The sequence below is a fragment of the Micromonospora sp. DT62 genome, assembly GCF_049847285.1.
Lineage (GTDB): Bacteria > Actinomycetota > Actinomycetes > Mycobacteriales > Micromonosporaceae > Micromonospora > Micromonospora reichwaldensis.
In genome coordinates, this window is the sequence record NZ_JBNCOB010000031.1 from 1 (window position 1) to 86,314 (window position 86,314).

General features: G+C 73.6%; 75 protein-coding genes, 1 tRNA gene, 1 pseudogene and 1 riboswitch. Of the genes and pseudogenes, 48 read left to right on the forward strand and 29 right to left on the reverse strand.

What is annotated here, in order from left to right; all coding sequences use genetic code 11:
* Positions 1–337: 337 nt before the first annotated feature.
* Both ACPXCB_RS28125 and ACPXCB_RS28130 read right to left on the reverse strand, forming a co-directional pair.
* Complete coding sequence (locus tag ACPXCB_RS28125; RefSeq protein ID WP_425878845.1) at positions 338–1,771, reverse strand: MFS transporter; 1,434 nt, start codon at positions 1,769–1,771, stop codon at positions 338–340.
* 85 nt (positions 1,772–1,856) lie between these two features.
* On the reverse strand, positions 1,857–2,093 hold the full coding sequence (locus tag ACPXCB_RS28130) for a hypothetical protein (RefSeq protein WP_132239717.1): 237 nt from the start codon (positions 2,091–2,093) through the stop codon (positions 1,857–1,859).
* 149 nt (positions 2,094–2,242) lie between these two features.
* Here ACPXCB_RS28130 and ACPXCB_RS28135 point away from each other — a divergent pair, with 149 nt between their 5' ends.
* The 3 genes from ACPXCB_RS28135 (at position 2,243) to ACPXCB_RS28145 (ending at position 5,755) form a co-directional block, all read left to right on the forward strand.
* Positions 2,243–3,373 carry a geranylgeranyl reductase family protein gene (locus tag ACPXCB_RS28135; protein ID WP_425878846.1) on the forward strand — a complete coding sequence of 377 codons (1,131 nt, stop codon included), beginning with the start codon at positions 2,243–2,245 and terminating at the stop codon, positions 3,371–3,373.
* Positions 3,374–3,622: 249 nt separating this feature from the next.
* Positions 3,623–3,814, forward strand: coding sequence for a hypothetical protein (locus ACPXCB_RS28140; RefSeq protein WP_425878848.1), 192 nt, complete (start codon positions 3,623–3,625; stop codon positions 3,812–3,814).
* A 264-nt stretch (positions 3,815–4,078) separates the two neighbouring features.
* The gene (locus ACPXCB_RS28145; protein WP_425878849.1) at positions 4,079–5,755 is read left to right on the forward strand and encodes an ABC-F family ATP-binding cassette domain-containing protein; all 1,677 of its coding nucleotides are present in this window, start codon (positions 4,079–4,081) and stop codon (positions 5,753–5,755) included.
* 118 nt (positions 5,756–5,873) lie between these two features.
* Here ACPXCB_RS28145 and ACPXCB_RS28150 read toward each other — a convergent pair whose 3' ends face one another.
* Entirely contained in the window at positions 5,874–7,664 is a 1,791-nt protein-coding gene (locus tag ACPXCB_RS28150; protein ID WP_425878850.1) for a bifunctional metallophosphatase/5'-nucleotidase, read from the reverse strand.
* 212 nt (positions 7,665–7,876) lie between these two features.
* On the opposite strand from ACPXCB_RS28150, the gene ACPXCB_RS28155 reads away from it, so the two are divergent.
* Positions 7,877–8,779, forward strand: a complete 903-nt coding sequence (locus tag ACPXCB_RS28155) for an SDR family oxidoreductase (protein ID WP_425878851.1) — start codon at positions 7,877–7,879, stop codon at positions 8,777–8,779.
* Positions 8,780–8,805: 26 nt separating this feature from the next.
* On the opposite strand, the gene ACPXCB_RS28160 is transcribed toward ACPXCB_RS28155, so the two are convergent.
* Both ACPXCB_RS28160 and ACPXCB_RS28165 read right to left on the reverse strand, forming a co-directional pair.
* Entirely contained in the window at positions 8,806–9,465 is a 660-nt protein-coding gene (locus tag ACPXCB_RS28160; RefSeq protein WP_425878852.1) for a nucleotidyl transferase AbiEii/AbiGii toxin family protein, read from the reverse strand.
* On the reverse strand, positions 9,462–9,803 hold the full coding sequence (locus tag ACPXCB_RS28165; protein ID WP_425878854.1) for a hypothetical protein: 342 nt from the start codon (positions 9,801–9,803) through the stop codon (positions 9,462–9,464). The genes ACPXCB_RS28160 and ACPXCB_RS28165 overlap by 4 nt, the downstream gene beginning before the upstream one ends.
* Positions 9,804–10,176: 373 nt before the next feature.
* Between ACPXCB_RS28165 and ACPXCB_RS28170 the strand changes: the two genes are divergently transcribed.
* The 5 genes from ACPXCB_RS28170 to ACPXCB_RS28190 are packed head-to-tail and all read left to right on the forward strand — an operon-like array spanning position 10,177 to position 17,041.
* Positions 10,177–11,691: a hypothetical protein gene (locus ACPXCB_RS28170; protein WP_425878856.1), complete on the forward strand. Its 1,515-nt coding sequence runs from the start codon at positions 10,177–10,179 to the stop codon at positions 11,689–11,691.
* Entirely contained in the window at positions 11,692–12,897 is a 1,206-nt protein-coding gene (locus ACPXCB_RS28175) for a hypothetical protein (RefSeq protein WP_425878857.1), read from the forward strand. It abuts the gene before it with no gap.
* The gene (locus tag ACPXCB_RS28180) at positions 12,898–15,294 is read left to right on the forward strand and encodes a GTPase-associated protein 1-related protein (protein ID WP_425878859.1); all 2,397 of its coding nucleotides are present in this window, start codon (positions 12,898–12,900) and stop codon (positions 15,292–15,294) included.
* A gap of 3 nt (positions 15,295–15,297) precedes the next feature.
* The gene (locus tag ACPXCB_RS28185; RefSeq protein WP_425878861.1) at positions 15,298–16,872 is read left to right on the forward strand and encodes a hypothetical protein; all 1,575 of its coding nucleotides are present in this window, start codon (positions 15,298–15,300) and stop codon (positions 16,870–16,872) included.
* Complete coding sequence (locus ACPXCB_RS28190) at positions 16,859–17,041, forward strand: hypothetical protein (protein WP_425878863.1); 183 nt, start codon at positions 16,859–16,861, stop codon at positions 17,039–17,041. Before ACPXCB_RS28185 ends, ACPXCB_RS28190 begins: the two co-directional genes overlap by 14 nt.
* On the opposite strand, the gene ACPXCB_RS28195 is transcribed toward ACPXCB_RS28190, so the two are convergent.
* From ACPXCB_RS28195 to ACPXCB_RS28210, 4 genes are read right to left on the reverse strand one after another with little or no spacing between them, the layout of a single operon-like run.
* The gene (locus ACPXCB_RS28195; protein WP_425878864.1) at positions 17,038–21,318 is read right to left on the reverse strand and encodes an SAV_2336 N-terminal domain-related protein; all 4,281 of its coding nucleotides are present in this window, start codon (positions 21,316–21,318) and stop codon (positions 17,038–17,040) included. The genes ACPXCB_RS28190 and ACPXCB_RS28195 overlap by 4 nt on opposite strands.
* Positions 21,308–22,306: an AAA family ATPase gene (locus tag ACPXCB_RS28200; RefSeq protein WP_425878865.1), complete on the reverse strand. Its 999-nt coding sequence runs from the start codon at positions 22,304–22,306 to the stop codon at positions 21,308–21,310. The genes ACPXCB_RS28195 and ACPXCB_RS28200 overlap by 11 nt, the downstream gene beginning before the upstream one ends.
* Before the next feature lie 9 nt (positions 22,307–22,315).
* Complete coding sequence (locus ACPXCB_RS28205; protein WP_425878866.1) at positions 22,316–24,169, reverse strand: trypsin-like peptidase domain-containing protein; 1,854 nt, start codon at positions 24,167–24,169, stop codon at positions 22,316–22,318.
* Positions 24,166–24,507 carry a CU044_2847 family protein gene (locus ACPXCB_RS28210; protein ID WP_425878868.1) on the reverse strand — a complete coding sequence of 114 codons (342 nt, stop codon included), beginning with the start codon at positions 24,505–24,507 and terminating at the stop codon, positions 24,166–24,168. The genes ACPXCB_RS28205 and ACPXCB_RS28210 overlap by 4 nt, the downstream gene beginning before the upstream one ends.
* 223 nt (positions 24,508–24,730) lie before the next feature.
* On the opposite strand from ACPXCB_RS28210, the gene fdh reads away from it, so the two are divergent.
* The 9 genes from fdh (at position 24,731) to ACPXCB_RS28255 (ending at position 35,162) form a co-directional block, all read left to right on the forward strand.
* Positions 24,731–28,030 (forward strand): formate dehydrogenase, encoded by a 3,300-nt coding sequence (fdh, locus tag ACPXCB_RS28215; RefSeq protein ID WP_425878869.1) that lies wholly within the window; start codon positions 24,731–24,733, stop codon positions 28,028–28,030.
* Positions 28,020–29,174 carry a 4Fe-4S dicluster domain-containing protein gene (locus ACPXCB_RS28220; protein WP_425878871.1) on the forward strand — a complete coding sequence of 385 codons (1,155 nt, stop codon included), beginning with the start codon at positions 28,020–28,022 and terminating at the stop codon, positions 29,172–29,174. Before fdh ends, ACPXCB_RS28220 begins: the two co-directional genes overlap by 11 nt.
* Entirely contained in the window at positions 29,174–30,163 is a 990-nt protein-coding gene (nrfD, locus tag ACPXCB_RS28225) for an NrfD/PsrC family molybdoenzyme membrane anchor subunit (protein WP_425878873.1), read from the forward strand. Before ACPXCB_RS28220 ends, nrfD begins: the two co-directional genes overlap by 1 nt.
* A 45-nt stretch (positions 30,164–30,208) precedes the next feature.
* A tRNA-Sec gene (locus ACPXCB_RS28230) sits at positions 30,209–30,304 on the forward strand.
* 19 nt (positions 30,305–30,323) lie between these two features.
* Positions 30,324–31,628, forward strand: a complete 1,305-nt coding sequence (selA, locus tag ACPXCB_RS28235; protein WP_425878939.1) for an L-seryl-tRNA(Sec) selenium transferase — start codon at positions 30,324–30,326, stop codon at positions 31,626–31,628.
* A 3-nt stretch (positions 31,629–31,631) separates the two neighbouring features.
* Positions 31,632–33,395, forward strand: coding sequence for a selenocysteine-specific translation elongation factor (gene selB, locus ACPXCB_RS28240; RefSeq protein ID WP_425878875.1), 1,764 nt, complete (start codon positions 31,632–31,634; stop codon positions 33,393–33,395).
* 40 nt (positions 33,396–33,435) lie between these two features.
* Positions 33,436–33,633, forward strand: coding sequence for a hypothetical protein (locus ACPXCB_RS28245; RefSeq protein WP_089000292.1), 198 nt, complete (start codon positions 33,436–33,438; stop codon positions 33,631–33,633).
* A gap of 1 nt (position 33,634) precedes the next feature.
* On the forward strand, positions 33,635–34,924 hold the full coding sequence (locus tag ACPXCB_RS28250; protein WP_425878877.1) for a hemolysin family protein: 1,290 nt from the start codon (positions 33,635–33,637) through the stop codon (positions 34,922–34,924).
* Positions 34,925–34,991: 67 nt separating this feature from the next.
* Positions 34,992–35,162, forward strand: coding sequence for a hypothetical protein (locus ACPXCB_RS28255; RefSeq protein ID WP_165947846.1), 171 nt, complete (start codon positions 34,992–34,994; stop codon positions 35,160–35,162).
* Between the two features lie 5 nt (positions 35,163–35,167).
* On the opposite strand, the gene ACPXCB_RS28260 is transcribed toward ACPXCB_RS28255, so the two are convergent.
* On the reverse strand, positions 35,168–35,818 hold the full coding sequence (locus ACPXCB_RS28260) for a hypothetical protein (RefSeq protein WP_151454632.1): 651 nt from the start codon (positions 35,816–35,818) through the stop codon (positions 35,168–35,170).
* A 120-nt stretch (positions 35,819–35,938) separates the two neighbouring features.
* Here ACPXCB_RS28260 and ACPXCB_RS28265 point away from each other — a divergent pair, with 120 nt between their 5' ends.
* Complete coding sequence (locus ACPXCB_RS28265) at positions 35,939–36,142, forward strand: hypothetical protein (protein WP_132237737.1); 204 nt, start codon at positions 35,939–35,941, stop codon at positions 36,140–36,142.
* Here the strand turns inward: ACPXCB_RS28265 and ACPXCB_RS28270 are convergent.
* From ACPXCB_RS28270 to ACPXCB_RS28280, 3 genes are all read right to left on the reverse strand, one after another.
* On the reverse strand, positions 36,139–36,618 hold the full coding sequence (locus tag ACPXCB_RS28270; RefSeq protein WP_425878879.1) for a hypothetical protein: 480 nt from the start codon (positions 36,616–36,618) through the stop codon (positions 36,139–36,141). The two genes, ACPXCB_RS28265 and ACPXCB_RS28270, sit on opposite strands and share 4 nt — an antisense overlap.
* Positions 36,615–36,827 carry a phosphatidylethanolamine-binding protein gene (locus tag ACPXCB_RS28275; RefSeq protein ID WP_132237733.1) on the reverse strand — a complete coding sequence of 71 codons (213 nt, stop codon included), beginning with the start codon at positions 36,825–36,827 and terminating at the stop codon, positions 36,615–36,617. The genes ACPXCB_RS28270 and ACPXCB_RS28275 overlap by 4 nt, the downstream gene beginning before the upstream one ends.
* A 112-nt stretch (positions 36,828–36,939) precedes the next feature.
* The gene (locus ACPXCB_RS28280) at positions 36,940–37,821 is read right to left on the reverse strand and encodes a universal stress protein (protein ID WP_425878881.1); all 882 of its coding nucleotides are present in this window, start codon (positions 37,819–37,821) and stop codon (positions 36,940–36,942) included.
* A gap of 119 nt (positions 37,822–37,940) precedes the next feature.
* Here ACPXCB_RS28280 and ACPXCB_RS28285 point away from each other — a divergent pair, with 119 nt between their 5' ends.
* The 15 genes from ACPXCB_RS28285 to ACPXCB_RS28355 all read left to right on the forward strand — a co-directional run bounded on the left by ACPXCB_RS28285 (position 37,941) and on the right by ACPXCB_RS28355 (position 50,636).
* Positions 37,941–38,687, forward strand: coding sequence for an SAM-dependent methyltransferase (locus tag ACPXCB_RS28285; RefSeq protein ID WP_425878882.1), 747 nt, complete (start codon positions 37,941–37,943; stop codon positions 38,685–38,687).
* A 300-nt stretch (positions 38,688–38,987) separates the two neighbouring features.
* The gene (locus ACPXCB_RS28290; RefSeq protein WP_425878884.1) at positions 38,988–40,163 is read left to right on the forward strand and encodes a PP2C family protein-serine/threonine phosphatase; all 1,176 of its coding nucleotides are present in this window, start codon (positions 38,988–38,990) and stop codon (positions 40,161–40,163) included.
* Positions 40,164–40,216: 53 nt separating this feature from the next.
* Positions 40,217–40,687 (forward strand): MarR family transcriptional regulator, encoded by a 471-nt coding sequence (locus ACPXCB_RS28295; protein ID WP_425878885.1) that lies wholly within the window; start codon positions 40,217–40,219, stop codon positions 40,685–40,687.
* 314 nt (positions 40,688–41,001) lie between these two features.
* On the forward strand, positions 41,002–41,643 hold the full coding sequence (locus ACPXCB_RS28300) for a CDP-alcohol phosphatidyltransferase family protein (RefSeq protein ID WP_425878887.1): 642 nt from the start codon (positions 41,002–41,004) through the stop codon (positions 41,641–41,643).
* Positions 41,640–42,584, forward strand: a complete 945-nt coding sequence (locus ACPXCB_RS28305) for a DUF881 domain-containing protein (RefSeq protein WP_425878889.1) — start codon at positions 41,640–41,642, stop codon at positions 42,582–42,584. Before ACPXCB_RS28300 ends, ACPXCB_RS28305 begins: the two co-directional genes overlap by 4 nt.
* Entirely contained in the window at positions 42,581–42,913 is a 333-nt protein-coding gene (locus ACPXCB_RS28310) for a small basic family protein (protein ID WP_089000302.1), read from the forward strand. The genes ACPXCB_RS28305 and ACPXCB_RS28310 overlap by 4 nt, the downstream gene beginning before the upstream one ends.
* 10 nt (positions 42,914–42,923) lie before the next feature.
* Entirely contained in the window at positions 42,924–43,904 is a 981-nt protein-coding gene (locus ACPXCB_RS28315; RefSeq protein WP_425878890.1) for a DUF881 domain-containing protein, read from the forward strand.
* Between the two features lie 54 nt (positions 43,905–43,958).
* A complete protein-coding gene (gcvH, locus tag ACPXCB_RS28320; protein WP_425878892.1) occupies positions 43,959–44,339 on the forward strand; it encodes a glycine cleavage system protein GcvH in 381 nt (126 codons plus the stop codon).
* 214 nt (positions 44,340–44,553) lie between these two features.
* Complete coding sequence (gene odhI, locus ACPXCB_RS28325) at positions 44,554–45,006, forward strand: oxoglutarate dehydrogenase inhibitor Odhl (RefSeq protein WP_089000305.1); 453 nt, start codon at positions 44,554–44,556, stop codon at positions 45,004–45,006.
* A gap of 50 nt (positions 45,007–45,056) precedes the next feature.
* Positions 45,057–45,758 (forward strand): MerR family transcriptional regulator, encoded by a 702-nt coding sequence (locus tag ACPXCB_RS28330; RefSeq protein ID WP_425878894.1) that lies wholly within the window; start codon positions 45,057–45,059, stop codon positions 45,756–45,758.
* Between the two features lie 176 nt (positions 45,759–45,934).
* On the forward strand, positions 45,935–46,399 hold the full coding sequence (locus tag ACPXCB_RS28335) for a bifunctional nuclease family protein (protein WP_425878895.1): 465 nt from the start codon (positions 45,935–45,937) through the stop codon (positions 46,397–46,399).
* Between the two features lie 187 nt (positions 46,400–46,586).
* The gene (locus tag ACPXCB_RS28340) at positions 46,587–47,171 is read left to right on the forward strand and encodes a MerR family transcriptional regulator (protein ID WP_425878896.1); all 585 of its coding nucleotides are present in this window, start codon (positions 46,587–46,589) and stop codon (positions 47,169–47,171) included.
* Positions 47,172–47,562: 391 nt separating this feature from the next.
* Entirely contained in the window at positions 47,563–48,786 is a 1,224-nt protein-coding gene (locus tag ACPXCB_RS28345) for a nitric oxide synthase oxygenase (RefSeq protein WP_425878941.1), read from the forward strand.
* Positions 48,787–48,789: 3 nt separating this feature from the next.
* Positions 48,790–50,010 (forward strand): globin domain-containing protein, encoded by a 1,221-nt coding sequence (locus ACPXCB_RS28350; RefSeq protein WP_425878897.1) that lies wholly within the window; start codon positions 48,790–48,792, stop codon positions 50,008–50,010.
* Positions 50,007–50,636: a DivIVA domain-containing protein gene (locus tag ACPXCB_RS28355; protein ID WP_425878899.1), complete on the forward strand. Its 630-nt coding sequence runs from the start codon at positions 50,007–50,009 to the stop codon at positions 50,634–50,636. Before ACPXCB_RS28350 ends, ACPXCB_RS28355 begins: the two co-directional genes overlap by 4 nt.
* A gap of 28 nt (positions 50,637–50,664) precedes the next feature.
* Here ACPXCB_RS28355 and ACPXCB_RS28360 read toward each other — a convergent pair whose 3' ends face one another.
* The gene (locus ACPXCB_RS28360) at positions 50,665–51,324 is read right to left on the reverse strand and encodes an SDR family oxidoreductase (protein ID WP_425878901.1); all 660 of its coding nucleotides are present in this window, start codon (positions 51,322–51,324) and stop codon (positions 50,665–50,667) included.
* Positions 51,325–51,451: 127 nt separating this feature from the next.
* On the opposite strand from ACPXCB_RS28360, the gene ACPXCB_RS28365 reads away from it, so the two are divergent.
* Positions 51,452–52,312 (forward strand): NAD-dependent protein deacetylase, encoded by an 861-nt coding sequence (locus ACPXCB_RS28365; RefSeq protein WP_425878903.1) that lies wholly within the window; start codon positions 51,452–51,454, stop codon positions 52,310–52,312.
* A gap of 103 nt (positions 52,313–52,415) precedes the next feature.
* Positions 52,416–52,514: riboswitch (glycine riboswitch) on the forward strand.
* Between the two features lie 74 nt (positions 52,515–52,588).
* Positions 52,589–55,435: an aminomethyl-transferring glycine dehydrogenase gene (gcvP, locus tag ACPXCB_RS28370; protein WP_425878905.1), complete on the forward strand. Its 2,847-nt coding sequence runs from the start codon at positions 52,589–52,591 to the stop codon at positions 55,433–55,435.
* Between the two features lie 128 nt (positions 55,436–55,563).
* Here the strand turns inward: gcvP and ACPXCB_RS28375 are convergent, their stop codons facing one another.
* Positions 55,564–55,764 carry a DUF5999 family protein gene (locus tag ACPXCB_RS28375; protein ID WP_151456036.1) on the reverse strand — a complete coding sequence of 67 codons (201 nt, stop codon included), beginning with the start codon at positions 55,762–55,764 and terminating at the stop codon, positions 55,564–55,566.
* Between the two features lie 123 nt (positions 55,765–55,887).
* Between ACPXCB_RS28375 and ACPXCB_RS28380 the strand changes: the two genes are divergently transcribed.
* Together ACPXCB_RS28380 and ACPXCB_RS28385 are read left to right on the forward strand one after the other, a co-directional pair.
* Positions 55,888–57,099, forward strand: coding sequence for a chorismate-binding protein (locus ACPXCB_RS28380; RefSeq protein ID WP_425878906.1), 1,212 nt, complete (start codon positions 55,888–55,890; stop codon positions 57,097–57,099).
* 124 nt (positions 57,100–57,223) lie between these two features.
* Complete coding sequence (locus ACPXCB_RS28385; protein ID WP_425878908.1) at positions 57,224–58,855, forward strand: L-lactate permease; 1,632 nt, start codon at positions 57,224–57,226, stop codon at positions 58,853–58,855.
* 13 nt (positions 58,856–58,868) lie between these two features.
* Here ACPXCB_RS28385 and pip read toward each other — a convergent pair whose 3' ends face one another.
* Positions 58,869–59,828 carry a prolyl aminopeptidase gene (pip, locus tag ACPXCB_RS28390; RefSeq protein ID WP_425878910.1) on the reverse strand — a complete coding sequence of 320 codons (960 nt, stop codon included), beginning with the start codon at positions 59,826–59,828 and terminating at the stop codon, positions 58,869–58,871.
* Between the two features lie 50 nt (positions 59,829–59,878).
* Between pip and ACPXCB_RS28395 the strand changes: the two genes are divergently transcribed.
* The 3 genes from ACPXCB_RS28395 (at position 59,879) to ACPXCB_RS28405 (ending at position 64,930) form a co-directional block, all read left to right on the forward strand.
* Positions 59,879–60,457: a MarR family winged helix-turn-helix transcriptional regulator gene (locus tag ACPXCB_RS28395; RefSeq protein ID WP_425878911.1), complete on the forward strand. Its 579-nt coding sequence runs from the start codon at positions 59,879–59,881 to the stop codon at positions 60,455–60,457.
* Positions 60,458–60,489: 32 nt separating this feature from the next.
* Complete coding sequence (locus tag ACPXCB_RS28400) at positions 60,490–62,106, forward strand: hypothetical protein (protein ID WP_425878913.1); 1,617 nt, start codon at positions 60,490–60,492, stop codon at positions 62,104–62,106.
* A gap of 124 nt (positions 62,107–62,230) precedes the next feature.
* Positions 62,231–64,930 (forward strand): hypothetical protein, encoded by a 2,700-nt coding sequence (locus tag ACPXCB_RS28405; protein ID WP_425878914.1) that lies wholly within the window; start codon positions 62,231–62,233, stop codon positions 64,928–64,930.
* 21 nt (positions 64,931–64,951) lie between these two features.
* Here ACPXCB_RS28405 and ACPXCB_RS28410 read toward each other — a convergent pair whose 3' ends face one another.
* Both ACPXCB_RS28410 and ACPXCB_RS28415 read right to left on the reverse strand, forming a co-directional pair.
* Positions 64,952–65,770, reverse strand: coding sequence for an ABC transporter permease (locus ACPXCB_RS28410; protein ID WP_425878915.1), 819 nt, complete (start codon positions 65,768–65,770; stop codon positions 64,952–64,954).
* Complete coding sequence (locus tag ACPXCB_RS28415) at positions 65,767–66,750, reverse strand: ATP-binding cassette domain-containing protein (protein ID WP_425878917.1); 984 nt, start codon at positions 66,748–66,750, stop codon at positions 65,767–65,769. Before ACPXCB_RS28415 ends, ACPXCB_RS28410 begins: the two co-directional genes overlap by 4 nt.
* Before the next feature lie 73 nt (positions 66,751–66,823).
* Here ACPXCB_RS28415 and ACPXCB_RS28420 point away from each other — a divergent pair, with 73 nt between their 5' ends.
* Both ACPXCB_RS28420 and def read left to right on the forward strand, forming a co-directional pair.
* Positions 66,824–67,612, forward strand: coding sequence for a TetR/AcrR family transcriptional regulator (locus tag ACPXCB_RS28420; protein WP_425878918.1), 789 nt, complete (start codon positions 66,824–66,826; stop codon positions 67,610–67,612).
* 10 nt (positions 67,613–67,622) lie between these two features.
* Positions 67,623–68,132: a peptide deformylase gene (def, locus tag ACPXCB_RS28425; RefSeq protein WP_425878919.1), complete on the forward strand. Its 510-nt coding sequence runs from the start codon at positions 67,623–67,625 to the stop codon at positions 68,130–68,132.
* Between the two features lie 50 nt (positions 68,133–68,182).
* On the opposite strand, the gene ACPXCB_RS28430 is transcribed toward def, so the two are convergent.
* Together ACPXCB_RS28430 and ACPXCB_RS28435 are read right to left on the reverse strand one after the other, a co-directional pair.
* Positions 68,183–68,959: a GNAT family N-acetyltransferase gene (locus tag ACPXCB_RS28430; protein WP_425878921.1), complete on the reverse strand. Its 777-nt coding sequence runs from the start codon at positions 68,957–68,959 to the stop codon at positions 68,183–68,185.
* Positions 68,960–69,007: 48 nt separating this feature from the next.
* Positions 69,008–69,376, reverse strand: coding sequence for a winged helix-turn-helix transcriptional regulator (locus tag ACPXCB_RS28435; RefSeq protein WP_425878922.1), 369 nt, complete (start codon positions 69,374–69,376; stop codon positions 69,008–69,010).
* 100 nt (positions 69,377–69,476) lie between these two features.
* On the opposite strand from ACPXCB_RS28435, the gene ACPXCB_RS28440 reads away from it, so the two are divergent.
* Positions 69,477–70,088 (forward strand): malonic semialdehyde reductase, encoded by a 612-nt coding sequence (locus ACPXCB_RS28440; RefSeq protein ID WP_425878923.1) that lies wholly within the window; start codon positions 69,477–69,479, stop codon positions 70,086–70,088.
* A gap of 35 nt (positions 70,089–70,123) precedes the next feature.
* Here the strand turns inward: ACPXCB_RS28440 and ACPXCB_RS28445 are convergent, their stop codons facing one another.
* Positions 70,124–70,897: a sulfite exporter TauE/SafE family protein gene (locus ACPXCB_RS28445; RefSeq protein WP_393168629.1), complete on the reverse strand. Its 774-nt coding sequence runs from the start codon at positions 70,895–70,897 to the stop codon at positions 70,124–70,126.
* A gap of 198 nt (positions 70,898–71,095) precedes the next feature.
* On the opposite strand from ACPXCB_RS28445, the gene ACPXCB_RS28450 reads away from it, so the two are divergent.
* A complete protein-coding gene (locus tag ACPXCB_RS28450) occupies positions 71,096–71,875 on the forward strand; it encodes an endonuclease/exonuclease/phosphatase family protein (protein ID WP_425878924.1) in 780 nt (259 codons plus the stop codon).
* Between the two features lie 130 nt (positions 71,876–72,005).
* On the forward strand, positions 72,006–73,598 hold the full coding sequence (locus tag ACPXCB_RS28455) for an NAD(P)-binding domain-containing protein (protein ID WP_425878925.1): 1,593 nt from the start codon (positions 72,006–72,008) through the stop codon (positions 73,596–73,598).
* A 102-nt stretch (positions 73,599–73,700) separates the two neighbouring features.
* Here ACPXCB_RS28455 and ACPXCB_RS28460 read toward each other — a convergent pair whose 3' ends face one another.
* Positions 73,701–74,855, reverse strand: a complete 1,155-nt coding sequence (locus ACPXCB_RS28460) for a carboxylate-amine ligase (RefSeq protein ID WP_425878927.1) — start codon at positions 74,853–74,855, stop codon at positions 73,701–73,703.
* A gap of 240 nt (positions 74,856–75,095) precedes the next feature.
* Between ACPXCB_RS28460 and ACPXCB_RS28465 the strand changes: the two are divergent.
* Positions 75,096–75,964 (forward strand): annotated as a pseudogene (locus ACPXCB_RS28465) (bifunctional 5,10-methylenetetrahydrofolate dehydrogenase/5,10-methenyltetrahydrofolate cyclohydrolase).
* A 63-nt stretch (positions 75,965–76,027) separates the two neighbouring features.
* On the opposite strand, the gene ACPXCB_RS28470 reads toward ACPXCB_RS28465, so the two are convergent.
* Positions 76,028–77,038 (reverse strand): tyrosine-type recombinase/integrase, encoded by a 1,011-nt coding sequence (locus tag ACPXCB_RS28470; RefSeq protein ID WP_425878928.1) that lies wholly within the window; start codon positions 77,036–77,038, stop codon positions 76,028–76,030.
* A gap of 58 nt (positions 77,039–77,096) precedes the next feature.
* Between ACPXCB_RS28470 and ACPXCB_RS28475 the strand changes: the two genes are divergently transcribed.
* On the forward strand, positions 77,097–77,690 hold the full coding sequence (locus ACPXCB_RS28475; RefSeq protein ID WP_425878930.1) for an AAA family ATPase: 594 nt from the start codon (positions 77,097–77,099) through the stop codon (positions 77,688–77,690).
* A gap of 51 nt (positions 77,691–77,741) precedes the next feature.
* Here the strand turns inward: ACPXCB_RS28475 and ACPXCB_RS28480 are convergent, their stop codons facing one another.
* From ACPXCB_RS28480 to ACPXCB_RS28505, 6 genes are all read right to left on the reverse strand, one after another.
* Positions 77,742–78,635: an alpha/beta fold hydrolase gene (locus tag ACPXCB_RS28480; RefSeq protein WP_425878931.1), complete on the reverse strand. Its 894-nt coding sequence runs from the start codon at positions 78,633–78,635 to the stop codon at positions 77,742–77,744.
* 162 nt (positions 78,636–78,797) lie between these two features.
* On the reverse strand, positions 78,798–81,185 hold the full coding sequence (locus ACPXCB_RS28485) for an ATP-binding cassette domain-containing protein (RefSeq protein ID WP_425878933.1): 2,388 nt from the start codon (positions 81,183–81,185) through the stop codon (positions 78,798–78,800).
* Between the two features lie 83 nt (positions 81,186–81,268).
* Entirely contained in the window at positions 81,269–81,679 is a 411-nt protein-coding gene (locus tag ACPXCB_RS28490; protein WP_425878934.1) for a VOC family protein, read from the reverse strand.
* A 5-nt stretch (positions 81,680–81,684) separates the two neighbouring features.
* A complete protein-coding gene (locus tag ACPXCB_RS28495; protein ID WP_425878935.1) occupies positions 81,685–82,134 on the reverse strand; it encodes a helix-turn-helix transcriptional regulator in 450 nt (149 codons plus the stop codon).
* 72 nt (positions 82,135–82,206) lie between these two features.
* Positions 82,207–84,861, reverse strand: a complete 2,655-nt coding sequence (locus ACPXCB_RS28500; RefSeq protein ID WP_425878937.1) for a DUF6493 family protein — start codon at positions 84,859–84,861, stop codon at positions 82,207–82,209.
* Positions 84,858–86,198, reverse strand: a complete 1,341-nt coding sequence (locus tag ACPXCB_RS28505; RefSeq protein WP_425878938.1) for an SWIM zinc finger family protein — start codon at positions 86,196–86,198, stop codon at positions 84,858–84,860. Before ACPXCB_RS28505 ends, ACPXCB_RS28500 begins: the two co-directional genes overlap by 4 nt.
* Positions 86,199–86,314 lie beyond the last annotated feature (116 nt).

Below are 86,314 nucleotides of genomic sequence, written 5' to 3' on the forward strand. Positions count from 1 at the left end.
GCTGACGAAGGCCGCGCAGACGGTGCAGGTGTCGGCGTACCCGGACCACTACGCCCAGTGGGAGCAGCAGGCCGCCGGCCTGGTGGCCGAGCACTGGAACAGCTGACGACAGCAACTGAACGCCGCTCTGGCCGGCATCCCACCTTGGGGTGCCGGCCAGACGCATGTCGGGCCTCGGTGACGGGTGGCGGAGCCGGGGCGACCGGGGACGAACTGCATCGCGACCGCTGACCCGCCGCGCCGGCCGCGTCCGGTGAGATGGGCCGGGACCCACCCCGCGACAAGCAGACCGCCCCGCGACAAGCAGACCGCCCCGCGACAAGCAGACCGCCCCGCGTCAGCGGTCGTCACCGCGGTGGCCGTAGGCGACGTCGACCAGGGCCGCGACCAGCGCGAGCGCGATCACCCCGGCGGCCAGCAGCAGCGAGTGCCGGAAGGCGAGCGAGAAGTCCCCGCCGCTGGCGGCCAGCGAGGAGAAGAAGATCGAGCCGACGGCGGCGATCCCGGCGGCGGAACCGATCCGCTGGCCGGTCTGGAGCATGCCGGCCCCGCTGCCCGCCTGCCGTACCGGCACCTGGGCCAGGGTCAGCGTCTGGTTCGGCGCGATCACCAGACCGCTGCCCAGCCCGGCCACCAGCAGGGGTGCCGCGGTCAGCCATGGCACGGCGGCGCCCCTCGGGGCCAGGTTCAGCACGACGACCACCGCGACGAGTCCCACCACCACGGTGAGCAGCCCGACGGCGACCAGGGGACGCCCGAAGCGGTTGACGATCCGGCCGCCGAGCGCGGACGCGGCGGCAGAGCCCAGCGCGAACGGGGTGATGGCCAGGCCGGCGACCAGCGCGCTGTAGCCGAGGCCGTTCTGCAGGTAGAGCGTGAAGATGAAGAAGATCGCCGTGAACCCGCCGAAGTAGACCAGCGCGATGAGCGATCCCAGGGCGTACGACCGGAAGCCGAACAGCCCCAGGTCGAACAGCGGTTCCTGGCGGCGGCCGTACCACCGTTCCCACGCCCCGAAGCCGGCCAGGGCGAGCAGCCCCGCCGGAACGAGCAGCCACTTCGCCGGGCTCCGCCATTCCTGCTGCACCAGCGGCAACAGCACGGCCAGCACTCCCACGCCGAGCAGCAGCACCCCGACGGGGTCCAGCCGCCGGTGGTCGCGTGGGCCGGCCGGTCGGTCGGGGAGCAGCCGCCAGCCGAGGACCACCGCGAGAACGCCGACCGGCACGTTGACGAAGAACACCCACCGCCAGCCGTGCGCCTCGCCGCCGACGGCGATCAGCAGGCCGCCGAGCAGCGGGCCGATGGCCGTGGAGATGCCGATGGTGGCGCCGAGCAGCCCGAACGGGCGACCCCGCTCCGGCCCTTGGAAGAGCTCCTGGATCAGCCCGGTGACCTGCGGGTTCACCACCCCGGCGGCGGCGCCCTGGAGCAGCCGGGCCGCGATCAGCCACCCGGGCGAGGCGGCCAGCCCGGCCAGCGCGCTGGCCAGTGTGAACAGGGCGATCCCGAAGACGAACGCGCTTCGCCGGCCGCGTGCGTCGCCGAAGCGGCCGGCGGAGACCAGCACCAGCCCGAACGTCAGGGCGTACCCGGAGAGCACCCACTGCAGGTCGCTGGGGGAGGCCCCGAGGGCGCGGTCGATGGACGGGACGGCGACGTTGACGATGCTCACGTCGAGCAGCGTCATGAAGGCGGCGACCAGCCCGACCCCGAGGGCCTGCCAGCGGCGCCGCTCGTCCGGCGACGCGGCCGTGTCGGCCGGGCTCATCGTGCCTCCCGTGGACCGGTGATCGGGCATCGTCGAGCGCTACCCCGGTCCCCGGGAGGCGAACCATCGCGAGGTGCGCGGCGGCTCACGCCATCTGGCGGGCGCAGAACCGGGGACCGAAGTCCAGCCCGGCCATCGGCGAGTCCTCCCGGTGCAACAGGTTCTTCTCGGTGAGCTGGTGCAGCGGCGCCCGCAACTGCTCCTCGGTGAGACCGGCCTCCTCGGCGATCAGGTCCGGGTAGGGCACCTGTCCCCGGGCCTCCAGTGCCGCGACCGCGTCGTACACCCGCTCCTCGACATCCGACAGCTGCACCTGCCGCATGGCCTTTCCTCCTTCGCCTGTCCCGCCCCTGCACGGGCGGTTACCCCGCGCGTTTACCCGGTGGACGGGCGAAGATACCCACCCGATCGGGCGGTGCCGGCGGCCGCGCCGTCGGCGCCGCGGGCTGCGGCTTGCCCTAGGCTGCACCAGTGATCGTCTGGGATCTCGCCGTCGTCGGCGCCGGCCCCGCCGGGCTCTCCGCCGCCCACGCCGCCGCCCGAGCGGGTGTGCGCACACTGGTGGTGGAGCGCGCCGCGCACCCGCGTTACAAGACCTGCGGGGGTGGGCTGATCGGCACCTCGCTCGCGGCGGTGGCCGACCGGATCGAGGTGCCCGCGCACGACCGGGTCGACCGGGTGACGTTCACCCGGGACGGGCGACGCCGGTTCACCCGCCGCCATCCCGGCGGGCCGCTGGTGAGCATGGTGCGCAGGGAGGAGTTCGACGACCGGCTGCGTGCCGCCGCGGTGGCCGCCGGTGCCGAGGTGCGCGAGCGCGTCGCGGTCCGCGCGGTCGAGCAGGACCCCGACGTCGTACGCCTCAGGCTGGCCGACGGGGACACGGTCCACGCGCGGACGGTGGTCGGGGCGGACGGCTCCTCGGGGGTGACCGCCCGGCACGTGGGGGTCCGCCACCGGCAGGTGGACCTGGGGCTGGAGCTGGAGCTGCCCGTGCCGCCGGAGGAGCAGGCCCGCTGGCGGGGCCGCCTCCTGCTGGACTGGGGTCCGCTGCCCGGCTCGTACGCCTGGGTCTTCCCGAAGGGCGACCGGCTGACGGTCGGGGTGATCGCCGCCCGGGGCGAGGGGGAGCGGACCAGGGCCTACCTGCGCGGGTTCGTCGACCGGCTGGGCCTGTCCGGGGTGGAGCCGGCGCACGACTCCGGCCACCTGACCCGCTGCCGGGCCGAGGACTCGCCGCTGCGTCGGGGCCGGGTGCTGGTCGCGGGCGACGCTGCGGGGCTGCTGGAGCCGTGGAGCCGGGAGGGGATCAGCTACGCGCTGCGTTCCGGCGAACTGGCCGGCGCGGCGGTCGCCGCCGGTGACCTGGCGGGCTACGACCGCGCGGTCACCCGGGACCTGGTGCCGTCGATGCGCGCCGGGCACCGGCTGCTCGACGTGTTCGCCCGGCGGCCGGGGGTCTTCCACGCGTTGTTGGCCACGCCGCCGGGCTGGCGGATGTTCGTGCGGTTCTGCCAGGGCCGGGCGAGCTTCGACGAGACGTTGCGTCGCGCCCCGGTCCGGGCGGCGCTGGCGCTGCTGGACCGGCCACGGGCCGGCTGAACCCGGCCGGGGAGGCCCGCACGTCCTGGCCGCGCACGCCTGGCCGCACGTCCTGGCCGCGCACGCCTGGCCGCATGTGCGTGGCGCGCACGCCTGGCCGCACGTCGCGGCGTGCACACCTGTGTCCGCGTGCGGCGCGCCGCACGCGGACACACCGGCCCCCGCCTTTCGCCCAGGATCCTAGGATGCCTTAGCGGTGGTGTCCGTCGTCACCACCGCAGACAATGATGACGTCGAGGGAGAGAAGTCATGGCAGAAGACCGCTCCGGACCGTCGTTCACCGACGACGAGTACAGCTTCCTGCGGCACGTGCGCTTCGGCGAGCTGCCGCCCGCGGCCCGCCCGGATGAGCGGACGGCGCTGACCGAGACCGATCCGCGGCGGGACCAGCCGGATCCGGGCGACGAGCGGGACCGGTGGGACCTGCGGCACGGGGCCTGACGCCCTGCCCGGGGAACGGGGCGCAGCTCCAGCACCGTTCCTGCCGGTTCTTCGTGCGGCCCGCCCGGCGGAGCGAAATCCGGACGAGCGGGAGCGCCCGCGCTGCTAGCCTGGCCGTCATGGCACGAGGTATCTGGTCGCAGAAGGTTCGCTCCGCCCGCTGACGGCGGCGCCTGCTCTCTGCTGAATCCGCGCTCGCCGTCCCGGGTCCCGCCGGGCGGCCGCTTGCTGCTGCCCGGCTCCACCACGAGCTGCGGAGCACCCTTGAACCTCACCCCGACCCCCGAAACCCTGTCCCTGCCCGTCACGGCGGGCGGCGCCGCGCACGTCCGCGCCACCGGCGTCGCCGTCGTCCGCGGCTCCCGACGGGTCCTCGATGACGTGTCGGTGACTGTCTCCGCCCGGTCCCGGATCGCCGTCGTCGGCGAGAACGGCCGCGGCAAGACGACGCTGCTGCACGTTCTCGCCGGCCTCATCCCGCCCGACGAGGGCACCGTGCACCGGGCGGGCACGATCGGCCTGGCCCGGCAGGAGCTGTCCGCGCGTGACGGTGAGACCGTCGGCACCCTGACGTCCGAGGCGCTGGCCGCGTCGTTGGCGGCCCTCGCCGCGCTGGACGAGGCGTCGCTCGCCGTGGCCGCGGGCGATCCCGGCGCCGGGGACCGCTACGCCGTCGCGCTGGAGGCCGCCACCGGGCTCGACGCGTGGGACGCCGAGCGCCGCATCGATGTCGCCCTCGATGCCCTGGGCGCGTGCACGGACCGCGACCGCGCGTTGTCGGAGCTCTCCGTCGGGCAGCGCTACCGGGTACGGCTGGCGTGCCTGCTCGGCGCGCGGCACGACGTGCTGCTGCTCGACGAGCCGACCAACCACCTCGACGCCGACGGGCTGGACTTCCTGACCCGCAGGTTGCGCGAGCACGACGGCGGCCTCGCCGTCGTCAGCCACGACCGGGCGCTGCTGCGCGACGTCGCGGACCGGTTCCTCGACCTCGACCCGACTCGCGACGGGACGCCGCGCCTGTACGCCGGTGGCTACGACGCCTGGCAGGACGCCCGGCGGCGCGAACGTGAGTCCTGGGAGCAGGACCACGAGGAGCAGCAGGCCGAGCACCAGCGGCTGCAGAACGCGGTGTCCAGGGCCCGCGACCGGCTCTCCACCGGCTGGCGGCCGGACAAGGGGACCGGCAAGCACCAGCGCCAGTCCCGCGCGCCGGGCGTCGTGCAGGCTCTGCACCGCCAGCAGGATGCCCTCCAGGCGCACCGGATCGACGTGCCGGAGCCGCCGCCGACCCTGCGGTGGCCCGACCTGAGCGTCCGGCGGGGTGCGCCACAGTTGCGGGCGTACGGCGTCGTCGTCGACGGGCGTCTGGCCGGTCCGGTCGACCTCACCCTCGACGGCGGCGACCGGCTGCTGGTCACCGGGGCGAACGGTGCCGGGAAGTCCACGCTGCTCGCGGTGCTGGCCGGCGCGCTCCCGCCCACGGACGGACGCGTCTGGACGGCGAAGGAGGCACGGATCGCCCTGATCGACCAGGAGACCGCCGCGCACGATCCCGGCCGCACCGCCGGCGAGGTCCACGCCCGCCACGTGGGGCGGCTGGTGGCCCGCGGGGCGCTCCGCGACGCCGAGGCCGTTCCGCTCGGGGCGCTCGGGCTGCTGGACTCCGATGCGGTGCGCACCCCGGTCGGGCGGATGTCGCAGGGGCAGCAGCGGCGCCTCGACCTGGCGTTGGCGCTGGCCGGGCGGCCCGGGCTGATCCTGCTCGACGAGCCGACCAACCACCTGTCGTCGGCGCTGGTCGACGAGCTGACCGAGGCGATCCGCGACACGAGCGCCGCCGTCGTGGTCGCCACGCACGACCGGCAGCTGCTGCGGGACCTCGCCGACTGGCCGCGCCTGGAGATCGGCGGTCGGGTCACCGGCCGCGAACGACGCTGACCCGGATCGCGGCGCCGGCCCGGTGTCACGTCGCGCACGTGGCAACGGGCCGGTCGTGCCGCCGGGCATCGGACGGGCCGCAGGCGATCAGCCCACGGCCCGTCCGGTGATGCGGGGATCAGAAGACCGGCACGCCCTCGCGCACCAGCCGCCAGTTCGGCTGGTAGAAGTCCGCCGGGTCGATGGTGCCCTTGGCCTGCGCCCAGTCGATCAGCAGCTGCCGGATCTCCTGCTGCTCGTTGTAGACCTGGGTCTTCACGATGCCGGGGAAGTTGCCGCCGCCGCTGCGCCGGTAGTTGTTGACCGCCACCACGAACTGCGCGTTGTCCGCCACCGGCGTGTCCGTGCCGGGCAGCACCAGGCGGGTGACGCGCTGGCCCACCGGCTTGGAGATGTCGATGTCGTAGTCCAGGCCGGAGAAGACGTCGTAGTTGTAGTCCGGCACGGCGGGGTCGCTGATCGTCGCCGGGTCGACCGGGGCGCCGGGGGCGAGGGTCCGGAAGTACTTCGCCGAGTACTCCAGGTAGGCGCGCACCTCGGCGCCGCTGAGCACGACCGCCTCGAGGGTGTTGTCGAAGACGTACAGCCCGGCCACGTCGCGGATCTTCACGTCGCCGGCGGGGAAGACCGCGGTCCGGCTGAACGGTGCCGCGATCGACAGCACCGGCAGGTCCGCGTACGCCGTGCCGGCCAGCGCCTGACCGACGACCTCGGTCTGCACGTGGTTGATGAAGTCCAGGATGGGGGTGTCCTTGTAGCGGCTCTCCGCCGCCGAGAGCTCCACCGTGGAGCGGGCCACGACCTGGTTGACGTACGCGACGGTCTTCTGGTGCTGCGCCCGTACGGCGGCGAGGACCTTCGGGTCCTCGACCACGGTGTTGGTGTTCAGCAGGGCGGCGGCCTTCTTGGTGATCTTCCAGCGGCCCCGCTCGCGGGCCAGGGTGAAGTCCATCCGGCTCAGCCGCTGGCCCCACTTCGACGGCTCGGTGAGCAGCACCTGCTCGCCGGTCCGCTCGTTGGTCACGAACTTCTCGGCGACCTCGGCGTGGGCGTGGCCGAACAGGATCGCGTCGATGCCGGGGACCTGCTGGGCGATCAGGGCCGTCGGGTTCTCGATCGGCAGCTCCGGGCCGTAGCTGGAGGTGCCGCTGTCGCCGCCGTGGGCGGAGATCAGCACGATGTCGGCGCCGCGCGCCCGCATGATCGGCACGTACTTCGCGGCGGTGGCGATCATGTCGTCGAACCGCAGCTTGCCCTCGACGTTGGCCCGGTCCCAGATCGCGCTGCCCGGGTTGGTCAGGCCGAGGATGCCGACGCGCAGCGGCGGTGCGGCGAAGCCGACGGAGACCTTCTTGATGACGTACGGCAGGAAGGCCGGCTTGCCGGTGGCGACGTTGACGGCGTTGGCGGCCAGCGCCGGGAAGCCCAGCTGCGAGATCCACTTCGCCAGCAGCGGCAGGCCGTAGTTGAACTCGTGGTTGCCCAGCGTCACGGCGTCGTAGCCGAGCACGTTCATCGCGTTGGCCATCGGGTGCGTCGCACCGGTGGTGGTGATCGGCTCCTGCTTGGCGTAGAAGGTGGCCAGCGGGGTGCCCTGGATGGTGTCGCCGGCGTCGAGCACCAGCGTCGCCTTGCCGCGCCGCTCGGCACGGATCTGCGTGACGAGAGCGGCCAGCTTGGCGACGCCCACGTCGTTGTGCTTGCTGTCGTCGTACTCGGCGTCGGAGTAGTAGTCCCAGTTGTAGACGTTGCCGTGGGTGTCCGAGGTGCCGAGGATCGTCAGGTCCCAGGTCCGCGACCGGGCCGGGCCGGCCGCCTGGGCGGGGGTGGCGGCGATCAGCGGGACGCTCGCCGCCGCGGCCGCGGCGGCGAGCACCGTCCGACGCGACGGGCCGGAGGGAGAGGTCATGAGGTGCCCTTCCATGGGGGTTCGGGACGCCCGGTGAGCGCCGAGCGCACCATAAACGAGCGGCGGTCACTCCTGCCACAGCCGTCCGAGGTGTTTCATCACACCGGCGCGCACGGGCCTGGTGATGTAACACGGCGACGGTCGTTTCCGCTGGCCGCCGCAGGGTAGGGCGGGGAGAGACCCAGACCCGACCGGTGCGCGAGGAGACGTCGGTGAGCGAGGACCAGCACACCCAGCAGGACCCCACCAGCCAGTACGGCCAGCAGGAGGGACAACCGAAGCAGCAGCAGACGCCGCCCGGCTCGACGGAGGAGATGACCCCGAAGCCGGACCACGGCGAGGAGTCGTACCGCGGTAGCGGCAAGCTCGACGGCCGGCGGGCGTTGATCACCGGTGGCGACTCCGGCATCGGCCGCGCGATCGCCATCGCGTACGCCCGGGAGGGCGCCGACGTGCTCATCTCCTACCTCAGCGAGGAGGAGGACGCCGACGCCCGGGAGACCGTCCGGCTGGTCGAGGAGGCCGGCCGCAAGGGCATCGCGGTACGCGGCGACATCACCGACGAGGGGCACTGCCAGGAGTTGGTCGAACGGGCCTTGGGCGACCTCGGCGGGATCGACATCCTGGTCAACAACGCGGCCTACCAGATGGCACAGGACAAGGGCATCCTCGGCATCAGCGGCGAGCAGTTCGACCGGGTGCTGAAGACCAACCTGTACGCGATGTTCTGGCTCTGCCGGGCGGCCGTGCCGCACATGCCCGAGGGCTCGGCGATCATCAACACCTCCTCGATCCAGGCGTTCGACCCCTCGCCGCAGCTGCTGGACTACGCCACCACCAAGGCGGGGATCGCCAACTTCACCAAGGCGCTCGCCGCCGACCTGGCCGAGCGGGGGATCCGGGTGAACGCGGTGGCGCCGGGCCCGATCTGGACGCCGCTGATCCCGGCGACGATGCCGAACGAGAAGGTCGAGAAGTTCGGCCAGGACACCCCGGAGGGACGCCCCGGCCAGCCGGCCGAGCTGGCCCCCGCGTACGTCTTCTTCGCCTCGCAGGAATCCAGCTACGTCACCGGCGAGATCCTCGGCGTAACGGGCGGCCGCCCCACAAAGTAACCCCGCCCCCTGACCCGGGTGGGTGGTCAGCGGGGCCAGGGGGTTAGGCGGGTACGGACCTGGGCTACGGCGGCGGGGTCCAGGCCGTAGCGGGCGAACCGGCGGTCGGGCAGCCGGTCCAGGTAGCGGCCGGCTGCCCGTACGTCCTCGTCGTCCAGGGCCGGGTCGAGTTGGCGGGCCAACTCCAGCAACTCCGCCACGTCGTGGTGCTCGAGGGCCGCCGCGACGTCGATGTAGTCCCGGACCTCCCGCCGGTTGACCAGGGCGGCGGTCTTGTTCGCCATCAGGTCCCGCACGTCCATTACCGGCCCGAGATCCATGACCACCGGGCTGCGGTGCCGGTCGAGGCGGGCCAGGCTGAGCCGGATGAGGCGCCCGTCCCGGCTCACCACGAAGTCCCGCAGGTCCCGGTCGAAGCCGTCGAACAGCTCGGCCAGCTCGCTGTCGGGGTCGGCGTCGGTCACTTCGAACCCGGCGCGTTCGAGCGCCGTACGGACCACGTCGGCCGCCGCGGCGGCGGCCCCCTCGACGTCCGCGAACAGGTCCACGTCCTCCGTCGGGCGGGTCACCAGCCCGTGCGCGGCCCAGGCCACCCCGCCGCCGAGCACGAACCGGTACGGCCCGGCCGCGGACAGGGCCACCCGGGCAACCTCGCGGTAGAACTCGTGCGGGTGGGCGGTGTTCACGCCGTACGCAGCCCCCGATGGTGACTTTCCCACGCCTGGCGTACGCCCCGGGGCAGGTTGAGCAGCCGCCACACCCGGCGCAGCGTACGCCCGTTGATGAGCAGCCGGAGATCCTCCGCGCGGGTGGTCTCGCGCAGCACGTTCTCGTACATCCAGAGCAGTTCGTCCGGATCGCCCAGGTCGAAGGTGCGGTCGGAGTTCCACATCAGCCGTACCGGCAGCTCCACCACGCCACGGGTGGGGCCGGTCAGTTCGGCGAGCGAGCGGGCCACCACGGCGGGCCGGCCCGGGCGGGCCAGGTGGGCCGCGCGGGTCGGTGCGGGGGAGAGGGCCTGCATGTTGTCAGGGTAACCCCAGGTCGGGCCGTCTGGACTCGCCTGTTTGCCCGCGTCGGGTCGGTGTTGCTGGTTGCGGGCTTTCGTGTCGGCCTGCTCGCCGTGGTGGTTGCAGTCGGTTTGTGGCTGGGTACACATGGTCGCGGCCGACGTGAGGCATCCCCGCCGACCTCGTCACCGAGCACTGGAACGGCGCCAGGGAAAGCCCCGTGGAATGTCCACTGTCCGTGGAGCGACAGTTACTTGTGATCACCTTCGCGATCTGGTGATGATCGCAGCGCGGCGGGGGCGATGAACATCCGTGGTTGGGGGGCGGCATTGAACTGTGGCCACACGTCCGGTTGCTGCGCCTCGATGCGCCCCGGGGTCTGATCCGATGGCGTTCGACGCCGAGCGTTACGACCGTGAGGTCATCAAGCCGCTGCGAGGCCGGCACGGGCGCCTCCCCGCCGGCGACCTCGCCGTCCACTACGCGGTGCGGCCCGGCTGGACCGGGGAACAGCTCGCGGCCCACCTCGTGGAGCTTCGGGAGTTCTGGCGTGAGCGGGCCACCGGCCCGGACAGTCGGGCCGAGATCTGCCGGCTGCTGATCCGGGCCGACGACGAACTGCGTCGCGACGTCGGCGACCTGATGAACGACCCGGCCTGGTGGCGGGAGCAGGGCGGTGCCTCCGCGGGAGCTACGCGGAGCACCGCCGCGCCGGGCATCCCGGTCCGGGAACGGGCGGACTCCGCGCAGCGGACCTGGCCGCCGCCCACCCGGGAAGGCGGCGCCTGGTCGTGGCGGACGGAGGCGCGCGACTTCATCCAGCGCCGGCTCGACACGCCGGTCGGGGGCGGACACACGTCGAAGCGCAATGGCGTTCAGCCCGCCGGCGGCGGCACGGACGGGCGCGGGCCGGGCCCACCGACCGAGGCGTCGACGGCCCTGCCGCTGCAGCGGCGCCCTGAACCGGCTCCGGGGCCAGCCGGCCCGCCTGCGGAGCTTGTCGTCGAGGTGCTCGGCGCCCGGGACGACCGCTGCCGGGTGCGGGTGTCGTGGCCAGCGGCGGGCGGCGAGGTGCGCGTCCGGTGGGCCGCGACGCCACCGCCCTGGCCTGCGGGAGAGGTGCTGTCCGTCTGCGCGCTGTCCGGCTTCGGCACCGAGCTGACCGGTGAGCGGCGGGAGCGCGACGGCGAGGTGAGCATCGTCGCCGACGTTCCGCTCGGCTACCACCTCTACGTGCCGTTCCTGGTCGCGCAGGACCGCGCCACCGTGTGCCACCTGGTCGCGCTCGGGGTGGCCGAGCCGGTGCGGCGGCTGCGGGCCGAGCGGCGGGGTGACGACGCGGTCGTCTCGTGGATCTGGCCCGAGGGGTCGCGGCTGGCCCTGGTGGAATGGTCCGCGCCGGCGGGCACCGAACGCGGCCAGATCAGCCGCAGCCGGTACGCCGGCTCGAACGGCTTCCGGATCCCGGCGGCCCCGGACCCGTGCACGATACGGGTGTCGGCGCTCACCTCCGTCGCCGCCGACGAGGTGCGGTCCCCGGCCCGCGAGGTGTCCCTGCCGCCCCGGCCGGTGCGCGTCTCGTACACCCTCAGCCGGCACTGGCGCTGGCACCTCGGCCGGCGGGAGATCACCGTGCGGCTGCGGTCGGCGACCGATCTCGCGGACCTCGCGGTCACCGCGGTGCTCGGGGCGGAGCCGACCATGCCGCTGTCGCCGACGGCCGGCGCCGTCCTCGCCGAGGCCGTGGGCGTCGAGCTGCCCGGCGGCCAGGCCCGGGAGCTCACATTCGTGGTGCCGGAGCTGCCCCGGCGCCTTCATTCCCACTGGATCCGGTGCTTCGTGCGCGGCGGCGTGCCGATCGTGGTCACCGATCCTCCCGTCGAGTCGATGAGGGTGTCGTAGATGGCCGAAGTCGCGTGTCCGTTCTGTTACCAGCGCATCGACGGGTCGGCGCTGTGGTTCCAGTGTCTGGGCAAGGGCGACGCCGACCGTCGGGGATGCGAGCCGGGCCCGGATGCCGCCCGCCGCAACCTGACGGGTTTCACGGAGACCATGCGGCCCGTCTTCCCGCCGCCACGCCACCAGCGGCTCCGGCCGGTACGGGTGGCGTGGTGCCCGAACTGCGGCGGCCGGACCGGCATCCGCGCCTGTCCCTCCTGCCACACCCCGGTGCCACCGAACTTCGGGGAGACGGCCAGCCCGATGATCGCCATGTTCGGCGGCAAGGGCACCGGCAAGACGGTCTACCTGACCGTCCTGGCCCACCAACTGCGCTCCTCCGACCTGCGCCGCAGGTTCGCCGCCGACATCCGGATGACCGGCGACGGGCAGGGCGGTTTCAAGTCCCCGCTGAAGTGGCTCGAACAGAACGTGGACCGGATGTTCATCGAGCACAAGCTCTTCGAGGCCACCGCGGCGGCGGTGAACGGCCGGCAGAACCCCCTGGTGTTCGAGTGGCGCGGCGAGCGTCCGCGACGGCTGCGGTCTCCGGCGTACCGCACCAGCTACCTGTCGTTCCACGACACGGCGGGCGAGGACGTCAGCACCCTGAGCGGCGCGAACGACCTGGAGTACGTGGGTGCCGCGGACGGTCTGATCCTGTTGCTCGACCCGTTCATGCTGCCCAAAGCGCGGGAGCGGCTGCGGCTGCCGCCGTCGGCGATCCGGTCGACGGAGCACACGCTCGCGGTGGTCGACCGGCTGACCCAGAGCCTGCGCGCCAGCACCGGGGTGGGGGGCACCGAGAAGATCAGCAAGCCGGTCGCCGTCGCGTTCGCCAAGATGGACGCCTTCTTCGACGAGCTGGGCCAGGATCATCCGCTGTGCCAGGAGCCCCCGCGCGAGCCGGCGTACGACGAGCGGTTGGGCAGGGCCACCCACGAGCAGGTCGCCGCGCTGCTGCGCAAATGGGAGGGCGACGACATCGAACTGCACCTGCGGATGAACTACGAGACCTTCCGCTACTTCTTCGTCTCCGCGCTGGGTGCCGAGCCCGACTACGACAACGCCCTGGTGGAGGAGCGCGGGGTGCGTCCGTACCGGGTCGAAGAGCCGCTGCTCTGGCTGCTCAGCCTGCCCCGCTTCGGCGTCGTACCTCGGCAGGGCTGAATGACCGGGCGGTTCGAGACCCTCATCTACACCGACTGCCGGGAGGGCCAAGGGCTGCGCGGCACGCCGGGGCTGCAGTTCCAGGCCCGGTCGGCCGGGGCGGACCGCGGCGCGGAGGCGGTGGTGCAGCGCAACCTGCTGTACGAGCCGCCATCGCGGTGGATGCGGGAGCGGCGCCCGGTGAGCGAGTACCCGGTGTCGTTCGCCCACGTCTGGGACGGGATGTTCGCCACCGCATCCGGGATCTACCTCGGGCGGGAGAGCGTGGGCGGTCGGGAGGGCAACCAGCTCACCCACGCCATCGTGACCACCGATGCCGCCGCGTACGGGCTGGTGCGCCCGGCCCAGCTGTTCGGGGCGCCGTTCTGGACGGCCGAGCCGGCGCCCGACACGCGGTGCCCGCCGCTGGAGCCGGGGTGGCAGCCAGGCTCGTTCGGACCGGCGGAGGCGCGGGCCTTCGTGCAGGCCGCGCCCGACGGTGCCGAACTGCTGACGGCGCTGCTGTCGACGTTGCGCGCGCCGGCCGGGCAACCGAGCCGGCGGGTGCTCTTCGTCGCCCGCGAGCCCGCGCAGGTGCTGCGCTGGGTGACGGCGGCGACGCTGTTGCTGCCGCAGCGGGAGGCCCTGCGCATCGGTTTCAAGGTCTTCACCCTCAATCCCGCGTACGCGCCCCAGCAGATCCTCGCCGTGCATCCCGACTGGGGCGGTGCCGGCGCGACCCTGGACAACGACCAGGGCTACGCCGTGTTCGACCTGGTCCGGCACGACTGGAGCCGGGTGGCCGCAGACCGGGCGGCACGGCGATGGGTGCACCTGTTCCTCGCCGAGGACCCGCTCGACGTCGTGGACGCGGTGGAGGTCGCCGCGGCGTCAGGGGCGGAGGGCGAGGACGCCACCGGTGTGGCCCTGGCCGCCATCCTGCGGCGTCTGCCACCCCGGGAGGAGGTGGGCGGACTGGTCCGTTGGCTGCGGCAGGGGCCACCGCCGTTGGTCCGGCGCTACGGCGGCGACATCGTGGACCTGCTCGTGGCGACCGCGCCGCAGTGGCCCGTCGACGTCCTGCGCGGACTCGACGACGTCAGCCGGGCGGCGTCCTTCCCGCACCGGGGTGCGGCGGTACGCCTGGCGCTGGTCGACGCGGAGCTGCGGGAGGTGATGTCGTCCGACACGGTTCGTGCCGATCGGGCCGCGCCGACCGACGGGTGGACCCCGACGGACGAGGCGCGGGCGCTCGGCCCGATCACCGAGGCGATGCGCGCGGCCGAGCCGCTCCGGTTCGAGGCACTGCTCCGGTTGTGCGGCCGATTCGGGCTCCGGCCGCCGCTCACCGGGTTGCAGCCGGGCCTGGACCGCTTCGTCCTGGACTGGGCCGATCACCCCGAGCGGGCCTACCAGTTCCCGCTGTGGGCCTGCGCGGAGGGAGTCGAGCGACTGCTGCGCCAGGAACTCGGGCAGCGCCTGACCGCCGAACCGGACACCGCCTACGAGCTGGGTGACCAGTGGTGGGACGTGCTGCTGCGGGAGCCGATGCGGCTCGACGAGCCGTTGGACGCGGCGGTGGTGGAGGCGGCCCTGCGTAACCTGCCGCATGCCCAGCAGCTGGACCTGATCGAACAGTGCCTCCGGACCGCCGTGGAGACCGACCGGCCCGCCGTGCTGGTGAACCGCACCGCCGCCGTGATCTGGACGCACCGCCCGGTGGGGTTGGCCGAGGCGCACCTGCTGCGCCGCCTGCTGCCGCGCAACGCCCCGCTGGACCCGCGGATCTTCGCGGCGTCGGGCGCGGTGCTCGTGGAGTACGACCCGGACCCGCAATACCTGGAGGCGGCGCTGCTGCTGGTCGCGTACGGGCTGTGGTCGCCGCCGCCGGAGGTGGCTCGCGCGATCGCCGCGTGCCGCGCCCTGGCCGGGGTGCTCGACCAGTTGGCCCGCTCCCGGCCCGACATCGGCAGGCTCACGTTGACTGTGCAGCACCTGCCGCCGCAGCTCGTGTCGGCCCGCCTGCGGGAGCTGTGTGACGCCCTGGCGGCAGCGCCGGCGGCGGCCGCGGCCTTCGCCGTGCTGACCCACGCGACGCAGCTGATCGAGCCGTACTCCCGCAAGGTCCGGGCGGAGCTGATGCGCAGCTCGACTCCGGCCCACGTCGCCCTCGCCTTCGTGCTGGTCCACCTCGAACGGCAGTCGGCCACCCTGGCCGCGCTGGTTCCGCCGGGTATCCACGCCGACCTCGACCGGAAGGTGCGTACGGCGGTGGCCCGCTGTTCGCAGAAGCGGCTCGACGAGATGACGGCGCAGGTCGAGGGGGTGGGGCCGATGTGGTCGGCGCAGTGGCGGAGGCTGGTGGGCGCCAACCGCCGAGGTCTGCTGCGCCGCCTGCGGCGCGGCGGGCGGGGGTGACCGGTGTCCGCCCCGGCCGCTGCCCTGCTAACCCTGTTCGGTTTCCTCGTGTTGGCCGCGTACGGCCTGGTCGCGGTGACGGTCGCGCCGATCGTCCTGTACTGCCTGCTGGTCGGCGGGCTGGCCGGTTGCGTCCTGGCACTGGCCGAGACGACGCGGGTGCTCGGCGGGTGGGTGGACACGCCGCGGGTGCGCACGCCGCGCGACGGGTTCACCGCCCGGCGGAACAGCCGGTCGTCCCGGCGCGACTACGCGTGGCCCCACTACGCGGTACGGCAGGCCGGGTACGACCTGTGGCACGTCGTCGAGCGCTGCCACGAGCACGTCACGAGGTCGTGGCGGGTCTGCTGGCGGGCCCTGCCGCGGCTGCCCCGCTACCACGCCCGCGTCGCCGGCGCCGGGCGGGATGCCGGCCGCTCCCGCACGTGGACGGTGGTGCTGGGTTGGCCGTTGCTCGCCCTGCCCGCCGCCGCTCTCGTCGGGCTCACCACGGGGACGGTGGCCGTGCTGTCGGTGCTGACCCTGGTGGTTGCCGTGGCGACCGGCACCTGCTGGCTCCTCGGTGCGGCAGCGATCGGGGTGCTCCGCGTCGTCGACCGTCGGTGGCGCGTGTCCTGGCAGACGGACACCTGCTGTCCCTGGTGTTTCTTCCTCGTCGACCTACCGGTGTTCGCCTGCCCGGGCGGGCACGCCTCGGTGGCGCCGCTCAGGTCGTCGCGACACCGGCTGCTGCGACCCGGCGCCCAGGGGCTGTGGCGCCGACGGTGCGGTTGCGGGGCGTCGCTGCCGGCCCTGCGGATGTCGGCCGGCGTGCGGCTGACTGCGGAATGCCCGAAGTGTGACGTCCCGCTGGCCGCCGGCGTCGGCCGGGCCACGGAGATCCGGGTAGCGGTGTTCGGGGCCCCGGACGCGGGCAAGACGACGGTGGTCGACGCCCTGGTGGCCCGCCTGGCGGCGCGGTTCCCCCCGGACGGTTGCGCGGTCGCCCGCCTCGACGTCGACGCACGCACGCGACCGCAGGTGGTCAGCGTGGCCATGCGGGCGCATCGCGCGCCGCAGCGGGTGCAGGTGTTCGACGCCCCTGGGTGGGGTCTCGTCGACCGCGAGGTCTGCGCGTCGTACGGCTATCTGGACGACACCCGCAACTTCGTCTTCGTCGTGGACCCGCTGTCGCTGCCGGCGGTGCGCCGACGGGTGGCGGAGGCGCCCGCCCACCTCGCGCCGACCGTACGGGTCGCCCGTCACGACGTGGTGGACTCGTACGAGGCCGTGGTGGTGGGCCTGCGGCATCGGGGCGTCGCCACCGAGCGGTGCCGGTTGGCGGTGGTGGTGTCCAAGGTCGACCTGCTGGGTCTGCTGCCCGGCGGCGGTCCGACGCGGGAGGATTCGGGCCACGTGCGGGGCTGGTTGGCCGGGCAGGGCCTCGACCATCTCCTGACGGCCGTGGGCCGGGACTTCGGCGAGGTGCGCTTCTTCCTGCACGGCACGGCCGGTTCGCCGCCCCCGGACGACCCGCTGGTGTGGTTGCTGCGTGGCGAGCGCGTCCTGCGCCGGGAGGTGGCCCGTGCGCTCCACTGACCTGCCCGCCTCCTACCGGGCGTCGCGGCTCGTCACCCTCGCGCTGACCGGTCTGGCCGTGGCGACCCTGGTGGCGCTCGCCGCGCGGGCCGGGGTGCCGCAGGCGGTGCTCCGCTGGGCCGCCGAGGTGACGCGTGACTGCTGGGGCGTGTGGACCGTGGTCGGCTAGCTCCCGGGTCGGTCCGCCGGGCCCTCGGTCAGCCGCCGCGCCCGCACCCGGTGTCGGTCGGCGGCCGTCCTGTCGCCGGCCCGTTCCCACAGCTCGGCGAGCTCCTGGTGGGTGCTGGCCAGCCGGGCGCGCAGCGTCACGTTGCCGACGTCGTCGCGGAACACCCGGCCCAGGACGGCGCAGCTCTCGTCCAGCGCGTCGATCGCCGCGCCGGCGTCCCCCGTCTCGGCGAGCAGCCCGGCCTGGTGCCTCAGCATGGTGGCCAGGTCGGCGGCGTAGCGGGCCGGATCGGCGGTGGCGAGGTCGCGGTGGATGACGACCACCTCGCGCAGGGCCGCCGCGGCGTCGCCGTGCCGCTCGAGGTCGTGCAGGTGCACCGCCCGGCAGTACAGCGCCGTCGCCAGCTCGACCAGGGCTTCGGCGTCCCTGCCCGCCGCCAGGTCGCGGTGGATGCGTACCGCCTCGTCGCCGACCGGGAGCGCGGTCTGCGGCGATCCCACCTCGGCGAGGTCCATGGCCTGCCGCAACAGCGCGCGGGCCAGCGCCGGCCGCCGCACCGGGTCGGCGGCGGCCAGCCAGCGGTACAGCCGGACGGCGTCGTCCTGCGCCTTGAGCGCGGCGGCGCCGTCGCCGGCGAGGCGGTGCAGCACCGCCAGCGCGTCGAGCGTTCCGGCCAGCCGGACGCAGTCGTCCCGCGCCGCCACGGCGGCAGCGCTGGCGGCACCGAGGCGGTGCAGCCGGGTCCGCTCGTCGAGCGCCTCGACGAGCCGGGCGACGTCCGGCAGGCCGCCCGCGTCGGCAGGCGGCGCGGCGCGGATCAGGCCGGCGGAGACCAGGTCGTACGCGTGCGCCACGGCCTTCAGGGCGGCCTCCACGCCCTCGTCGGCGCGGCCCAGCTCGCCCAGCAGCCGCGCCCGCCGGGTCTGCGCGGCGCAGAGCAGGCCGAGCCGCCCGTCGGGCACCCGGCTGGGGAGCTGCCCGTAATACTCCAGGGACCGGTTCGTCGCACTCAGCGCCTGCACGGTGAGGCCGGCCCGCTGCAGGGCGTCGGCCTGGGCGTCCAGGGCCGAGGCCAGGCGCGCCACGGCCCATGGTGTTCCGGCGCGGTCGAGCGTCCGTACCCGAAGGTCGATCTCCTCGGTCAGCACGGTGAGCACGTCGTGCGAGCCGCTGGCGGTCAGTCGTTGCCGGTGGTGCCGCAGCGCCTCCGCCAGCCAGGGCAGGTGCCGATCGGAGTCACCCAGCCGGCGGGCACCCTCGATCAGCGCAGTCGAGCGGGCCACCGGCTGGTCGGCGAAGAGGGCCCCCGGGTCGTACAGCCCGCCGGCGACGGCCCGCAGCATCGGCAGCGGCGTCTCCGGGTCCTGCACGAGCAGACGCAGGCGGGCCACCAGGGCGGGCGGCGGCGCCGACGTGCGCGAACGCGTCTGCTGGAGCAGGCTGAGCAGCAGCGCCGGCTGGTCCCGGACCACGTGCCAGAGCGGCCCGGCGAGGGCGGGATGCCGGTGGCAGGCGGGCCCGAGCACCGTCACGGCCCGCCGCGCCTGCTCCGGGGTGCAGTACGGGAGGACGTCCGTGACCAGGGTGGGGGCGACGAGCGCCGCGGCGACCGCGAGTCCGTTGCCGACGTCGTCCGGCTCGACGGGCCCCCAGTACTCGCCGTCGGCGCCCGGGTAGAGCTCGTGCAGCCAGTTCGCCAGGCGGTGCAGGATGGTCCGGTCGGTGGTGTCCCCGGGGCGGATCCGCCGCACCACCTCGTGGGCGTCGGCGGCGGTGCTCGCGCCGTACAGGGCGGCCGCCGCCAGGTACCCGTCGAGCTGCCCGGCCCGGGCGTACGAGATCCGCGCGGCCACTGCCGTGGCCTCCGCGTACCGGCGCTCGCGGGCGAGCAGCACCGCCGTGACGTCCGCGACGGTGACCGGCGGGGGCGGCCCCGGCACGCTACGGACCAGGATCCGCAGCGCCGTCAGGTGCAGTGCGACGGGTGCGCCGAACCGCTCGTCGTCGACGTCGGGCAGGTGCACCGCGGAGGCGCGGTCCCGCCAATGACGGGTCCCGGTCTGCGCGTCGAGCGCCCCGGCGATGGCGAGCACGGCGTGCCGCAGCGCGGTCTGCCGCTGGCGTCCCGGCGGCCAGGGTGCATCCAGCCGCTGGACGGTGGCCTCCCGGATCAGCCCCCACGGGTCGGTGCGGCGCAGCTCCTGCCACCAGTCGCCGGCGGCGCGGGCGATCAGGAGCAGGCGGAGCGCAGTGCCGTTTCGGGCTGCCCGGGCCAGCTCCTCCAGCACCTCGTCGGTCCGGGTCTCGGCGCGGTCCACCACCACCAGTCCGCCGTCGTCCGGCCCGGCGTCCACCGCTGCCGGCAGGGGCGACGAGGCGTCCCGCCAACGCGCGCGGCGGCGGCCCACGAGTTCCCGCACCAGCCGGGTCTTGCCCTGGCCGGGGCCGCCGACCACCACCCGTACCGCCGTGCCCGGCTCCTCGCACCAGCGTTCCAGCGTGGCCAACTCGTTCCTGCGACCGACGAAGGGCACCACCGCGCGGTGCGGGGAGAGCAGGTCGGCCAGATCGGCCGCGGGCCTGGCGACGGCCTCCGGTGTCGCCACGGCCGGGTCGTCGGATGTGGCGGGCCCCGGGTCCTTCGGCGCGGCGGGCAGCGGGTCGGCTGGCGACGGCACGTCGGCGGCAGCGGCCGTCGCCGCACCGGCCGGTTCGGCGCGTACGGGCGCCCGGGCCGCCACCCGGTCCAGCCGGGCCCGGCCGATCGTGTTGATCACCGCGAAGGGGAGGCTGTCGGGGACGAGCCCGGGCCGGCCAGGGCCGGGGGTGAGCGCCGTGAAGTGCTCCCGCGCGACGCCCACCCGGGCCTGCACGGATCGGGACAACTCCTCGAGCAGTTCGCCCGCCCGGAACAGGTCGGAGCGGGCCAGCGTGTCGAGGAGCAGCGGTTGGACCCCGTCGACGAACCGGTAGCGCCCGGCCCGGGCGTCGACCACCCGGAGCAGCCCGCTGAGCAGCACCTCCGCCAGCTGCGAGGGCGGGGCCGGGCGGAACATGGCCTGCTGGATGTAGCGGATCACCGGCAGCACCGGTTCGGTCATCGCGACGTACCCGGCCAGCCGGAACGCCCCGGGCGACGCCGACGAGCGGAAGTGCCGGACCCGTTGCCCGGGACTCGGCGGCGTGCCCTCCCGCCCGGGGCCGGTACGCGTCCGCTCCCCGGTGACCGGGGTGACCGCGCTGGTCACGGCCGTCGCGCCGGCGAGCAGCCGCGCCCAGCGGCCGAGCCAGCGTGGCGACAGCTCCAGCACCGGCACCAGGGTGCCGTCCTGGACGGGCATGCCGTCGAAGGCGGTGAACCGCAGGTCGGTGTTCGGCGCGCCGGGACGGGGCGCGCTGAGCAGTCCCGCCACCGTCCGCGCGCCGGTACGCGACCACATCCGTTCCGGCAGCGGCTGGAGGATGGACACGGGCCCGTGCCGCGCCCAGCGGCGCAGGAGGGCGCCGGCCGCGCCGGTGTGCCAGATCTGGTCGACGCAGTCGCTGACGACGACGACCACCCGCCGGCCGGTCGGGTCGACCAGCTCCGCCGGGCGGCGCGCCTCGCCCCGCCAGCTCGACAGCGCGGCGGCACCGACGCCCGCGCCTCGGTGCAGCCGCCACCGGCTGACCTGACGGAAGATGCCGGACGCGGTCAGCGTCTCGACGAGGCCGGTGGCGAGGTCCCGCCACAGCGTCATCGACGCGGTCCAGTCCACCACCACCGCGACGTCCAGCCACCGCTCCGTCGACGGCATCGTCACCGCCGGCCAGGGCCGGTCGACCAGCATGTGTTCGGCGACGGCGCGTACCGTGGCCTCCTCGTCGAGGACGTCGACGCGGGGGCAGGGCACCCGCCGCATCAGCGGTCGCAGCGACCGCTGGAAGCCCAGCCGGTCGGACAGGGTGGCCGAGCGGGGCACGACGACCTCTGCCGCCGTCATCGTGCCCGGCTCGGGCGGCGGCACGTACAGGCTGGTGGGCGCCGGTGTGGGCGCGGGCGGTGGCAGCGGCGCGGGCGGCGGCTCGGGGTCGTCGGCCGGCACCGGTACGTCGGGCTCCGGTCCGCCGGTCGGCGCGGTCCCGGGCGCGGGGGACGCCGGCGCCTTCGGCGGCGGATGGGTGGTCGGGGCGGGGGCGCGCAGGTGCTGCGCCAGCCAGAGCGCCTCCGCCAGCTCCCGGGGCGTCGGGTCACCGCCGGCGGCGACGACCGCCGCGTGGAGCCGGTCAATCGTCATCGGACTGGCGGGACAGGTTGGCCATCACCTTCTCGGCGAGCTGCAAACGGTCGACGCCCCCGGACCGGCCGGCCTGGTCGGTCAGGTAGATGGCGTTGAGGAGCTGGTCGGTGGCGAGGTCACCCGGCTCCCGGCGGGCGAGGAAGCTGTCGATCAGGTCGGCGCTGCCGTCGGCGAGACCGTCGAGGTGGGCGCTGACGATCCGGGCCAGCTTGTCGCCGTCGGGCTGCCGCAGGGTCACCTGGACGCAGCGCCGCAGGAACGCGGGCGGGAACTCCCGTTCGTCGTTGCTGGTCATGACGATGACGGGGAAGGCCCGGCAGCGTACCCGGCCCGCGTGGACGGGCACCCGCTCGGTGCTGTCGGCGGCCATCACCAGCGCGTCCGGAGAGTGGTCCGCCTGCCGGACCAGCTCGGGAATCTCGTACGTGCCGTCCTCGAAGATGGTGAGCAGGTCGTTGGGCAGGTCGAGGTCGCCCTTGTCGATCTCGTCGATTAGCAGCACCCGGGGTCGCGCCGCGGGCAGCAGGGCGGTGCCGAGCGGACCGAGGCGGATGAAGCGGCCGACGTCCTCGCCCTCGTCGCCCGCCACGCGGCGACTGTTCTGGTAGAGGCGCGCCAGCGGATCGTACTGGTAGAGGCCGTCCTTGAGGGTGACCCGGCTGGTGATGTTCCACCTCAGCGGGCGGCCGAGCCTGAGCTCGTGGGCGATCGCGGTGGCCAGGGTCGACTTGCCGGTGCCGGGGCGGCCGGTCACCAGCAGCGGACGCCGCAGGTAGAGGGCGGCGTTGACGAGTTCGACGGTGTCCCGGTCGGGCCGGTACTTCCCGCCCTGCCGCGCGTCGGCGGCGGTCTCGGCGACCGGCGGCGCGGTGGGGGTGGCGGCCTCGTCGAACGACCGCCACGGCGGTGGCGCGGGCAGCCGTTCGATGCCGTCGTGCTGCTCGCCCGTCCCCTGGTAGATCCACCAGCCTGGTGTCTCGGACACGTCCGCTCCTTACTCGGCCAAGGTCAACTGGGGTGGGCGCCGCTGCGGGCCGTCCCACAGCAGGGTGACGTCCCGGCCGCAGTGCTCCTGCCCGTCGTCGACCCCACCGGCCGCGGCCCGCAGTTCACGGATGAGCCGGGGCAGCTCGTTGCTGTGGACGCGATCCAGTTCCTTCGCCATCGCGTCGCGGAACTGCAGGCCGGGGCAGGGGTCGCGGGGGCGGAGTTCGTCGGCCTCCGGGTGGACACCACAGGCGGAGCGCCGCCACAGCAGTACGGGCAAGCCGCTGGCGACGGCCGAGCCGATCCGCTCCGGCGTGGCCCAGGGACCGGCCAGGCCGAGGACGTCGCGGCGGGTGCTTTCGCGCAGCCACGCCTGGAACTGCGTCGGCGTCTGCTTCCTGCTGCCGCAGTGGCGCCATTCCAACGTCTCGTCGAGGCGTCTGGTGCCGGTCCGCAGCCGGTTGGCGCGCTCCTTCAGCCTTGCCGAGTCGTGGGCGCCGTCGAACCACTCCAGGGCGCGGACCACCACGGGGCGGTTCCATCCCAGCGGCACCTGGTCGAGGTCGTCGAGGGCTTGCCAGGTGTCGACGGGCCAGGCCAACCGGCCGCGGGGCAGCACGAACTCCACTGTGATCGAGTCGTACGTCGCCTCCGGGATCTCCCGGTAGGCCATCGGCAGGGCGCGCTCGACGGTGGCCCGGATGGCGTCCTCCGCGACGGTCTCCTCGACTATCCGCCTGTCCAACGCGCCGTCCGGGTCGGTGGCGGTCCAGATGGTGACCTGGTGCGCCCGCGACGGGTCCGCCGTCGGCGCGATGCGGACGACCACCCATCCCGGCCGTACGTCCGCGTCCGGCGATTCGGGCTGCGCCGCGGCGGTGTCGGCGCCCGACGGTTCGGACTGGGCCGCAGCGGTGCCCGCGTCCGTCGGCTCGGGCAGCCCGGCGGCGGTGCCGGCGTCCACGCCGTGCTCGCGGAACCACTTCCGCAGGGCGGCCGCGCGCTCCGGGACCTTCCGGCCGATCCGCCGCAGCAGCGCGTTCAGGAGGTCGACGACGTCCTCCTCGGGGAACGTGGTGTCGACCGCGAGCCACTCGACGGCGGCCAGCGCGTTGCTCAGCCCGGCGGGCGGGTCGGGATAGTACGTGCGGGGGCGCAGCACCTCCAGGAGCAGTTGGCGCGCGTCCGGCATCGACAGGTCGTTGAGGATCTCGTGCAGGTCCCGGTACGCGTTCGAGTCGAACGGGCCGAGGGAGATGCGTTCGAGGAGGTCCGGCCAGTGGCGGCCGATCTCGTCCAGCGGCAGGAGCACGCCGGTGCGCATGCCCGGATCGCGATCGGCGGCGATGACCATGCCGACCACCTGGTAGCTGCCCGGCAGGTAGGCCGCCGAGCCGCTGTAGCCGGGGAGCAGCCGGGGTCCAGTCGACCCGTTGGCGTTGGTCTGGCAGCAGTCGTTGGCGAGGCGGGGGTGGGCCACTGCCGTGAAGTGGGCGATCTGGCCGGTCTCGCGGTAGGCGTCGGGGAAGCCGATCGCGCCGAGTTCCCTCCCGGCGTGAATCTCCACTGCGTTCCACGGCGCGAGCTGGGCCGGTTTCACCCTCTCGACCGAGTGGGTCAGGCGGATCACCGCGACGTCACCCTTGTCGTTCTCGCCCCGCCTCCAGGGCCCCCGGAACACCACGTCGCCGTCCAGCCTGAGTTTGCCCGCGCGGGGGAACAGCACTTCCGCCCTGCTCGCGTCCCCCACCACGTGCGCGCAGGTCAGCACGTGCCGGGGGTCGATCAGGAAGCCGCTGCCACCGCGCCCGGAGCCGTCGGCGACGTCGATGCGGGCGTGCCACTGCGGGCTCGCGTTCACCGTTCGGCGGCCTCGCCGCGCGGCGCGCCGGACCAGCTGAGCTTGACGGTGAGGTGTGCGTCCACGCCGGTCTTGGCGAAGACGGCGCCGGCCTGCGCGGTGAAGTTGACCCCGAACTCGATCTCGATGTCGTCCGGCCGGTGCACGGCGCCGCGGAACGTGGTCAGGGCCTTCTGCGCCGCGACGTTGATCTCCCGCAGGCCCGCCTCGAAACGCTTGCGCGCCTCGATGATCTCGTCGCCGAGCCCGGCCTCGCCGAAGCCGGCCTCCCGCCGGTCGATCTCGAAGACGACCTCGTCGCCGTCCTCGGTACGGACGCGCATCAGCTCCGTTGCCATCGAAATCCTTTCTCGTCCGTCGAAGATCCCGCTGAGCATCGACCACCGGGCACGCCGCCGCTGTCGGCTGTCCGACTGAAAGAGCCCTCGTTTTTGCGGAAGCGCGATGCGTCCTCCGGACGGTGCCGGGCGAATCAGGAACGGCGGCTCGCGTCGCGCCCGCGCGCGCACTGCCCTAGTGTTCGAGGGGTCGACGGCGTCGGGACGAAAGAGGGGGTGTCGCGTGGGCCTGCGGACCTTCATCCAGGGCTGGCCTGTCTACCGGCAGCTCACCGGCACCGACCCGCTGGGCCGGGGCGCCGCGGCGCAGTCGGGCCGCTCGGCGGAGCTGACCGCCCGCACCGAGACCGCCGACAGCGTGGCGCGGTCGGTCTGCCCCTACTGCGCGGTCGGCTGCGGCCAGCGCGTCTTCGTGAAGGACGGTGCGGTCACCCAGATCGAGGGCGACCCGGACAGCCCGATCTCCCGGGGCCGACTGTGCCCGAAGGGGTCGGCCAGCAAGAGCCTCGTCACCAGCCCCCTGCGGCAGACGACGGTCCGCTACCGGCGGCCCTACGCCACCGAGTGGGAGGATCTGGAGCTCGACGTCGCGCTCGACATGATCGCCGACCGGATCCTCGCCGCGCGGGCGGAGACCTGGGAGGACGTCGACGCGCAGGGCCGACCGCTCAACCGCACGCTGGGCATCTCCAGCCTGGGTGGGGCGACGCTGGACAACGAGGAGAACTACCTCATCAAGAAGCTGTTCACGGCGATGGGGGCGCTCCAGATCGAGAACCAGGCGCGCATTTGACACTCCGCCACCGTCCCCGGTCTGGGGGCCAGCTTCGGTCGCGGTGGCGCGACGGACTTCCAGCAGGACGTCGCCAACGCTGACGTCATCGTCATCCAGGGCTCGAACATGGCCGAGGCCCATCCGGTGGGCTTCCAGTGGGTGATGGAGGCCAAGCGGCGCGGCGCCAAGGTGTTCCACGTCGACCCGCGGTTCACCCGCACCAGCGCGGTGGCCGACACGTACCTGCCGATCCGCGCGGGCTCCGACATCGCGCTGCTCGGTGGCGTGGTGCGCCACATCCTGGAGAACGAGCTGGACTTCCGGGAGTACGTGCTGGCGTACACGAACGCCGCGACGATCGTCAGCGAGCGCTTCGTCGACACCGAGGACGGCGACGGCTTCTTCTCGGGGTTCGACCCGGAGACGGGCAGCTACGTCCAGGACTCCTGGCAGTACGCGGGCCACGAGTCCGACTCCGGCAGCGGGCACACCGCGAAGGAGCGGGACACCGCCGCCGGGCTGCGCCACGAGTCGCACGGCGCCGACGTGGGTGGGCAGGTCGAGCGGGACGAGACGTTGCAGCACCCCCGCTGCGTCTACCAGATCCTCCGGCGGCACTTCGCCCGCTACACCCCCGAGATGGTGGAGCGGGTCTGCGGCATCCCGCGCGAGAAGTTCCTGGAGCTGGCCGAGGCGTGGACGGCCAACTCGGGCCGGGAGCGCACCGGCGTGCTGATCTACTCCGTGGGGTGGACGCAGCACAGCGTCGGCGTGCAGTACATCCGCACCGGCGCGATCATCCAGCTGTTGCTGGGCAACATGGGCCGCCCCGGCGGGGGCATCCTGGCCCTGCGCGGGCACGCCAGCATCCAGGGCTCCACCGACATCCCGACGCTGTTCAACCTGCTCCCCGGCTATCTGCCGATGCCACACCACGCCGACCACCCCACCTTCGACGAGTGGGTGGACAGCATCCGCCACCCGGGTCAGAAGGGCTTCTGGGGCAACGCCCGCGCCTACGCGGCGAGCCTGCTCAAGGCGTACTGGGGGGACGCGGCGACGCCGGAGAACGACTTCTGCTACGGGTACCTGCCCCGGATGACCGGCGACCACGGGACGTACCAGCAGGTGCTGAACATGATCGACGGGAAGGTGCGGGGCTACTTCCTGCTCGGCCAGAATCCGGCGGTCGGCTCGGCGCACGGCCGGGCACAGCGCCTCGGCATGGCGAACCTGGACTGGCTGGTGGTCCGCGACCTCTTCATGATCGAGAGCGCCACCTTCTGGCGGAACAGCCCCGAGGTCGCCACCGGCGAGATCGTGCCGGAGCAGTGCAAGACCGAGGTCTTCTTCCTGCCGGCCGCCTCGCACGTGGAGAAGGAGGGCACCTTCACCCAGACCCAGCGGCTGCTGCAGTGGCGGGAGAAGGCCGTCGAGCCGCCGGGCGACGCCCGCTCCGAGCTGTGGTTCTTCTACCACCTCGGGCACCGGCTGCGGGAGAAGCTGGCCGGCTCCGACCTGCCGCGCGACCGGGCGCTGCTCGACCTGGCCTGGGACTATCCCACGCACGGCCCGCACGCCGAGCCGAGCGCCGAGGCGGTGCTGCGCGAGATCAACGGGTACGAGGTGGCGACCGGCCGCCCGCTGTCCGCGTTCGCCGAGGCCCGCGACGACGGTTCCACCGCCGTGGGCTGCTGGATCTACTCCGGGGTGTACGCCGACGGCGTCAACCAGGCGGCGCGGCGCAGGTCGCGTCACGAGCAGGACTGGGTGGCCGCGGAGTGGGGTTGGGCGTGGCCGGCGAACCGGCGCACCCTCTACAACCGGGCCTCGGCGGACCCGCAGGGCCGGCCGTGGAGCGAGCGCAAGCGCTACGTCTGGTGGGACCAGGACGCCGGGGAGTGGACCGGCTACGACGTGCCGGACTTCGAGCGGACCAAGCCGCCGACCTACCGGCCGCCGGAGGGCGCGTCCGGTCCGGAGGGGATCGCCGGCGACGACCCGTTCGTCATGCAGGGCGACGGCAAGGGCTGGCTGTACGCGCCCAGCGGCGTGCTGGACGGCCCGCTGCCGACGCACTACGAGCCGGCCGAGTCGCCGGTGCGCAACCCGTTCTACCGGCAGCAGGCCAACCCCACCCGCAAGGTGTACGCGCACCCGGTGAACTCGGTGAACCCGAGCCCGCCGCAGGAGCACAGCCAGGTCTTCCCGTACGTGTTCACGGTCAGCCGGCTCACCGAGCACCACACGGCGGGCGGGATGAGCCGTACGGTGCGGCCCCTGGCGGAGCTGCAACCGGAGATGTTCGTCGAGGTGTCCCCGGAGTTGGCCGCGGAGGTGGGCCTGGCGCACCTGGGCTGGGCGCACCTGGTCAGCGGGCGGGCGGTCATCGAGGCGAAGGTGCTGGTCACCGACCGGCTCAGCCCGCTGCGCGTGGACGGCCGGGTGATCCATCAGGTGTGGCTGCCGTACCACTTCGGGTTCGAGGGCCTGGTGACGGGCGACTCGGCCAACGACCTGTTCGGGATCACCCTGGACCCGAACGTGCTGATCCAGGAGAGCAAGATCGGTACCTGTGACGTGCGGCCCGGTCGGCGGCCCACCGGCCCGGCTCTGCTGGACCTGGTGGCCGACTACCAGCGGCGGGCGGGCATCGTCCCCGGCCAGCCGGCCCCGACGCTCACCCCGGGGGCGCTCGCCCCGCCGGAGCCCGCCGACGGCGCCGGGGAGGGCCGCGATGCTTCCTGACCCGCACAGCCTGTCCGGGCCGCTGGATCCCGCTCCGGAGGCCGGCTGGACCGACGCCCCGCCCCGGATGGGCTTCTTCACCGACACGAGCGTCTGCATCGGCTGCAAGGCGTGCGAGGTGGCCTGCAAGGAGTGGAACGACGTCCCCGGCTCGGGGCTGGACCTGCTCGGCATGTCGTACGACAACACCGGCGCGCTGACCGCGAACTCGTGGCGGCACGTCGCGTTCGTCGAGCAGCCCCGCCCGGCGGGGCACCGCAGCCCGCCGTTCGCCGGCACGCCGACGGGCGGCTCGGTCAGCGCCTCGTCGGCGGCCGTGGCCGCCGGCGTCGGCAACCCGACCGGCACCGAGCCGGGCGTCCCGCCGGGCGCGGCGGACGCGGCCGCGCGGATGGCCGCCGGCACCGGTTCGGGGACCGGGGTGGGCGACCCGGCCAGCACCGGCGCCGGCGCGACCAGCACGGGCACGAGCACGGGCCCCGCCGGCACGAGCACGGCCGGCCGGACCGGCGGGCCGGAGTTCCTGGGGATGCCCGGGGCGCAGCCGCCGGGGCGCGCGGGGGGCGCGGAGGGACGCACCGACTTCCGCTGGCTGATGATGTCCGACGTCTGCAAGCACTGCACCCACGCGGCCTGCCTCGACGTCTGCCCCACCGGCTCGCTGTTCCGCACCGAGTTCGGCACGGTGGTGGTGCAGGAGGACATCTGCAACGGCTGCGGCTACTGCATCTCCGCCTGCCCCTACGGCGTCATCGACCAGCGCAAGGGCGACGGCCGGGCGTGGAAGTGCACGCTGTGCTACGACCGGATCGGCGCGGGCGGGACGCCGGCCTGCGCGCAGGCGTGCCCGACCGAGTCCATCCAGTACGGCCCCCTCGACGAGCTGCGGGAGCGGGCCGCGGCCCGGGTGGCGACGCTGCACGAGCGGGGCGTGCCCGAGGCGCGGCTCTACGGGCACGACCCGGGCGACGGGGTCGGCGGCGACGGCGCGTTCTTCCTGCTGCTCGACGAGCCCGAGGTGTACGGGCTGCCGCCGGACCCGGTGGTCACCACCCGGGACCTGCCGAAGATGTGGAAGCGCGCCGGCCTGGCCGCGCTGACGATGGCGGCGGCGGCCGTGGCCGCGTTCGTGGGAGGTTCCTGATGAGTCCGGAGCGCGGTGGGCGCAGGCGGCGCGGTGGCGAGGAGCTGAGGGTCCCGGAGGCCGAGTTCACCTCCTACTACGGCCGGCCGATCCTCAAGGCGCCGGTCTGGAAGTGGGACATCGCCGCGTACCTGTTCACCGGCGGGCTGGCCGCCGGCTCGTCGCTGCTCGCGGCGGGCGGGCAGCTCACCGGCCGTCCCGCGCTGCGCCGCGCCGGCCGGGTCGCCTCGCTCGTGGGGGTCACCGCCAGCACCGTCTTCCTGATCAAGGACCTGGGGCGGCCCGCTCGGTTCCACCACATGCTCCGGGTGGCCAAGCCCACCTCGCCCATGTCCGTGGGCACCTGGATCCTCGGCGCCTTCGGCCCGGCCGCCGGGCTCGCGGCGGTCGCCGAGGGCGCGTCGTGGCTGCCCGAGCGGGGCCTGTCCGGCCTCGCCCGCCGGGTGCTGCCGCCGGTCGGGCACGCCGCCGGGCTGGCCGCCGCGGCCACCGCACCGGCGCTGGCCACGTACACCGGGGTGCTGCTGGCCGACACGGCCGTGCCGTCGTGGCACGAGGCGTACCCGGAACTGCCGGTCATCTTCGCGGGCAGCGCCCTGGCCAGCGGCGCGGGAGTGGGGCTGATCGCCGCGCCCGCCGCGCAGGCCGGTCCCGCCCGCCGGATGGCGGTGGCGGGCGCGGCCCTGGAGCTGTACGGCGCGCACCGGGTGGAGACCCGGCTCGGGCTGCTCAGCGAGCCCTACCGCACCGGCCGGCCCGGTCGACTGCTGCGCGCGGGGCGGGCCCTGACCGCCGTGGGGGTGGCCGGCGCGTTGCTGGGTCGGCGCAGCCGCACGCTCTCCGCGCTGTCCGGGGTGGCGCTGCTGGGTGCCTCGGTGGCGACCCGGTTCGGCATCTTCGAGGGCGGCGTGGCCTCGGCGAAGGATCCGAAGTACACGGTGGTGCCGCAGCGGGAGCGCCTCGAGCGGCGGCGCGCCGCCGAGGGCTGACGCCTCCCCGCACACGCCCGCCGGGCCTGTGGTTCACTGCTGCGTGGAGGCGTTCAGGCGGCTGGTGCCCCTCCCGGTCTTCAAAACCGGTGTGGTCCGGGATCCGGGCCAGGCGGGTTCGATTCCCGTCCGTCTCCGCCATGCTGCGGAAGTGGGGATCATGGGGGACGTCGCGGCCGATCCGCGCCGGCGGGTGCCGCGCACCGACGCGCTGCTCGCCGACCCCCGGCTGGCCGCCGCGGCGGGCACCCTGGGTCGGGAGCGGGTCAAGGCCGCCGTCCACCGCGCCCAGGAGCGCGCCCGCCGGGGCGAGATCACCCCCGAGGCGGTACGCGACGCCGCGCTGGCCGCCCTGCCGGCGCCGGCGCCCCGGGCGGTGCTCAACGCCACCGGCGTGGTGCTGCACACCAACCTGGGTCGCGCCGCGCTGTCGCCCGCCGCCGTCGCGGCGGTCGCCGCCGCCACCGGGCACACCGACGTCGAGTTGGACCTGCGCACCGGGCGGCGGGCCCGGCGGGGACGCGACGCCCTCGACGCCCTCGCGGCGGCGGTGCCCGACGCGGGCGCGGTGCACGTGGTCAACAACGGCGCCGCCGCGCTGGTGCTCGCCGCGACCGCGCTGGCCGCCGACGCCGAGATCGTCGTCAGCCGGGGCGAGCTGGTGGAGATCGGCGACGGGTTCCGCCTGCCCGACCTGCTGGAGAGCACCGGCGCCCGGCTGCGCGAGGTCGGCACCACCAACCGCAGCACGCTCGACGACTACGCCGCCGCCATCGGTCCCCGTACCGGCTTCGTGCTCAAGGTGCACCCGTCGAACTTCCAGGTCACCGGCTTCACCTCCGCGGTGCCCGTACGGGCGCTGGCCACCCTCGGCGTCCCCGTGGTCGCCGACATCGGCTCCGGGCTGCTGGCGCCCGACCCGCTGCTGCCCGCCGAGCCGGACGCCACCAGCACGCTGCGGGCCGGGGCGGCGCTGGTCACCGCCAGCGGCGACAAACTGCTCGGCGGGCCGCAGGCCGGCCTGCTGCTCGGTGCCGCCGACCTCGTCGAACGGCTGCGCCGGCACCCCCTCGCCCGGGCGTTGCGGGTGGACAAGCTGACCCTGGCCGCGCTCGCCGCCACCATCGCCGATCCGGCGACCCCCACCCGGGCCGCGCTGCACGCCGACGCCGGCGCGCTTCGGGCGCGCACGGAGCGGCTGCGCGACGCCCTCGCCGCCGACGGTCGCAAGGCGGAGGTGGTGCCGGCCAGCGCCGTCGTGGGTGGCGGCGGGGCGCCGGGCGTCGAGCTGGACTCGTGGGCGCTCGCCCTGCCCGAGCGGTACGCGCAGCCGCTGCGCGTCGGAGACCCGCCGGTGCTGGGCCGGGTGGTACGCGGGCGGCTGCTGCTGGACCTGCGCTGCGTACCCGCCGACGCCGACGCGGCGCTGTCCGCCGCCGTGCTGCGCGTGCCCGGGGAGGGCTGAGGCGTGTTCGTGGTGGCCACCGCCGGGCACGTCGACCACGGCAAGTCGACCCTGGTCCGGGCGCTGACCGGGATGGAACCCGACCGGTGGGCCGAGGAACGCCGCCGGGGCATGACCATCGACCTCGGCTTCGCCTGGAGCACGCTGCCCTCGGGCGCGACGGTGGCGTTCGTCGACGTGCCGGGGCACGAGCGGTTCGTGCCGAACATGCTCGCCGGCGTCGGCCCGGTGCCCGCCGCGCTGGTCGTCGTCGCCGCCGACGAGGGCTGGATGCCGCAGTCGGCCGAGCACCTGGCGGCACTGGACGCGCTCGGGGTGGCGTACGGCCTGCTGGTGGTGACCCGCGCGGACCTGGCGGATCCGGGGCCGGCGACGGCCCGGGCCCGGGCGGAGTTGGCCGCCACCTCCCTCGGCGCGGTCGACGCGGTCGCGGTCAGCGCGGTGACCGGCGCCGGCCTGCCGCAGCTGCGCGCGGCGCTGGACCGGCTCGCCGCCCGGCTGCCCGCCCCGCGGGCCGACGCCCCGGTGCGGCTGTGGGTGGACCGCGCCTTCACCGTCCGCGGCGCCGGCACGGTGGTGACCGGCACGCTCGGCGCCGGTGGGCTGCGGGTGGGCGACGAGCTGGAGCTGGCCGGCAGCGCGGAGACGGTGCGGGTGCGCGGCCTGCACTCCCTCGGCGTGGCCCGGCCCGAGGTCGGCCCGGTCGCCCGGGTGGCGGTGAACCTGCGCGGCACGCCCCGGGACCGCCTGGGGCGCGGCGACGCGCTGCTCACCCCCGGCCGGTTCCACCGCACGGACCTGCTGGACGTGCGGCTGGCCGGCGACCCGACCGGGGAGCTGCCGGCCACCCTGACGCTGCACATCGGCGCGGCGGCGGTGCCGGCGCGGGTCCGGCCGCTCGGCCCGGACACGGCCCGGCTGCGGCTGGCCCGGCCGTTGCCGCTGCTGGTCGGGGACCGGGCGCTGCTGCGCGACCCGGGCCGGCACCACGTCGCGGGCGGGGTGACCGTGCTGGACGTGGCTCCGCCGCCGCTGACCCGTCGGGGCGCGGCGGTCGCCCGCGCGGCGGTGCTGGCGACGGTGGACGGCCGGCCCGAGCTGGCCGGCGAGCTGCGCCGGCGGCGGCTGGCCCGGGCCGCCGACCTGGTCCGCATGGGCGTCGAGGTCACCGGTCGGCCGGTCGCCGGCGACTGGCTGGCCGACCCGGAGCACTGGCGGGGCCTTGGCGCCCGGCTGGTCGAGGAGGTCGCCCGGCACGCCCGGGAGCACCCGCTGGAGGCGGGCGCGCCGGTCGAGTTGCTGCGCCAGCGCCTCGACCTGCCCGAGCGGACGCTGGTCGAGGCGCTGGTCCGGCCGCCGCTGCGGCTGTGCGCCGGCCGGGTCACCGCGTCGGCGGTCGACGCGCTGCCGGCACCGGTGGCCCGGGCCGTGGCCCGGGTCCGCGCCGAGTACGCCGACCGCCCGTTCCGCGCCCCCGAGGCCGAGCACCTCGCCGACCTGGGGCTGGGTCCCCGGGAGATCGGCGCGGCCGTACGCGCGGGGGCGCTGCTGCGCCTCGCCGAGAACGTGGTGCTGCTGCCCGGCGCGGCGGACGACGCCGTGCGGGTGCTGGCCGGGCTGCCTCAGCCGTTCACGCTCAGCGCCGCGCGGCGGGCGCTGGACACCACCCGCCGGGTCGCGGTGCCGCTGCTGGAGCTGCTGGACCGTCGCGGCGCCACCCGTCGGCTGCCCGACGACGCGCGGGTCGTGGTGACGGCCCGGTCCTGAAGCCGCCCCGGCGGGGTTGGCGGTCGCCTAGCGTGACGCCATGGACCCTTCCGCGGTCTGGCGGGACCGGCAGCACAAGTGGCGGATCGAGGCGTACCGGGCGCCGGACCTGCGTTTCGCGATCTTTGCCACCAACGGCACCACCGAGTCCGCGCCGCTGTGGCTGTTCGGGATGTCGGCGCTGGCCCGGTGGCTGATGACGCACAAGATCTCCCTCGACGACCTGGAGGTCGACTGACATGGGGGCGCAGCTCGGCCAGCTCGCGCTGGTGGCGGTGCTGGTGCTGGTCAACGCGGCCCTGTCGGGCAGCGAGATGGCGCTGGTGACGCTGCGCGAGGGGCAGGTGCGGCAGTTGGGCCGGCGCAGCCGGTCGGGGGAGCGGCTGGCCCGGCTGGTCCGCGACCCCAACCGGTACCTGGCGACCATCCAGCTCGGCATCACCCTGGCCGGGTTCCTCGCCTCCGCCGCCGCCGCGGTGTCCCTGTCCGAGCCGCTGGTGGGGCCGCTGGGCTTCCTGGGCGACGCCGCGCGCGGCGTCGCGATCGTCCTGGTCACCGTGCTGCTGACGTTCGTCACCCTGGTCGTCGGCGAACTGGCCCCCAAGCGGCTGGCGATGCAGCGCGCGGAACGCTGGGGGCTGGTCAGCGCCGGGCCGCTGGACCTGCTGGCCCGGTTGTCGCGGCCGGCGGTCTGGCTGCTCAGCAAGGCCACCGACGTGGTGGTGCGGCTCGCCGGCGGGGACCCGCGCGCCAGCCGTACGGAGATGACCGAGGACGAGCTGCGGGAGATCCTGGTCAGCCAGCGGGGCCTGTCCGCACAGCAGCGGGAGATCCTCACCGGCGCGTTCGACATCGCCGGCCGGACGCTGCGGGACATCCTGGTGCCCCGGCTGGACGTGACGGTGCTCCCCGCGACGCTGCCCGCAGCCGACGGGCTGCGCCGGCTCGCCGCCGCCGGCCGCTCCCGCGCACCGGTCGTGGGGCCGGGTGGGCTCGACGCGGTGCGGGGCGTGGTGCACATCCGCGAACTCGTCGGGGCGGACGCGGCGACGGTCGCCGACCGGGCCCGTCCGCCGCTGCTGCTGCCCGGCACCCTGCCCGTCTCCGACGCGCTGCGCGAGCTGCGGCTGTGCCACCAGCAGCTCGCCCTCGTCGTCGACGAGCACGGCGGGGTCGACGGCATGATCACCATGGAGGACCTGCTGGAGGAGGTCGTCGGGGAACTGTACGACGAGACCGACCGGGACGTGACCGGGGTGACCCGGGAACCGGACGGCTCGCTGCTGATGCCCGGCGACTTCCCGCTGCACGACCTGGCCGACGTCGGGGTGCGCCTGCATTTCCGGCCGTCGCGGGAGTACACGACGGTGGCCGGGCTGGTGCTGGCCGGGCTGGGGCACCTGCCGAGCGGGCCGGGGGAGACCGTGCACCTGCCGGGGCTGACCGTCGAGGTGGTGGAGGTGGCCGGCCGCACGATCCGCCGGGTCCGGCTGCGCGGCTTCTCCGCGGGCCCCGACCCGGTCGGGTGACGGCGGCGGGAACCGCCACGAACGGCGTGGATCAGGACGTACGGTCCGGTACGTGAAGGACCGAGGGATGCGGACGTTCGTCACCGTGCTGGCCGGGCTCGCGGTGATCTACTTCGGCACCACCGGACGCAGCGAGGAGGACGGCCGCGGCGTGTCGGGCGGCCTCGTCGTGCTCGCGCTGCTGGCGGCGCTGCTGGTGTGGCACCTGACGAAGCCGGGCGACAAGACGGCCAAGTAGGCCGGTCAGGTGGCGGCGGCGCGGGTGACCTCACCGGCGGACTCCTCGCCGAGGGCCACCCGGACCAACGCCGAGGCGAGCCGGCCGAAGTCGGCCGGGTCGACGAGCCCGGCCAGCCGGTCCGCCGAACCGGGCAGGCCGAGGCGTTTCGCGCCGGCCAGGGCCCGCCGGTCGGCGTACGGGCGCAGATCGGGCCAGGCCACCTGCGCCTCGCGCAGGAAGATGTCGGCGCCGGTGGGGCCGATGCCGGGGAACTCGGTCAGCAGCCGGCGCAGCCCGGCCGGTTCACCGCCGGCGTCGCGGTGCAGCCGGCGCAGGTCGCCCCGCCAGCGGTCCAGGCACAGCCGGGCGCCGGTGCCGAGCATCGTCGAGGTCCGCTCGTCGTAGCGGCGATAGTGGCCCCTGCCCAGCGCGTCGACCCGGTCCTGCCAGCTCGCCGCCTCCATCGCCTGCGGGGTCCGGTAGCCGGCGGCGAAGAGTTCGCGGGCGGCCGCCACGGCCACCCGGGCCCGGATCCGGGTGCTCAGCAGCGTGGCGAGCACCAGCAGCTGGTAGAGCGGGGCGGGCCGGTCGGCGAGCGTGATGCCCGCCTCCTCGGCGTACGTGCGGCCCCGCCGCTCCAGCAGGACCCGCGCCACCTTCCGGTCGTCGCCCATCCTCCGGGTGTACCCGCCCTGCGCCCGGCCACCCCTGCGACCGTCCGCCCCGGTGGGTATGCCGCCGGGGCGGGCGGGTAACCGACGTCGGACACGGTCGGACCCCGGAAGGAGAGACCCGTGGTGAATCCGCAGCAGGAGGAGTTCCGCCGCAACAACAAGGGCGCCACCAGCCAGGACAGCAAGGGCCCCAACCCCGCGGGGCACCCGCGCAACCGCGGCTCGTCGCACGGCGACGAGGGGCGCCCGGTGCCCCGGGGGCAGGTGTCGCCGTACGGCCCGGCCACGGAGCCGGTCGCCGACGACGAGAGCGCCCGGGGCTAACAGCCCCGGCCCGGGACGGACGGCCGCAGCCGGTTCCAGGTGGCTGCGGCCGCCACGCCGTACGCGAGGTGCGGCACGATGTCGGCCAGCCAGTCCGACCGTCGCCACGTGCGCGGATCGGTCACGCCCAGCGCGGTCATCGACCCGTCGGACATCGTCATGACGGTGCCACCGAGCACCCCGACGGCCAGCGGCAGCGGCATCCGGCGGCCCCGGGCGAGCAGGGCGTACCCGACGCCCGCCGCCACGCCGATCCCGTAGCCGAGCAAGGGCCCGAGGCCCGAGCGGCGGTTGGCCGCCCGGTCCTCGGGCCCCAGGTCGACGTGCGCCACCTGGGCGACCCGCCCGGCGCTCTCCTCCGGGGTGCTGCTCGCCGGCCGCGCCCTCAGCACCATGTCGAGGTAGCTGACGATGTTCAGGGCGGCGCTGCCGACCGCGCCGGCGATCGCCCCGTCGGCCAGGTTCGTCGCCCTCACCTCGGGTCGCCCGGTTCGCGCTCGCCCTTGGGGCCGTAGACCCGCTCGCCGCGGACGACCCCCCGCTGTCCCCGGTCGGACTGCAGGATCCGGTTGGCCACGTCGTTGGCCTTGTCGTCCGGCACCCGTCGTCCCGAATCGTCGATCGCGTTCCGGATGCGCGCCCGCTGCTTGTCGTACGCGTTGCTGCCCGGCCGTGGTCCTGGCATCACTGCCTCCTCCGGTCGTCGTCGCCGTTGGCGTACCGCGGTCGTCTACCCGCCTGCGCGGGGACCAACCCCGCGACCGGTTCGGTGGCGGCGCCCGTGGACGGCGCCCGGCTCAGCGCGGCGCGCGGATCACCGCGACCGGGCAGTCGGCGTGGTGCAGCAGCGACTGGCTCACCGAGCCCAACAGCAGCCCGGTCAGCTCGCCGTGTCCCTGCCGGCCGACCACCAGCAGCTGGGCCCGCCGGGACGCCTCGGCGAGCACGGTGGTGGGGCGGCCCCGCGTGGTCTCCCGGCTGACCGGCACGTCCGGCCACCGCTCCGTGAGCCCCGCGAGCGACTCGGCGACCACCCGCTCCTCCTCGGAACGTAGTTCGGTGTCGTCGTACACCAGTGGTCGCATGTCCCCGGGCCCGGTGGAGGTCGGATGCCGGTAGGCGTGCAACGCGACCAGCGCCGCGCCGCGTACCGACGCCTCCTCCATGGCGAACTCCGCGGCGAGCCGGGCCGTCTCGGAGCCGTCCACGCCGACGACGACGGCCCCGTCGGGGTGGTCGGTGCCCCGGGCGATCAGCACGGGACAGTCTGCGTACGCGGCGACCTGCACCGCGACGGAGCCCACCACCAGGGCGGAGAAGCCGCCGAGCCCCCGGTCGCCGAGCACGATCATCGCGGCTGCTGGCGACTCGCCGAGCAGCACCGCGGCGGCCTCGCCGTCGATGATCTCGCCGGAGATCCGCAACCCGGGCACCGCCGCCTCGGCCTCGTCCGTGGCGGCGGCGACGACCTGCTCGGCCTGGTGCCGCAGGCCGGCGCCGGGTGGGCCGGCGGCGGGGGCGTCGACCGGCACGCGCAGCAGGGGCCAGATGAAGGCGTGCACGATCCGCAGTGGCCGGTGGCGGCGGGCCGCCTCGACGGCGGCGAGCCGCACGGCGCGCAGCGACGAGTCCGAGCCGTCCGTGCCGACGACCACCGCCGCGCCGTTCGCCGAGTTCACCGCCCACCTCCCGCCGGTTCCCGGCCAGTATCGCGGCGGGGAACCCGTCGGCGGGCCGATACCGCGCAGGCCGACCGGTGGGTACGCTGTCCACGCCCACCGCGGAGGGAGCGTCGTCGATGGTTGAGCCGGACCAGCCGAGCACCGCGCGGATGATCGATTTCTGGCTCGGCGGGGAGCACCACTTCCCGGTCGACGTGGCGGCCGCCCGCGACTTCGAGCAGGCGTACGGGCTGTGCGAGCCGGTCTTCCGCGAGCTGCGCGCGTTTCTCGGCCGGGCGGTCCGGGCGATGGCCGCGCGGGGGGTCGACAGCTTCCTCGTCTTCGGCTCCGGGGTGCCCACGATGGGCAACGTGCACGAGGTCGCCGCGGACGCCACCGTCCTCTACACCGACGTCGACCCGGTCACCATCCGCCTCGGCCAGCGCCTGCTGGCCGGCAGCGACCGGGCCGGCTACGGCTACGGCGACGCCACCGACATCGGCACCGTCGACCGCGCCCAGCTGCACCGGTTCGTGCCGGGGTGGGGGAGGAGACCGGTCGGCGTGGTCTTCCTCGGTCTGGCCGCGTTCCTCGACGACGAGACGCTGGCCCGCACCCTCGACGAGCTCTATGAGGCGACCGCGCCGGGCAGCCTGCTCGCCGTCGACTTCGACACGGAGGAACTGGCCGGCTTCCCGGCGGCCCTCGCGATGATGGGCCCGGCGTTCCGGATGCGCCCGCCGGCCGCGTTCGTGCCGCTGCTGGGCCGCTGGACGCCCACCGAGGACGGCATCGTCCCGATCACCCGGTGGCGGCCGGACGGCCCGCCCGCGCAGGTGCCCGACGCCTTCCACGGCGGGGTCGCCGTCCGCTCGCCGGCCTGACCGGCCCTCACCGCGGCACCCGGGGGCGCCGCCTGGACAGCGGCCGCCCGGGACACCGATCGCCGCCTGAGAGCCGGTCGCCGCCGCGGCAACCTGGCCGTCGCCTGTGCGCGCGGCTGCCCCCGCAGCACCCGGCCGCCGCCGGCGCCGACCCAGGCGACGTGGGCGCCCGCGCGCCGCGCCTCCGCCCGCGTGCGGGGGGCGCGGCGGCTGGCACCCGCCGTGCGCCCGCCCGCCCGGAGGGTGGGGGAGAGGGCTCCGTATGATGCTTGCCCTACGGCAAGCTTCCGGAGGATGATCATGTTGGAGGCACCGGGCCAGGTCTCGCGTGCGCTTCGTTCGGCCCCGCCCGACCAGGTGGTGGAGGCGGCGGACCGGGCCATCCGGTCCGCCCTGGGCGCTTCGCGAACGGACGTGTTCATCGCCGACTACCGGATCACCGGGCTCTGGCCGGTGCTCGACGCGGACCTCTCCGGCGGCGGCTTCCTCGCGTGCCACGACGTGGCGCAGCGCTGCTTCAGCAGCCAGCAGCCCGTCACCGACACCGACGAGGGCCGGTGGCGGCTCTACCTGCCGCTGTCGGTGTGGGGCGAGCGGCTGGGCGTGCTCCTGGTCGAGCTGCCCGGCCCGCCCGACCCGGACGTCGTCGAGCGGGCCGCGGACATCGCCGGCGAGCTGGCCGTCGTGCTGCGCGCGGCGGACCGGGAGACCGACCGGTACCGCCGGGTCCGCCGGCGGGAGCGACTCAGCATGGCCGCCGAGATGCAGTGGGAGCTGCTGCCGGGACGCGGCGTGAGCCACGCGGCGTTCGAACTCGCCGGCCAGCTGGAACCGGCGTACACGGTCGGCGGGGACCACTTCGACTGGTCCGTGGACGACGACCGGCTCACCGTGACGGTGCTCAACGGCGCCGGCATCGGGCTGTCGGCGTCGCTGCTGACCGCCGTCACCGTGAACGCGCTGCGCAACGCCCGGCGCTCCGGAGGCAGCATCGTCGAGCAGGCCGAGTTGGCCTCCGACACGGTCTTCTACCAGCATCGCGGTCGCCGGTACGTGGCCACGCTGCTTCTCGAACTGGACACCGTCACCGGGCGGGTGCGGGCGGTGGACGCCGGCTCCCCGCACCTGCTGCGCGTACGCGGCGGCACGGTGACGCCCATCGACCTGGAACAGCAGCTGCCGCTGGGCATGTTCGCCGAGGCCCGCTACGACGTCCAGGAGTTCGCGCTGGAACCGGGGGACCGGCTGTTCGTGGTCAGCGACGGGGTGTGGGCCGCCGACCCCGGTGACCGCGGGGCGTACGGCGAGCGGACGATGGCGCGGGCGATGCGGTCCACGCGGCTGCAACCGCCGGCGGAAGCAGTTGGTACGGTGATGCGCGAACTACACGCCTGGCACGCGGACGCCGACTTGCGCGACGACGCGGTCGTCGTCTGCCTGGACTGGCGTGGCTCCGTCGGGCGGGGCGACGGGTGAGGGCCGTCGTCGCACCGGCAAGGCACGAGCGGGACGATCGCAGGGGACACCGGGTGGAGCGACCTCCGAATCTCGCCGCGGCGATCGACGCCGCCGCCGAGGCACTCGTCGGTGTGCTCGACTCGGCGGTGCCCCGCCATCAGATGGCCGTCTCCCCGACGCAGCTGCGGGTGCTGTCGCTGATCAGCGGCCGGCCGGAGACCAACGTCAACGGCCTGGCCGAGTTGCTGGACGTCGTGCCGTCCTCGGCGAGCCGGCTCTGCGACCGGTTGGAGGCCACCGGGCTGCTGCGCCGGGTGCCCGATCCCCGGGACCGGCGGGAGGTGCGGCTGATGCCGACCGCCGCCGCGGAGGCGCTGTTGCGCGAGCTGCAGGAGCGCCGGCACCGGGCGGTGCAGGCCGTGCTGGACCGGATGCCCGGTCGGGCGCAGCACGAGCTGCTGCTGGCGTTGGTGGCCTTCGAGCGCGCGGCCACCGCCGCCCCGACCGAGTCGCCGGCGAACTCCCAGGCCCGCACCGCCTGACCGGTCGTTCCGTCCGTGCGCCCCATCCCCACCTGCTCCACTAGTGTCCTAGGATGCCCTACGGGTGGTGACGCAGCACACCCGACGACACCGTCGTCGACAGGGCGGCACTCCTGAGGCCGGAGGAGGCGCCGAGGGCCCGATATAGTGGCAGCGCAGCCGGCCCGTGATCGTCACGATCGCGGGCCGATGTCAGGCGAAGGTCCCGTATGGGGACCGCAGGGGACGCCGGCGGCAGCCGGCCCGACAGCGCCCACGTTCTCCGCGCCGCCGGTCCTCGGCCGGGCGGAGGAGCGTGCCGCGGAGGAGGTTCGGTGTCGCGTCCGCCGGCTCGGGAGGAGCACCCGGAGGCCACCGCCGGCACGAGCGGATCGGCCGTCGGCGACCGGATCCTCACGCTGCCGAACGTCATCAGCTTCGTCCGGTTGCTCGGCGTGCCGCTCTTCCTCTACCTGCTGCTCGTCGCGCACGCCGACGTGGCCGCGGTCGTGGTGCTGGCCATCGGCGGCACCACGGACTGGGTGGACGGCTGGGTCGCGCGCCGGATGCGTCAGGTCAGCCGGCTGGGGGAGCTGCTCGACCCGCTCGCCGACCGGCTCTACATCCTCGCCACCCTGCTCGGGTTCACCGCCCGCGACGTGGTGCCCTGGCAGTTCACCGCGGCGCTGCTGGCCCGGGAGTTGCTCCTGCTCGGTTCGCTGGCGGTGCTGCGCCGGCACGGGTACGGCCCGCCGCCGGTGCACTACGTGGGCAAGACCGCGACCTTCCTGTTGCTGGCCGCCTTCCCGGTCCTGCTGCTCGCCGCGGCGGTGCCGGGTGCGGCGAGCGTGGCCGGGGCGATCGGCTGGGGCCTGGCCTGGTGGGGCCTGGTGCTCTACTGGGTGGCCGGTGCGCTCTACGTCGTGCAGGCCGGCCGGCTGGTCAGGGCGGTTCGGGCCGGGGGAGCGCCGGCATGACGGGCACGCCGGGCGACGGCCGGGGCCGCGGCGACCGGGTGTACGCCCCGGACTTCCTCACCGAGCTGTTCCGCAATCCGCTGGATCCCGGCTACGCCGACGCGGCGGTCCGGCGTCGGGAGCGGCAGACGCCGTCGCCGAGGTGGCGGCGGTGGTCGGCGCGTTCCGTCACCGTGGTGGTGGCGCTGCTGCTGGGTTTCCTGTTCGCGGTGGCGTACCGGCAGACGCTGGAGGCCGAGCCGGGGCGCAGCCAGGCCCGGTCCGGCCTGGTCGAGCAGATCAAGCAGCGGGAGACCGAGACGGACCGGTTGTCGGTGCGGGCCGACGAGCTGCGGGCGGAGGTGGCGCGGCAGCGGGCGGCGGCGTTGGGTGGCTCGGAGGCGGCGCGGTTGCACAACCTGGAGGCGGGCACCGGCCTGGGGCGGGTGCGCGGTGACGGCGTGGTGGTGCGTCTGGCGGACGCGCCGCAGAACCAGGACGCGGTGACCGGCGCGGACGTGGGGCCGTCCCGGGTGATCTACAGCGATCTGCAGGGTGTGGCGAACGACCTGTGGGCGGCGGGGGCTGAGGCGATCGCGATCAACGGTCAGCGGTTGACGGCGATGTCGACGATCCGTTCGGCGGGGCAGGCGATCCTGGTGGACTTCCGGCCGGTGACGGGGCCGTACGAGGTGTCGGCGATCGGTCCGGGGTCGATGCGGGACCGGTACGAGGACAGCCGCAGCGCGTTGACGATGCGCAAGGTCGCCGAGGACACCGGGTTGTCGTTCGGGGTGCGGGAGGCGGAGGACCTCACCCTGCCGGCCGCTCCGGACCCGCGGCTACGCTACGCGCAGCCCTCGGTGAGCCCGACGCCGTCGCCGTCGGGGGCCCACCGTTCCGTCAGTCCTGGGCCGACCGGTTCGAGGACGTCTCCCAGCCCCTCCGGAGGTGGTCGATGATCGCGGTGCTGGCGTTGCTCGCCGGTGTGGTCCTCGGCGTGTGGCTCGACCCCACGGTTCCCACGGCGTTGCAGCCGTACCTGCCGATCGCGGTGGTGGCCGCGTTGGACGCGGTGTTCGGCGGGGTGCGGGCGAAGCTCGACCGGATCTTCGACGACAAGCAGTTCGTGGTGTCGTTCATTTCGAACGTGCTGGTGGCGGGTCTGATCGTGTATCTGGGTGACCAGTTGGGGGTGGGCGGTCAGCTCTCCACCGGCGTGGTGGTCGTGCTCGGGGTGCGGATCTTCGGGAACGTGGCGGCGATCCGTCGGCACCTGTTCCGGGCGTAGGTTGGTGGCGATGAGCAGCGACGAGCACACCGAGACGGGCACGGGTTGGCCGCAGCCGGCGGGTCCGGGGCGGCCGGCGGGTCCGGCGGGGGCGCCCGATCCGCGGCCGGACGCGCCGGATCCGGATGAGTTGAGCCCGTTGGCGCCGGAGCGGTCGGCGCCGCCGGTGGAGCCGCCCGTGCAGGAGCCGGCGGTGGTGGAGCCCGACGATGGCGTGACGGTGGAGCTGAGCCGGGCCGCCGCCGGTGCCACCCCACCCGCGCCAGCGGTGGCCGGGGGTGGCGGGACGCCGCGGCGGCGGGTGAGTTCGGCCGGGGTGATGATCGCGGCGCTGCTGGCGTTGCTGGGGTTCACCCTGGTGGTGCAGTTCAAGTCGACGTCGACGGATCCGACGGTGGCGGCGACGCGGCAGGAGGATCTGGTGCGGATCCTGTACGACCTGAACTCGCGGGAGGTTCGGCTGCGGCAGGACATCGCGACGCTGGAGGAGAGTCAGCGGCAGTTGCGTTCGGGTCAGCAGGGGCGGCAGGCGGCGTTGGAGGAGGCGACGCGGCGGGCCGACGAGTTGGGGATCCTGGCGGGGACGTTGCCGGCGACGGGGCCGGGGTTGTCGGTGCGGTTCGAGGCGGGTGAGAAGTCGATCTCGGCGTCGCGGGTGTTGGACGCGGTGCAGGAGTTGCGGGGCGCGGGCGCGGAGGCGATGCAGATCTCCGGTGGTGACCGGGCGACGGTGCGGATCATCGCGTCGACGTTCTTCCTGGACGGGGAGGGCGGGTCGTTGGTGGTGGACGGGCGTCGGTTGACGGGTCCGTTCACGATCACGGTGATCGGTGATCCGGCGACGATGCGTACGGCCTTGAACATTCCCGGCGGGGTGGTGGCGTCGGTGACGGGTGACGGCGGTAAGTTGATCGTCGAGGATCGTGAGGCTGCCGAGGTTTCGGCGCTGCACGCACCGATCAAGCTGGAACACGCCCGTCCGGTCTCCTGACCGGCGCGGCCCGCACCGGGTTTCCGGTGCGCCGATGGATGAAGGACGCGTCTGGTGATTCCTGAGGATCTGCGGTATACCGCCGAGCACGAGTGGGTGGCGGGTGACGGCGGCGGCACTGTCCGGGTCGGCATCACGCACTTCGCGCAGGACGCCCTGGGTGACATCGTGTATGTCCAGCTGCCTGATGCGGGTGTGGTGGTGGCGGTCGGTGAGTCGTTGGGTGAGATCGAGTCGACGAAGAGCGTGTCGGAGATCTACGCCCCGCTCAGCGGTACGGTGGCGGCGCGCAACGAGGCGCTCGGCGACACCCCTGAGGTGATCAACACTGATCCGTACGGTGCGGGTTGGTTGCTGGAGATCACCCCGGACGATCCGGCGGCGGTCGATGGTCTGCTGTCTGCGGACGCGTATCGTGAGCTCACCGAGAGCTGAGTGCGTCCCCTTCGGGCGTGGCGGGTGTTCCGCGCGTCCGGTTGCCCTGCATTTCGGCGCTGGCTAGGCTCGCCCAGTCGACCGAGAACCAAATAGTTCAGCGTTGCGGAATTGCCTTTCCGGGCACGGGGAGCCAGCCGCCGGGTGTTGCACTGCCCGGCGGCCAGACCCGCCATTACCCGACGCCGACCGAACAGATCCGTGAGGTGGTCCCATGACGCGCCCAGACGACGAGTTCCCCCCACTCGACGTCACTTCGACGCTCAATCTCGGTTCGCTCGACGAAGTGCTGGAGGGGCCGGACACCGATGTGGTGCCGAGCCGGATGTCCGGTTCGTTGCCGCCGGGTATGGCGCTGCTGGTGGTTCGCCGGGGTCCGAATGCGGGTGCCCGGTTCCTGCTGGATCACGATGTGACGACCAGTGGCCGTCACCCGGACAGTGACATCTTCCTCGACGACGTGACGGTGTCGCGGCGGCACGCCGAGTTCCACCGTGACGGTGGGACGTTCACGGTGCGGGACGTGGGGAGCCTGAACGGCACGTACGTGAACCGGGAGCGGGTCGAGGCGGCCACGTTGAGCAATGGTGACGAGGTGCAGATCGGCAAGTTCCGGGTGGTGTTCATCGCCGGTCCGCGTCCCGAGGAGGGGGCCGGCCGGGGGTGAACGAGCCTGCGGCCTCCACGCCGCCCGAGGCGGCCCGTGCGCGCCCGCTGATGAGTATCGGTGAGGTGCTGGGTCAGCTGCGGGTCGATTTCCCGGACGTGACCATCTCGAAGTTGCGGTTCCTCGAGGCCGAGGGCCTGGTGGAGCCGCAGCGGACGGCGGCGGGTTACCGGAAGTACAGCTGGGACGATGTGGCGCGGTTGCGGTTCGTGCTGACCGCGCAGCGGGACCAGTATCTGCCGTTGCGGGTGATCCGTGATCAGTTGGCGCAGTGGGACGCGTCCGGGGAGTCGCCGGGTCGGCAGCGGCCGACGTTGGTGGCGGTGGGTCCGGACGGTGAGGTTCCGGGGCGGGTGCCGGAGGAGCCGGTCGGGTCGCCGCAGGTGCGGCTCGGCCGGTTGGACCTGGTGGCGCGCAGTGGGATCGACGAGTCGACGCTGGGCGAGTTGGAGCGCCTCGGTGTGGTGGTGTCGGATCCGCCGGGTTGGTACGACGACGACGCGTTGATCATCGCGCAGGCGGTGGCGGGTCTGGCGGCGTACGGGTTGGAGCCGCGGCATCTGCGGGCGTTCCGTACGGCGGCGGATCGGGAGGCCGGTCTGTTCGCGCAGTTGTTGACGCCGTTGGCCCGGCAGAGTGATCCGGCGGCGCGGGCGCGGGCGGCGGAGACGGCGCGGGAGTTGGTGGCGCTGTCGCAGCAGTTGCATGCGGCGTTGGTGCGGGTGGGGTTGCGGTCGACGTTGGGTCGGTGATCCGGCGGGGGCCGTGCGGAAAGATCTTCCCCGGGAAGCGTGTCGTAGGCTTGCCGGGGTAACCCCTTTCTGGCGCGGGCGTGTGCGGGTAGCGCATGGGACGGCCGTGTCGCGGTCCGTGTACCGTGCAGGGAAGGGCGCGGTGCGGCGTAGGTGACAACGACACGGAGGCGGCGGTGCGCGAGCTGAGCGTGGTCGGAGTTCGGGTGGAGCTGCCCAGCAACCAGCCGATCGTCCTGCTCAGGGAGGTCGAGGGGGACCGCTATCTGCCGATCTGGATCGGTGCGGTCGAGGCGACGGCGATCGCCTATGAGCAGCAGGGGGTCAAGCCGGCCCGGCCGCTGACCCACGATCTTCTGCGGGACGTGTTGGCGGCGTTGAAGGCGCCGTTGCAGGCGGTGGAGATCATGGAGTTGAAGGAGAACGTCTTCTACGCCGATCTGTTGCTCGGGGACGGGGTGCGGGTGTCGGCCCGGCCGAGTGATTCCATCGCGTTGGCGTTGCGGGTGGGTGCGCCGATTCGTTGTGCGGAGGAGGTCCTCAGCGAGGCGGGGATCGTGATCCCGGACGAGCAGGAGGACGAGGTGGAGAAGTTCCGCGAGTTCCTGGACCAGGTGCGTCCGGAGGACTTCGCCGGCTGAGTCCGGTCTTCTTCGGGATGTCACGTTCAGTGATGTTCCGGTGCTGTGGGTGATCTTCGTTGTCGTGTCGCGGCGTGTCGCGGCGGCTTCTGCGGGGCAATTCTTCAAGGCGGCTATAGGGTTGCCGTGTCGAGGGGTGCACGTCCCGGAAGCGACGTGTCACCGCACTGGCGGGGAGGTTGTCCGGATGCACGAGCCGCGAGATCCCGATCCAGGTACGGAGCTGGACGAGCCGGGTGTGACGCCGCCGGGGTGGGCGACCGAGGGTGACGGTGCCGTGGGCTACCGGGGCGTGACGGCCTGCCATGCGGTGGGGATCAGCTACCGGCAGTTGGACTACTGGGCCCGCACCGGGTTGGTGGTGCCGAGTGTGCGCGACGCTTCGGGTTCGGGCACGCAGCGGTTGTATTCGTTCCGGGACCTGGTGGTCCTGAAGGTGGTGAAGCGGCTGCTGGACGCCGGGGTGTCGTTGCAGAACATCCGGAAGGCGATCGAGGCGCTGCGTTCCCGTGGGGTGGCGGACCTGGCGGGCATCACGTTGATCTCCGACGGCACGACCGTGTATGAGTGCCGGTCGCCGGAGGAGGTGGTCGACCTGTTGCAGGGTGGCCAGGGCGTGTTCGGTATCGCGATCGGTGGGGCGTTCAAGGAGATCCAGGGGTCCCTGTCGCACCTGCCGTCTGAGCCGGCGACGTCGGTGGAGCCGCAGGTGGCGGCGGAGCCGGTGGGTGACGAGTTGGCGGCGCGTCGGGCGCGGCGCCGGGCTGGCTGAGGGTCGGCGGCTCGGCTGATCCGGCCGGCGCGCGGTTCGCTGGGTTACTCGGGCTGATCCGTCCGGCCCGTACCGGGTTCGCTGCACGACGGTGGTTCGCGTCACCAGCGCTGCCGGTAATCGTCGTCCATGACCGAACCGTCCGGTCGGCTGTGGCGTGGAGGCCTGTGGTCGTGTGGCGTGCGCCACGTCCTGACCTGTCGGCTTGTTGACACTCCTGACGATCATGGCAATCCTGTCTGCGTCGTTGCGCCTGTTTCGCACGTGGTCGCTGTCCGTCGGTGTGGGCAGTTGCGGGCCGGTGTCACGCGACGACGCAGGCAGCGGGCGGCGACGCTTGCCCGACGATCGGATTGAAAGCGAAGTGCAGACCGACGTGGATGCCGGCGCGATGGCGGCGGGTGCCGACGTGCGGGCCGGGGGCGCGGGGGGTTGTCCCGTGCCGCACGCGTCCGACTCGCTGGTGGACGTGACGGCGGAGGCGGTGGAGTTCCTGCACCTGTACCACGAGGAGCGTCGGCTGCCGGGGGTGGCAGACCGGGTCGCGCGGGTGCGGGAGGAGATCGCGGTGACCGGCACGTACCGGCACACCGGCGACGAGTTGGTGCACGGCGCGAGGGTGGCGTGGCGGCAGTCGGCGCGCTGCGTGGGGCGGGTCCGGTGGGCGGGGTTGAGGGTCCGCGACCGCCGTGGGGTGACGACGGTGGCGGGCATCGCGGGGGAGTTGGCGCGGCATCTGGCGGTGGCGGACAACGGCGGGCGGATCCAGTCGGTGATGACGGTGTTCGCGCCGGACCGGCCGGGGGTGGGTCCGCGGGCGCGGCTCTGGAACGACCAGCTGATCCGCTACTGCGGGCACCGGATGGACGACGGGTCGGTCCTGGGTGATCCGGCGCAGGTGGCGATGACGGACGCGGTGCGGGCGCTGGGGTGGCATCCGCCGCCGGTGCCGGGCCGGTTCGATCTGCTGCCGTGGGTGGTGGAGACGGCGTACGAGGATCCGACGTGGGTGGAGACGCCGCGGGAGCTCGTGCGCGAGGTCGCCCTGACGCATCCGGCGTATCCGTGGTTCGCGGAGTTGAGGTTGCGCTGGCATGCGCTGCCGGTGATCAGCAACATGCGGTTGCGAGTGGGTGGGGTGGACTACAGCTGCGCCCCGTTCAACGGGCACTACCTGGGCGACGAGGTCGGCACCCGGAACATGGGTGACGGGGACCGGTACGACCAGTTGCTGCCGGTGGCGCGGGGGTTGGGGTTGGACACCTCGCGGGAGGACACCCTGTGGCGGGAGCACGCGGCTCTGGTCATCAACCAGGCGGTGCTGCACTCGTTCCGTTCGGCGGGGGTGCGGGTGTCGGATCCGCACACGGAGTCGGAGCTGTTCATGCGGTTCTGCGCGCAGGAGGAGCGGGCGGGCCGGCCGGTGCACGGCGACTGGTCGTGGCTCAACGGCAGTGTGGGGTGGGCGGCGTTGCACGCGGTGCACCACCGGTACTACGACACCCGGGTGCCGAACCCGAACCTGTGGCAGACCGGTCGTGCGTACGGTTCGGTGGGCGTCGAGGCGCTGTCCCTGCGGCAGCGGCACGACGTGGCCCGTCGGCGGGAGGGCTGAGGCATGGACGTGGTGGCGCTGCGTCAGAGTTGGGCTCAGCTCTCGGTGGCCGGGCCGGAGGCGGCGAAGTACTTCTACGCGACGTTGTTCCTGATCGCGCCGGAGACGCGTGCGATGTTCCCGACGAACATGCAGTACCAGCAGGACAAGTTGCTGGCGGCGTTGGGGCACATCGTCACCCATGTCGACGACGAGCGGGAGGTGACGGCGTTCGCGCAGCGGTTGGGCGCCGATCACCGGCGATTCCAGGGCGAGGATCGGCAGGGCCGGCCGGTGCCGTTGGCGGAATGGCACTACATCCGGGTCGGGCAGGCGTTGCTGGCGACGTTGGAGCGGTTCTTGGGTCCACGGTGGACGCCACAGTTGCACGCCGAGTGGGCCGCGGCGTACGAGTTGGTGGCGCGGTTGATGCTGGCCGGGGCGGTGGAGGCGGAGCGGACGTCGCCGCCGTACTGGGAGGCGGAGGTCCTGGCGGTGCAGCGGCGGCGGGCCGACGTGTGTGTGTTCACGGTCCGTCCGAACTACCTGTGTGAGTACCTGCCGGGGCAGTCGCTGCCGGTGCAGGTGCCGCAGTTGCGGACGTGGCGGTATCTGTCGCCGGCGAACGCGCCGCGTCCGGACGGGACGATCGAGTTCCACGTGCGGGCGGCGGGCCGGTTCTCCACGCATCTGGTGCGCAGGCTGCGGGAGGGTGACCGGGTGCTGCTGGGCTCGCCGGTGGGGACGGCGTTGTCGTCGTACGACCGGTCGCCGGGCCTGCCGTTGCTGCTGGTGGCGGGGGGCACCGGGGTGGCGCCGCTGCGGGCGGTGGTGGAGGCGTTGCGGCTGGGTCCGGGGCGCTCGACGACGCTGGTGGTGGGGGGACGGACCCCGGACGACCTGTACGACGACGTGGCGTTGCGGGAGTTGGCGGCGGCCGCGTCGGCGCAGTCGTGGCAGTCCGGGTGGCTGCGGTACGTGCCGACGGTGGAGTCCGGCTGGCAGTGGCAGGGGGCGGTGGGCACGGCCGGCGAGACCGCGGTGCGGTTGGGTCCGTGGCACGACACCGAGGTGCTGGTGTGTGGCGGTCCGGAGATGACCGGGGCGACGGTTGCCGCGTTGACGGCGTCGGGGGTGCCGCCGGAGCGGATCCTGGTGGAGAGTTACGACCATTCCCTGTATCCGCCGCTGGCGGGCGCTGCCGCCGCCGCGCCGGACGACTTCAGTTGGACGGGTGTGCGATGAGTGTCGACCACGGCGACCGGGTGGTCGCCGATGCGCACGGTGAGCTGACCCGGGCCGTGGGCGCGTTGGAGGCGCGCCGGTTCCGGGGCGACCGGTGGCTGTCGGCGGATGAGGTGGCGGGCCTGGCCCGGTCGGCCGACGAGCGGTTGGCGCTGTTGGGCGGTGAGGTGGACCGGTTGCGGCGGGAGAATGAGGGCCTGGCGCGGCAGGTGGAGATGTTGCGTCACGGTGCGTTGCCCAGCACCGGCGCGCAGGGCCCGGATCCGATGGTGATCGAGTTGGCGGTGCGGGCGCAGGACGAGGCGAACCGGACGATCGGTGAGGCCAGCGCGGAGGGTGCGGAGATCATCGCGGAGGCGCGGCGGCAGGCCGACGAGATCATCGCCGAGGCGCACGTGCTGGCTGGGGGTGTCGCCGGCCCGTCGGGGGCGGGGGGCGAGGAGTTGCGGCGGCAGGTGCGGGAGTTGGAGGGCCGGCAGGCGGCGTTGGTGGCGGCGGTGGCGACGGCGCAGCAGCACCTGAGCCGGTGGCATGCGTACCTGTCGGAGCAGTCGGAGCAGTTGCGGTCCGACGCGGAGGCGGCCGGGGCGGTCGGCGCGCAACTGCGGGCCGTGCTCGGCGAGTAGCGGCGTCGCCTGCCCGCGGGGAGGCGGGTCAGCGGCGGTCGACGGCGGCGACGGCGTCGGCGATGGGGGTGTTGCCGCCGACGAGTTCCAGGATCGCGCCGGCGCTGTGCGGGTGGTGGAGCAGGGCGACGAGGACCCGGGCGACGTCGGTGCGGGTCACGGCGCCGGCGGGGGCGTGTCGGGCGAGGGTGATCCGCCCGGTGGGCGCATCGTCGGTGAGCCGGCCGGGTCGCAGGATCGTCCAGTCGAGGTCGCGGCCGGTCAGGTCGTCCTCGGCGGCCTTCTTGGCGCGCAGGTACGCCGCGAACACCTCGTCGGTGCCGGCGGGTGGTTCGCCTTCCACACCCATCGAGGACAGCAGCAGGTAGCGGCGGACGTCGGCGCGTCGCGCGGCGTCGGCGAGCAGGACGGCGCCGGCCCGGTCGACGGTGTCCTTGCGGGCGGCGCCGCTGCCGGGGCCGGCGCCGGCGGCGAAGAGGACGGCGTCGGCGCCCTCGAGGTGGGCGGCGAGTTCGTCGGCGCCGACGTGTTCGAGGTCGGCGACGACGGGCTGGGCGCCGGCGGCCCGCAGCGCGGCGGCGTGGTCGGGGTTGCGGATCAGCCCGACGGCGGTGTCGCCGCGGCCGGCGAGTTCGCGGTGGGTCAGTTGGGCGATCTTGCCGTGTCCTCCGGCGATGACGACGCGCATACCGCCAACCTAGCCGCCGTCGGGGTGCGGCGCGCCCGGACGGCGCTGCCGGTGCCGGTGGGCCGGGCGGCGTGTGGTGTGCGGGCCGTGTTCGCCGTCGGGTCGTCGCCTGAGGCAGCATGGACGGGTGACGGAGACGGTCGACGCGCTGGCCGGCCTGGTGGCCGGCGGTGGGGTCGTGGTGTTGAGCGGGGCGGGCCTGTCCACCGAGTCGGGCATCCCGGACTACCGGGGGCCCAGTGGCGCGGCGCGGCGGCACACCCCGATGACGTACCAGGTGTTCACGCGTGACGCGCAGGCGCGGCGGCGCTACTGGGCGCGCAGCCATCTGGGGTGGCGGATGATCGCGCGGGCGGCCCCGAACGAGGGGCACCGGGCGGTGGCGCGGCTGCAGGCCGGCGGGCTGGTCGAGGGGATCATCACGCAGAACGTGGACGGGCTGCACACCGCCGCGGGCAGCCCGCGGGTGGTGGAGTTGCACGGCCGCCTCGACGAGGTGGTGTGCCTGGGCTGCGGTAACCGGACGTCGCGGGAGGAGTTGGACCGGCGGCTGCGGGAGGCGAACCCGGGCTTCGACGCGCGGGTCGCGGCGGTCAACCCGGACGGTGACGTGGATCTCGCCGACGACGAGGTGGCCCGGTTCCGTACGGTCGACTGCACGTTCTGTCGGGGCGGCATGCTGAAGCCGGACGTGGTGTTCTTCGGGGAGACGGTGCCGGCGGCCCGGGTGTCCCGCTGTTTCGAGTTGGTGGCGCGGGCGCGGCTGCTGCTGGTGCTGGGTTCGTCGTTGACGGTGATGTCGGGTCGCCGGTTCGTGGTGCGCGCGGCGAAGCTGGGCATTCCGGTGGTGATCGTCAACCAGGGCCCGACCCGGGGCGACGGGTATGCGGCGTTGACCGTCAACGCGCCGCTGGGGCGGCTGCTGCCGGCGTTGGCCGACCGGACGGCCGGCGACGCCGCCGCGGGGCTGGCGGGCGTCGGCCGGTAGCGGCCCGCCGGGGGCGCGGGCCGGCCGGTCATCGACGGTCGTCGCCGGCGGGGGTACGACCGCCGGTGGGCGGTGCGGCGCTGGTAGCGTTGACCATGCCGGCAGCACTCACGTGGGAGAGACCGCCCAGCAGCATCCCGGGCGGCGCCGAAGGGGCAAATCCTCCCCGGAACCTCTCAGGCAAAAGGACCTCGTGGGCAGGCACTGTGGAGCGCCCCGCGGGCGCGACAGAGGGGGAGGCCGACCTGTCGACCTCGCCCCCCGGGAGCGCCGCCCATGACCGCAGAGCAGTTCGCCGCCCGCCACATCGGCCCGGAGCCGGACGACGAGCGCCGGATGTTGGAGGCCGTCGGCTACGGCTCGGTCGAAGAGCTGATGGACGCGGCGATTCCCGAGGTGATCCGCTGGCACGGCACCCTGGACCTGCCGGAGCCGGCCAGCGAGCACGACGCCCTCGCGGAGTTGCGGGCCCTGGCGGCCCGCAACACGGTGGTCGTGTCGATGATCGGTCTGGGCTACCACGGCACGCACACCCCGGCGGTGATCCGCCGCAACGTGCTGGAGGACCCGGCCTGGTACACGGCGTACACGCCGTACCAGCCGGAGATCAGCCAGGGGCGGCTGGAGGCGCTGCTGAACTTCCAGACCATGGTCACGGACCTGACGGGGCTGGCCACCGCGAACGCGTCGATGCTCGACGAGGGCACCGCCGCGGCGGAGGCGATGACGCTCGCGCGCCGCGCGTCGAAGAGCAGGAGCCCGGTGTACGTGGTCGACGCCGACACCCTGCCGCAGACCATCGCGGTGATCACCAGCCGGGCCGAGCCCCTCGGCATCGACGTGCGGATCGTCGACACCGGGCGCGACGAGTTGCCGGCGGAGTTCTTCGGGCTGCACCTGCAGTACCCGGGGGCGTCCGGGGCGGTGCGTGACCAGGCGGGTCTGGTCGGGGCGGCGCACGCGGTCGGGGCGTTGGTGACCGTGGCGGCGGACCTGCTGGCGCTGACGCTGCTGCGCGCGCCGGGGGAGATCGGCGCCGACATCGCGGCCGGCACCACCCAGCGTTTCGGCGTGCCGATGGGCTTCGGCGGGCCGCACGCCGGCTACCTGGCGGTACGGGCGGGGCTGGAGCGGATGCTGCCGGGCCGGCTGGTGGGCGTGTCACGTGACGCGGACGGCAACCCGGCGTACCGGCTGGCGTTGCAGACCCGGGAGCAGCACATCCGGCGGGAGAAGGCGACCAGCAACATCTGCACGGCGCAGGTGCTGCTGGCGGTGATGGCCGGCATGTACGCCGTCTACCACGGCCCGGACGGGCTGCGGCGCATCGCCCGCCGTACCCATGACATGGCCGTGCGGTTGGCGGCGTCGCTGCGGGGTGTCGGCGGCGTCGAGGTGGTGCACGAGGCGTTCTTCGACACCGTCCTGGTGCGGGTGCCCGGCGGCGCCGAGGCGGTGGTCGCCGACGCCGCGGCCCGGGGGGTGAACCTGCGGCTGGTCGACGCCGACCACGTGGGGGTGTCCTGCGACGAGACGACCACCCCCGCGCACCTGCGGAAGGTGTGCGACGCGTTCGGGGCGGTCGTGGCCGGGCGGCCGGTGGCCGTGGCGGACGCGCCGGTCGAGGACGCGTTGCCGGCGGCGCTGGCCCGTACGTCGGACTTCCTCACCCATGCGGTGTTCCGCAGTCACCACTCGGAGACGGCGATGCTGCGCTACCTGCGGCGGTTGTCGGACTTCGACTACGCCCTGGACCGGGGGATGATCCCGCTCGGGTCGTGCACGATGAAGCTCAACGCCACCACCGAGATGGAGCCGGTGAGCTGGCCGGAGTTCGCGCACGTGCACCCGTTGGCGCCGGACGCGCAGACCACCGGCTACCGGGAGATGATCTCCCAGTTGGAGGGGTGGCTGGCGGAGGTGACCGGTTACGACGCGGTCAGCGTGCAGCCCAACGCCGGTTCGCAGGGTGAGCTGGCGGGTCTGCTGGCGATCCGGGCGTACCACCGCCAGCGGGGCGAGGCGCACCGGGACGTGTGTCTGATCCCGTCGTCGGCGCACGGCACCAACGCCGCCAGCGCGGTGATGGCGGGCATGCGGGTCGTCGTGGTGGGCTGCGACGACGGCGGCAACATCGACCTGGTGGACCTCGACGCGAAGATCGACAAGCATCGGGACGCCCTCGCGGCGATCATGGTGACGTATCCGTCGACGCACGGGGTGTACGAGACGGGCATCGCGTCGTTGTGCGCGAAGGTCCACGACGCCGGCGGTCAGGTGTACGTCGACGGGGCGAACCTCAACGCGCTGGTCGGGTTCGCCAAGCCGGGGAAGTTCGGGGCGGACGTGTCGCACCTGAACCTGCACAAGACGTTCTGCATCCCGCACGGCGGCGGCGGTCCGGGGGTGGGTCCGGTGGCGGTGCGGGCGCACCTGGCGCCGTTCCTGCCGGGCGATCCGCTGGGCGTGCACGTCGACGGCCGGCCGGCGATCTCGGCGGCGCGGTACGGGTCGGCGGGGATCCTGCCGATCCCGTGGGCGTACCTGCGGATGATGGGCGCGGCGGGGCTGGTGCGGGCCACCGGTGTGGCGGTGCTGGCGGCGAACTACGTGGCGGCGCGGCTGCGCGGGCACTTCCCGGTGCTGTACGCGGGCAACAAGGGCCTGGTGGCGCACGAGTGCATCCTGGACCTGCGGCAGCTGACGAAGGCGACGGGGGTGAGCGTGGACGACGTGGCGAAGCGGCTCATCGACTACGGGTTCCACGCGCCGACGATGTCGTTCCCGGTGGCGGGGACGCTGATGGTGGAGCCCACCGAGAGCGAGGACCTGGCCGAGCTGGACCGGTTCTGCGACGCGATGATCGCCATTCGGGCGGAGATCGACCGGGTGGCCTCGGGGGAGTGGCCGGCGGGCGACAACCCCCTGGCCAACGCTCCGCACACCGCGGCGATGGTGTCGGGCGACGAGTGGCCGCATCCGTATCCGCGGTCGGTGGGCGCGTACCCGGCCGGGGTGCGGCGGGCCGGGAAGTACTGGCCGCCGGCGCGGCGCATCGACGGCGCGTACGGCGACCGGAACCTGGTGTGTTCCTGCCCGGCGCCGGAGGCGTTCGAGGACTGACGTCCGTGACGCCGGGGCGGTCGTGGTGCCGCCCCGGCGGGTGCGTCGACCAGGTTGGGGGGTGTCCCGACCGGGGGACCAGCCTGGAGATCGACGAGTGTAAAAGGCGTTACGTAGCGTGACAGGGGTCAGGCTACGAGGGCGTGTCGGGCGGGGCCGCGGTGGGGGGCGATGCTGCTGCCGTCGGGGAGGAGTTCGCCGGTGTCCTCGAAGACGATGACACCGTTGCAGAGCAGGCTCCAGCCCTGCTCAGGGAAGCAGGCGAGGACTCGGGCGGCGTCCCGGTCGGTCGCTTCGGCGGAGGGGCAGGTGGGTTGGTGCTGGCACATCGGGATCTCCGGACTGTGGGGGCACTGTGTCATGGTTCACATGACCAGTGACGCACAGTACCAAGCGAAAGTGGCCGGCATCGAGCAGGTATGCGCGTCGTTTTTCCGAAATCCACTGAACGGATGAGGCAGGATGGGCCGGACGGCGTGGACACGCTCCCAGGGCTGACGGTCGGCACGCCGGGAGCGCCGGCCGGCTGCCGCCGTACCCTCGTCGAGCGGGCCCGCTGGCAGTGGCGGCCCGCCGACGGCGGCGACCCGGCGGCGCGGGCCGAGGAGTTCCTCGCCGCGCACGGCCTGCCGCTGCACGACCTGGCCCGCCCCGCCGGCCGCCACGACGCGGCCGGGATGTGCGGGGCCGCTCTCTACGTCTCCGCGGCCGCCGGCGCCGCCCTGGTCGGCGCGCCGGCCGGCGCCGCCAACCCCGTGACCGGGCTTCCCGAGGTCGCCGTGGTCGTCTACGGCCACGGCCCGGGCACGCCGCCCGGCGCAGCAGTCGCCGCCACTGGTGCGCCCGCCACCCCCTGGTGGCGCGGCGCCTTCGCGGAGAGTTGGACGCCCCGCCAGCATGCCGACGCCGTGACCGCGGTCCGCGCGGCGATCGGCCGCGGCGACGTCTACCAGGTCAACGTCGTCGGCCACGCCGCCGCCCGCTACACCGGCGACCCCCTGCCGGCCCTGAGCCGGCTGGCCGCGCTGCCCGGCGCCCGCTACGGCGGCACCCTCGCCGGGGCGGGCTGGGCGATCGGCTGCGCCAGCCCCGAGACCCTGGTGGAGCTGACCGACGGGCGGTTGATCACCAGGCCGATCAAGGGCACCCGGCCGGCCACCGCCGCCGGCCGCGCGGAACTGCTCGCCTCCGCCAAGGAACGCGCCGAGCACGTGATGATCGTCGACCTGGAACGCAACGACCTGGCCCGCGTCGCCCGCACCGGCAGCGTGCGCGTCGACGACCTGTTCGCCGTACGCCGGTGGTGCGACCTGTGGCAGGCGGAGTCGACGGTCTCCGCGGCGGTCGCCGACGGGCTCGGCCTGGCGGACCTGCTGCGCGCGGTCTGCCCCGGGGGCTCGGTCACCGGCGCTCCGAAGCTCGCCGCCCTCGACCGCATCGCCGCGCTGGAGCCGGTCGGGCGGGGCGCCAGCATGGGCGCGCTCGGCTGGGTCGCCCCGGGCCGTATCGACCTGGGCCTGACCATCCGCACCGCCGCCGTGGACGCCGAGCGGGTGCACGTCTGGGCGGGCGGGGGCATCACGTGGGGCAGCGATCCCGACGCCGAGGTCGCCGAGGCCGCCGCGAAGGCCGCCCCGGTGCGCGCCACACTCGTTGGCGGCTGAGCGGCGCGGGTCGCACCGGCCGGGCTGCGCACGTTGGAAGAGGCGCCGCGCCGGCCGCGTCCGGTGAGATGGGCCGTACTCCACGCCACCCGGGCCGGGGGCGTGCGCAGCCAAGGCGGTCCCGATGTACCAGCAACCCCTGCAACCCGTCGGTGGGTCGCTCGCGCTGAGCGCCGCCTGCGCCGCGCTGCCCCTGCTCACGCTGTTCGTACTGCTCGGAGTCGTGCGTACGCGGGCCTGGGTGGCGGCGTTCGGCGCGCTGTGCGTGGCGGTCGTGCTGGCCTGGTGGCTGTGGGGGATGCCGCTGCCGCAGACGCTGCTGGCCGCCGGCCAGGGCGCCACCTTCGCCCTCTTCCCGCTCGTCTGGACGTTCGGCACGGCGATCTGGATCCACCGCCTGACCGTGCACACGGGGCACTTCGACACGCTGCGGCAGGGCTTCGCCCGGATCAGCGACGACCGCCGCGTGCAGGCCCTGGTGATCGCGTTCTGCTTCGGGTCGCTGCTCGAGGCCCTGGCGGGGCAGGGCACGCCGGTCGCCGTGACCACGGTCATGCTGCTGGCCCTCGGCTTCACCCCGCTGCGGGCGGCCGCCGTGGCGCTGGTCGGCAACACGGTGCCGGCCGCCTTCGGACCCCTCGGCCTGCCGATCACCACCCTCGCCGGCGTGACCGGGCTGCCCGCCACGGAGTTGGGCATGATGGCCGGCCGGCAGGTCCCGGTGGTCGCGGTCGTCGTCCCGCTGGTCCTGCTCGCCGTCGCCGACGGCCGCCGGGGCGTACGCGAGCTGTGGCGTCCGGCGCTGGCGTGCGGGGGTGCCTTCGCGGTGGCCCAGTTCGTCACGGCGAACTGGTTGACGGCCACCCTCGCCGACATCACCGCCGCGTTCGCGGGGGCGGGCGTCCTGCTGCTCGTCGTCCGCCGTGGCGCGGTGCGGCGGACGGTTGCCGTGCCGGTCGGCGGCGGGCCGCCGGAGCGCGACGGCGACCTGCCGCCGGAGCCCGACACGCCGGCCCCGGCGGGATCCCGCTGGCGGGCGTACGCGCCGTACGCGACGATCGTGGCGGTCTTCGCCGTCTCCCAGGTGCCGGCCGTCAAGCGGTTGCTCGACGCCGGCACCCTCGCGGTCTCCTGGCCCGGACTGCACGTCGTCACCGCCTCCGGTGACCCGTCACCGCTGACGACGTTCCGGTTCGCCTGGCTCGCGGCCCCCGGCTCGCTGCTGCTGGTGGCCGGCCTGATCACGGTGGCGCTGCTGCGGGTGCCGCCGCGCGAGGCCGTCGGGCTCTACGGGCGCACCCTGTTCGAACTGCGGTGGGCCGTGCTGACGGTGGTCGGGCTGCTGGCGCTGTCGTTCACCATGAACGCCTCCGGGCAGGTCGCCACGCTGGGCGTCTGGATGGCCGGCGCGGGCGGCCTCTTCGCCGTGCTGGCGCCGGTCCTCGGCTGGCTCGGCGTCGCCCTGACCGGCTCGGACACGTCGTCCAACTCCCTGTTCGGCGCGCTGCAGGTGGCCGCGGCGCAGCGGGCCGGCCTCGATCCGGTCCTGCTGGCCGCGGCCAACGCCTCCGGCGGCACCCTCGGCAAGATGATCAGCCTGCAGAACCTCACGATCGCCGCCGCCGCGGTCGGACTCACCGGCCGCGAGGGCGACCTGTTCCGGCGGATGTTCGGCCCGAGCGTGCTGCTGCTCGCCCTGATGTGTGTGCTGGTCGGGCTGCAGGCGACGCCCCTGCTGTCCTGGATGGTGCCGTAGCCGGCGCGGGTGCCTAGCGGCGCTCGGCGAAGTCGTCCAGTGCCGCCACGACCCGCTCCGCCATGCCGTTGCCCGCCCCGTGCCCGGCGGTCTCCAGCAGTTCCAGCCGGGCGTCGGGCCAGGCCTGGGCCAGCTGCCACGGCACCTCCGGCGGGCTGCTGATGTCGAGCCTGCCGTGCAGCAGCACGCCGGGGATGCCGGCTAGCCGCCCCGCCTCGCGCAGCAGTTGCCCCTCCGGCAGGAAGCATCCGTTACGCCAGTAGTGGGTGACCAGCCGGGCGAACACCGTCCGGAACACCGGGTCGTCGTAGCGGGGGTCGGGCCGGTGGCCGGGGGCGGTGGCGACGTGGCTGTCCTCCCAGTCGCACCACTGCCGCGCCGCCCGTTCGCGCACCGCCGGGTCCGGGTCGGCCAGCAGCCGGGCGTACGCGTCGGCCAGGTTGCCGTCGCGGTCGGCCGGCGGCACGCCGTCACGGAAACGCGCCCACTCGGCCGGGAAGATCCGCCCCATGTCCCGGGTGATCCACTCGATCTCCCGTCGGGTGCCGGCGGTCACGCTGAACAGCACCAGCTCGCTGACCTGTCGCGGGTGCCGCTGCGCGTACGCCAGGGCGAGGGAGGCGCCCCAGGAGGCGCCGAGCACCAGCCAGCGGTCCACGCCGAGGTGCTCGCGCAGCAGTTCGATGTCGGCGATCAGGTGGTCGGTGGTGTTGGTGGACAGGTCCAGGTCCGGGTCGGCGGCGTGCGGGGTGCTGCGGCCGCAGCCCCGCTGGTCGAACAGGGCCACCCGGTAGCGGGCCGGGTCGAACAGGGTCCGCCAGCCGGGCGTGCAGCCGGAGCCGGGACCGCCGTGCAGCACCACGGCGGGCTTGCCGTCCGGGTTGCCGCAGGTCTCCCAGTGCACGCGCTGCCCGTCGCCGACGTCGAGCATCCCGTGCGCGTACGGCTCGATCGGGGGGTACCGCTGCGCCATCGTCGTCCCCTTCGTCATCATCGATACAACAGCGCTGTTACATTAGCGGAGTGACAGCCGTACCTGAACGTGAGGCCCTGGGCACGCTGCTTCGGCACGTGCTCGACGTGCTCGACGGCGACGTCGCCGCGGTCTACGCCGAACGGGGCCTGCCCGACTACCGGCCCCGGTTCTCGCCACCGCTGCGGGTGCTGGTCGCCGAGGGCCCACTGCCCATCCGCGACCTGGCCCGCCGGGTCGGGGTCACCCACTCGGCGGCCAGCCAGACCGTCGCGCAGATGGCCCGCGCCGGCCTGGTCGAGTTGACCGCGGGGGCGGACGCCCGGCAGCGCATCGTGCACCTCAGCGACCGGGCCCGCGAGCTGCTTCCGCTGATCGAGGCGGAGTGGGCGGCGACGACCGCCGCGATACGCGAACTGGACGCGGAACTGGCGGTGCCGCTGGCCGACGTGCTGCACGGGGTCCTCGCCGCGGTGCGCCGACGGCCGCTGCGCCAACGCATCGCCGACGCGGGCCTGCCGCCCGCCCCGGACCCGGGCCCGCCGCCGGCCGCACCACACCGACGGCGGCCGACCCACCCGCAGGCCCCGCGTGCCGGCTCCGCACCCGATGTCGGCAATTTGTCCTGACGTGCACCGGCCAACGGTTGCAGACTGTGCCGGTGGCCATCACCCTCACCGTCCGCGTGGTCGACGCCAACCTCGGCGCGGTGCCCGGCGCGCTCGTCGTGCTCGACGCAGGGCAGGGGACCACGGACGGGGCCGGGCGCTGGAGCACCGTCGTGTCCCACCAGCCGACGGTGCCGCAGATCCGGGTCAGCCATCCGGCGTACGTCGCCGAGCGGGTGACCTTCACCGGAGACATGCGCTCCGCGACGTGGGACAACTCCCTCGCCCGCCGCGCGGTCTCCGGCGACGACGTGACGATGACCGTGACACTCGGGCGGATGGACCCGTCGCCGGTCGTCGCGCTGTCCGATGCCGACGTCACGCGGATCATGGCCAGCAGAGGGCGCGACCCGAGGGCCGCACGGGTCGTGGGCTGGCCCGGCAACCCCAGGATCCACACCTACGCGGGGCACTACAACAACACGCTGACGTTCCGTCAGGCCAACCGGGAGCTGTTGAAGCCCGCGGCCGCCGCCGAGACCGACGCGGGCTGGGACCGGTTCGGCGAGAAACGTGAGGTCACGGTCAACATCGCGGCGTTGAGCCGGTTCCACTTCCTGGAGTACGCCGCGACGCAGTCCGATCCGAAGTTCGTCGTCGCCGTGGTGTCGCCGAACCTGCCGGACCCCAAGCCCGTGACGAGTCTGGACTTCGTCGTCTACTGCAGCCCCAGCACCGGCGACTACACCGCCCGGTACCCGTACGGGCTGGTCAACGCGGCGGCACCGATCCAGGAGTACCTGCACCTGGCCAAGAAGCACCTTCTCGACGAGGGTTTCCTCGCCTTCCAGTCGCTGGGCTGGGGCAACCGCTCGGTGCTGGTGATGCCGCTCTTCCCGCAGGGGCAGTGGGGGCCGTTCGCGACCGGCGAGGGGCTGCTGCGAATGTTGCGTGAGGTCGCGGTGTTCCTGCACCGGCAGTGCCGCACCAGCAGCCTAGGGCTGCGCAAGCCCGACGCCACCACGTACGAGTTGGCCGGGCCCAACCTGCGGACGATCTTCCCGCCGCTCTACTCCGGTGACTTCGGCGCGGTGCCCGGCGTCGGGCAGGTGGCGGTCGCCGGCTTCAGCCAGGGCATGGGTGCGGTCAAGGCCCTCATGTCCGACCTCACCTTTCCCGTCGGGCTCAACTCCACTCTCTGGGGCGTGCCGATGGGTGGCGGCACCGACGGCCGCCGGGAGTGGGCCCGCGCGTTTCGCGAGGTGTGGGACCTCGACGGCCACCACAGCGGCACCGGTGGTTGGCGCGCCTACCTCGACCTGCTGCGGGTGTGGTTCAACCACGACCCGGGCCGGGTCGTACGCAGCTACCACTCGGGGGACACCGGCCCGCCCGACCCGCTGACGGACCCCCATCCGGTGTGGAAGGACCTGCGCGGCGGCGGCCTCGACCTCGACCGTCCGACGCCACCGGCACGGGGCACGTTCTGGGCGCGGCTACTGCAGAACGCCCGCTGGACGGACCTGCGGGTGTCGAACCCGTACGTGAACGGCAGTTCGGGACCGCAGCTGCCGGTGTTCCTCGACCCGCACCACACCATCCCCCGGATCGGGTTCTCGCACGCCCTGTCGATGACCACACTCGGCCGGGCGCCGGCGACGCGTCCCTAGCCCGCCTGCGCCGGGCCCGCGCGGCGGAACAGGGACAGACGGACATCCGATTACCGCAGGATGCGAGCCCGTCGCAGACCGTACGATCCGGGCGTCACCCCCGCGCATCGGCCGAAGGGGCATCATGGCGATCACCGTCACGTTCAGCGGCAAGGCTCCCGTCGCCGGGGCCGACCCCGGCTACCGGATCTGGTCCTACACGATCGAGCCCAACCCGCCCGGGGAGATCCCGGCCAACCAGCGGATCGCCCTCGGTCTGCCACGCGACATGGACGTCCGGGACCCCAGCGAGTTCCCGAACACCCCCGCGCTGGCCAACATGTTCCTCATCCGCGAGGCCGGCTCGTCGCGTCAGTACGCCGGCCGGGTCACCAGTTCGGCGGGCACGCAGACCATCTCGTTCGTCGCTCCGGTCGCCGAGGCCACCGCCGAGACGCTGCTGGTCAAGCTGGTGACCGGCCAGTCGCCGGTTCCGCTGCCCTTCGCCACCGTCCCCGGCGGCACACCGGCTCCGGCGCAGGTGCTGACCGCGCCCGTCAACGGCCCGCCGGCGCACACCGGCCGGCCCCTGACCGCGTTCGCCGGCACCCTGCCGTACGCCAGCGAACTGTTCGGCATCTACCAGCCGCTGGCGGGCTGGTTCGGCATGCAGAGCGCGCTGCGCGTCGCCCACGGCGCCACCGACCGCGCCCTGGTGGATCTCAGCCACGCATCGTTCGCCAGGGCCGAGGCGGCGAGCACGCTCGACGACGCGGCGCTCACCGCCCTGGCGGAGCACTTCGACGCCCCGATCCGTGGGGTGCTCTCGCCGGTGGGGCTGGTGAATCTCTTCCGGCAGTACTTCTTCGAGTTCGACACGTTCCTCGGTCCGCCCGCCGGGCACCTGTGGCTCAGCCCCGGCGGCACCGTGGAACTCGTCGAGACCAGCACGCGGCGCACCCTGGTCGAGAAGACCGCCGAGCAGTTCGAGGAGACCACCCGCAAGGTCGAGGAGAGCCTGACGGAGCAGGAGGACATCGCCAACGCGGTCAAGGAGGACAACGCCAACGACACCAAGCTCGGCATCAGCGCCTCCGGCGGCGCCAACGTCGGTGTCTACCACGCGGACGCCAGCGCCAGCTTCAGCCTGAACGCCACGGTGAAGCGGTCCTCGGAGGAGACCCACAAGCACTCCCGTACGCAGAGCGCGAAGGTCACCAGCGAGATCAAGAGGAACTACAAGACGACGTTCAAGACGGTGACCGAGAGCACCGACCTGTCCAGCCGCCGCTACCTCGTGCAGAACACCACGGGCAAGCTGGTGAACTACGAGCTGCGGCGCAAGATGCGCAAGGTCGGTGTGCAGGTGCAGCACATCGGCGGGCGGCTGTGCTGGCAGGTGTACCTGCCCGCGCCGGGACGCAACCTGGGCCTGGGGGATCTGGTGCACCTCGTCGCGGCGCCGGACCTCACCGCGCTGCGGAAGCCGGAGCCGCCACCGCCGCTCGTGGCCAGGACGACCCCGTTCACCGGGACGTTCCCCATCCGCAAGGTGCGGGACACCCAGGACCCGCCGGAAGCGAACATGGAGTTCGTGCACCATTCCCCTCCGGACGCCGAGGGGATCACCGACCACGACAACGCCATCCACGCCGTGGCCCGCATCGACTTCACTCCGTCGCCGCCCGAGCGGGGCTACAAGCTGAAGGACGCGCGACTCGTCTCTGTCGCACCGGGTCGCGCGTTCGTGCCCGACCTGATCCGCGCCAACCAGGAGCAGACCGGCTTCGCGGTCTTCGCGAAGTTCTTCAATTCGGGCGACCTCAGCCCGATCAGCCTGACCTTCGACGTCACGTGGGACCCACCGCAGACCAACGAGGCCCACGACCGCTACCACGAGGAGTTGAAGGCCTACCAGGCGCAGGTGGCGGAGCTGCAACGCACGGCGTACGCCTCGGCCGTGCGGGACCGGCTCGGTCTGCTCAGCGCCATGCGCCCCCGGCCGTCGCAGGACCTGCGCACCGAGGAACGCCAGGCGATCTACGGCAGCCTGATCCAGAAGCTGAAGCCGTTCGACCTGTTCGCCGACCTGTATCTGGGCTCGGAGCTGCTCCGGCAGATCTTCGACGTCGACGAGATGCTGTACTTCGTGGCACCGGACTACTGGCGGCCCCGCGAGGTCACCCCGCCACCCACCACCCCGCCGGCGCCGGCCCCGCCCACCCAGAGCAGCCTCGGCAAGTACCCGGTGCGCGACCCGAGCGTCCTCGCGGACCGCACCGTGGTCACCTGGTACTCCCACACCGACAAGACGAACGCGATGAATCCGGACGGCACGGTCTCCGACGAGTGGCGGGTGAACTACCTCATCACCGAGCAGACCCAGCCGGCCCCCTCGGGCAGCTCACTGGGCTGGTTGATCCAGGCCGACGGCGACGCGCGCCGCAACGAGTTCCTCAACGCCGCGTGGGCCAAGGCGGTCCTGCCGGTGCGACCCGGGCGCGAACAGGCGGCGCTGGAGTGGCTCAAGCAGGCCAACGTGGAGGGGCAGGCGGCACTGGGGCTCGCCTACCCGTTCCAGGAGGGCGATCCCGAGGAGTACCGGAACAAGACGGTCGGGCAGGTCCTGAACATCCTCGCGCTCAAGTTGCAGAAGGACAACACGCAGATCGCCAACACCCTCGTGGCCGAGAAGGTCTTCGAGAACGGGTTCGACCCGCTCGACGGCGGCTTCCGCCCGGCGGCCCCGTACGAGATCTTCGACCAGTGGATCGAGGTGCTGCCCACCGACCAGGTGGTGGCGGTGGAGGTGAGCTACGACCCCCGGACCGGCCAGCAACTGTGACGCCACCGGCTCGGACGTCCGTCACCGGCCGAGCCCGCGGTACCGGCGTACCGCCAGGGGCCCGAACACGGCCGTCAGCAGCAGCGGCCAGGCCACAGCGAGCGCGACGGCGTGCTGCGCGGCGAACGACTCGCCGCCCCAGCCGGGGTTGCCGAACAGTTCCCGGCAGGCCGCGACGGTCGCCGACAGCGGGTTGTACCCGGCGACGGCGGCGAGCCAGCCGGGCATGGTGTCGGGGGAGACGAACGCGTTGGAGGTGAACCCGACCGGCCAGACCAGGATCTGCAGCACCACCACCGACTCGGGTGTGCGCAGCACCAGCGCCAGATGGATGCCGACCCAGATCAGGGCGAAACGCAGCAGCAGGAGCAGCCCGACGGCGGCCAGCGCCGCCGCTGCCCCGGCCCGCCACTGCCAGCCGACGGCGACCCCGCAGGCGAGCATGACGACCAGAGCGGCGGCGCAGTGCAGCAGGTCCGCGGCGGCCCGGCCGGTGAGCACCGCCGAGGGCGTCATCGGCAGGGACCGCAACCGGTCGGTGACACCGCGCGCGGTGTCGGTGGCCACGGCCGCGTACGTCGACTCGATGCCGAAGAGCACCGTCATGGCGAACATGCCGGGCAGCAGGAACTCCCGGTAGTCGCCGCCGCCGGGCACGCTCATCGCGCCGCCGAACAGGTAGCCGAACATCAGCACCATCAGCACCGGGAAGAGCAGCCCGACGACGAACTGCCCGGGTTGGCGCCGCCAGTGCGCCAGCGCCCGGCCGGTGAGGGTGACGGCGTCGGCGACGGCCCAGCGCAGGCGCTGCGGCGCGGGGTGCACGCCCGTCGTGCTCATGCGCCCACCCTGTCCTCGTCGGGGCGGGTGGTGGGGGAGTCGCCGTCGGTGAGCCGCAGGAACACCTCGTCGAGGGTGGGGCGGCGCACCGCGACGTCGGCGGCGGTGAGGCCGGCGTCGTCGAGGGCCCGCAGCACGGCGGCCAGCGCGGCCACCCGCCCGGTGACGGCGACGCTGAGGCACAGGCCCGCCGCGTCGACGAGCGGGGTCGCGGCGACGGCGGCGCCGACGACGCGTACCGCCCGGTCCAGGTCGTCGGCGCGGGTCAGCACGACGTCGACGCGGTCGCCGCCGAGGGCGGTCTTCAGCTGCTCCGGGGTGCCGTCGGCGACGACCCGCCCGGCGTCGACGACCCGGACGGTGTGGGCGAGCTGGTCGGCCTCCTCCAGGTACTGGGTGGTCAGCAGCACGGTGGTGCCGCCGGCGACGAGCCGGCGCACCGCGTCCCACACTTGCGCCCGGGCGCGCGGGTCGAGGCCGGTGGTGGGCTCGTCGAGGAAGAGCACCGGCGGGTCGAGGATCAGGCTCGCCGCGAGGTCGAGGCGCCGGCGCATCCCGCCGGAGTACGTGCCGACCGGCCGGTCGGCGGCGTCGGTCAGGTCGAAGCGGGCGAGCAGGTCGGTGGCCCGGGCGCGGGCCCGCGCGCCGCCGAGGTGGTGCAGCCGGCCGAACAGGACCAGGTTCTGCCGGCCGCTGAGCACCTCGTCGAGCGCGGCGTGCTGACCGACCAGGCCGATGCGGGCACGGACCCGCTCGGGGTGGCGCAGCACGTCGGCGCCGGCCACCCGCGCCGCACCGGCGTCGGGCCGCAGCAGGGTGCTCAGCACCCGTACCGCCGTGGTCTTGCCCGCCCCGTTCGGGCCGAGCAGGCCGCACACGGTGCCGGCGGGCACCGTGAGGTCGAGGCCGGCGAGGGCCTGCGTGCCGCCGTAGCGCTTGCGCAGTCCCTCCGCCTCGACGGCCGGTCCGTCGTCGTGCATCCGCGCCCTCCATCCACTCGACCCGTACAGCGTACCGTACGCCATACGGTACGGCGGACGATACAGTGCCGGGATGACGACCGAGTACAGCGGCACCGGCGACCCCGCGCGCAGCCTCGCCCTGCTCTGGCGTACCCGCGAACGCACCAGCCGCAAGGGCCGGCCCGACCTGTCGGTCGACCGCATCGTGCGCGCCGCCATCGACGTGGCCGACGCCGAGGGCCTCGCCGCCCTGTCCATGCGCCGCGTCGCCGAACGACTCGGCGTCGGCACCATGTCCCTCTACACCTACGTCCCCGGCAAGGGCGAACTGCTCGACGTCATGCTCGACACCGTCTACGGCGAGACCGCCCGCCCCGACGACGTGCCCGGCGGCTGGCGGGAGCGGCTCACCCACGTCGCCCGCGAGACCTGGGCGCTCTACCTGCGCCACCCCTGGCTGCTGCAGGTCGCCACCACGCGCCCCCCGCTGGGCCCCAACGTCATCGCCCGCTACGAGCACGAACTGCGCGCCGTCGACGGCATCGGCCTGACCGACCTGGAGATGGACGCCGTCGTCACCCTCGTCTCCGGCTACGTCCACGGCGCCGTGCGCAGCGCCGTGGAGGCCGCCCAGGCCGCCGCGCGCACCGGCATGACCGAGCAGCAGTGGTGGCAGGCCCACGCCCCCTACCTGGAGAAGGCCCTCGACCCGCGCCGCTACCCCCTCGCCGCCCGCGTCGGCACCGCCGCCGGCCAGGAGTACCAGGCCGCCGCCAACCCCCACGGCGCCTTCGAGTTCGGCCTGGCCCGCATCCTCGACGGCATCGAGGTCCTCGTCGCCACCCGCCCGGATGCCGCCGCCACGACCGGCGAGCGATAACCTGGCCGACATGACGATGCGCCCCATCAGGATCATCGGTGACCCCGTGCTGCGCACCCCCAGCGAGCCCGTCACCAGCTTCGACGCAGAACTGCGCGCCCTGGTCACCGACCTGATGGACACCCTGCTCGGCGCCCCGGGCCGCGCCGGCGTCGCCGCCCCCCAGATCGGCGTCAACGCCCAGGTGTTCGTCTACGACGCCGACGGCCACCGCGGCCACCTGGTCAACCCGACGCTGGAACTGTCGGAGGAGTTGCAGGACGACGACGAGGGCTGCCTGTCCATCCCCGGCCTCTACTTCCCGACCTCGCGCGCCCTGCACGCCACCGCCCACGGCTTCGACCAGCACGGCGAGCCGCTGACCATCTCCGGCAGCGGCTTCCTCGCCCGGGCCCTGCAACACGAGACCGACCACCTCGCCGGCCGCCTCTACGTCGACACCCTGCGCGGCGACACCCGCCGCAAGGCGCTGCGGGAGATCCGCGCCGGCCGCTTCGACTCACCCAGCCGCCGCGGCTGACCCGGCCCGCGCGCCGCGCCGGCGGGGACGGCACCCGGCCCGCGCGGCGCTCACCTGTCGTGGGCGCGCAGCGCGTACTCGCCGTAGTCGGCCACCCGGGTGAAGCCCAGCCGCCCGTAGAGCCGCAACGCCGCCGCGTTGTCCGCCTTCACGTTGAGCGTGACGTGCGTGACGTGCCCGCGCAGCCGCCGGCACAACGCGGCCACCACCGCACCGGCCAGCCCCCGCCCGCGCAGCCGGGGATGGGTGGTCACGTTGCCCAGCGCCGCCACCCGGTACGCCGGGGAGAACACGTGCACCCCGGCGACCGCCACCAGCTCACCGCCGTCGCGCACGCCCACGTACTGGCCGGTGTCGAGCATCCGCGGGTCGAACCAGTTGCCCGGGTAGGCCACGTCGTACAGCCGCCGCAGCGCCGGCAGGTCGCCGGCGTCCAGCACCGATCCCGCCGGAGCCACCGCGTCCAACCGCGCCACATCGGTCAGCGCCATCCGGTAATGCGGGCCGGCCGCGTCCATCCGGAACACCCCGGCCAGGGCCGGCTCCAGGCCGGGGGACAGGTGCGCCCACAGGCGGGCCGGCAGCACCGGCGCCAGCTGGCGCAGCAGCGCCGCCAGCCGGTCCACCCGTGGCGGGGCCGCGAACGCCAGCAACGTGGGCGGGTCCGCGCCGTGGTAGAGCAACGCCACCTCCTCGTCCCGGCGGAACCAGGAGGTGTACGGCCAGAAGAAGTCGTCCAGGTCACCCAACTGGTACGCGTGCAGCACCGGGTCCCGCCCGAGCAGCGCGGCCAGGACGGTCCGGTCGTGTTCGGCGCGTACCGGCATCCGCCGATGATCACACACCCGGGGCGCTCCGCCCGGCGCCGGGCGTGCTCAGCAGCCCGGCGGGGTGGCCGCCTCCGGCTCGGCGGGAAGGTTCTCGTGCGCCCACCGACCCAACGCGTCGAGCACCGGCAGCAGCGCCGCGCCCGGCCCGGTGAGCTCGTAGCTCACCCCCACCGGGGGACCCTGCCGGACGCTGCGGCTGACCAACCCGACCCGCACGAGCTCGCCCAGCCGGTCGGAGAGCACCGACTCGCTGATCCCGGGCAGAGCACGGGTCAGCTCGGCGAACCCGGCCGGCCCGTCGGCGAGGGTGCTCAGGAGCATGCCGTTCCACCGCTTGCCGAGAAACGCGAAGGCCCGGGCGACGCCCCCGTCACACGTGCGGGGCGTGTCGCCCACCTGTGGCCTGACCGTCATGACCCCAGGATACGGCGGACATCCCCCGAACAAGGGACTAGTAAAAAGCTAGCTGCTACCGTTACCGAAGCAAGCCAGCCGACTCGATGGAGACACCCCGATGACCGACGTCCACTCGCCCCTGATCGACCTGGACCCCGAGGCCCAGGCGCTGCTGTTCACCGACGCCCGCACCGCCAACACCTTCACCGACGAACCGGTCACCGACGAACAACTCCAGGCGATCTTCGAACTCGCCAAGTTCCCACCCACCGCCGCCAACACCCAGCCCCTGCGCATCCTCTACGTGCGCCCCGGCGAGGCCCGCACCCGCCTGGTCGCCCACATGAGCGAAGGCAACAAGGCCAAGACCGCCAGCGCCCCCATGGTCGCCGTACTCGCCGCGGACACCGACTTCCACGAGTTCATCCCGCAGGTCTTCCCCATCCGACCCCAGATGCGCGACGACCTCGCCGGCAAGCCCGAGGCACGCGAGGGCATGGCCCGCTTCAACGCCACCCTCCAGATCGGCTACTTCCTGCTCGCCGTCCGCGCCGCCGGCCTCGCCGCCGGCCCCATGGGCGGCTTCGACGCCGCCGGCATCGACCGCGAGTTCTTCGCCGACAGCTCCTGGAAGACCCTGCTCGTGGTCAACATCGGCCGCCCCGGCGAGAACGCCTGGTTCCCCCGCCTGCCCCGCCTCGACTACACCGACGTCGTCCGACACGCCTGAGTCACCGGCACCGGCGACCAGTGGGTGGCGACCCGTCAGGCCGCCACCCACTGGTCGAAGCCCAACTTGCCGACCAACGCCAGCACCACCACCAACAGCACGACCCGTACGAAACCCGAGCCACGCCGCAACGCCATCCGCGCCCCCAACGCCGCCCCCGCGATGTTGCACACCGCCATCGCCGCCCCGAGCAGCCACCACACGTGCCCGGTCGCGGCGAACACCGCCAACGCCCCCAGGTTCGTGCCCACGTTCACGACCTTCGCCATCGCCGAGCCGTGCACGAAGTCCGCCCCCACCAGCGCCGTGAACGCCACCACCAGGAACGTCCCCGTACCCGGACCCACCAGCCCGTCGTACAGGGCGATACCCACCCCGGCCACCGCGACCGCCACACCCACCCGCACCCGCGTACGCCGATGCGGCTGCGCCACCACCCCCAACCGCGGACGCAACACCACGAACGCCGCCACCGACACCAACACCACCAGCACCACCGGCCGGTACGCCGACGCCGGCACCGCCCCCGCCAACGCCGCACCCACCCCGGCGCAACACATCGCCAGCACCGCCGACGGCCCCGCCACCGCCCAGTCGATCTTCGTACGGCGCGCGTACGTCACCGCCGCCGTCGTCGTACCCGCGATCGCCGTCAACTTGTTCGTGGCCAACGCCGACGCCACCGGCATCCCCGGCGCCGCCACCATCAACACCGGCAACAGGAGCAGACCACCACCGCCCACCACAGCGTCGATCCAACCGGCCATCGCGGCCGCGGCGAGCAGGGTCGTCAACGACAGGGGATCCACATCCACGGGCCGCCATTCTGCCCACCACCACCCGCCCCACGACGCCGCCTGTGGCCAGCCTCACCAGAACCGCAGGTCACCGACCCCGCCGCCGGCGCAGCCACACACCCACCGAACCCAGGGCCACGAACAGCAGCATCGAACAGAACAACACCTTCAGCACCCAGCAACCCTCCCACGGCCACGTAGGGTGCAAACGTGCGCCTGGCCACCTTCAACCTGCTGCACGGCCGGTCCCTCGCCGACGGACTCGTCGACCCCGACCGGCTCACCGCCGCCGTCACCGCCCTCGACGCCGACGTCCTCGCCCTGCAGGAAGTCGACCGCGACCAGAGCCGCAGCGGCAAACTCGACCTCACCGCCATCGCCGCCCGCGCCCTCGACGCCAGCGAACACCGCTTCGCCGCCGCCGTCGTCGGCACCCCCGGCGAACAGTTCCGCCCCCTCACCCACGACGACGACGGACACGGCGAACCCTGCTACGGCGTCGGCCTCGTCACCCGCCACCGCGTCCACACCTGGCAGGTCACCCGACTGCGCCCCGCCCCCGTACGCTCACCCGTCTACGTCCCCGGCCCACGCGGCGGACTCATCCTCCTGCGCGACGAACCCCGCGTCGTGCTCGCCGCCGTCCTCGACACCCCCCACGGCCGACTCACCGTCGCCGCCACCCACCTGTCCTTCGTGCCCGGCTGGAACGCCCACCAACTCCGCCAGACCGTCCGCGCCCTGCGCACCCTGCCCGCCCCACGCATCCTCCTCGGCGACCTGAACCTGCCCGCCGGCCCCGCCCGGCTCCTCACCGGCTGGCGCCCCCTCGGCCGCCGCCCCACCTACCCGGCCGGGCAACCCCGCGTCCAACTCGACCACATCCTCGCCGACCGCCACGGCCTCGACCAGCTGCCACCCGTCACCGCCGTGCACACCCCCCTGTCCACCATCTCCGACCACCGGCCCCTGCTGGTCGACCTCGGCTGAGCACCAGCACAGCCCGCCGACAGTGGGGGACAGGCACCGCCCCCACACCCCACCGGCCTCACCAGCGGTCGCGTCACCGTGACCCCACCCAGCGTTGACACAACCCGCGCCATCGGCGAAGGTCTCTGGCGTGACGGCACCCACCCCAGGCCCGACGCGCCACGACGACACCACCGCCGACCAACACGCCGAAAACCACCGGTACGTGATCATCGGCGCCGGACCAGCCGGCCTCCAACTGAGCTACTACCTGCAGCAGGCCGGCTGCGACTACGTCACCCTCGAACGCGCCCCCGAACCCGCCGCGTTCTTCCGACGCTTCCCCCGCCACCGCCGGCTCATCTCCCTCAACAAGGTCCACACCACCAGCACCGACCCCGAGATCCGGCTGCGCTGGGACTGGAACTCCCTGCTGCACGAGCCCGCCGACCTGCCCTTCGGCAAATACAGCACCGAATACTTCCCGCACGCCGACGACATGGTCCGCTACCTCACCGACTTCCAGCACTACCACCAGCTCGCCGTGCGCTTCGACACCACCGTCGAACGGATCGAACGCCTCGACGACGGCTTCCTCATCCACACCACCGACCGCACCCTGCGCTGCCGCTGCGTCATCGTCGCCACCGGCTGGGGCCGCCCCAACATCCCCGACATCGCCGGCATCGAACACGCCACCGGCTACGAGGACATGCACACCGACCCCGCCGCCTACGCCGGCCAGCGGGTCCTCATCCTCGGCAAGGGCAACTCCGCGTTCGAGACCGCCGCCGCGATCCTCGGCCACGCCGCCATGGTCCACCTCGCCAGCCCCCGACCCCTACGCCTGGCCTGGAACACCAAACACCCCGGCGACGTCCGCGGCCACCACGGCGCCGTCCTCGACAGCTACCAGTTCAAGACCCTGCACTCCGTCCTCGACTGCGTCGTCGACGAGATCCGCCCCGTCGACAACCGCTACCAGGTACACCTCACCTACACCCACGCTGACGGCGAAACCGCCGTCATGGAGTACGAATCCGTCCTGCGCTGCACCGGCTTCGCCATGGACACCACCCTGTTCGACCCCACCTGCCGGCCCGACATGGTCCCCAGCGGACGCCTACCCGCCACCAGCGGCGACTGGCAGTCCACCAACGTCGACGGCCTCTACTTCGCCGGCACCCTCGCCCAGGACCGCGACTTCAAACGGGCCTCCTCGGCCTTCATCGACGGCTTCCGGTACAACCTGCGCACCCTCACCGCCCTGCTGCGCGAACGCTACGAGGGCACCCCCCTGCCACACGGCCACGTCAACCGCGACGCCGACGACGCCACCACCCTCGTCCTCGACCGGGTCAACTGGAGCTCCGCACTCTGGACCCAGTTCGAGTTCCTCTGCGACGCCCTCGTCGTCGACCCCGACGGGCCCCTACGCCACTACACCGACCTGCCCGAGGACCACGTCCGGGCCCGCTTCCGAAACCACCCGCACTACTACACCGTCAGCCTGCGCTGGGGCCGCGACGACTACGGCGACGTGTTCGCCATCCACCGCCACCCCCAACCCGACCGGGCCGCCGAAAGCGCCTTCATCCACCCTGTCATCCGCCGCTACCACGGCGACACCCTCGTCGACGAACTACACCTGCTCGAAGACCTGCTCGCCGAATGGCGCCGCCCCGACCGCCACGTGGCACCCCTGCGCGCCTGGTTCGCCCGGGAACTGCACCGCGAACGCTGACCCCCACCATGCCCACCACCACGAGGACACGTCGGTTGGGGGCCCGACCGCGCAAGAGGCACCCGCCACCACACCGGGCCCGCGTACCCCCGCCCGACGCGGCTACGCCAGCTGCCGCGCGTCCACCGCCGTCTCCGCGACCAGGAAATCCACCACGTCCGTGAGCCGACCCCGACGAGCCGCCGCCTCCCGCTGCCGCACCGCACCACTGCCCACCGCCAGCAACCGCCCCAACCACCCCCGCACCAACTCCTCGTCCCCACCCGCCCGCAACACCGGCGCCAACCAGGCGACCACCTCACCCAACACCTCCCGCGCCGGACGCAACCGGCCCGTACCGACCTCCAGCAGCGCACCCTCCAGACCGTCCCGCGCCGCCCGCCAGTACGCCGCCCGCAGCCACTCCCCGGGCAACTCCGGACCGTGATCACCCCGGTCCACCGCCTCCAACCCCCGCACCACCAGCGCCCGCACCAACGCCGCCACCAACCCCGACTCCCACGCCGACACCGGCACGTCCGCCACCCGCACCTCCAACGTCGGATGCGTCACCGACGGCCGGATGTCCCAGAACAACGTCCCCGGATCCACGATCGCCCCCGCCGCCGACAACATCTCCACGACCCGCTCGTAGTGAGCCACCGACGTGAACCGCGGCGGCGGCCCCGCCACCGGCCACCGCGGCCAGGTCATCGACCGCCAACTGGCATAACCGGAATCCCGCCCCTCCCAGTACGGCGAATTCGCCGTCACCGCGATCAACAACGGCAGATACGCCCGCAGATGGTTGCTGACCAACAGCGCCCGCTCCCGATCCGGCAACTCCACATGCACGTGCACCGCACAGATCGCCAACTCGTCGTGCAACCCCCGGAACGTCGCCGTGCCCCGCTCCTGCCGGGGCCCCCGCGTCACCGGCGGCGCCGTCGCCCCCGGCAACACCGGCGTACCCGACGCGACCACCCGCAACCCGTCGACCGCCGCGCACTCCGCCACCACCCGACGAGCCTCCACCAACTGGCCCACCAACCCCCACACCGACGACGACGGATCCGTCTTCGTCTCCACATGCAAAGCCGTGATCTCACCCGACACCCGCGAACCCAACCGCGCCGCCGCCCGATCCACCACCGCCCCCGCACCCGGCACCACACACCGGCTCACCGGATCGACGAGCAGAAACTCCTCCTCCACCCCCAACCGTGGACCCGACGCCCCACCATCCCCGCCGACCAGCACCGGCACCACGGCCTCCACTCACGACACCCGGGCGAGCGCCCGACACGGACAGGCCGACAGGGTAGCCCGAACCAGTGACCAACGGGACACCCACAGTCAGTACGCCGACGCCGCAGCCACCACCGGGACACACCACACCCGACCCCCTGTGGCAAGCTGACCCCAGACGCGACTGGCGGCCAGAGGATGGGCACCAAACCATCGGGGAGCTCCACGCGCGGAGGTCGACCGCCTGGGCCCCGCCGGCGAAGGAGCACCATGCCCACCGCCCGACTCCTGCCCGGCGCACCCGTCGCCGACCGCATCCTCACCGACGTCGCCGCCGGCGTCACCGCACTACGCACCGCCGGCGTCACCCCCGGCCTCGCCACCATCCTCGTCGGCGACGACGACGCCAGCGCCGGCTACATCCGCATCAAACAACGCCAGGCCACCGAACTCGGCTTCACCTCACCCCACGTACACCTGCCCGCCACCGCCACCCAGGCCGACCTGCACCACGCCATCGCCGACTTCAACGCCGCACCCGACGTGCACGGCCTGCTCATCCAGCACCCCATCCCCGGGCACCTCGACTACGACCGGGCCCTGCAGACCATGGACCCCGACCTCGACGTCGACGGCATGCACCCCCTCAACATGGGACGCCTCGCCCTCGGCCTGCCCGGACCCCTACCGTGCACCCCCGCCGGCATCGAAGCCCTCCTCGCCTTCCACGACGTCCCCGTCGCCGGCCGCGACGTCGTCATCCTCGGCCGCGGCGCCACCCTCGGCCGCCCCCTCGCCCTGCTGCTCACCCAGAAACGCCCCACCGCCAACGCCGCCGTCACCGTCGTACACACCGGCGTCCCCGACTGGGCCACCCACACCCGACGCGCCGACATCCTCATCGCCGCCGCCGGCGTCCCCGGCATCATCCAACCCGAACACGTCCGCCCCGGCGCCGTCGTCATCGGCGGCGGCGTCCGCTACGAAGGCCGACGCCTCCTGCCCGACGTCGACGAATCCTGCGCCGACGTCGCCGGTGCCATCACCCCCCCCGCGTCGGCGGCGTCGGCCCCACCACCGTCGCCATGCTCTTCCGCAACGCCCTCGACGCCGCCCGCCGCGCCATCGGCCACGCCTGACACCCCCGGCCCGGGCGTCGACGACCTCGACGCCCGGGCCACCGCCGGCCACACCAGGCCGCCTCACGACCGCCCGTCGCGCTCCACCGGCACCAACCCCGCCAACGCCCGATTGGTGCGGTTGGACCGCACCGCGTCGCGCTGCTGCCCGGCCGTCACCTCGATGTACGTCTGCGACGACGCCAACGACGCATGCCCCAGCAACCGCATGATCTCCGCCGCACTGGCCCCGTCCTCCGCCAACCGCGTCGCGAAGGTGTGCCGCAACGCGTGCAACCGCGCCCCACGCGGCACCCGGTCGGTGATGCCCGCCCGCCGGTAGCAGGACTCCACCAGATACTGCAGCCCGCCCCGGCGCAGCGGCTCACCCTGACGGTCCACCAGCAACGGCACGTCCGGCCGCACCGTACGCGACCCGAACCGCCGCACCCGGCTGTCCAGGTAGCCCACCAGCACCCCGTCCAGTTCCGGCTCGATCGGCACCACCCTCGGCCGCCCGCCCTTGCCGGCCACGTCGACCCGCCGCTCGCCCGCACGGCCCGTCAACGACCCCACGCGCAGCGCCAGCAGCTCCGACAGTCGCAGCCCCGCGCAGAGCGCCAACGCCAGCACCGCCAGGTCGCGCTCCGGCCACGGGTCGCGCTGCCGGCCCTCCTGCCGGGCCACCGAGGCGAGCAACTGCTCGGGGGTGTCCGCGCCACGCAGCGGCTTGGGCTGGGGGAGAGGCGCCCGGGGACGACCGACCGCCGGCATCGGGTTGCCGGCGACCACCCCGTCGGCGACCAGGAAGGAGAAGAAACTGTTCCAGGTGGACCACGCGCGGTGCACCGACGCGGCCGCACGGGGAGCGGCGAAGCGGGCGAATGCCGCGCGCATGACGCGGGCGCTGAGGGCGGCGACGGGCAGCGCGTCGAGGGGGAGGGGAGGGGTGGCCTCCTCGGCTGCCAGTTCGGCGACGGCGCGCAGGTCCCGCCGGTACGCCTGCAGCGTGTGGGGGGAGGGCTTGCGGGTCGCGCGGGCCGTCAGGAACTCCTCGATGAGCCGCTGTACCGATTCGTCCTGTTTGTCATGCATAAGGGATATTATGCAGCATTTTCGGGTTTGCTGGCAACGGCGGGAGAGAGGGGAGAGCGTGCGGCGGTACGTACTGACGGGTGCACCGGGGGCGGGCAAGACGACACTCGCCGACGCGCTGCGCCGACGCGGGTGGGACGTCGTCGCCGAGGCGGCCACCGACGTCATCGCGGCCCAGCAGGGGCGGGGCGTTGCCGAACCGTGGCGGGAGGCCGGGTTCGTCGACGCCGTCGTGCGGCTCCAGCGGGAACGCCGCGAGGCGCCCGGGGCGTACGGGCCGGTGCAGGTCCACGACCGGTCGCCGCTGTGCACATTGGCCCTCGCGCGGCATCTGGGACGCCCGCCGGGGCGCGTGCTCGCCGAGGAGGTGCGACGGGTGCTGCGCGACGGCGCCTACCAGCGGCAGGTGTTCCTGGTCGAGCCGCTGGGCTTCGTGACACCGAGTGCCGCCCGCCGGATCGGCTACGTCGAGTCGCTGGCGTTCGCCCGCGTGCACGAGGAGGTCTATCGGGCGCACGGCCACGATCTGATCGCCGTCCCGCCCGCGCCGGTGCGGGCGCGGGTCGCGCTGGTGGAGGCGCACCTGCGGCGCCTTGCCGACCTGCCGTCCGAGGGGGTCGAGGGAGTGCCCGACCCGGCTTACTTGACATAATGTACATTATCGAATCACTGGCCACAGTCGGTCTGCCTGTGGTTTCGAGGCCTATTGCGCCGCGCCTTCGCCGTCGTTCCGGTGATTCGTCAGGCACACTCTCGTCACCGCGGCGCGGAACGTCGCGCTGAACTGGTCCGGTGCTTCCAGCCAGGGATGGTGGCCCGCGTTCGGGATGAGCACGACCTCGCATCCGAGGTGGGCTCCGAGTCGTCGCAGGGCCTCGGCGGGACGGCTGTCGTCTGCCCCACCGATGATCACGGTGCCGGCGGGAAGGCGCTCGCGGAGCTCGTCCACGTGCGATTCGAGCGGGTCCGCCTTCTTCTCGGCGTTGAGCTGGCTGTTCATCGCGTAGTTGACGGGTCGCAGCGCGCGGGCCGATGCCAGTGCCCAGTCCCACGCCCGAGCCCGGTCGGCATGGTCGGTGAACCACGCCAGGGTAAGGTACTCGATCTCTTCGGCGTCGGTGCGCGATGCGATCGCTTCGAGTTCGTCGAGCCGGTCCTGCTGCTCGTCGGTGCGTCGTGCTCGCTGCGCAGCCCGGTAGGCATCCCGCCAGGGGTCCAGGAAGGGCCCGGCGATCTGTACCGATCCCGCCACGCGCTCGGGATGCGCCAGCGTGAAGTAGCCGGCCATGTTGGTCCCGAACGAGTGCCCCACCAGGACGGCCCGGTCGTGTCCCCACGCGTCCAGCAACAGCGCCAGGTCCCGGACGTGGCGGGCGATCGTGTGCTCCCCCGCCCAGGCCGATCCGCCTGTGCCTCGCTGGTCGTAGCGGTGGACCAGGCACAGGTCTTCGACCAGGGCGGCGACCGGGCCGAGATAGTCCGGCAGTCCCGGACCCCCGTGCAGGACGACCAAGGGAGTGTCCGCGTGCTCCGGCGAGCCGGTGGTCCAGGTGCGCAGCTGTGCACCGTCGTCCATCTCGATCATCGCGGTCGGCATGGACGTGAGCGTACGCATGCCGAGCGGCCGGATCCCGGCCCGCCGGGCGCTGCTCCCCCGCCGCTACGAAGGCGAGGAGCGCTCGCAGTCGGCGCGGTTGGCGGGCCCGGCCCGACGCAGCGCGGGAGCGCCCGCCGGACCGGTGCCCGCCGGCGGCCTCGGTCAGGCGCCGACGTAGGCGGCGAGGTGTTCGCCGGTGAGGGTGGACCGCTTGGCGACGAGGTCGGCGGGGGTGCCCTCGAAGACGATCAGGCCGCCGTCGTGGCCGGCGCCGGGGCCGAGGTCGATGATCCAGTCGGCGTGTGCCATGACCGCCTGGTGGTGCTCGATGACGATGACCGACTTGCCGGAGTCGACGAGTCGGTCGAGCAGGGCGAGCAGTTGTTCGACGTCGGCGAGGTGCAGGCCGGTGGTCGGCTCGTCGAGGACGTAGACGCCGCCCTTCTCGGCCATGTGGGTGGCGAGCTTGAGGCGCTGCCGTTCGCCGCCGGAGAGGGTGGTGAGGGGCTGGCCGAGGCTGAGGTAGCCCAGTCCGACGTCGGCGAGTCGGTTCAGGATGGCGTGGGCGGCGGGGATACGCGCCTCGCCGGTGCCGAAGAACTCCTCGGCCTCGGCGACGGGCATGGCGAGTACCTCGGCGATGTTCCGGCCGCCCAGCGTGTACTCCAGGACGGCTGCCTGGAACCGTTTGCCGCCGCATTCCTCGCAGGTGGTCTCGACGGTCGCCATGACGCCCAGGTCGGTGTAGATGACGCCGGCGCCGTTGCAGGTGGGGCAGGCGCCTTCGGAGTTGGCGCTGAACAGTGCCGGTTTGACGCCGTTGGCCTTCGCGAACGCCTTGCGGATGGGGTCGAGCAGGCCGGTGTAGGTCGCCGGGTTGCTGCGTCGGGAGCCGCGGATCGCGCCCTGGTCGATGACGACGACGCCGTCGCGGCCGGCGACGGAACCGTGGATCAGCGAGCTCTTGCCGGAGCCGGCGACGCCGGTGACGGCGCAGAGGACGCCGAGTGGGATGTCGACGTCGACGTCGCGCAGGTTGTGTTCGGTCGCGCCGCGGATCTCGAGGGTGGCGGTGGGCGTGCGTACCGTCTTCTTGACGGCGGCCCGGTCGTCGAGGTGGCGGCCGGTGACGGTGTCGCTGCCCCGCAGTCCTTCGACGGTGCCTTCGAAGCAGACCGTGCCGCCGTGGGTGCCGGCGCCGGGGCCGAGGTCGACGACGTGGTCGGCGATCGTGATGGTCTCGGGTTTGTGTTCGACGACGAGCACGGTGTTGCCCTTGTTGCGCAGTTGCCGCAGCAGGTTGTTCATCCGCTCGATGTCGTGCGGGTGCAGGCCGATGGTGGGTTCGTCGAAGACGTAGGTGACGTCGGTGAGGGACGAGCCGAGGTGGCGGATCATCTTGGTGCGTTGTGCCTCTCCCCCGGACAGGGTGCCCGAGGGGCGGTCGAGTGAGAGGTAGCCCAGGCCGATCTGCGTGAACGAGTCGAGGAGGTGTTGCAGCCCTTTGAGCAGGGGGGCCACCGAGGGTACGTCGAGGTCGCGGATCCACTCGGCCAGGTCGCTGATCTGCATGGTGCAGACGTCGGCGATGCTCTTGCCGTTGATCTTCGATGCGCGGGCTTCGGGGCTGAGTCGGGTTCCGTCGCAGCTCGGGCAGGTCTGGAAGGTGACGGCCCGCTCGACGAAGGCCCGGATGTGGGGTTGGAGGGCGTCGACGTCCTTGGCGAGGAAGGACTTCTGGATCTGCGGGATGATGCCGACGTACGTCAGGTTGATGCCGTCGACCTTGATCTTGGTGGGTTCCCGGTGGAGCAGGTCGTGCAGTTCCTTCTTGGTGAACTTGCTGATCGGCTTGTCGGGGTCGAAGTAGCCGCAGCCGCGGAAGATGCGCCCGTACCAGCCGTCCATGCTGTAGCCGGGGATGGTGAGGGCGCCCTCGTTGAGTGACTTGCCGGCGTCGTAGAGGGCGGTCAGGTCGATGTCGTTGACGGTGCCCATGCCCTCGCAGCGGGGGCACATGCCGCCGAGGCGGTGGAAGGTGGCCTTCTCGGCCTTGGTCTTGTTGCCGCGTTCGACGGTGATCGCACCGCTGGCGCGCACGGTGGGGATGTTGAAGGAGTACGCGTTGGGCGAGCCGATGTGGGGTTGGCCGAGGCGGCTGAACAGGATGCGCAGCATGGCGTTGGCGTCGGTGGCGGTGCCGACGGTGGAGCGGGGGTTGGCGCCCATCCGTTCCTGGTCGACGATGATCGCCGTGGTCAGCCCGTCGAGCAGGTCGACGTCCGGTCGGGTGAGCGACGGCATGAAGCCCTGGAGGAAGGCGCTGTAGGTTTCGTTGATCATCCGCTGTGACTCGGCGGCGATGGTGCCGAACACGAGTGAGCTCTTGCCCGAGCCGGAGACGCCGGTGAAGACCGTGAGGCGGCGTTTGGGGATGTCGACGCTGACGTCCTTGAGGTTGTTCACGCGGGCGCCCTGCACGCGGATCAGGTCGTGGCTGTCGGCGATGTGGGCGGGTGCCTGGGTGTCCGTCCCCGTGGCGGTGCTCATCGTGTCTCCATCTGCTGCGCGGGGCCGCTGTCGCGGTCCGCGTCGAGGTGTTGCCTGGCTGGTGTCTGGGTGTGCCGGAGGGCTCAGTGCCGCTCGTTGATGCGGATCAGGTTGCCCGTGGGGTCGCGGAAGGCGCAGTCGCGGACGCCGTAGGGCTGGGCGGTGGGTTCCTGCACGACGTCGGCGCCGCTGGCCTGTAGCCGCTCGAAGAGGCCGTCGAGGTCGTCGGTGGCCAGGGTGATGGCGCCGTAGCTGCCCTTGGCGATGAGTTCGAGGATGGTGCGGCGTTCGTCGTCGGTGATGCCGGGTTCGGCGGCCGGCGGGTGCAGGACGATGGACGTGCCGGGCTGGTTGGCGGGGCCGACGGTGAGCCAGCGCATGCCGTTGTATCCGACGTCGTTGCGGACCTCGAAGCCGAGGGTGTCGCGGTAGAAGGTCAGGGCGGCGTCGGCGTCGGTGTGCGGGAGGAAGGTGTTGTGAATGGTGATGTCCATGCCGGTCAGGCTAGTTGTGGCTGCCTGGCGCGTGCTTCTCGATTCCTGATCGGTCTGGTCACCTGTTTGGAGATGCACGCGGGCATCTCCGCCGTCGCGTGAGCTGTCCGGGCGCGGTAGGTGCTCGGCGGCACGCCGACCAGTTCGGTGAAGCGGGTGCTGAAGGTGCCCAGCGAGGAGCAGCCGACGGCGAAACAGACTTCGGTGACGCTGAGGTCGCCGCGGCGCAGCAGCGCCATGGCGCGTTCGATGCGCCGGGTCATGAGGTAGGCGTACGGTGACTCGCCGTACGCCTGGCGGAACTGGCGGCTGAGGTGTCCGGCTGACATGTTCGCGCCGCGGGCGAGTGCCTCGACGTCCAGGGGCTGTGCGTACTCGCGGTCGATGCGGTCGCGGACGCGGCGCAGCCGGGCGAGGTCGCGTAGGTGCTGGTCGGCGGCGTCTTTGCTGGTCACCTGCAGGATCGTGCCATGTGGTGTCGGGGTTGCCCAGCAGGGTCGGCGGCCTGTCGCCGTCAGTTTGCCGGGTCATACCGTGTCGAGTGCGCGGTGCAGGCGTCGGGCCTCGGTGACGAGGCGGCTGGATCCGCCCCGGGCGGCGACGTCGGCCAGGCCGGGTACGTCGATGCGGGCGCCGGTGGTGCTGGCCGTCTCGGCCGCGAGGCTCAGCAGGTCCGGCAGGCCGCGCGGGGGCTGGGGTGCGGCGAGTGCCGACGGCAGTGCGGCGGCGATCAGTCGCCACACGGTCAGTGGTGCTCCGGCCTGGGCGGCGTCGCGTAGTGGTTCGAGTGCCCTGGACAGCTTCACCAGTTGCCCGGCGACGAGTCGGCCGAGTTGTCCGCCCGTCGCGGTGGCGTCGAGCTGTCCGGCTGCGGCGAGGGCGAGCAGGGCGTCCAGGGCGGCGATCCGGTCGGTGCCGTGGCGGGCCGCGAGGCCGTAGGACAGGGCGAGGTCGAGGGCTGGTCCGCCGGGGCCGGTGGCTTCGGCGAGCAGCGGCAGCATGGTCGTGCCGCCGCGTTGGTCCATGTCCGCGGTGGCGGCCACGATCGGCAGGGCGTACGCGGCGACGACTGCCCGGTGCCCCGGCAGGGTCGACGGCAGCAGGTTCGCCCAGGCGGAGTGCTCGACACCGATCGGTGCGGGGTCGGCGGTCAGCAGTCCGTACGGGTCGTCGTGTCCGTCGGGTGGGCGCAGCTCGACGAGGATGCGCTTGGGCGGTAGTTGGTCGTACTCCCAGTCGTAGCCGTTGCTGCGGGGGCGTCGGGTGAGGGTGACGGGTCGCGTGACGGGTTGCGGCAGTCCGCCGGCGCGCAGCCAGGTGGCGAGCCGCTCCCCCGCCGGGGTGCCCAGTGCGGCGGCCTTGCCGGCGACCGTCCCGTCGGTGTCGGTGGGTAGGCGCAGCAGGGCCTGGGTGAGGTCCCAGTGCCAGGCTGGGCGGTCGCCGAGGGCCGCGAGGCGTTCGATCAGGGCGAGCGGGTCGAGGGTGCCGTTGGCGTGGGTGGGGGTGGCGAGCAGGCCGGGGTGTCCCGGCTCGGTGAGGTGCGCGCCGATTTCGGCGAGGCGGGCTCGGAGCAGCCGGTGCGGTGGGGGTACCCGGGGGTCGGTGGTGAGTGGTGGTGGTGCGGGGGTGCGGCGTACGGCGGTGAGCAGTGTCTCCCAGCGGCGGTGTCGTCGGGTCTGCTGGTCGGTGGCGGTGCTGGGGGTGGTGAGCAGGTCGACGACCAGCTTGCACAGGCAGAGGGGGTCGTGGCGGTGTTCGTTGTCCCAGGACCAGTGCCGGCGTTCGATGACGGGGGTGAGGGCGGCGTGCACCCGGGTGTCGTCGGTCGTGGTGAGCCGGACGAGTCCGTCGAGGATGCGGTCCAGCGGTGTGCCCTGCGACGGGGTGCCGAGCAGGGCGGCGACCTCTTCGGCGAGTTCGTCGACGTCGGTGATGGGGGCGGGTGCGGGTGCGGGTGGTGCGGGTGGGGGCAGGTCGTCGCCGCGTGGTCGGGCGTGCGCCGGGCCGGTGCGGTCCGCCGTCGGGTCGTGTCCGTGGCGGGTGGCCAGGGTGTGGGCGCGGTCGCGTAGTTCGACGGCGGGGTGTTCGGCGGCGACGGCGATGACCTCGGCGATCTCGGCCGCTCGGTCGCGGTGGTGGCGGGCCAGGCGGTCGAGCCAGGTGAGCTGGGCCTTGACGAGTGTCTTGTCCGGGCGGAGCAGCACGTCCCGGGAGGTGTCGAGGATGGTGTCGATCTGGAGGTCGGGCAGGTCTCGTAGGGCCTTCTGCGCGATGGTGGCGGCCGGGGCCGGCGCGTCGGCGAGCAGGCGGAGGTAGTCGGTGGTGCGGGTGGCGACCTCGGTGGTGGTGGGTTCGAGTTCGGTGAGCAGGGTGGTGAAGGCGCGTAGGGCGGACGCCCGGTCGCCGCGCAGGAGTCGGCCGATGCAGGCGTCGATCAGGAACGTCCGGTCGATGGTGCCTTCGGCGGCGAGTCGGGCCAGCGCGGTTGGCAGGATGTGCCGTCGTCGTTCGTGCCAGGTTGTGGTGACCTCGTCGAACGTCATGCGGGTGCCGAGGCCGTCGATCTCGAACAGGCGGGGCAGCATGGCGTGGAGGAACGGGTCGTCGCGTAGCCGTTGGGTCAGGGGTGCCGGTGGGCCGGCGTGTCCCCGCTGCGGCAGTTGTATCGAGTTCAGCCACAGTTCGACGAACCGGTCGTTGGCTGGTGGTGTCGTTGCCGTGGCGCGGAGCAGCGCGGTGAGGAAGCGCCAGTGTTCGATGCCGGTCTGCTGGTTGATCTTCGTGGCCAGTCGGTGCGCGAGGTCGCCGAGCCAGGTGATGCCGCGGTCCTCGGCGACCTTGGTCATCAGGGCGGCGGCGCGTTCGCCGTGGGGGTTGACCGTGTTGCGGGCGAGGATCGTCGCGGCCTGTGCGGCGGTGGGTAGGCAGCCGACGACGGCGACTGCCAGGGCGGTGCCGGAGCCGGCGGTCCACCAGGTGGTGCGGTGCCGCTGCGTGAACCAGGTCGTCAGGTCGGCGCCGATCTCCCGGCGGCGCTGTTCCGGCAGGTCGGCCAGGGCCGCCACGATCTGCCCGGCGGAGCTGTTCTGGATGAGGTCGAACAGGTCGCTGGTGCCGCCGGCGGCCAGTTCCCGTTGCCGCCGTACCGTGCTCTTGAGGAACGCTTGCTGTGCGTGTCTCACACCCGCTCCCCCGCGCGCTCGGCGGTCGACATCCGGGTGGCCAGCGCGTGCCGGCAGGGTCCCCGTTGGCCGCGGTGCTTGGCCCACCAGGGGCAGGTGCAGGTGAGGTCGCCGCCGGGCAGTTGGCGGACCCGGTAGACCTGCTCGCCGCTGTGGACGGTGGCGGTGGTGGCGGTGTCGTGGTGGACGGCTCCGGCGTCGCGCAGCGCCCGGGCGCCGACGAGGCGGGGGTTGTCGCGTTCGGCGCGGCCCGCGTCGTAGGGCATGACCCGGTGGAAGTACGCGGCTTCGGCGACGTCGTAGCCGACGCGGCCGGCGGTGCCGAGTTCGGCGAGCGCGGCCCGGACGCGGGCCGGGTCGAGGGCGGTGTCGGTGGCCAGCCGGTCGACGTCGATGGTGGGATCCCAGGAGAGTACGGCGGCGACGAGGTTGGCGTCGTCGGCCACGTCGTCGCCGGCGAGGGCGGTGAGGGCGGCGCCTTCGCCGGAGAATCCGCGGTACGGCTCGGGTGAGAGGGTGAGGGAGAGGCGCAGGGCGCCGGTGTCCAGTTCCCAGGTGCTCGGTACGGGTGCCGAGCCGGTGGTGACGGTCGGTCCGTACACGCGCAGGGTGTCGGCGAAGCGCAGCATGGCGCGGAGGGCGGTCAGTCGGCTCGCTCCGGCCAGGCAGACGGCGCCGGGGACGGGACGGGAGGTCAGTCGCAGGGACCGGCCGGCGGGCACCGCCCAGAGGACCGAGCGGTCGCTGGTGGTGGGGAGCCGGCGTAGGAAGGTGGCCGCCTCGGTGGCGGGGATCTCGGCGCGGGGTTCGAAGGTGGCTGACAGGATCTGCACCTCGGCGAAGCCGCGCAGCCAGCGCGCGGGGAGGGGGACCTTCTTCTCCACGATGGGGGCGTCCATGGTGGCGACGGTCAGGTCGTCGGGGCCGACGGACAGGTGCAGCGGGTCGAGGCCGCCGACGCGGGCCAGTGCCTCGCGCAGTGGGTTGTTGACGTCGACGTTGGTGGTGCCGTGCTCGATCACGTCGCCGTCGAGGCCGGCGGGCAGGGTGTCGAGGCGGGCGTAGACGCCGCAGCAGCCGGAGAAGGATTCGAACCGGAGCCGGTCGCGGCTGCCGGTGACCACCGGGTCGAGGCTGGCGGGGCTGACGGGCCGGTGGTAGCGGGTGCGGGCGACCTCGGCGACGGCGAGCAGGCCGGCGGCCGCCGCCTGGGGGGTGGTGAGGAACCCGGTGAAGAATCGGGGGTGGGGTGCGGGTCCGCCGCTGGTCTGCAGGTCGAGGCCGTCGCGGGCGAGGGCGGAGGATCCGAGGTACCGGTACGTCTGCGTTGCGCTCACGTCGGCGGACGGTAGTGGAGACCACCGACAGGAAGCAGCGGGGATGCTCCTATAGACGTCAAGGGGTGTTGAGGGCGGTGAAGTCGGCGAGGAGGGCGGTGTGGACCTCGCGGACG

Bases quoted from the DNA above. Each gene is read 5' to 3' on its own strand.
- ACPXCB_RS28440 (WP_425878923.1), top strand. From the start codon at position 69,477: ATGACCGACGTCCACTCGCCCCTGATCGACCTGGACCCCGAGGCCCAG.
- ACPXCB_RS28490 (WP_425878934.1), bottom strand. From the start codon at position 81,679: ATGGACATCACCATTCACAACACCTTCCTCCCGCACACCGACGCCGAC.
- ACPXCB_RS28315 (WP_425878890.1), top strand. From the start codon at position 42,924: ATGAGCAGCGACGAGCACACCGAGACGGGCACGGGTTGGCCGCAGCCG.
- ACPXCB_RS28250 (WP_425878877.1), top strand. From the start codon at position 33,635: ATGGGGGCGCAGCTCGGCCAGCTCGCGCTGGTGGCGGTGCTGGTGCTG.
- selA (WP_425878939.1), top strand. From the start codon at position 30,324: ATGGGGGACGTCGCGGCCGATCCGCGCCGGCGGGTGCCGCGCACCGAC.
- nrfD (WP_425878873.1), top strand. From the start codon at position 29,174: ATGAGTCCGGAGCGCGGTGGGCGCAGGCGGCGCGGTGGCGAGGAGCTG.
- pip (WP_425878910.1), bottom strand. From the start codon at position 59,828: ATGGCGCAGCGGTACCCCCCGATCGAGCCGTACGCGCACGGGATGCTC.
- ACPXCB_RS28285 (WP_425878882.1), top strand. From the start codon at position 37,941: ATGGTTGAGCCGGACCAGCCGAGCACCGCGCGGATGATCGATTTCTGG.
- ACPXCB_RS28195 (WP_425878864.1), bottom strand. From the start codon at position 21,318: ATGACGATTGACCGGCTCCACGCGGCGGTCGTCGCCGCCGGCGGTGAC.
- ACPXCB_RS28125 (WP_425878845.1), bottom strand. From the start codon at position 1,771: ATGAGCCCGGCCGACACGGCCGCGTCGCCGGACGAGCGGCGCCGCTGG.
- ACPXCB_RS28245 (WP_089000292.1), top strand. From the start codon at position 33,436: ATGGACCCTTCCGCGGTCTGGCGGGACCGGCAGCACAAGTGGCGGATC.
- ACPXCB_RS28340 (WP_425878896.1), top strand. From the start codon at position 46,587: ATGCACGAGCCGCGAGATCCCGATCCAGGTACGGAGCTGGACGAGCCG.
- ACPXCB_RS28345 (WP_425878941.1), top strand. From the start codon at position 47,563: ATGGCGGCGGGTGCCGACGTGCGGGCCGGGGGCGCGGGGGGTTGTCCC.
- ACPXCB_RS28415 (WP_425878917.1), bottom strand. From the start codon at position 66,750: ATGCACGACGACGGACCGGCCGTCGAGGCGGAGGGACTGCGCAAGCGC.
- ACPXCB_RS28430 (WP_425878921.1), bottom strand. From the start codon at position 68,959: ATGCCGGTACGCGCCGAACACGACCGGACCGTCCTGGCCGCGCTGCTC.
- ACPXCB_RS28290 (WP_425878884.1), top strand. From the start codon at position 38,988: ATGTTGGAGGCACCGGGCCAGGTCTCGCGTGCGCTTCGTTCGGCCCCG.
- ACPXCB_RS28180 (WP_425878859.1), top strand. From the start codon at position 12,898: ATGACCGGGCGGTTCGAGACCCTCATCTACACCGACTGCCGGGAGGGC.
- ACPXCB_RS28310 (WP_089000302.1), top strand. From the start codon at position 42,581: ATGATCGCGGTGCTGGCGTTGCTCGCCGGTGTGGTCCTCGGCGTGTGG.
- gcvP (WP_425878905.1), top strand. From the start codon at position 52,589: ATGACCGCAGAGCAGTTCGCCGCCCGCCACATCGGCCCGGAGCCGGAC.
- ACPXCB_RS28350 (WP_425878897.1), top strand. From the start codon at position 48,790: ATGGACGTGGTGGCGCTGCGTCAGAGTTGGGCTCAGCTCTCGGTGGCC.
- ACPXCB_RS28405 (WP_425878914.1), top strand. From the start codon at position 62,231: ATGGCGATCACCGTCACGTTCAGCGGCAAGGCTCCCGTCGCCGGGGCC.
- ACPXCB_RS28380 (WP_425878906.1), top strand. From the start codon at position 55,888: ATGAGGCAGGATGGGCCGGACGGCGTGGACACGCTCCCAGGGCTGACG.
- ACPXCB_RS28470 (WP_425878928.1), bottom strand. From the start codon at position 77,038: ATGCATGACAAACAGGACGAATCGGTACAGCGGCTCATCGAGGAGTTC.
- ACPXCB_RS28130 (WP_132239717.1), bottom strand. From the start codon at position 2,093: ATGCGGCAGGTGCAGCTGTCGGATGTCGAGGAGCGGGTGTACGACGCG.
- ACPXCB_RS28175 (WP_425878857.1), top strand. From the start codon at position 11,692: ATGGCCGAAGTCGCGTGTCCGTTCTGTTACCAGCGCATCGACGGGTCG.
- ACPXCB_RS28170 (WP_425878856.1), top strand. From the start codon at position 10,177: ATGGCGTTCGACGCCGAGCGTTACGACCGTGAGGTCATCAAGCCGCTG.
- ACPXCB_RS28355 (WP_425878899.1), top strand. From the start codon at position 50,007: ATGAGTGTCGACCACGGCGACCGGGTGGTCGCCGATGCGCACGGTGAG.
- ACPXCB_RS28305 (WP_425878889.1), top strand. From the start codon at position 41,640: ATGACGGGCACGCCGGGCGACGGCCGGGGCCGCGGCGACCGGGTGTAC.
- ACPXCB_RS28360 (WP_425878901.1), bottom strand. From the start codon at position 51,324: ATGCGCGTCGTCATCGCCGGAGGACACGGCAAGATCGCCCAACTGACC.
- def (WP_425878919.1), top strand. From the start codon at position 67,623: ATGACGATGCGCCCCATCAGGATCATCGGTGACCCCGTGCTGCGCACC.
- ACPXCB_RS28255 (WP_165947846.1), top strand. From the start codon at position 34,992: ATGCGGACGTTCGTCACCGTGCTGGCCGGGCTCGCGGTGATCTACTTC.
- ACPXCB_RS28165 (WP_425878854.1), bottom strand. From the start codon at position 9,803: ATGCAGGCCCTCTCCCCCGCACCGACCCGCGCGGCCCACCTGGCCCGC.
- ACPXCB_RS28420 (WP_425878918.1), top strand. From the start codon at position 66,824: ATGACGACCGAGTACAGCGGCACCGGCGACCCCGCGCGCAGCCTCGCC.
- ACPXCB_RS28150 (WP_425878850.1), bottom strand. From the start codon at position 7,664: ATGACCTCTCCCTCCGGCCCGTCGCGTCGGACGGTGCTCGCCGCCGCG.
- ACPXCB_RS28410 (WP_425878915.1), bottom strand. From the start codon at position 65,770: ATGAGCACGACGGGCGTGCACCCCGCGCCGCAGCGCCTGCGCTGGGCC.
- ACPXCB_RS28385 (WP_425878908.1), top strand. From the start codon at position 57,224: ATGTACCAGCAACCCCTGCAACCCGTCGGTGGGTCGCTCGCGCTGAGC.
- ACPXCB_RS28220 (WP_425878871.1), top strand. From the start codon at position 28,020: ATGCTTCCTGACCCGCACAGCCTGTCCGGGCCGCTGGATCCCGCTCCG.
- ACPXCB_RS28275 (WP_132237733.1), bottom strand. From the start codon at position 36,827: ATGCCAGGACCACGGCCGGGCAGCAACGCGTACGACAAGCAGCGGGCG.
- ACPXCB_RS28485 (WP_425878933.1), bottom strand. From the start codon at position 81,185: ATGAGCACCGCCACGGGGACGGACACCCAGGCACCCGCCCACATCGCC.
- odhI (WP_089000305.1), top strand. From the start codon at position 44,554: ATGACGCGCCCAGACGACGAGTTCCCCCCACTCGACGTCACTTCGACG.
- ACPXCB_RS28210 (WP_425878868.1), bottom strand. From the start codon at position 24,507: ATGGCAACGGAGCTGATGCGCGTCCGTACCGAGGACGGCGACGAGGTC.
- ACPXCB_RS28140 (WP_425878848.1), top strand. From the start codon at position 3,623: ATGGCAGAAGACCGCTCCGGACCGTCGTTCACCGACGACGAGTACAGC.
- ACPXCB_RS28330 (WP_425878894.1), top strand. From the start codon at position 45,057: ATGAGTATCGGTGAGGTGCTGGGTCAGCTGCGGGTCGATTTCCCGGAC.
- ACPXCB_RS28480 (WP_425878931.1), bottom strand. From the start codon at position 78,635: ATGCCGACCGCGATGATCGAGATGGACGACGGTGCACAGCTGCGCACC.
- ACPXCB_RS28375 (WP_151456036.1), bottom strand. From the start codon at position 55,764: ATGTGCCAGCACCAACCCACCTGCCCCTCCGCCGAAGCGACCGACCGG.
- ACPXCB_RS28435 (WP_425878922.1), bottom strand. From the start codon at position 69,376: ATGACGGTCAGGCCACAGGTGGGCGACACGCCCCGCACGTGTGACGGG.
- ACPXCB_RS28260 (WP_151454632.1), bottom strand. From the start codon at position 35,818: ATGGGCGACGACCGGAAGGTGGCGCGGGTCCTGCTGGAGCGGCGGGGC.